The 115,343-nt window shown below is 39.4% G+C and carries 87 protein-coding genes (1 of these 87 running past the window's edge); 68 read left to right on the top strand and 19 right to left on the bottom strand.

Annotated elements, in window-relative coordinates; genetic code table 11:
- Together dacB and FBQ94_RS02810 are read left to right on the top strand one after the other, a co-directional pair.
- Positions 1-1,375 carry the 3' portion of a D-alanyl-D-alanine carboxypeptidase/D-alanyl-D-alanine endopeptidase gene (dacB, locus tag FBQ94_RS02815; RefSeq protein WP_040543767.1) on the top strand. 125 nt of this gene lie to the left of the window's left edge, so only the last 1,375 of its 1,500 coding nucleotides appear in the window; the start codon falls outside the window, past its left edge; the stop codon is at positions 1,373-1,375.
- Positions 1,376-1,384: 9 nt separating this feature from the next.
- Positions 1,385-2,008 carry a class I SAM-dependent methyltransferase gene (locus FBQ94_RS02810; RefSeq protein ID WP_007222225.1) on the top strand — a complete coding sequence of 208 codons (624 nt, stop codon included), beginning with the start codon at positions 1,385-1,387 and terminating at the stop codon, positions 2,006-2,008.
- Positions 2,009-2,172: 164 nt separating this feature from the next.
- On the opposite strand, the gene FBQ94_RS02805 is transcribed toward FBQ94_RS02810, so the two are convergent.
- Positions 2,173-2,904 (bottom strand): hypothetical protein, encoded by a 732-nt coding sequence (locus FBQ94_RS02805; protein ID WP_285441972.1) that lies wholly within the window; start codon positions 2,902-2,904, stop codon positions 2,173-2,175.
- Between the two features lie 365 nt (positions 2,905-3,269).
- Between FBQ94_RS02805 and FBQ94_RS02800 the strand changes: the two genes are divergently transcribed.
- Entirely contained in the window at positions 3,270-3,995 is a 726-nt protein-coding gene (locus FBQ94_RS02800; RefSeq protein WP_007222227.1) for a carboxypeptidase-like regulatory domain-containing protein, read from the top strand.
- Here FBQ94_RS02800 and ftsH read toward each other — a convergent pair.
- The gene (gene ftsH, locus FBQ94_RS02795; protein WP_007222228.1) at positions 3,992-5,818 is read right to left on the bottom strand and encodes an ATP-dependent zinc metalloprotease FtsH; all 1,827 of its coding nucleotides are present in this window, start codon (positions 5,816-5,818) and stop codon (positions 3,992-3,994) included. The genes FBQ94_RS02800 and ftsH overlap by 4 nt on opposite strands.
- Before the next feature lie 466 nt (positions 5,819-6,284).
- On the opposite strand from ftsH, the gene FBQ94_RS02790 reads away from it, so the two are divergent.
- Together FBQ94_RS02790 and FBQ94_RS02785 are read left to right on the top strand one after the other, a co-directional pair.
- Positions 6,285-7,520, top strand: a complete 1,236-nt coding sequence (locus tag FBQ94_RS02790; RefSeq protein ID WP_007222229.1) for a BaiN/RdsA family NAD(P)/FAD-dependent oxidoreductase — start codon at positions 6,285-6,287, stop codon at positions 7,518-7,520.
- Between the two features lie 126 nt (positions 7,521-7,646).
- A complete protein-coding gene (locus FBQ94_RS02785) occupies positions 7,647-8,582 on the top strand; it encodes a transporter (RefSeq protein WP_007222230.1) in 936 nt (311 codons plus the stop codon).
- A gap of 37 nt (positions 8,583-8,619) precedes the next feature.
- Here FBQ94_RS02785 and FBQ94_RS02780 read toward each other — a convergent pair whose 3' ends face one another.
- A complete protein-coding gene (locus FBQ94_RS02780) occupies positions 8,620-10,872 on the bottom strand; it encodes a LamG-like jellyroll fold domain-containing protein (protein ID WP_007222231.1) in 2,253 nt (750 codons plus the stop codon).
- A gap of 187 nt (positions 10,873-11,059) precedes the next feature.
- On the opposite strand from FBQ94_RS02780, the gene FBQ94_RS02775 reads away from it, so the two are divergent.
- From FBQ94_RS02775 to FBQ94_RS02740, 8 genes are all read left to right on the top strand, one after another.
- Entirely contained in the window at positions 11,060-11,296 is a 237-nt protein-coding gene (locus FBQ94_RS02775; protein ID WP_007222232.1) for a hypothetical protein, read from the top strand.
- A complete protein-coding gene (locus FBQ94_RS02770) occupies positions 11,289-11,753 on the top strand; it encodes a YkgJ family cysteine cluster protein (protein WP_285441971.1) in 465 nt (154 codons plus the stop codon). Before FBQ94_RS02775 ends, FBQ94_RS02770 begins: the two co-directional genes overlap by 8 nt.
- Positions 11,754-11,864: 111 nt before the next feature.
- Entirely contained in the window at positions 11,865-12,353 is a 489-nt protein-coding gene (locus tag FBQ94_RS02765; protein WP_007222234.1) for a zinc/iron-chelating domain-containing protein, read from the top strand.
- 113 nt (positions 12,354-12,466) lie between these two features.
- Entirely contained in the window at positions 12,467-14,734 is a 2,268-nt protein-coding gene (locus tag FBQ94_RS02760) for a ferrous iron transporter B (RefSeq protein WP_007222235.1), read from the top strand.
- Positions 14,735-14,737: 3 nt separating this feature from the next.
- On the top strand, positions 14,738-15,145 hold the full coding sequence (locus FBQ94_RS02755) for a SoxR reducing system RseC family protein (RefSeq protein WP_007222236.1): 408 nt from the start codon (positions 14,738-14,740) through the stop codon (positions 15,143-15,145).
- Positions 15,146-15,147: 2 nt separating this feature from the next.
- On the top strand, positions 15,148-15,798 hold the full coding sequence (locus FBQ94_RS02750; protein ID WP_007222237.1) for a metal-dependent transcriptional regulator: 651 nt from the start codon (positions 15,148-15,150) through the stop codon (positions 15,796-15,798).
- 58 nt (positions 15,799-15,856) lie between these two features.
- Complete coding sequence (locus FBQ94_RS02745) at positions 15,857-16,843, top strand: L,D-transpeptidase family protein (protein WP_007222238.1); 987 nt, start codon at positions 15,857-15,859, stop codon at positions 16,841-16,843.
- A 108-nt stretch (positions 16,844-16,951) separates the two neighbouring features.
- Entirely contained in the window at positions 16,952-17,425 is a 474-nt protein-coding gene (locus FBQ94_RS02740; protein WP_285441970.1) for a hypothetical protein, read from the top strand.
- 648 nt (positions 17,426-18,073) lie between these two features.
- Here the strand turns inward: FBQ94_RS02740 and FBQ94_RS02735 are convergent.
- From FBQ94_RS02735 to FBQ94_RS02725, 3 genes are read right to left on the bottom strand one after another with little or no spacing between them, the layout of a single operon-like run.
- Positions 18,074-18,328: a hypothetical protein gene (locus FBQ94_RS02735; protein WP_007222240.1), complete on the bottom strand. Its 255-nt coding sequence runs from the start codon at positions 18,326-18,328 to the stop codon at positions 18,074-18,076.
- 25 nt (positions 18,329-18,353) lie between these two features.
- A complete protein-coding gene (gene rnc, locus FBQ94_RS02730) occupies positions 18,354-19,106 on the bottom strand; it encodes a ribonuclease III (RefSeq protein ID WP_007222241.1) in 753 nt (250 codons plus the stop codon).
- Positions 19,099-19,635, bottom strand: coding sequence for a LabA-like NYN domain-containing protein (locus tag FBQ94_RS02725; RefSeq protein ID WP_007222242.1), 537 nt, complete (start codon positions 19,633-19,635; stop codon positions 19,099-19,101). The genes rnc and FBQ94_RS02725 overlap by 8 nt, the downstream gene beginning before the upstream one ends.
- Before the next feature lie 382 nt (positions 19,636-20,017).
- Here FBQ94_RS02725 and pheA point away from each other — a divergent pair, with 382 nt between their 5' ends.
- The 10 genes from pheA to pgsA all read left to right on the top strand — a co-directional run bounded on the left by pheA (position 20,018) and on the right by pgsA (position 30,601).
- The gene (gene pheA / locus FBQ94_RS02720) at positions 20,018-21,100 is read left to right on the top strand and encodes a prephenate dehydratase (protein WP_007222243.1); all 1,083 of its coding nucleotides are present in this window, start codon (positions 20,018-20,020) and stop codon (positions 21,098-21,100) included.
- A gap of 22 nt (positions 21,101-21,122) precedes the next feature.
- On the top strand, positions 21,123-21,887 hold the full coding sequence (gene tpiA, locus FBQ94_RS02715) for a triose-phosphate isomerase (RefSeq protein ID WP_007222244.1): 765 nt from the start codon (positions 21,123-21,125) through the stop codon (positions 21,885-21,887).
- Positions 21,888-21,998: 111 nt separating this feature from the next.
- Complete coding sequence (gene secG, locus FBQ94_RS02710; protein ID WP_007222245.1) at positions 21,999-22,643, top strand: preprotein translocase subunit SecG; 645 nt, start codon at positions 21,999-22,001, stop codon at positions 22,641-22,643.
- Between the two features lie 173 nt (positions 22,644-22,816).
- Positions 22,817-23,701, top strand: coding sequence for a YicC/YloC family endoribonuclease (locus FBQ94_RS02705; RefSeq protein WP_007222246.1), 885 nt, complete (start codon positions 22,817-22,819; stop codon positions 23,699-23,701).
- A 37-nt stretch (positions 23,702-23,738) separates the two neighbouring features.
- Positions 23,739-24,284 carry a guanylate kinase gene (gene gmk / locus FBQ94_RS02700; protein ID WP_007222247.1) on the top strand — a complete coding sequence of 182 codons (546 nt, stop codon included), beginning with the start codon at positions 23,739-23,741 and terminating at the stop codon, positions 24,282-24,284.
- Between the two features lie 2 nt (positions 24,285-24,286).
- Positions 24,287-24,835: a flavoprotein gene (locus FBQ94_RS02695; RefSeq protein WP_007222248.1), complete on the top strand. Its 549-nt coding sequence runs from the start codon at positions 24,287-24,289 to the stop codon at positions 24,833-24,835.
- A 6-nt stretch (positions 24,836-24,841) separates the two neighbouring features.
- Entirely contained in the window at positions 24,842-25,291 is a 450-nt protein-coding gene (gene dut / locus FBQ94_RS02690) for a dUTP diphosphatase (RefSeq protein ID WP_007222249.1), read from the top strand.
- Between the two features lie 605 nt (positions 25,292-25,896).
- Positions 25,897-28,263: a DNA translocase FtsK gene (locus FBQ94_RS02685; protein ID WP_007222250.1), complete on the top strand. Its 2,367-nt coding sequence runs from the start codon at positions 25,897-25,899 to the stop codon at positions 28,261-28,263.
- A 430-nt stretch (positions 28,264-28,693) separates the two neighbouring features.
- Positions 28,694-30,025 (top strand): 30S ribosomal protein S12 methylthiotransferase RimO, encoded by a 1,332-nt coding sequence (gene rimO, locus FBQ94_RS02680; protein WP_040544237.1) that lies wholly within the window; start codon positions 28,694-28,696, stop codon positions 30,023-30,025.
- Entirely contained in the window at positions 30,026-30,601 is a 576-nt protein-coding gene (gene pgsA, locus FBQ94_RS02675) for a CDP-diacylglycerol--glycerol-3-phosphate 3-phosphatidyltransferase (protein ID WP_007222252.1), read from the top strand.
- Between the two features lie 345 nt (positions 30,602-30,946).
- Here pgsA and FBQ94_RS02670 read toward each other — a convergent pair whose 3' ends face one another.
- A complete protein-coding gene (locus FBQ94_RS02670; RefSeq protein WP_007222254.1) occupies positions 30,947-32,725 on the bottom strand; it encodes a DUF1858 domain-containing protein in 1,779 nt (592 codons plus the stop codon).
- A gap of 652 nt (positions 32,726-33,377) precedes the next feature.
- On the opposite strand from FBQ94_RS02670, the gene FBQ94_RS02665 reads away from it, so the two are divergent.
- From FBQ94_RS02665 to FBQ94_RS02625, 9 genes are all read left to right on the top strand, one after another.
- Positions 33,378-34,145, top strand: a complete 768-nt coding sequence (locus FBQ94_RS02665; RefSeq protein WP_007222256.1) for a ParA family protein — start codon at positions 33,378-33,380, stop codon at positions 34,143-34,145.
- A 154-nt stretch (positions 34,146-34,299) separates the two neighbouring features.
- A complete protein-coding gene (locus FBQ94_RS02660; protein ID WP_007222257.1) occupies positions 34,300-34,836 on the top strand; it encodes an REP-associated tyrosine transposase in 537 nt (178 codons plus the stop codon).
- A complete protein-coding gene (locus FBQ94_RS02655) occupies positions 34,820-35,161 on the top strand; it encodes a hypothetical protein (RefSeq protein WP_285441969.1) in 342 nt (113 codons plus the stop codon). Before FBQ94_RS02660 ends, FBQ94_RS02655 begins: the two co-directional genes overlap by 17 nt.
- On the top strand, positions 35,148-36,182 hold the full coding sequence (locus FBQ94_RS02650; RefSeq protein WP_007222258.1) for a chemotaxis protein CheB: 1,035 nt from the start codon (positions 35,148-35,150) through the stop codon (positions 36,180-36,182). Before FBQ94_RS02655 ends, FBQ94_RS02650 begins: the two co-directional genes overlap by 14 nt.
- A gap of 182 nt (positions 36,183-36,364) precedes the next feature.
- Positions 36,365-39,475, top strand: a complete 3,111-nt coding sequence (locus FBQ94_RS02645) for a chemotaxis protein CheB (protein WP_007222259.1) — start codon at positions 36,365-36,367, stop codon at positions 39,473-39,475.
- Positions 39,476-40,180: 705 nt separating this feature from the next.
- Positions 40,181-42,037, top strand: a complete 1,857-nt coding sequence (locus FBQ94_RS02640; RefSeq protein WP_007222260.1) for a PAS domain-containing sensor histidine kinase — start codon at positions 40,181-40,183, stop codon at positions 42,035-42,037.
- A 759-nt stretch (positions 42,038-42,796) separates the two neighbouring features.
- Complete coding sequence (locus FBQ94_RS02635; RefSeq protein WP_007222261.1) at positions 42,797-44,905, top strand: molybdopterin oxidoreductase family protein; 2,109 nt, start codon at positions 42,797-42,799, stop codon at positions 44,903-44,905.
- Positions 44,906-45,110: 205 nt separating this feature from the next.
- Entirely contained in the window at positions 45,111-46,736 is a 1,626-nt protein-coding gene (locus tag FBQ94_RS02630; protein WP_285441968.1) for a PAS domain-containing sensor histidine kinase, read from the top strand.
- Between the two features lie 506 nt (positions 46,737-47,242).
- The gene (locus tag FBQ94_RS02625; protein WP_007222263.1) at positions 47,243-48,946 is read left to right on the top strand and encodes a sigma-54 dependent transcriptional regulator; all 1,704 of its coding nucleotides are present in this window, start codon (positions 47,243-47,245) and stop codon (positions 48,944-48,946) included.
- 142 nt (positions 48,947-49,088) lie between these two features.
- On the opposite strand, the gene FBQ94_RS02620 is transcribed toward FBQ94_RS02625, so the two are convergent.
- A complete protein-coding gene (locus FBQ94_RS02620; protein WP_007222264.1) occupies positions 49,089-49,247 on the bottom strand; it encodes a hypothetical protein in 159 nt (52 codons plus the stop codon).
- A gap of 494 nt (positions 49,248-49,741) precedes the next feature.
- Between FBQ94_RS02620 and FBQ94_RS02615 the strand changes: the two genes are divergently transcribed.
- The 13 genes from FBQ94_RS02615 (at position 49,742) to FBQ94_RS02555 (ending at position 66,175) form a co-directional block, all read left to right on the top strand.
- Positions 49,742-51,445, top strand: a complete 1,704-nt coding sequence (locus FBQ94_RS02615; RefSeq protein ID WP_007222265.1) for a sigma-54 dependent transcriptional regulator — start codon at positions 49,742-49,744, stop codon at positions 51,443-51,445.
- A gap of 1,053 nt (positions 51,446-52,498) precedes the next feature.
- Positions 52,499-53,656 carry an HD domain-containing phosphohydrolase gene (locus FBQ94_RS02610; protein WP_007222266.1) on the top strand — a complete coding sequence of 386 codons (1,158 nt, stop codon included), beginning with the start codon at positions 52,499-52,501 and terminating at the stop codon, positions 53,654-53,656.
- 335 nt (positions 53,657-53,991) lie between these two features.
- Positions 53,992-54,270 (top strand): hypothetical protein, encoded by a 279-nt coding sequence (locus FBQ94_RS02605; protein WP_007222267.1) that lies wholly within the window; start codon positions 53,992-53,994, stop codon positions 54,268-54,270.
- Between the two features lie 355 nt (positions 54,271-54,625).
- Entirely contained in the window at positions 54,626-55,651 is a 1,026-nt protein-coding gene (locus FBQ94_RS02600) for a sensor domain-containing diguanylate cyclase (protein ID WP_007222268.1), read from the top strand.
- A 1,108-nt stretch (positions 55,652-56,759) separates the two neighbouring features.
- Positions 56,760-57,137, top strand: coding sequence for a holo-ACP synthase (gene acpS, locus FBQ94_RS02595; protein WP_007222270.1), 378 nt, complete (start codon positions 56,760-56,762; stop codon positions 57,135-57,137).
- 90 nt (positions 57,138-57,227) lie between these two features.
- Entirely contained in the window at positions 57,228-58,706 is a 1,479-nt protein-coding gene (locus FBQ94_RS02590) for a B12-binding domain-containing radical SAM protein (protein WP_007222271.1), read from the top strand.
- Positions 58,707-58,891: 185 nt separating this feature from the next.
- Entirely contained in the window at positions 58,892-59,545 is a 654-nt protein-coding gene (locus FBQ94_RS02585; RefSeq protein ID WP_007222272.1) for a DUF8196 domain-containing protein, read from the top strand.
- A 94-nt stretch (positions 59,546-59,639) separates the two neighbouring features.
- Positions 59,640-60,845 carry a beta-ketoacyl-[acyl-carrier-protein] synthase family protein gene (locus tag FBQ94_RS02580; protein ID WP_285441967.1) on the top strand — a complete coding sequence of 402 codons (1,206 nt, stop codon included), beginning with the start codon at positions 59,640-59,642 and terminating at the stop codon, positions 60,843-60,845.
- A gap of 13 nt (positions 60,846-60,858) precedes the next feature.
- Complete coding sequence (locus FBQ94_RS02575) at positions 60,859-62,088, top strand: beta-ketoacyl-[acyl-carrier-protein] synthase family protein (RefSeq protein ID WP_007222274.1); 1,230 nt, start codon at positions 60,859-60,861, stop codon at positions 62,086-62,088.
- Positions 62,085-64,106 (top strand): oxidoreductase, encoded by a 2,022-nt coding sequence (locus FBQ94_RS02570; protein ID WP_007222275.1) that lies wholly within the window; start codon positions 62,085-62,087, stop codon positions 64,104-64,106. Before FBQ94_RS02575 ends, FBQ94_RS02570 begins: the two co-directional genes overlap by 4 nt.
- A gap of 57 nt (positions 64,107-64,163) precedes the next feature.
- Positions 64,164-64,970, top strand: coding sequence for an enoyl-CoA hydratase/isomerase family protein (locus FBQ94_RS02565; RefSeq protein ID WP_007222276.1), 807 nt, complete (start codon positions 64,164-64,166; stop codon positions 64,968-64,970).
- 71 nt (positions 64,971-65,041) lie between these two features.
- Positions 65,042-65,785: a 3-oxoacyl-[acyl-carrier-protein] reductase gene (fabG, locus tag FBQ94_RS02560; protein ID WP_007222277.1), complete on the top strand. Its 744-nt coding sequence runs from the start codon at positions 65,042-65,044 to the stop codon at positions 65,783-65,785.
- A gap of 78 nt (positions 65,786-65,863) precedes the next feature.
- The gene (locus FBQ94_RS02555) at positions 65,864-66,175 is read left to right on the top strand and encodes a muconolactone Delta-isomerase (RefSeq protein ID WP_007222278.1); all 312 of its coding nucleotides are present in this window, start codon (positions 65,864-65,866) and stop codon (positions 66,173-66,175) included.
- A gap of 5 nt (positions 66,176-66,180) precedes the next feature.
- Here FBQ94_RS02555 and hemA read toward each other — a convergent pair whose 3' ends face one another.
- The gene (gene hemA / locus FBQ94_RS02550; protein ID WP_007222279.1) at positions 66,181-67,467 is read right to left on the bottom strand and encodes a glutamyl-tRNA reductase; all 1,287 of its coding nucleotides are present in this window, start codon (positions 67,465-67,467) and stop codon (positions 66,181-66,183) included.
- A 55-nt stretch (positions 67,468-67,522) separates the two neighbouring features.
- A complete protein-coding gene (locus FBQ94_RS02545) occupies positions 67,523-68,269 on the bottom strand; it encodes a cytochrome C assembly family protein (RefSeq protein WP_040543774.1) in 747 nt (248 codons plus the stop codon).
- A gap of 293 nt (positions 68,270-68,562) precedes the next feature.
- Here FBQ94_RS02545 and FBQ94_RS02540 point away from each other — a divergent pair, with 293 nt between their 5' ends.
- The 20 genes from FBQ94_RS02540 (at position 68,563) to FBQ94_RS02445 (ending at position 93,673) form a co-directional block, all read left to right on the top strand.
- The gene (locus tag FBQ94_RS02540; protein WP_007222281.1) at positions 68,563-68,787 is read left to right on the top strand and encodes a DUF1858 domain-containing protein; all 225 of its coding nucleotides are present in this window, start codon (positions 68,563-68,565) and stop codon (positions 68,785-68,787) included.
- 32 nt (positions 68,788-68,819) lie between these two features.
- Positions 68,820-69,038 (top strand): NifU family protein, encoded by a 219-nt coding sequence (locus FBQ94_RS02535; RefSeq protein ID WP_007222282.1) that lies wholly within the window; start codon positions 68,820-68,822, stop codon positions 69,036-69,038.
- A gap of 164 nt (positions 69,039-69,202) precedes the next feature.
- Positions 69,203-69,880, top strand: coding sequence for a hypothetical protein (locus FBQ94_RS02530; RefSeq protein ID WP_007222283.1), 678 nt, complete (start codon positions 69,203-69,205; stop codon positions 69,878-69,880).
- A 7-nt stretch (positions 69,881-69,887) separates the two neighbouring features.
- Entirely contained in the window at positions 69,888-70,913 is a 1,026-nt protein-coding gene (locus FBQ94_RS02525) for a ThiF family adenylyltransferase (protein WP_040543775.1), read from the top strand.
- Positions 70,914-70,919: 6 nt separating this feature from the next.
- The gene (locus FBQ94_RS02520) at positions 70,920-72,068 is read left to right on the top strand and encodes an aminotransferase class V-fold PLP-dependent enzyme (RefSeq protein ID WP_007222285.1); all 1,149 of its coding nucleotides are present in this window, start codon (positions 70,920-70,922) and stop codon (positions 72,066-72,068) included.
- A 329-nt stretch (positions 72,069-72,397) separates the two neighbouring features.
- Positions 72,398-73,624: an outer membrane beta-barrel protein gene (locus FBQ94_RS02515; RefSeq protein ID WP_007222286.1), complete on the top strand. Its 1,227-nt coding sequence runs from the start codon at positions 72,398-72,400 to the stop codon at positions 73,622-73,624.
- Positions 73,625-74,294: 670 nt separating this feature from the next.
- Positions 74,295-75,734, top strand: a complete 1,440-nt coding sequence (locus FBQ94_RS02510; protein ID WP_352246179.1) for a sugar transferase — start codon at positions 74,295-74,297, stop codon at positions 75,732-75,734.
- An 82-nt stretch (positions 75,735-75,816) separates the two neighbouring features.
- A complete protein-coding gene (locus tag FBQ94_RS02505; RefSeq protein WP_040543776.1) occupies positions 75,817-76,656 on the top strand; it encodes an SLBB domain-containing protein in 840 nt (279 codons plus the stop codon).
- 9 nt (positions 76,657-76,665) lie between these two features.
- Positions 76,666-78,435, top strand: coding sequence for a tyrosine-protein kinase domain-containing protein (locus tag FBQ94_RS02500; RefSeq protein WP_040543777.1), 1,770 nt, complete (start codon positions 76,666-76,668; stop codon positions 78,433-78,435).
- A 74-nt stretch (positions 78,436-78,509) separates the two neighbouring features.
- Positions 78,510-80,333: an asparagine synthetase B family protein gene (locus tag FBQ94_RS02495; RefSeq protein ID WP_007222290.1), complete on the top strand. Its 1,824-nt coding sequence runs from the start codon at positions 78,510-78,512 to the stop codon at positions 80,331-80,333.
- 36 nt (positions 80,334-80,369) lie between these two features.
- Positions 80,370-81,350, top strand: coding sequence for a glycosyltransferase family 2 protein (locus tag FBQ94_RS02490; protein ID WP_007222291.1), 981 nt, complete (start codon positions 80,370-80,372; stop codon positions 81,348-81,350).
- A 17-nt stretch (positions 81,351-81,367) separates the two neighbouring features.
- Positions 81,368-82,726: an O-antigen ligase family protein gene (locus FBQ94_RS02485; protein ID WP_007222292.1), complete on the top strand. Its 1,359-nt coding sequence runs from the start codon at positions 81,368-81,370 to the stop codon at positions 82,724-82,726.
- Entirely contained in the window at positions 82,701-83,732 is a 1,032-nt protein-coding gene (locus tag FBQ94_RS02480) for a glycosyltransferase family 4 protein (protein WP_007222293.1), read from the top strand. The genes FBQ94_RS02485 and FBQ94_RS02480 overlap by 26 nt, the downstream gene beginning before the upstream one ends.
- Positions 83,732-84,418, top strand: a complete 687-nt coding sequence (locus tag FBQ94_RS02475) for a dTMP kinase (RefSeq protein ID WP_007222294.1) — start codon at positions 83,732-83,734, stop codon at positions 84,416-84,418. The genes FBQ94_RS02480 and FBQ94_RS02475 overlap by 1 nt, the downstream gene beginning before the upstream one ends.
- Positions 84,411-85,856, top strand: a complete 1,446-nt coding sequence (locus FBQ94_RS02470; RefSeq protein WP_007222295.1) for an alkaline phosphatase family protein — start codon at positions 84,411-84,413, stop codon at positions 85,854-85,856. The genes FBQ94_RS02475 and FBQ94_RS02470 overlap by 8 nt, the downstream gene beginning before the upstream one ends.
- Positions 85,857-85,881: 25 nt before the next feature.
- Positions 85,882-88,152, top strand: a complete 2,271-nt coding sequence (locus FBQ94_RS02465) for a WD40/YVTN/BNR-like repeat-containing protein (RefSeq protein WP_285441966.1) — start codon at positions 85,882-85,884, stop codon at positions 88,150-88,152.
- A gap of 35 nt (positions 88,153-88,187) precedes the next feature.
- Entirely contained in the window at positions 88,188-89,444 is a 1,257-nt protein-coding gene (locus FBQ94_RS02460; protein ID WP_007222297.1) for a glycosyltransferase family 4 protein, read from the top strand.
- 463 nt (positions 89,445-89,907) lie between these two features.
- A complete protein-coding gene (locus FBQ94_RS02455) occupies positions 89,908-91,287 on the top strand; it encodes a glycosyltransferase family 4 protein (protein ID WP_007222298.1) in 1,380 nt (459 codons plus the stop codon).
- 27 nt (positions 91,288-91,314) lie between these two features.
- Positions 91,315-92,343, top strand: coding sequence for a radical SAM protein (locus FBQ94_RS02450; protein WP_007222299.1), 1,029 nt, complete (start codon positions 91,315-91,317; stop codon positions 92,341-92,343).
- A gap of 67 nt (positions 92,344-92,410) precedes the next feature.
- Entirely contained in the window at positions 92,411-93,673 is a 1,263-nt protein-coding gene (locus tag FBQ94_RS02445; protein WP_007222300.1) for a glycosyltransferase family 4 protein, read from the top strand.
- Between the two features lie 223 nt (positions 93,674-93,896).
- Here FBQ94_RS02445 and FBQ94_RS02440 read toward each other — a convergent pair whose 3' ends face one another.
- The 3 genes from FBQ94_RS02440 to FBQ94_RS02430 all read right to left on the bottom strand — a co-directional run bounded on the left by FBQ94_RS02440 (position 93,897) and on the right by FBQ94_RS02430 (position 98,813).
- Positions 93,897-95,543: an ArnT family glycosyltransferase gene (locus FBQ94_RS02440; RefSeq protein ID WP_007222301.1), complete on the bottom strand. Its 1,647-nt coding sequence runs from the start codon at positions 95,541-95,543 to the stop codon at positions 93,897-93,899.
- Positions 95,544-95,695: 152 nt separating this feature from the next.
- Positions 95,696-97,324 (bottom strand): NAD(P)/FAD-dependent oxidoreductase, encoded by a 1,629-nt coding sequence (locus FBQ94_RS02435; RefSeq protein ID WP_007222302.1) that lies wholly within the window; start codon positions 97,322-97,324, stop codon positions 95,696-95,698.
- 28 nt (positions 97,325-97,352) lie between these two features.
- Positions 97,353-98,813: a glycosyltransferase family 2 protein gene (locus tag FBQ94_RS02430; RefSeq protein WP_083849283.1), complete on the bottom strand. Its 1,461-nt coding sequence runs from the start codon at positions 98,811-98,813 to the stop codon at positions 97,353-97,355.
- A gap of 383 nt (positions 98,814-99,196) precedes the next feature.
- Here FBQ94_RS02430 and FBQ94_RS02425 point away from each other — a divergent pair, with 383 nt between their 5' ends.
- Complete coding sequence (locus FBQ94_RS02425; protein WP_083849284.1) at positions 99,197-100,498, top strand: oligosaccharide flippase family protein; 1,302 nt, start codon at positions 99,197-99,199, stop codon at positions 100,496-100,498.
- 30 nt (positions 100,499-100,528) lie between these two features.
- Here FBQ94_RS02425 and FBQ94_RS02420 read toward each other — a convergent pair whose 3' ends face one another.
- The 6 genes from FBQ94_RS02420 to FBQ94_RS02395 form a co-directional block, all read right to left on the bottom strand.
- Entirely contained in the window at positions 100,529-101,413 is an 885-nt protein-coding gene (locus FBQ94_RS02420) for a glycosyltransferase family 2 protein (RefSeq protein ID WP_007222306.1), read from the bottom strand.
- Positions 101,414-101,489: 76 nt separating this feature from the next.
- Positions 101,490-102,422, bottom strand: coding sequence for a glycosyltransferase family 2 protein (locus FBQ94_RS02415; protein WP_285441965.1), 933 nt, complete (start codon positions 102,420-102,422; stop codon positions 101,490-101,492).
- A gap of 558 nt (positions 102,423-102,980) precedes the next feature.
- The gene (locus FBQ94_RS02410) at positions 102,981-103,757 is read right to left on the bottom strand and encodes a hypothetical protein (protein WP_007222308.1); all 777 of its coding nucleotides are present in this window, start codon (positions 103,755-103,757) and stop codon (positions 102,981-102,983) included.
- Between the two features lie 292 nt (positions 103,758-104,049).
- Positions 104,050-105,558 (bottom strand): multiheme c-type cytochrome, encoded by a 1,509-nt coding sequence (locus FBQ94_RS02405; RefSeq protein WP_007222309.1) that lies wholly within the window; start codon positions 105,556-105,558, stop codon positions 104,050-104,052.
- A 76-nt stretch (positions 105,559-105,634) separates the two neighbouring features.
- Entirely contained in the window at positions 105,635-109,138 is a 3,504-nt protein-coding gene (locus FBQ94_RS02400; protein ID WP_007222310.1) for an HAD-IC family P-type ATPase, read from the bottom strand.
- Positions 109,139-109,672: 534 nt separating this feature from the next.
- Positions 109,673-110,032 carry a YHS domain-containing protein gene (locus FBQ94_RS02395; protein ID WP_007222312.1) on the bottom strand — a complete coding sequence of 120 codons (360 nt, stop codon included), beginning with the start codon at positions 110,030-110,032 and terminating at the stop codon, positions 109,673-109,675.
- A 289-nt stretch (positions 110,033-110,321) separates the two neighbouring features.
- Here FBQ94_RS02395 and FBQ94_RS02390 point away from each other — a divergent pair, with 289 nt between their 5' ends.
- Positions 110,322-112,262, top strand: a complete 1,941-nt coding sequence (locus FBQ94_RS02390) for a carbon starvation CstA family protein (protein WP_007222313.1) — start codon at positions 110,322-110,324, stop codon at positions 112,260-112,262.
- Positions 112,263-112,707: 445 nt separating this feature from the next.
- Entirely contained in the window at positions 112,708-115,200 is a 2,493-nt protein-coding gene (locus FBQ94_RS02385; RefSeq protein WP_007222314.1) for a carboxypeptidase-like regulatory domain-containing protein, read from the top strand.
- Positions 115,201-115,343 lie beyond the last annotated feature (143 nt).

The raw sequence follows: 115,343 nt of genomic DNA, 5'->3' as shown, positions 1-115,343 counted from the left end.
AAACAAACAAATTCAAACCCTATTAAAAAATCTCGATCTGAAACAGGTATCATGTGGTATTAGCGTTGTATCTCTTAAAAAGAATGTGTCGGTATATAATTACCGAAGCAACAATTTATTTAGTGTTGCCTCAAATATGAAACTTCTCACCACTGCCGCGGCTTTAGATTATTTGGGACCAAATTTTACCTATGAAACAAGCATTGAAGCTAACGGTGTAATAACAGATTCAGGGAAACTCAAGGGTGATGTTGTCTTGAAAGGGAGCGGCGATCCCAACCTATCTGGCAGGTTTTATCATGGTAATATTTTAGCTGTTCCTGAATCCTGGGCGAATGCTATCAGAAGCAGGGGAATTTCCAGGATTACCGGTGATATTATAGCAGACGATACAATCTTCGACCGTGTCTATACCCGTCCTTCATGGTCAAAAAATCAATTGTCAGCATGGTATTGTGCTCCAAGCTGTGGATTATCATTTAACGATAATTGTGTCGATATAACACTCATTTCCAGTAAAAAACCAGGAAATGCTGTAATTCTGTTAATAAATCCGGATACATCATATTTTACTATTGTTAATAACTGTATAGGTACGTCTGATAAAAAGGAACATGCTTATTCAATGTATCGCGAGCCTGAGACTAATCGGATATTTATCACCGGTAAGTTTTGGATTAATGCATCCCCGAAAAGGGAGTGGGTAACTGTGTATAATCCGGCTCTTTACCTTGCAACGGTCTTTAAAGAAGTTTTAGAAAAGTATGGAATTCTCGTTGATGGAACTGCCCGCTTAATTGATGAAACAGATGTTGCTGATGCCCATAGGGAAAGGATTACACAAACTACTTCTACCATGGGGCAAACTATTTCGGTAACCAATAAACGCAGCCAGAACTTTTATGCTGAACAGATACTAAAAACTTTAGGGGCGCATGTTAACGGAGAGGGTAGCACTAAGTCGGGAATAGATATCCTGCATAATTTTATGAATAAACTGGGTTTTCATTCTGATGAATATCACATTGAAGACGGTTCAGGATTATCGAAGGGTAACAGGTTCTCTCCGCATATGATAACGTCTCTTCTGACGTATATGTATAAACATCCCCATGGTAAAGTATTGTACGATTCTTTACCTGTATCAGGAAAGGATGGTGGGTTAAAAGATCGAATGGTTTCTCCACAATACAAGAATAGAGTACATGCGAAGACAGGGTATATAGCAAAAGTGTCCACGCTTTCCGGATACATAAATACCCCCAATGGAGATGTGCTTGCTTTTTCGATTTTAATGAATAATTTTAATAATTTACGTAGCATCCATAAAGTACAGGATGATATTTGCCGGACATTAATAAACTATTATAATTAAAATACCTTTATGAGTGAACATATCAAAAGAGTATATTCGCTTTATGCATGGATTTATGATGGCTTTTTTGGAAAAATATTTGAGCCGGGAAGGTATGCCGCTTTTCATATGATGAATGTAAAGCCCAATGAGACTATCCTCGAAGTCGGTTTGGGGACTGGGCTATCATTACCCTTATACCCAAAAAGTGCTCACGTGATTGGGATCGACATTAGTCAGGAAATGTTAAATAAAGCCGAGGTTAAAAAACAATATTATACTTTATCAAATGTGACTTTGTATAACATGGATGCATCATCCATGACCTTTGCAGATAACACCTTCGATAAAGTCATTGCATCTCATGTAATCACCGTAGTTCCCGACCCACTACGTATTTTACATGAGATAAAAAGGGTATGCAAAAAGGATGGAGAGATTTTTATATTAAATTATGCAGGTTGTAATAACCGGCTTATTTCACGTTTCGAAAAATTTATTTCCCCATGTAGAGATAAATTAGGTTTGGGAAAGCATATAGACCTTGATAAGTTACTCCGGGGTGCTCACCTTTCAATCGTACACGAGCAACGGGTAAATTTTCTCGGTATGTGCCGGCTAATAAAATGTAAAAATAATTCTGTTCTTATATAACGTAACGGTTCTGAGAGAGGAAAAAGTATCCTCTTCTCTACCTTATCTCCAGATTGTTGCTTAATATCTCATGTAACGTTTCTTTTGGAAAATAAAAAAGCAGTAATGAAAGATGCCCCACACATCAATCATTACTGCTTTTAAAAACGTAAAAAATATATTTCTTATTGTAAAGGATTGGCTATGAGCTTTGTACCAAAGGCGTGAGCTGTCTTTCCAATCCGATACTCACCATCTACTGATACAATAACCTCTTTAACCATGCTATTAGCCGATACTTTTTCAGGCTCATTATCACAAAGTATAACATCATAGGATAAAGACCAGTCTTTTATATCTTTATCAAGATCAACAAACCGAGATCCTATATGTTTCGATAACTCATTGATTTCCGGAGTTACAAAAGTAAGCCGAATATTGTTAAGGTTAATTAAACGTTCCTGGTAAACTTTGGCTTTTCCATAAGCTGGTTTGAACTCTGGTACCAAATCAACAACCTTTCCAAGGGAAACCGGACCATCCAGAAATTTTATAAAATATTCCTTTACACGCCATACTTTTTGCCCGTCAATCGTATCTTCACCATAATAAAATCTAAACTCACAATTACTTCCATTCCTTTTCAAATAATAGAAATCATGGACGGAAACATCGTATAAGAATTGTGCTCTCAGGATACTTTCCTCTTCCGGTGTTACCATTGCATATCGTCTGAAAGGTTCTTCTTCACAATATAAATAGGTTGGTTTCCCAAACTTTTCATTAACTTCTGCTTTTGTTAAACCAATAATACCATCTTCTAAGGTCTCTTTAGCAGAGAGATTATTGTTTACAAAAAGACCTATTCCCAACAAACACATAAATGGTAGCGTTACTGAAATCAATTTACTTCTCATAACTTCCATCCCTTTCATTTTACCTTGTACTTATCGTATAGAATTATGCTTAAACAGCATTACAATTATGTAAAAATTTAAGAATGTAGTATATAAATTAGCATAATATTTGTCAATTAATTATTATCTAAAAAGGTAAAGACCCTGGAAGAATTTGAGAATTGAAACGACGTTTTAAGTTTTAGATTGATTTAAATCCAATGCGTGGAGATCGGCAAGCTTATTCCATAAGTATTCCGAATATCAGATATATCCTATTGACAAATTTTCTTTGACAGTTAATCCATATCATGTTACAAGTAAATATTTATACTTTCTATTAACCAATTCAATACGTAAGTGTGTTCTTGAAAGGAATGTAAAAGATGTTAAAGAAAATATCTCTATTGATACTTGCTTTATTCATTGTTTCAAAGGCCTCGTATGCTTTTGAAAGTGGCACTCTCCGTGGTCGTATTATGGATGGTTTTGGCAAACCTCTTTCTTTTGCTGATGTCACAGCTATATCTAACGGATCGAAGTTGAGGGCGTCTTCCGATTCAACAGGTAATTTTTCTATCAGTTACCATCCTGGCAATATTAAACTGACCTTTGATAAAGGAGGGTATATCCCTTTATACATACCGTTATCGCTTGATGAGACAACCGATCTCTCGATTGGTGATATTACCTTGTGGAAAATACCTCCGAAAGGGGGGCTTTTTGTTGTGGGTGATAACGCCTATGGGGAAATTAATAACGCTGAGTACTATTCTGAAAGTACTAGTAAGGAAAAGCGTTTTTATGCAAAAGGTTCACCGACAAAGATTAAAGGCCGGGAACTGAAATTTATTGATTTTCAAACAGATAATCCTCTGGTAATAGGGAAGACGCTTTACCGTGTTGATTCAAATAATTCATTAGGAAGCATTGTCTTTTACCCTACCCAGAGTTACGTTTTAAATAAAGAAAAGGATGCGTACACAAAGATTGCTGATAATGTTGGTATGCGGAAATTAGAATTGCCGCCAGGCCGCTATTTCTATTGTGTAGGAGAAATAACAATACGGTCGAAGGTTGGACCTGGGTTCTTTTTTGAGGTATCTTCTTAAAGAGCGTTATTTTTTGGATCGGGGAGGTTGTGAGATATAATTTCCCTCAGTTCTTCACCTTCAATGACCTCCTTCTCCAGAAGTCGTTTTGCGAGAATTTGTAAACGGCCTTTGTTTTCCGAAAGTATATCTTTTACTCTTGTGTAGGAGTCGAAGATGATTTTTTTGACTTCATTATCAATTTCTTTTGAAATCTCTTCGCTTGATTCACGGCCCGAGTACCCAAACTCCAGGAATTGTGATTTTCTTTTTTGAAATGTCATAGGACCAATTTTTTCACTCATGCCATATTCTTTAACCATACTCATTGCAATCTCTGTCGCCCGCTCCAGGTCGTTTTGCGCCCCTGTAGAAATCTCATGAAAGATCATTTCTTCCGCTGCGCGCCCGCCGAGTAGTACGGCAAGCCGGTCCAATAATTCTGATCGTGTTAACAAGTACCGGTCTTCAGTAGGCAACTGGAGTGTATATCCCAATGCAGCAATACCGCGTGGAATAATGGAAATTCTATGGACTTTGTCAGCGCCCGGAACTGATTCTGCAACTAAAGCATGGCCTGACTCGTGATAAGCAACGATCTCCAACTCCTTTTTGCTCATAACTCTTTTTTTCTTTTCTAATCCGGCAACTACCCGGTTAATCGATTCTTCAAAATTTTCCATATCCACAGATTCTTTTCCCATTCGTGCAGCAAGAAGCGCTGCCTCGTTAACGACATTGGCAAGATCCGCTCCGACAAAGCCTGGTGTTCGTGCAGCAATAATTTTTATATCTACAGCCTTGCCAACCTTCACATTTTTGCAATGAACCTGTAATATTTCTTCGCGCCCTTTGATATCGGGTCTGTCTACCAGGATATGCCTGTCAAACCTTCCGGGCCTTAATAAAGCCGGGTCCAGAATCTCTGGCCTGTTTGTTGCCGCCATGATAATTACCCCTTTCCGGGTATCAAATCCGTCCATTTCTATAAGAAGTTGATTTAACGTATTTTCCCGTTCTTCGTGACCACCTGAAATAGGCGCTGCTGCACGTATTTTTCCCAAAGCATCAACTTCATCAATAAATATAATACAAGGGGCCTTTTCCTGTGCCTGTCCAAAGAGATCACGCACTCGCGCGGCTCCCACTCCAACAAACATCTCGACAAATCCTGATCCGCTCATAGAGAAAAAAGGCACTTTCGCTTCACCTGCTACTGCTTTGGCTAGCAATGTCTTACCCGTGCCGGTAGGTCCCACAAGCAGTACCCCTTTGGGTATCTTTCCACCCAATCTCTGGTATTTTTGTGGGTTTTGAAGATAATCGATAATCTCTTTTAACTCTTCCTTTGCTTCATCAACGCCGGCTACATCATCAAATGTAACACCGGTATTCTTGTCGATGTAAAGGCTAGCCCGACTTTTTCCGATGGACATAAGTCCTGCTCCGGTTGCTCCACGCCTGGCCCGTGATATCATAATGAGAAAAATTATCATAGGGATAAACCAGAGTAAAAACAGACTGCCACGCCATCCTCCGCTTTCAAGTGCAGAAAATTTTATATTATGCGCAACAAGTTCTTTTACCAGATTTGGGTCTTCTACCTTGACCGTTGTTACGCCCTTCTTACCTTTTTGTTCTGCTTCGGCTTTTAAAATCCCTCTGATCGTTGTCGGATAGAAGATTACCTCTTCCAGTTTATTTTCCTGTATTAATTTCCGGAATTCACTATAAGGAATATTCTCTGTTTTTACGAAGTCAGCCTTTGCAATACGATGCAGGGTGAAAATTGATAGAAAGAGGAGAAATATTACAGATATTTTACAGAAATATTTTGGTGTCATTCTCACTAACCTCATGTTATTTTGGGAGTAAACCTTTACGATCCTTTGGTTCATAAAAAGGTGGGGAGACTCTGTGTCGGAGGTCCTTGTGGCCTGCCTAAATTATATTACAAAGTATCTACTCCTTTGGCAACCTATAATTTGAATGCTGATCTGCATGTCTAATTTTATGTATAGTATTCTCTTTTCTGATATTAATTATTGACTCACATGATTACAGGCCATAAAATTAATTTTAATTTATTTTGTTAACTCTGATTCATGGAAGTTATGTTTCAACCAAGTTATATAAATTTGTATGTGAATATCATGGATCAATATCATCCCTGTTATCTTTCACATAAGTATGCAGAGATTAATCGCTGTATCAATGATGAGGAGTTTGAAAATGTCCTTCAGATAGCATGGGAAGAGGGCATCCACAGATTAGACTCTCAAATGAGCATTTACCCGTAGCTGATCCCATATGGCGGATAGATATGATCTCATCGTTATTGGTGGAGGGCCGGCCGGTATGATCGCTGCCGGTCGGGCTGGAGAACGGGGAAAAAAGGTCATACTTCTTGAAAAGACAAATCATCTGGGCAAAAAACTCCTCATGTGTGCTGCCGGCCGATGTAATATAACCAATACTGCCCCATTAGAGATATTTGTAAAGGCATACGAGAAGGGAGGCCCTTTCCTTCGCACAGCATTGGAAATATTTGATAATGAGAGATTACGCTCATTCTTTACATTGTACGGTATAGAAACAGTTGCGGAAAATAAAGGCCGTGTCTTTCCGAAAAGCCAAAGGGCGGACTCTATCCTGAAAGCGCTCGAGGCTTACCTGTATGATCACAAAGTAACAATCCAGACTAGTTCGTCTGTCCTGCGAATACAAGCAGAAGGCAATTGTATACGAGGGGTAGAAACAAACCGAGGGGATATTTTTGGACGGAATGTTTTAATTGCAACAGGGGGGCTTAGTTATCCTGCTACAGGGAGTACGGGTGATGGCTATAGATTCGCCTCGTCAGTAGGTCATACAATTTCACCACTATATCCGGCTATCATTGCCTTCGAAACGGCAGAGACCTGGGTAAAATCCATACAGGGAACTCCCATGAAAAATGTAAGTATTGCAGCCTGTCAGCAGGGTAAAAAGATTATTGAACATTTTGGTGAGGCGCTTTTTACTCATTACGGTATTTCCGGACCAGCCATTCTTGATATGAGCAAGCGCCTTGTTGAGCGTCTGCCAGAAGGACCCATACGAATACACATAGATTTTAAACCGAATCATGCATTCCATGAACTTGACATCCTCCTGCTAGACCAGATGAAACGGCATGGTAGTAAGGCAATCAAATCCTGCTTAACTTTTCTTATTCCGGAAAAATTGGTTTCTATTCTTCTGCGTCTTTGTGACATTGAGCTGCAAAAAAAGGCAGCACAAATAACGGCACCGGAGAGGAAGAAAATACTGAAACAACTCAAAGGACTATCTCTTACCCTCGTTCGTCATCGTCCGGTTGAGGAGGCTATCGTAATGGCAGGTGGTATAAATTTGCATGAAGTTGATCCAAGGACAATGAGATCTAAACTCCGGGAAGGATTGTATTTTGCGGGAGAGGTGCTTGATATAGATGGTCCCACCGGCGGGTTCAATCTCCAGGCGGCATTTTCTACCGGATATCTTGCGGCGGATTCAATAATCTAGATAACCTTAATGTTAAATTAAAAAGCCGTTTGATTTTTATTCTATGATATGGTATTTACTTAAACTTTCAGACATACGTAAAGTTCCTCAAAATATTTTGATATACTTTTAAAAGGAGTGGAGGCTATGCATCGTGGTATTCTGATTATTGTCTATCTTCTCGGCTTGTCACTGTTTACTCAAATACCCCGTAGTTTTGCAAATGACGAAAAGGTACAAAATATCACAGGAAATGCTTCTCTTAGTGAAAACGGATTAAAACATCACGGTCTGCAAAGAAACCTTGAATTTTCAAACTTCCTTGAAGGATGGTTAACACCCTGGGAGAAGTACGAAGAAAGTAAAACCCAAGCGCACAGAGTACCTCTCTTACGTATTGTGCCTGCATTCTTTAAGAGAGAAGTTCGTTTTAATTATATTTACATAGATGATGAAGATGATGGGGAGTTGGATGCTCATGAGTGGGGGTTGGCATTAGAGCTTCCTCTTACCCTGCGTATTAAGCTCGATGTAGAGACAAAAGTATTATATACGAGTGGAGGCACCGAAAACGTTGGAGTTGGAGACACTAGATTTGCTTTAAGAGCCATGCTTCTGGAATCGAATACCTTCTCGTTGTCAACAGGTTCTGTTATCGATGTTCCCACAGGTGATGAGGACCGGCATCTGGGTAGCGGGGTAACAACCCTTGGTCAGCAACTTGCGTTTTGGATGGATATGGGACATCGCATAAGCCTGCATTCCTTTTTAGGTGTTGATGTCCCTACCGGTGGAGATCACAAAGAAGATGCCAATGTAGATTTTCTTTATGGTGTGGCATTATCAAAAACCTTTACCATGGAAAATGTTCCAGTCCTGGAAGGTATTACACCATTTATTGAATTGAATGGCCAAAAAGGGTTTGGATTGGAAGAGCATGAAGAATACCGTCTAGATATTCTTCCAGGCATGCGTTGGGATCTTTCTCACGAACTGTATGTTATGCATGGTATTGAAATTCCTTTGAATGGAACAGAAGAGTTTGATAAACGGGTTTGGTTTAGTGTTATCAAAGATTTTTAATTTCAATGGGACGCACAAAAAGAACAACAATAAAATACTAATAGCTCGTATATAATTCTTGTACTTCCGTATCGGTTAAAGCCCTGTCGTAAATACGAATATCATCGATAATTCCTTGAAAATAGCCGTTATTAACCCTTGAATATCCAATTCTCATATCAGAGTACGACGTTAACGGTACTATGGTATTTCCCGCAGGGTGGGTCCGTGTATGGGCCAACTGTCCATTGACATACAATTTTTGTTCTCCTGTCGTTTTGTTATAGGTGCCTACAGCATGGAACCAACTACTTACCGAATTCATTAAATTTTTTTGGGTAGTCTTTATGCTCCTGATTCCACCAACATCTTTTGTTATTACGATAAACTGGAGTGTATCAGGATCACTTTTGTAAAACCGTAAATCAAAACCCTGTTGAAACTGGGCATCTGAATTCCACTTATATCCACCGAATAGAGCATCAGCATAGGTTGTATCATTGGTATTTTTATAAAACCAGGCAGAAATTGAAATCTCATCATAATTCATACGGGGAACGGATACGGAATCATCAATCCCATCAAAGCTTAATCCACCTCCGGCTTTACCGGTTGTCCATGTGGCGCCATTGACGGTGCCATGCTTACCGTTACCGGAAGAATCGTTGGCAATGATTCCTGTTCCCTCGTTTAAGGTATAAAGAGCTTTTAAGTCGCTGGAAGTGCCTGTAACAAATGTGGCAGTTACCGCTTTATTACTGGTCATGGTCAATGTCGTGGGATTGTTACTTCCTGATACATCGCCACTCCAATGATTAAAAATCCATCCCTGATCGGCTTTTGCTGTCAAAGTAACTATCTGACCAGACGTATAAGGCGGGTTTGGATCAGTTGATACTGAACCACTGCCCACAGTTGTTATTGTTAGGCTAAGGCCAGGCGCTACTCCTTTATACAGATTTTCAACCTCGATAGTACTCAACGCCCGGTTATAAAGGCGGACTTCATCTATAATACCGTTAAAATAACCATTATTAGATCTCGAATATCCTATTCTCATGTCAGAATAATATGCCAGGGGCATGACAGTATTGCCCGTCGGATGTATTTGTGTGTTAACTAACTTTCCGTCTATATAAAATTTTTGTTCTCCCGTTGTTTTCTTATAGGTACCTGCAACATGATACCAATTACCAACGGAATTATTAAATTTATATTTTGCCGTCTTGCCTGTTATAACTCCATTTCTATCTCTCGTAAACAGGATAAATTCAAGGGTATTAGGAGAATAACGGTGGAATCGTACATCAAAACCTTCCTTAACTCCGACCCACCTTGATCCCCCAAATATGGCGTCAGCGTTTGCCGTATCATTGGCATTTTTATAGAACCATGCAGAAATTGACATCTCGTCATTATTCATACGGGGAATCAATACATAATCATCAACCCCATCAAAACTTAGCCCATTCCCGCTTCTGCCTGCTGTCCATACAGCTCCGTTAACAGCGCCATTCCTCTTGTAGGTTGACGAGTCAATAGCAACTGTTCCAGATCCATTATTAAAAGCATAGTAAGCCTGGAGGGCCGGACCTGGAACCGGAGGAGTACAAGGAGGAGGCTGGTATGAGTCTGTCAGGATTTGTTCTACGGCAGGAAACCAAACATCAGCCATCTTGATATAACCGTTAGAGTTTGGATGCAAATTATCATCCATATCGCTCTGATAATTCAAGGCATTTTCCATATCGACAATAACAATTTTATCACAATGGGCAATCCGCGCCTCTGCCATAGCCCGAATATTATTGTTAAACTGTGTTATTAACGGATTATAGGTCTTATGATTGATTATAAGAGCCAAAACTACGATAATATCTTTACTATACGTATCAATTTCATCAAGAATAAGCGCTACATCATCAGGGCTTGTATTGAAATCATTCGTTCCGATGTGAAGGAGGATGATATCGGCTGGATTAGCAACGAGCCAGGTATATATCTGCCCAGCTACTTCGTTATCACTCCAACCACCGTGCCCTTCGTGGTTATAGTCAAAACCGGGATGTGCAAGAATACCGTGACTCAAACTCCCTACAAAATCGACATCGTAGCCAGCATCTTTTAAATCAAGATAAAGCTTTTGCCGGTAACCTACCCTATAGTCTTCTGGTATATTCTTTATAAAACCCTGGGTAATTGAATCACCAAGTGGCATAATTTTTGTGCTGGCAGACGCTGCTTTGATTATGGTTACGTATAGAAATATGATATAAGTTATTATAGTAAAAGTAACTATAGTTTTTTTCATGCGTATTTTCCTCTCTATAATTTTATAGCAACGTATCTATTGAAATCCTTGTGTATTTGATATTTTCCCCTGATTGCTTCGACATGGAATATTTTAAGCAAAAAATATTCCATAAAAGTAAAACTTATTTTGCTATACAAGCGAAGTCTTCTATAGTAAGGATAGAAAGAGAGCGGGATGGTAAGGAATGAAAATAGAAAAAAACGTGACATGTCGCAGAGGTGTGCCAGGCACAGAAGTGAGACATGCCACAAAAGGGAATAATAGTTTAAAAATGAGGCGGAGAGGAAGGGTGTTTTACCAATTAGATGTTATAATATTCGTTGTATTTTATAAAAGTAATGATATTATACATAAAATTGATTATGGAACTTTAACCTCGAATTATGTAAAGAGGAAGATAAGGGATTTTGTATATGAATAGTCGGATATTGAATAAAAACAGAAATACCCAGGGTGATCCTTTGCCGTGGTTCAAAGAAGGATTAAGATTTGAATGCCAGCGGTGTGGCAGATGCTGTCGGGGTGAGCCCGGGGTAGTATGGGTTAACGAGACTGAAATAAAGAGAATATCATCATTTCTCGGTATGAGCGAGGCAGTATTTACCAGAAATTATTTAAGGAGTATCAATGGCCGGTTAAGTCTTCTGGAATACGGTAACGGCGACTGTATTATGTATCAAGATGGATGCAAGATATACGCAGAAAGACCTTGCCAATGCAGGACGTTTCCATTCTGGACATCAAATTTGGAAGCGATATCAGAGTGGGAAAAATTAAAAAAAACCTGTCCGGGTATAGATAAAGGAAAATTACATACTATGAAGGATATACAGGATAGTTTACAGATGTATGAAAGGCGATTTGGTAATACGGTGTAATAGCGTATAGTTATACAATTAAAATACGGGACGGCAGTACCATAAGCGCCAAAAAATTCCATAAGAGAGATATTTATACACGTATCGGATTTTTAAGAAAGCATATTTTGCATGAAAACACAAAGCGTATTGAATGATAACATTTATTCAGAATTGGTAATTATCTATCGGCAGTTAGAGCAGGAGTTAACCCAGCTCAATCCTGGCTGTGATAAATGCGGCACATGTTGTAATTTTACTACCTTTGACCATGTCCTTTATGCAAGTAGTATAGAAGTTGGTTTTATCACGCAACACAAAGAAGTACCTGATAGGAGTAATATCTCAAATAACATATGTCCTTTTCTTAAAGATAATCGATGCAGTATCAGGGATTTTCGGATGCTTGGATGTCGTGTTTTCTATTGTAATGTCCATTATCAGGAAATTTCCCATGATGTGTATGAGAAATATTATCGTATGATTAAAGATTTAAGTATAAAGTATAATGTTCAATGGAAGTATTCACCTTTTCTCGAACAACTTGCTGAGTTCAAATCAATATCATCGGCGCTTGCCAATACCTTATATCCAGACCCATCTCCATCCGTCCATTCTTGAGATTTACAGGAAATATTTTGACTTACATTACAAAAATACTATAATTTAATGAGACTCAATTTCAATAGATTGAGGCCTTTCCATAGTTTATGTAACATAGCAGGATTAAATACATGTCGCAAAAAGCAGCAGATATCTATAAGGTTGCATTAGTAGGAAATCCAAATGTTGGAAAAAGTGTAATATTTGGTCTCCTGACAGGAAAGTATGTGACCGTATCTAATTATCCGGGGACAACGGTTGAGGTTTCTAAGGGCATTTGCAAAGGACTGGATGGCAGCGTAGAAATTGTAGATACGCCAGGAGCAAATAGTTTAATCCCGCTTTCAGAGGATGAGCGGGTAGCGCGCGATATGCTCCTGGAGGAGTATGATAAGCATATAGTCCAGGTAATGGACGCAAAGAATCTGCGCAGGGGATTATTGATTACCACGCAAATTGCGGAGATGGGCCTACCGGTAGTATTAGTATTGAATATGTGGGATGAACTCTTAGACCGGGGTATGAACATCGATATTGCTGCCCTGCAAAAAATAGTAAATGTACCTGTCATAAAAGCCATTGCTACCCACAGGACAGGGGTAAGTGCATTGCTGGGCGCTATACCATCTGCAAAAGTACCCAATCTTTCTATTGATTACGGGATTTTGATCGAAGAAGGTATCTTAAAGATAGAAAAAGTATTAACTATGGATGCGCGGATAAATAAACGTGCGTTGGCCATTATGCTCTTATCACGAGATGAGGCGCTTGAGGATAATTTAAGAGATAAACTTACCCATGAGATTCTTATGGAAATTCAAGGTATTCGGGACGATGTTCAAAAGCATTTTAGCAATCCGTTAAGCTATGTAATCAATATAAAGCGGGTAAGCTTTGTCGATAAACTCACGAAAAAGGTCTCAATAGCCCATATCCAGAAAAAAGAGACACATCCGCTTATACGCGGTGTATTCTTCTATTTCCTTGTGCCATTAGTATCTTTTCTCGTAGGATATAGGCTTATGGCGCTCTTAATGTACCTGATCTCTGCAGGATTTCAGACCAGTGATGTTTTTAGCCTTGCTGTATCACTTATCGCAGGTGGTATATCAGCATCTTACTTTTCATCATCTGTATACCTGAAAAATCGCAAAGCAAAACTTACTGTATCGGAGATATTAGGCAGTATTACTATGCATCCGTTAGCCGCCTTTCCGATACTTATTATTATATTATGGATTGTTTATAAATTAGTGGGAGAATTTGGAGCGGGGACATGTGTTGATTTTTTTGAAAACAAGATATTTGGTAATTCTCTGAATCCATCAGGTGGTTTTGATATAGCCCTCTACATCCCTTTTGTCCGGAAGTCGTATCATATTTTACATGTGGACTTTCAGGGATTTAACTATTATTTAGGGTTACTTACGCAGAAAGTAATAAGTAAGGATAATATCATATTTGAGTTGTTCTTTAATGAACAGTCAGGATTGATACAGGTTGGGCTTACCTATGCGATTGCCATTGTATTTCCTATTGTAGGATTTTTCTTCCTGGCCTTTGGCATTATGGAAGATAGCGGATATCTTCCGCGTCTTGCAGTTATGGTAGACAAAGTATTTAAACAAATAGGGTTAAATGGGAAGGCTATTTTGCCCATGGTGCTGGGTTTGGGTTGCGATACTATGGCAACTTTGACAACCCGTATCCTGAATACAAAAAAGGAACGGATCATCGCTACCTTACTCCTGGCATTGGCTATTCCCTGTTCGGCACAATTGGGCGTTATCGCCGGTGTACTGGGCCGGATTTCGGGAATATACTTTGCCATATACGCTTTCATCATTTGCACACAACTTCTCTTTGTTGGTTATTTGTCATCAAAGGTGTTGCCCGGTGATCCTTCTGATTTTTTAATGGAGATTCCTCCCTTTCGCATGCCGAAGCTATCAAATATCTTTATTAAGACATTCTACAGGGTTCACTGGTTTTTAAAGGAAGCTGTCCCATTGTTTATGATTGGTACTCTCGCTCTGTTTATCGCAACTAAATTGGGGGTACTGTCTTTTGTGGAAAAAATGGGCGCCCCGGTTATTAAAAATTTTTTGGGATTGCCTATTGAGACAACGCACGGTTTTATTTTGGGGTTTTTACGGAGGGATTACGGCGCTGTAAGTATCTTTGATGCCCTTCAGGAAAAAGGGGGGAATGCAGGCATAGATCCCAAACAACTCTTAGTTTCCTTAGTTGTAATTACCTTATTTATCCCATGCCTTGCAAACTTTTTTGTGATGATTAAAGAACAGGGGACGAAGAATGCATTTCTTATGTTTGCATTTATCTTGCCATATTCAATTCTTATTGGTGGTATTCTCCGCATTATTTTACAGCAGTTCTAAGAAATGGAAATAAGGGGAAAGATAGTATCCATTCACGGTAATAGTGCCGAAGTGTGTATTATCCTGGAAAATAAAGCATGCGGAAGTTGTTCTACATGCCCCAAAAAGATGGGTATACAGGATATGGTGCAGGTAGCTGTGGTAGAAGGAGTTCAGGTTGGACAAGAGGTTGTATTGCGTAGCAATAAAAATTGGTTTACTAAAAATACATGGATTATTATAGTGATTACCTTTGTGCTGGGGTTGATAATAATAGAGACAATATCTATGGTTATATCGTTCGGCGCTTACCGTAAAAATATTGATATACTCGGGGCCAGTATCGTTACGGTAATTGTTTCGATTATAGTATGGTTGAAGAGGCCGCAATATCTTTTTAGAATAGAATTGACAAAAAGGGGAAAAACATAGTTATGGCTGATACCTGTCAGGAAGAGATCCTTGAGTTGATATGGACAATGGAAGAAGAAAATGACAAAGTTGATAAGGATGTATTACTGAAAAAAGTAGATCTTCCCGATGCAGAACGTCATATAAAAGCCCTCGTTGAAGAGAGCTATATTATCATAACCAATAAAAAAGTACAGCTTACGAAAAAAGGAAGGGTTGATGCTCGTCTAATTATCAGAAGACATCGCCTTGCTGAAAGATTATTACATGACGTCCTGGAAGTAAAAGAAGATACCATGGATTCCAGCGCATGTAAATTTGAACATTTTCTGGATGAAGAAGTCACGGCCAGTATATGCACATTACTAGGTCACCCGGTAAGCTGTCCTCATGGAAAGGCTATTCCGCCGGGTGATTGCTGTGAGAAAGCAAATAAGGAGATAAGGCCGGTTGTAATGCCATTAACAGAGTTAAGGTCCGGAGATGAGGCAAGGATATCCTATATCGTGACAAAATATCATCAACGGTTAGATAAACTTTCATCAATGGGTTTAGTACCCGGAGTTCAAATCCGGCTTCATCAAAGACAACCAACCTATGTTATCCAGATGGGTGAGACACAAATTGCACTCGATAGTGCTATTGCACAAAGTATTTACGTTCGCCTTATTTAATCTTGTTTTTTTCTTTTGGCTTGACAATACCGTATAGGTGTGATATTAATTCCACACCATGAAGACAATAAAAAACGCTTGCATGCTTATCTTTTGTGTATGTTTTCTTTTTATATCCGGAGGCTATAGAGCTACTTTTGCTGTTGGGATACAACAACCGGTCGTGCCTGCAAACCCTAATCCTGATCAAAAATCACTTCTTTTTGCAGCAAAAGAAGCGGATAATGTTGTTATTTACAGAAAAGATATAATTGCTCATTCTGCTGAACTGAAAAAAGGATTAAAAACAGATGAAGAAGGGTTCAAAACGGTTAAAAATACCACAATAAAAAACCAGGAGAAACCGAACTTAGAGGTTGTTCATACCTATATAAAAGAGGGAAAAAAAGATGAAGCAAGAAATATGCTCTCTGAGATTTTTATGAATAAACAAATACCGGAAAAGCAGAACGAAATAAAGGAATTATTGGACAAACTCAACGAAGAATTGATCTTTTCTCCTTCATCTTCCTCTGATGCTATTCTGTATACAGTCCAGCCTGGGGATGTTCTTGCAAAGATTGCAAAGAAATTTACCACGAATTATGAATTAATCATGAGAATCAATGGCAAACCTACAACGAGATTAAATATAGGGGAAAGACTAAAGATACTTACGGGAAAGACAAAAATACTTGTTAGTAAGAGTGATTTTACCCTTACCTTGTTACTCAATAACCATTATGTAAAACAGTATAGAATCTGTATAGGGAAAGACGATAAAACTCCTGTTGGAATATTTGAAGTAAAAAACAAGATGAAAGAACCTACCTGGTACTCACCACAGGGTGGGGTGTTTCCTTACGGGCATAAAGAAAATATTCTCGGTACACGATGGATAGGTTTTAAAGATAAACCCAATCTCTATGGTTTTGGGATTCATGGTACAACGCTTCCTGAATCAATTGGTACGGCAGCATCAAATGGTTGTGTGAGAATGGTGAATAGTGATGTGGAAGAGTTATATGATTTTGTAACACAAGATACTGAAATCATTATTCAGTGATATGGCCTTGTGTTGGGAAACGAACCGGAAGGCAAAGAAACAATACAGTAGTATCTTAAAACAAATACTATGGAATGGAAGATAAACAGGGGTTCGAAAGGGTGTATCATGTGCGATAAGAAATTTTCTGATGATGAAGAATATTACTCTGCTCTTTTCGATGAAAATAATGCCTTTACCCGTAAAGATTTTTGTATCGCATGTTGGGATAAAGATAAACAAGAGCATCTTTTCTCATTTTGGAAAACAAAAGTACCAAAAAAGGATAAACCCGTTCAAAGATTTATCAGTACGGAAGTGTTGCTCGATATGTTTATCAGGTTAGAGGGAAGTAGCGAAATCCATCAGAGGAATCTGCGATATGTATTAGCCTTATACCTGATACGGAAAAAGCTTTTTAAAGTAAGATCTTTTCATAAGCAAAATGAGGAAGAATATATTATTCTTTATTATCCGAAAGAAGACCGGGAATTTAATGTATTTAATCCCGATTTAAAAGAGGAAGAGATTGAGTCTATCACATCCGAAATGAGTCAACTCCTGAACTATCCCTACCTGGAACAGACAAGTGACGTGAAGTAAGGAATCATGAATTGCCGCGGTAACTGATTCCGGATAATGGTGTTGAAGATAACATAAGAAGTGCGCCTGGTATATATTCGATATTGCAATTGCCGGCGGAGGGAGAATCTTGTGTTCGTCCATCTTTTGAGCGGCTTCAGGTATATACCTTTCTCCTGGATGAGGGCGAAAGCGAGATTCTCCCCCATATGCATCAAGCTAAAATGTGGAAACGGTGAAGAATGGCAAACCACCCATAATCCCCTTTAGTCTCCCTTTAGAAAATGGGGAAAAGTTTGATATGTTTGATCAGACAAACTTTTCTCAAGAGGAAATCCTTCCTTCTAACCCCCCTTTAAAAAAGGGGGGTTAGAAGGGATTAGAGGGGAATATGCACACACATTGCTCTTTTTCCGAGGGGATACTTCCTTTTTTATGGAACACTATTCTTATAGCTTGATTGTATAGGAATTTTCATTTTATGTAAGCGGTTTTCAGGGTGGCACGGACAAACTCCGTTTGTCCGTGTTGCCGTCTTTAACTTGATGCATATGAGGTTTGCCCCTACAAGTACCATAAGCAAGATCCAACAGTATACAGCCTTTTTCCGTAAAGAGTTTTAACGTAAAATCTTACATCGGTTTTACCTCGTAAATGATTTGTGAACGGTTATTGAGGTGCATAGGTAGATGTGTTTGCCGGTGTGTTAAAGCTGCACGACTCGCAATCTCCGGCTACCCCTTGTTTTTTTCTTTCTTTTAGTAATGATTGAAGTTTTATTACCTGGTCGTTGTCAAGATTTTTTTGCCTTTGCAGAGCCAGCAATTTAATACGGGTTTGCCGTGTCTTTTTAATACTTGGACATACCGTTTTTCTCATACCTACAGGACAAATACCGGCTATTTTCTTCTTATTTATTTTCATTGCTCTTACAACCCCTTTCTAAGTTTTACATGCAAGTCTCACTTGTACTACAAGTTTCACTCGCATTATTGGAAACTAAGTTCGGAGTAGGCATAAAGATGTTCAGGGTCTCCTTTGCCGCTGATTGTTCTGCTTCTTTTTTGCTTTTTCCCCACCCCCTGCCGTACTCATTACCTTTTATTAACACGATTACCTCAAATGATTTCCCATGATCTGGACCAATTTGCTGGAGAACCCGGTAACTGGGCGTAACACCATATTCTTTTTGACTGTATTGCTGAAGAATAGATTTATAATTCTTCTCATGTTGATTTTTGCAAACAATATCAATCTCTTTTGCTAAATATTTTATCGTAAAATTGTAGGCTGCCTCAAAGCCTCCATCAATATAAATCGCTGCAATAACTGCCTCAAAGACATTCGCAAGTAAAGATTTCGGAAGAAAATTCCGGTCGTTTAAACCCTTTCCTACAAAAAGGAAATCTTGCAAATTTGCTTCCAAACTAACCCGTGCAAGCGTCGCCTGACTTACCACCACGGACTTTATCTTTGTCAACTCTCCTTCGCTGTATTGTGGCAGCGTCTTATACAAGTAATCGGAAATAATCATTCCCAATATAGCGTCCCCTAAAAATTCTAGTCGCTCATTCGAAAGATTATTTTCTAATCGGCAAGAAGTGTGGGTAAGCGCTTTTTCAAGCACCAGGGTATTATGAAAGCAATATCCTATTGCTAATTGGCACTCATTAAGTTTTTCTGGATTTATATGATTATTCACCTGGAATATCATTTTTTTGAAACTTTTTTTCCTTAAACAACATAGATTCTTCTATAGCGGTATACTTTGTGGCAGCGCTAATAAGTTCAACGGCTGTGCTTCTCCTGAATGACACAACCTCTACCCGGCATCCATGCGCTTTTAGCATTTCCACAAGTGGCACAAAATCTCCATCGCCACTTACCAATACTACGGTATCTAACTTTGGGGCAATTGCTATGGAATCTATGGCAATACCCATATCCCAATCTCCTTTTGCTGTTCCATCTGGCCTTAATCGAAGTTCTTTCGATTTAATTTCATATCCTAAACGACTTAACGCGTCGGTAAAGCTTGATTGGTCTACATCGGGTTTTTGTACAACATATGCGATAGCACGGATAAGATTTCTATCGCCTACAACTTCTAATAAGAGTTTACTATAATCTATTTTTGACTGGTGTAACGCCTTTGCTGAATAAAACATATTTTGGACATCTACAAAGATCCCGATCCTTTGTTGTGATCCTCTGACTCTTCCACCTACCATGTATATCTTCCTTTCTCATAAAAACTTGAAGCAGCAAAGATTACATATAAGTACCTAACTTAAAAATTTTTTTCGTAAAAATACCATAGGGAAAATTAGGTAGGTTAAAATAAAAATACTCTATAAATTCAAAGAACGTAAGGTAGTTATAACAAATTATGTCATAACGTACCTTTTGGCAAAATATTAGAACAACACCATAAAGTACAATATTTTATTGTAACAGCCTTTTGCTGACAGTCAATTAAAAAACTGAAAAAGTTAATTTTATTGACACTTCTTATAAATTTTGATAAATTTACTTAGGAATTATATAAATCTAAATGCTTTATTGGCAATAACTAAACATAAAACAAATAGAGATCGGCAATTAAAATTATTTATGGACATAGAATCTTTAAGAAGGGAAATTGATACCCTGGATTCGAAGATTGTGGAGTTATTGAATGAAAGAGCCAGAATTGTGCTAAAAATCGGTGAGATTAAAAAACAGAACCGTGCCCAGGTCTATGTCCCTAATCGGGAACAAGAGGTTTATTTCCGAATTACATCACAAAATAAAGGTCCTTTAACGAATGAATGTCTCATGGCTGTATACCGGGAATTGATGGCTGGTTCCCTGGTATTGGAAAAAGCAATAAAAGTATCTTATCTTGGTCCTGAAGGGACCTTTAGTTACTTTGCCGCCAGACAAAAGTTTGGTTCATCTGTTGAGTTTATTCCGACAAGAGGAATCGATGATGTTTTTAGAGACGTAGCAGGGGGCAGAAGTGATTATGGAATTGTGCCGGTTGAAAACTCTACCGAAGGTGGAATACGAGAAACATTAAATATGTTTGTGGGGTTTGATGTTAAAATATGCGCTGAAATTATTTTGCCGATTCACCACAATCTTATGGCAAATTGCGCAAAAGAAGAGATAAAGAAGGTGTATTCTAAACCACAAATTCTCTCTCAATGTAAAAATTGGCTGGCAAGTAACCTTCCCTCTGCTGAATTGGTGGAGGTAAGTAGCAGCGCTGAGGCAGCCCGTATTGTTAAAAGGGCTTTAGAATCTGAAAATGAAGGACGATATTATGCTGTAATTGCTAATGCAGAAATGGCACAGCAGTATGGCCTTAACATTCTTTTTAAAAATATTGAAGATAATCCAAATAATGTGACCAGATTCTTTGTTCTTGGCAAAGAGTATAGTGCTCCGAGCGGAAGGGACAAGACAGCCGTGATGTGCTATATAAAAAATCAAGCAGGGGCATTATTGGAAATATTAGAACCTTTTAAGACTTACCATATTAATCTTACCAATATTGAGTCTTTGCCCACAAGAAAAAATGCCTGGGAGTACTGTTTTTATCTTGATTTTGAAGGGCATGCGTCGAATGAGATAGTTCAGAAAGCGCTGAAAGAGATATCGAAAAGATGTTTTGAGATCAAGATTTTGGGGTCTTTTCCGAAATGCGACTGAGAGGGTATTCCATACGGAGACTATGAGAAAAAAGCCCTTAATTATAGGGAACTGGAAAATGAACCTTACCCTGAAGGAGGGAGTGGCATTTGCCCAATCACTCAGAGATAGCTTATCAGGTAAAAATGAAGTTCTGTGTGGAATTTGCCCATCCTTTGTTTCTTTGAGAGATATTGGTAAGGTATTAGAGGGTAGTGGCATCTATATGGCAGCACAGAATGTCCACAGTAGTGAAAATGGCGCATACACAGGTGAAGTTTCCGCTCCGATGGTAAAAGAGACTGGCTGTACTCATGTGCTTATAGGGCATTCTGAGCGGAGAAATATTTTCGGTGAAACTGATGCCTTTATCAATGCAAAAATAAAGGCGGCGCTGTCTGTCGGTTTAAAACCAATTTTATGTATTGGAGAAAAGTTAAACGAAAGGGAGGATGGAAGAACAGAATATGTAATCAAAAATCAATTAAAAGATGATTTACAAGGTATTCGGGCTGATGAAATGAAAGAATTTACCATTGCATATGAGCCTGTATGGGCAATTGGCACAGGGAAAACAGCTTTACCTGAACAGGCTAATGAAGTCCATTCGTTTATTAGAAGTATTTTAGCGGAAAAGTATGGTAAATATATTGCAGGTAACGTATATATCCAATACGGCGGAAGCGCTAAACCAGAGAATGCGTATGAATTGCTGGCACAGCCAGAAATCGATGGGCTTCTGGTTGGCGGCGCTAGTATTAAATTAGAATCTTTTTTACATATTATTGAGGCTGCATCGAATCCTTAGAGATGAACCGCCTCGGATGAGAAAAAATATTCATTTACCAGTAAAAATAAAAGAAATGAATGAGAGAATATTAAGTGTTTTGCAGTATTTTTTTATTATCGGGAGAGTTACATGGTGAAGGCTGAAAAAGCGTTTAAATGGGGAATTGCAATCGTTATTATTTTTGGAATTCTCAATGCATTTTACTTCCTGAATTTAATCATTGCATTAAAGATTGCATTGCCTGTTTTATGTGTATTCCTTATTGGAGCGATCTTGCTGCAATCAGGTAAAGGCGGAGGGCTAGCTGCCATCGGTGGGTTGGGTGATCAGGCCGCCTTTGGTACGAGAACAAGTACATTTTTGACGAAAGTTACCTATCTTATAGGCGCCGCATTTATCGTTGCTACTATCTTTCTGTTTAAACTATCTATTAATATGAATGTTATGCACACAAAGGTTACACAGCCAGCTTCTGAAGCGCAACATGAGCATACCCATGACCATCCTGACCACGAAGGGCATGAGGGGGAACATGATCATCCGGATGTTCCTCAGGCAGGGAGTGATGGAGATACAACCTCTAAGTTTGGTATGCAAAATATTGCGGAAGAGCCTCCCAGACCAGCCCATGAACAACCCATGTCGGAGGGTAAAGCGCCGGGAAATCAATCGCCTGATACCCATCCTGCCGGGGAAGGAGAGCAAACATCAAATGTTACAGAAGAGCCTGTTGCTGAAGAGGAAACAAAAACAGGACAGAATCCGGATGAATAGTTTCCTGTTTGGGAATTTCGATTCCACAGGGCAACCCTTTCGGGTTGCTGTTACCGATCATATATTCCTGGGGGAAGGCAAGGCTAAAGCCTTACCCTGCATCGAATCTGTTTTTTCTTGAATTGCTGCCAGGGGCAGCCTCATTTAATACATGCAATTTATTGGGGACATTGATGCTTAAAAGTATGACAGGATTTGGCAGCGCTGAGTACAAAGATGATGCATGTATGATGCACATAGAAATCCGTTCAGTCAATAACCGGTTCTTAAAGATAGATTCACGATTACCAGATGTTTTACAAACCTTTGAGAATGAGATCGAGCGCCCCATCAGGGAAAAAATCGTTCGCGGTACGGTCCTTTTAAATATAAATTACCATTCCCTCAAACAGGAATCCGAATATATCTTAAATACTGATAAGTTAAGGGAATATCATAAGCTGCTAAACGATATAAAAAAAGAGATGGGTTCCAGGGAAAGAGTATCGATTAATTCCCTGATGTTACTGCCAGGAATATTCCTGAAGGGGAAAAAAAGCCCGGAGAATGCGGATAACATATTATCCCTGAGTGTTACTCTTCTGAATCAGGCGCTCGATAAAATGCTGGAAATGAGGGCTATAGAGGGGAAAAATCTTGCAAAGGATATTGAGCAAAGAAAAGAATTTATCCTTTCCATGCTCCAAAAGATTGAGATGAGAGCGCCTGCAGTGGCCCAGGAATACAGCAAACGTTTAAAAAACAGGGCAGCTTCATTACTGGCAGGAACTGATATAGAATTAACCGACAGTAACCTTTACCGGGAAATTGCTATTTTTGCAGAACGGTGTGATATTACCGAAGAGATTAATCGCCTTAAAAGTCATTTAAATCAACTGCATGAAACACTCTGCTCGGATGAACCTACCGGCAGGAAGATTGATTTTATTGTTCAGGAAATGTTTCGTGAAACGAATACCATGTGCTCAAAAGCGAATGATAGCATACTGCTAAAGGATTTGGTGGATGTAAAAACAGAGATTGAGAAAATTCGTGAACAGGCATTTAACATTGAATAGAAGTATGTAATTTCTCAATCGTAAAGTAGCGGGCAGAATGGGCAAAATAGTAATCATTTCAGGGCCGTCCGGATCGGGTAAGACAACAGTATGCAAACTGCTTGAGAAGGATCCACGGATAAAAAAATCCATATCAGTAACCACTCGTCATCCCCGTCATAATGAGAAAAACGGAGAGTCCTATTATTTTGTATCTCCTGAAGAATTCGAATCTATGATTCAGAAAGGTGAATTGGCAGAATATGCAACGTATTGCGGGTACTATTATGGAACTCTCCTTCAACCGATGGAAGAAGCTCTTACAAAAGAGATTTTTTACTTGCTCGAAATAGAAGTGCAGGGTGCATTGAAAATCAAGGAAAAGTTTCCGCAAGCCATAGCAATATTTTTATTACCACCGGAAAAAAGTACCCTGCACCAACGGCTGATCCAAAGAAATACCAATACTACCAATGATATAGTATGCCGGTTGGAAATTGCTGATAAGGAGTTAGCATACAAAGATAAATATGATTACTGTGTGGTAAATGATACCCTGGATGTAACGATACATTCTATCCGTAAAATATTAAATCTGACCTGATCATGTCTTATCATATCGTTTTGGGTGTTACGGGAAGTATTGCTGCCTACAAGGCCGTTGAAGTCGTGTCGAGCCTGATAAAACAGGGAAATCGCGTTACGGTAATCATGACGTCAACCGCACAACGCTTTGTACACCCTGTCACTTTTCGCTCGATTTCACATAATCAGGTCGTAACAGACCTTTTCGTTGATAATGAAAACTATAACCCTAATCATGTATCTCTGGGGGAATGCGCCGATCTTATCGTAGTTGCGCCAGCTACGGCAAATTTTATCGGTAAGGTCATATCCGGTATTGCTGATGATGCATTAACCTGTACCGTTATGGCAGCACAATGTCCGGTAATTATTGCGCCCGCAATGAATGATAGTATGTATGGAAATCCTATTGTGCAGGAAAATATAAAAAAACTTGCACGTCTTGGATACGTATTTATTGAGCCGGAAGAGGGCCGGTTGTGCACAGGACAGGTCGGAAAAGGGAGATTAGCCTCCCTTGAGAAGATTCTTGATGTAATCAAAGAAGAGCTTGCCAAAGGAGGCAGATAGATAGTCATGAATACGATAACAATAAAGGTAATGAAAAAACAAGGGTGTGAGGATTTACCATTACCCCGGTATATGAGTAATGCCGCAAGTGGTATGGATTTATATGCAGCAGTGGATAATGCTGTTCAGCTTGATCACCATGAGATAAAGCTGATCCCTACGGGTATTCATATCGAGTTGCCGTTAGGGTATGAGGCACAGGTTAGACCAAGAAGCGGATTGGCTTTAAAATATGGATTGACACTCTTGAATACTCCGGGCACTATTGATAGTGATTATCGCGGAGAAATAGGGATTATTTTATGTAACTTCGGACAAAATCGATTTACCGTCGAGCGAGGGATGCGGATTGCTCAGTTAGTAATTCAGCCCGTGGTTAAGGCAGAATTGATAGAGGTTGAACATCTGGAAGAATCCCATCGTGGTACAGGTGGTTTTGGCCACACAGGACAATAGCGGCATGGAGAATTCTCATCTCTGCAGGGCAAACCTTTAGGTTTGCTATCCCCATGCAGGTATTGTTGCCGAAGGCTTAGTACACTGTCAATAGAATTCATGATAATACGGTTTGTATCGGCTCAACTGCATGGGGCTGTGTCATTGCGAGGGTATTGTTCGAAGCAATCTCTTGAATAGTTGAGAAAAGATTGCTTCGGGAAAAACCCCCTCGCAATGACAAATACTCTGGAGCCTCTTATGGTAAATTATCTTGAATGAAAGATTTGTGAAGCGGAACAATTCTTTCTTTGTATGATTGTTTCAATTCCTCATAGGTTCAATGAAAGTCTGAATCAAGGCAATCATGGAACGACGGGAAATACAGTTTCAATTTCTTATAGGTTCATACTTAGGAAATTCAAATAAAGAGTTCCTCCTCCTTGATGGGGGAGGTTAGGTGGGGGTGAAGGAAAAGGATAACCACCCTCCCCTGGCCCCTCCCATCAAGGGAGGGGAAAAAGTAGCCGAAGGCCTAATGTAATTTGAAATCCCTACACCTTTTTGATGTGCTGGCTGATAATGAAAGAAAGGAAGGGATAGTTTTTTAACAGAGAAGGAATACTATGGGAATTAAACGTTTTGTACAGTGCGCTGCTGCGGTTATTCTTATAGCCTTCACACTCTTTATCTTCATAAGTTTTCTCAGCTATTCTCCCAATGACCCTCCCTTTGCAGATTATCCCGGTAATAATTCTGTAAGGAATTTTTGTGGAAAAGCAGGGGCATTCGTTGCAGGATATGCCATGGCGGGTTTGGGTAAGACCTCCTACCTGATAGTCATCTTGCTGGCGCTGTTAGGGGTATTGTATCTTTACAGAAAGGATATAGAATTCCTTTGGGTAAAAATAATGGGAGCAGTTTTATTGCTATTCTCGGTGGCCTCCTTGCTAACCCTGACATGTTACGCATCGAAAAAGTCTCTCCTTTCAGCCAATTTAGGGGGAATCTTTGGGCTTGTCATTACTTCCAGGCTCTATGAGTATTTCAGTCTTACGGGCACTATCATTATTCTGGCATCGGGATTTGCTCTATCTGTTATGCTCATCCTGAATGTTACTCCCGTCTCTCCATTTCTGAGCGGCGCGCCAAAAGAAAAAAAAATCAAACGGGCTTCAACAAACGATGCTAAAATAGGTAAAGATGCTAAAATGAATAGCGCTGAGGCAGATAATTCTCAGGCGAAAGGTATCCGTACTTTCCGGCAATCGAAGGAGAATGAGATTGAAGATTTAAGCAGTGTGGCGGATAATTGTATTGATGAACAGCCAATACCTGCACCGGTAAGAGAAATAAAGAATGAACCGCTCAAACTCATGAGTAAATTTCAAAAACCACGGGAGGCAAAAGAGATTCAAGAAACCCGGAAGACCCCGCATGCCGAACAACATCCCGAAGAGGAAGGGGGAGATGCTTATGCGGAAACTGCGAAAAAAAAGGATTCTTCCTATACATTGCCGCAACTGGATCTGCTGGAAAAGCCTGTTGCAAAGCAATCGGAGGATGACTGGGATCAAATTACACAGCGTGCTCATGTTTTAAAAAATGCCCTTGAGCAGTTTAATATAAAATCAGAGGTCGTGGAAATTGAAAGAGGGCCTGTTATTACCATGTATGAACTGGAACTAGCCCCGGGGACAAAGGTCGGTAAGCTGGTGAGTCTTTCAGATGATCTGGCAATCGCCCTGAAGGCGCCCAGTGTAAGGATTGTCGCACCGCTCCTTGGGAAGTCGTCCATTGGTGTGGAAGTTCCCAATGTACAAAGAAAAACCGTGATGTTACGGGAGTTGCTGGATGCGTCTGATGAACTCCGGAAAAAAATGGCCATCCCGCTCCTGATCGGTAAGGATGTTGCCGGAAATCCCGTAATATCAGACTTAGCCGCTATGCCTCATTTACTTATTGCCGGAACGACCGGTTCCGGAAAATCAGTTTGTTTAAATTCCATTATCTTAAGTATCCTATTCTTACGGCATCCCAGCGATATTCAGCTTTTGCTGGTAGACCCCAAAATGGTTGAATTTTCCTTATTTCGGGAAATTCCCCATTTAATAAGCCCGGTAGTGACAGATATGAAAAAAGCCGCTGCTGTGCTGGAATGGGCAGTAAATAAAATGGAAGAACGGTACGCCTTATTGGCGAGCGTCGGGGTAAAGCACATCAATGGGTATAACAGATTGGGAATGGCTGAGATCAAAAAACGTCTGAATCCGGAAGGTGATGCCAGTCTTGATGATGTACCTTTCTATCTGCCTCATATCGTTATTGTCGTTGATGAGCTGGCCGATTTGATGATGGTGGCATCGAAAGAGGTGGAAGGCTCGGTAATTCGCCTTTCTCAGAAATCACGTGCTGTGGGTATTCATCTCATACTCGCAACACAACGGCCATCGGTTGATGTTATTACCGGATTAATTAAGTCAAATCTACCCTCCAGGATATCATTTTACGTTGCTTCAAAAGTAGATTCGAGAACAATCCTTGACCAGAATGGGGCAGAGAAGCTGTTGGGAGGGGGAGATATGTTGTTTTTACCACCCGGAACGTCAAAACTGGTACGCGTGCAGGGGGCATATGTAAGTGATGAAGAGGTACGGAATGTGGTTGAATATCTTACGAAATGCGCTGCACCACAGTTTAACCCGGAATTGAAGAGCTGGAAAGGCGCATCAGACAAAGATAACAGAGCGAAAGATAACCTTTACCATGAGGCGGTAAGGATTGTACTCGAGACGCAAAGAGGCTCTGTTTCCCTCTTACAGAGAAGGCTTGAGATCGGATATTCACGTGCTGCCAAGTTGATTGATCTCATGGCAGATGACGGAATCGTTGGGGAATATAAGGGTAGCCAGGCGCGAGAAGTATTTTTAACTCTGGAAGAATGGGACTCCCAGATGGCCCATGCGGATCAGGAAGAAATGGATAATGCATAGGCGGCCAATATGCCTATTTCTTCGGGGGTGCAAAGGCATATGCATCAAGCTAACTACCACAAAACCCCGGGGTAAGGGAACAGGACTGGGGTGCAAAGGCATATGCATCAAGCTAACCCGTAATCCCCCTTGATCCCCCTTTAGAAAAGGGGGAAAATCCCTTGTTTTTCCTTTTCTAAACTTATCCTTCCTTCCCCCTTTTTAAAGGGGAGTTAGGGGGGATTAGAAGAGAACATGGACACATGCTGTTCTTTTTACAAGGAGATACCTCCTTTTTTATGGAACAATGTCCTTAGCCTGATGCATATGGGGGAGCAAGGTTAAAGCCTTGCCCTACATTTTATATAAGAGATAAAAGGTGCCAAAAGGCCTCTTGTTTGTTCTGCCTTCCTTGATAGAGGGAGGTAAATTGAAGGAAAAAGACTATAGTATGAAATCAAAAAAAGTTGCTTTAATCAATTTAGGATGTCCAAAGAACCTGGTAGATGCAGAAGAGATTATCGGCAGGGTTGCAGATAGCGGGAGTACGATTTGTCAATACCCTGAGGATGCAGAGATACTCATTATAAATACCTGCGGCTTTATTGAAGACTCTAAACAGGAGTCAATTGATACCATATTGAAAATGGCAAAGCTCAAGGAAGATGCGCGATGTAAAAAAATTATCGTAACCGGCTGTCTGGCCCAAAGATATCCGCAGGAATTGAAAAACGATGTTCCTGAAATTGATCATGTGGTAGGTTTGAAAGACTTTGATACCCTAACGGATTTATCTGGTTCTGGTAAAAAGAGGAAAAAAGGTTCCCTGCAGTGTAATGATGATTGGCGTAACCGTATCAGATTGACCCCAAGACATTATGCATATCTCAGGATTTCTGATGGGTGCGATAATCGTTGCAGCTATTGTGCCATTCCCGATATACGAGGGAAATTTTCCAGCCGGACGCTGGAGAGCCTCGTAGAAGAGGCGCAACACATGGCATCTGAAGGTGTCAGGGAAATTCATGTTATTTCACAGGATACGACCTCCTACGGTATAGATTTGTATGGAAAATTTAAACTGCATGTGCTTTTAGGGAGATTATCAGAAATACAAGGTATTGAGTGGATACGGATATTGTATACTCATCCAAAGCATTTCTATCCGGAGCTTATTCATACGATAGCTGACCAGGCTAAAATTTGCAAATATGTGGATTTACCTATCCAGCATATCAACGATAGTATCCTGAAAAAGATGGGGCGGGGAGTAACCCATGCGCATATTGATACACTGATCAATGATTTACGCAACCATATTCCTCAGCTTTTTGTAAGGACTTCTGTTATCGTTGGATTTCCCGGAGAAACAGAAGAACAATTTCATGAGCTTTTAACCTTTATCCAGGCTACCCGATTTGAGAGATTAGGGGTATTTGCTTACTCAAAAGAAGATGCTACACCTGCTGCATCTTTTAAAAAGCAAATACCGAAAAGAGTAAAAGAACAGCGTTTAAAGGAGGTCATGCTCGCACAGCAAAAAATTATTTTAGAAAAACATAAAAATTTAGTAGGCAATTCAATCCCTGTTATTATCGATGAGAAAAATGAAACGAATGGAGGATGGTTCGGAAGAACATATGGTGATGCGCCTGATGTGGATAGTAAAGTGATTATTGAAGAAAATCATTTGAAAATTGGTGACATTAAAAATATGATAATTACAGGTACCTCAGGATATGATTTGATAGGAACACGGATAAAAAAGAGAAAAGAGGACTAAATGAACTCATTTGATTTCTCACGATGTGCGGCATTCAATCTACCGAACCGGTTAACCCTCATGCGGCTTTTGCTGGCGATAGTGTTTTTCATCTTCTTATCGTACCGTTACTATAATATTGCCCTTGTTTCCTATCTGTTCGCATGGCTAACCGACTGGTTAGATGGCTACCTGGCGCGCAAAAAAGGCCTCCTGACAGATTTCGGACGCATCGCCGACCCGTTTGTAGATAAAATCATTGTCTGTGGCGGATTTATATTACTCATACAGCATGCCCACGATATCATACCTCCCTGGATGGTTGTCGTTATTGTAGCCAGAGAGTTTCTTGTCAACAGCCTGAGAAGTTATTCGGAATCAAAGGGGATTGAATTTGGAGCAACGATATGGGGCAAGGCAAAGATGTTTACTCAGTCTTTTACCATTAGCCTCATTTTGCTGTTCTTTGCTTATTTCGAGCATTTTATGGCTGTTAAACAGGGAATTATCGTCATGCTTTGGCTTACGGTAATCATCACTCTGGTTTCCGGCATTAAATACATGGTCAAAGCCGGCCCGGCAATTTTGATGAAATAGTAAATTTCATTTCTTAATCTTCTCTCGTTCAATCTCATCGTAATCCCCCTTGGTCCACCTTTAGAAAAGGGGGAAAATGTGCAAATGTTTAAAATGTGTGGATGTTCAGAAAAAGGGAAAAATGGGTGGGTGTTTTAGAAAAAGGAAATTTGGGAAGCTTTATCAAAGGGGGAATACAGGGATTGTCAATACCCTTCCTTCCTTCCTAAAATGAAGGAAACAACCCCGTCTCCCCCTTTTCTAAAGGGGGACCAAGGGGGATTAATTCCTCTTGCTTTCAGGACTGTGCCACAATTACTTTTAGTCTGTCCGGCATGGTTGTTTTCCTTCTCCTGATGACTTTTATCAGGCTGCACTCACGCGCACCTGTATCGCATCATTTAATGCCTTTAGTAAATCTTCAAGGTTAACAGGATTGATCTGTACTGCTTGTCCCAGGCTAATTGTCCTGGCTAAGGTGTTTCTGAGGATAGGATTTTTCAGTTGTTTAAATCCAAAATTTATTAAAACATCGAGGGTTTGCGGGTATTGTTTAATCAATTGATAAACATTTGTGCTTGCGGTTGCGATTCTGATTTGTTCTGAAGGTTCTTCTTGTACGTCGAGTTGCATAGTCTTCCATGCATTGATACCAAAGCAGAACATGGCAGCATATTCAATAAAGCCGCTGATTCCCAGGAGCGCATAAAGTTGCGGATACAGATGCGATGCGACCGGTTGAGATACAACCCTGAACAGACACCCAACATTTATCAGGATAAATGTTGCATTGAGTAGTCTTGTACTGCACAGCTTTACTCCTTTGCTTAAAGGGATCATCTTGGAAGCACATCCCAGGATCATCATACTGATAAACCCGATAAATATAGCATGCCGATATGCGCCAAACAGGGCATGGGAAGTGCGTTCCCCCGAAAATGCTTCATAAATGGTATAGGTGAGTAATGCAGTCTCTGAGACAAATAGCCAGACAAGGGCGGCCCGGATAAATTTTCTGAATCCGGTCGGCAGGTTAACCGTGTTCTTCACTGCTTTTTTGGTATTGAACAGATTTAAACTATAGATAAACAAAAATACCCCGCATGCCTCCATAATCCCTGCGAGACAAAACACCACCGTAAAGAAACCGTGGAGATTTGTAGTATATTCCCGGTAAAATTCCGATATCGTTCTTAAAGCAATGGAGATGTTTAGGATATACAGAACGTAGATGCTTATTTTCTTGTTAGGCTCCTGGATTCCCAGAAATATCGGCAGGGTCTTTGCAAATATTCCAATAATAACCATACAGGCAAACCCTACAATTTGTATATGCCGGACAGGACTTCTGAATATTTCAGGAATGTTTGTATTGTTAACTACGGTAAAATGGAAATATAAAGCAACAAAAGTAATAGCCTGGAAGAGGAACCAGAGATAACTTGATATGAGGAATCCTTCGTAGATTTCGAATTTCTTTTTTCCCGATGTGAGATAGGTTGCGCAGATGACGTAAATAAAGATAAGTATCGATACGACTTGCAGTGTACATCCAATCAGGACGGGGATTTTCAAAAAGAAGAAACCGGTATAATAGGAGATTGTCTTAAAAACAAAGGAGAGAAAAATACCTGCAAGCATTAAGAAAAAGGATTTATATGCCAGTGGAGTGCTATACAGTATAGTACTCCAGAATTTAGGCAATGCAAAATATGAAATTCCCATGATAAAGAGGCCTACCCATCCATATACCTGCGTATCACCATGGGTTTCCGTAAGTATCCAGGATACGGAAGCGAAGGAATTATGAAATGCCATATAGGCTAAGAGTGATGCCCCGTAGAGACATCCTGTTGAGAGTGCAATAATGATAGACGTTTTAACAAAGATCTCATAGACATGCTCGGTTTGCGGCTTTGTGATCGCGGCTTCATTCGTTGTGCCAACCTCTCCATCGATAAGTTTTTGAAGGTCGTCAATCAGTTTGGTGGGATTGACGTTATGCATCTTGGCAAAAAAGGAGATGGGTTTGTCGGGAAGGACATTGCTGCCGCACATAATTCCGTAGGTATCAAAGATGCGGCGGGTTATAGGAAATCTTTCAACGATTTGTTTAACGGTATTTTCAGGCCGTATCCTTTCCATAGATAAGGTTCCTTAACGCTGATCATAAGAATATGATTTGTTTTGTAAAATAACATTACAGAAAACATCTTGTAATTTACCCAATACGCCGTGATAATTATGAGGCGGCTGTGAAAATACTATACCAGACCTGGAAAGCAGTGTCAATGACTTTCTCGAAGCGTGCTCTTTTTGTTTTTGCTTATTTTCGTCCATTGTGATATTTTTAATGGGATTCATAGTATCTGGGAAATAACGAGCTTTAGGTTTTCGTGAGATTATTGATAGGTAATCCCCCTTGATCCCCCTTTAAAAAAGGGGGAAATGTGTGAATGTTTTAGAAGGGGGGAAATGCAAAGCTTTCTTTTAATGATAGAGAAAATATCTTATGGATAAAACATAGGTATGACTTCTCTTTTTATAAAAACGCTCTTATTTCAACTTTAGTCGTTATCCCCCTTTTCTAAAGGGGGATCAAGGGGGATTATGATGGCGGATGAATAAGCGGTGAAGCGTTAAACACTTTGAGAAAAAAACCTGACGAGCAAACTGGTGGAAGCTATGAGGTAGTATTAGTATTCCCTTTACTAAATCCCGGAAAGAAATATTCCCGCTGTTGTAGAGAACAGTAAGGATAGAGAATCCTTTGAGAAACATGTGAGATAATGTATCTATGCGAAGTATTGCACTAACAAATCAAAAAGGTGGTGTAGCGAAAACAACGACCACGGTAAACCTCGGTGCCGGCCTTGCCCATATGGGCAAACGAGTACTTTTGGTTGATCTTGATCCGCAGGGAAATCTGAGTTCGTGGTTAGGGCTGGACATCCATAATCTTGAACGGTCTATGTACAATGTGTTTTTGGAAGAAGTCTATTTTGAAGAGATCCTCACAAAGACCTGTATTGAAAACATGACCCTTGCGCCTGCCAATGTCGCATTGGCAGGTGTTGAAAGAATCCTTGCCCATGAGAAAGGGAGGGATCTTATTCTCCGTAAACGAATGCTTCCCGTGGTAGATAACTATGATTATATCCTCCTGGATTGTCCTCCTTCATTGGGATTGATTACGATCAATGCGCTCACCTTTGTCAGAGAGATCTTTATACCGGTGGAAACAAAGGTGCTGGCTTTGAATGGTCTTATAACGTTAGTAAATACCGTTCAGGTGGTAAAGGAACGGTTAAATCACAACCTGGAAGTAACCGGCATCATTGCCTGCCGGTTCGATGGCCGTACAAACCTCAGCAATGAGGTGTATAATCAGATTAAAGAACGTTTTAAAGAAAAGGTGTTTCACTCCGTTATCAGGGAAAATATCCGCCTGGCAGAATGTCCTATATCGGGAAAACCTATTACCCTCTATGCACCCGATAGCCCCGGCGCGATAGATTATACAAATCTGGCAGAAGAAGTAGTACAGCAGGAAAAGAAAACCTAGCATAGCGGGCGCTTCATTGAAATACCGACATATATTGTTGTCGCTGCGCGCAGCAGTGAAGCAATCTTAACTATTTTGCTTGTTTTGCTTTGCTTGTTCCCAAACTCCGTTTGAGAACACACTTACCCCGAAACTCTGTTTCGAGTCTCTATACATGAGAAGCAGATACAAAATCATACAAAAAGAAGGTATCTATTTTGTTACTTCTGCCGTTGTAGAATGGATACCAATTTTTACAACCCAAAAATATTTTGATATCATTATACAATCACTAAAGTTCTGCAAAGATTACAAGGGACTAAAATTGTATGCATTTGTTATATTAGACAATCACTTTCATCTTGTTGTCTCAGCTCCGGAATTATCGAACACACTAACCTCATTAAAGAAATTTACCGCAAAAGAAATTATTATCCAATTAGGGCAGGATAACAGGCATAGGTTATTAATCCAGCTTGCTTTTTACAAAAAGAGGTATAAGACAAAAAGCGACTATCAGGTTTGGCAAGAGGGTGTACATCCGGAATTGATAATGAATAATGAAATGTTATTCCAAAAAATTGAATATATCCATTATAATCCCGTAAAGCAAGGTCTGGTAGATATGCCTGAACATTGGAGATATAGTTCTTCACGAAATTATCTTGCAAATGATCATTCCGTTATTCAAATAGATGAATTGCCTGTTTGATTTTCCCGAAACAGAGTTTCCCGGTAATGGCGTTCCCAAACACGAGCAGACGAGCACGAGCAGACGAGCACGAGCAGACGAGCACGAGCAGACGAGCACGAGCAGACGAGCACGAGCAGACGAGCACGAGCAGACGAGCAAAATGCACGATCTGCTTCTGCTTGTTCCCAAACTCTGTTTGGGAACACACTTATCCAGAAACTCTGTTTCGGGTATATTCGGGTATATTTACTATAGACCGATTCAGAATTTTGTGATAAAATGCATTTTGCTAAAACTTATAATTATAATAATTAACGAAAAGGAAACCTTTGCCAGGAAATGATATCATAGTAATTGGAGCTTCTGCAGGCGGGGTGGAGGCACTGACGGAATTAGTGGGCAATTTACCACAAGGGATACCTGCCGCTCTGTTAGTAGTTCTTCATATAAGTCCTACAGCCCCCAGTTTGTTACCGGAAATCCTTAACCGGGCCGGGAGCATTCCCGCTATGGCTGCTGTACACGATGATGTAATCCGGCAAGGACATATATATGTAGCACCATCAAATCATCATCTCCTTCTTACGGAGGGTGGTGTTATCCGTCTTACCCATGGTCCAAAGGAAAACCGGCATCGACCAGCCATAGACCCTCTCTTTCGTTCAGCCGCCTATACCTACGGACCGAGGGTAGCCGGAGTCGTCCTCACGGGTACCCTTGATGACGGGACGGCGGGTTCACTCGTTATAAAATCCGCTGGCGGCGTAATTGCTGTACAAGACCCTCATGAGGCATTATTTCCTGACATGCCGCAGAGTGTACTGGAGAATATGGATGTAGATTATTGTCTGCCGTTATCTCGAATAGCACCTCTGTTAGTCAGTTTAGCAACTAAGCCAATAGAAAAGAAGGCGCTGTACCCTGCTCCTGAGAAAGTAATGATCGAAACCAATATCTCACATTTGGCAGAAAGTACGGAGGAAGTTATGGATAAACTTGGAAAACCATCGACCTTTACCTGTCCTGAATGTCAGGGGACTCTCTGGGAGATACAGGATGAAAAACTCATACGATTCCGATGCCGGGTAGGACATGCCTTTTCTCCTCATAGTATGCTGGCAGAACAATCGGAAAAGGTGGAATCAGCACTGTGGGCAGCATTACGTTCTCTTGAGGAGAATGCCAATCTCTACCGGCGAATGGTGGAACGGGAACGAGGCCTCAATAACAACCTGCTGGCAGCACGGTTTGAGGAAAATTTAAAAGATACCGAATATCACATAAAGACGATCCGGCACATACTGCTGAAAAAAGAGAAGCCAGTATTTCAGGAAAAGGGTAAAATCCCACATGCATCAAGCTAAGAATTACTCTAGGTAAAACACCAGGGCTTCTGCTCTAAAAAGAGAGGACTGAGGGGTGTACATGGCAGAAAAACCATACACACTCCTTAATCCCCCTTGGTCCCCCTTTACGAAAGGGGGAAAGCAGAGAAATCCCCCTTGGTCCCCCTTTAAAAAGGGGGGAAATATACGGTGAAATATTGATGGAAAAAAAGAAAAAAAAGGGCATTGGTTCTCAGGGAAAAACGGATAGTACGAAGGGATACAAAGGACATGTCCGTTCTGATCAGGAAAAGAAACCTGCCAGGAAGAAGCTGGAAAGAAAGGCATCTCTCCCTGTTCCGGAAGAAGAAAATTTTGAACAGAACAAGATGAATACCTCCTTTCCTATTGTCGGGATCGGTGCCTCTGCCGGTGGATTAGAGGCTTTTGAGCAATTTTTCATGCATATGCCATCAAATAGTGGGGCGGCATATGTTGTAGTTCAGCACCTCGATCCGACCCATAGCAGCATTATGGCGGATCTCCTCAAAAGATTTACGAGTATGAGGGTTGTTGAGGTAGAAGACGGGATGCACGTTGATCCTAACCGGGTCTATGTAATCCCTCCCAATAAGGATATGATTATCCAGAACGGGATTCTTAAACTCACGGTACCGATAGAGCCGCATGGTTTGAGGATGCCGATCGATCTCTTCCTCCGTTCTCTGGCGGGTGATTGTGGAGAACGGGCTATTTGTATCATTCTTTCCGGAAGCGGTACGGATGGAACCCTGGGGCTGAAGGCGATTAATGAGGCGGGAGGGTTATCCCTGGTTCAAAGCCCTGCTACAGCGAAATATGATAGCATGCCAAAGAGTGCTATAAAAACCGGTATAGCAGATTACATATTACCCCTAGAAAAAATATCAGAACAATTAGTATCCTGTATTAAGCACTTTCATCCCAAAAAGATGAAGAAGCTCTCCATGACTCACGTAATCTCTCCGGGAGCAATTCAAAAAATACTTCTTCTCTTGAAGAAAAAAACCGGGAATGATTTTTCCGCCTATAAGAAGAATACCATTTACCGGCGGATCGAACGGCGGATGAAGCTTCATGATATTGAAGACGTAGCAAATTATGTCCGATATCTTGAGGACCATCCGGATGAAGTTCAACTGCTTTTTAAGGAGTTGCTGATCGTTGTTACCAGTTTTTTCCGGGATGCAGATGCCTTTGATGTCCTGAAGAAAAAGATATTACCGGGTATTCTTGAAGACAGACCGGAAAATTATACCATCCGGGTATGGGTACCCGGATGTGCAACGGGTGAGGAAGTCTATTCTATTGCTATAGTCCTTCGGGAATATATGGATGAACTTGACCGGGAATTCAAGGTCCAGATCTTCGGTACCGATATTGATGAAAGTGCAATTAATGTTGCACGTAACGGTAGTTACCCCAGCAATATTGCCCTGGATGTAACTCCGAGGCGATTGAGACGGTTTTTTATAACGGAAGATAACTACTATCGGATCAAGAAAGAGATTCGGGAGAGCGTGGTCTTTGCCGTCCATAATGTCATTAATGACCCGCCCTTTACCAAGATGGACCTGATTAGCTGCAGGAATCTCCTGATCTATCTCGATAACGACTTGCAGAATAAAGTAATCCCCCTTTTCCAGTATAGCCTGAAACCGGGCGGTATCCTTTTTCTTGGACCTTCCGAGAGTATTGGCGGGTTTGTAAATCTGCTTGCTGTCCTGGATAAAAAATGGAAGTTTTTTAAAAGTAAGGGGACGACACTTGCGACCCATGAGATATCTTTTACGGAGCGAGACGATGCTCACGCTATCGCAAATCTGGAGAAAGGGATAAATACAGAAGAATCCAAAAGAATCAGGGAAACAAATATTGAGGAGTTAGCCCATAAAGTGCTCATGGAGAGTTTTGCACCTCCCTGTGTTATTGTTAATGCAAAGGGCGATATCCTGTATATTCACGGTCGGACGGGAAACTATTTGGAACCTGCGCATGGAGAAGCGAATTTAAACATTATTGATATGGCACGGGAAGGCATTCGGTATGAGTTACACTCTGCCATCCATAATGCCTTTAAACAAAAGAAAGCGATATTGTATGAAAAGTTAAGGGTAAAAACCAATGGCGATGTGAAAACGGTTAACCTGACCGTTAAGCCTGTCACCGAAGCAAAGACGAAACAACCCTTACTGGTGGTAATCTTTACAGATACACCCGCTAATCAGGCAGAGGTAAAAAAAGGAAAAGGAAAATCCCTAGATGCTCATGGCAGACGGATCGAGATACTGGAATGGGAGTTAAAATACACGAAAGATGATCTTCAGGCTACCATTGCAGAACTCCAGGCATCGAATGAAGAGCTGAAATCCCTCAACGAGGAAATGCAATCCACCAATGAGGAATTACAAAGCACCAATGAGGAACTGGAAACATCCAAAGAAGAACTCCAGTCGGTGAATGAGGAACTTATTACCGTGAATTCCGAATTGCAATCCAAAATTGAGCTGCTCTCCCGGAGTGAAAATGATATGAAGAATCTGCTGGATAGCATAAAATTAGGCACGATTTTCCTGGATAGCAATCTATTCATCAAACGGTTTACGGTCGAGGCTACCAAGGTGTTTAATCTGATCCCGTCTGATATCGGGCGCCCGATTGGTCATATTGTATCAAATCTGGAGTATGAGAATCTGACGGCAGATGTGCACCTGGTACTCGATAAACTGGTTACGAAAGAGATTGAAGTACAGACAAAGGATAATCATTGGTACCTGATGCGGATCATGCCGTACAGAACACAGGAAAATGTAATCGATGGTGTTGTAGTTACTTTTACGGATATAGATCAGATTAAAAGGACGGAAGATAGTCTGAGAAAATTGAATGTGAATATTGAGAATGCCCGTAAGCTTGCCGAAGGTATCATTGAGACAACGCGTGAGTCTTTTATTGTACTCGATTCCAGCCTGCGTGTAGTAATGGTAAACCAGTCCTTTTGTAAAATGTTTCACGTGAGTGAAGATGAAACTACGGGAAAGTATCTTTACGATCTGGGGAATAATCAGTGGAATATATCGGGACTCAGAAAGCTCCTGGAAGATATTTTGCCGAAGAATACCTCCTTTGAAGGTTATGAGATAGTCTGTAATTTTCCTCAAATGGGAAAAAGAACCCTATTATTGAATGCCCGCAGGATTATCTATAAAGGGGAAAAACCAGAACTGATTCTCCTCTCCTTTGAGGATGTTACAGATCAGAAACAGTCAAAAGGTTCAGGAATAAAATCGTAATGATTAATGAGGCCCTCGGCAACTTTTTTATAGCACCCCTGTAGGGGGTGAATGGAAATGAACGCTGTCAGGGTTCTAAACCCTGACAGTGTTCTGTGTGATTTCACAAACATTGAAATTCCTAAACATTACATAAGGTCTTCGGCAACTTTTATAATTTGATATCATGAAATGGCAGTTACTCAAAATACCGTTGGAACGTAAGGATGTTATGGATAAGGACTGTAGCAGTATCATGTCATGGTGAAGGAGGGGCAACTGAAGCAACATAATCCCCCTTGGTCCCCCTTTAAAAAAGGGGGAAAAATGTATGAGTGTTGAGAAAAGGGGGAGAGCTTCTCTAATCCCTTTAAAAAACCCTTCAGGGGCGCTGGGTTAGATGGCCCTGACGGGGAGAGTTTCCCTAATCCCTTTAAAAAAACAGGGGAAATTTCCTTTTATATCTCCCCCTTTTCTAAAGGGGGATCAAGGGGGATTACCTCTCCTCTGCTTTGCTCTTATATCCGGCTTGCCTGCAATGCCTTTAATACGTGGCCTTTTCGGACGATTCCCATGTCAGATTTGTCCCTTAATTTTGAGTAATCATATGAAATGTAGGGTAATCTTGTAGGTTCGCCGATAAGGTATTAAAAGTCATTACTCTATGTTAATGAAATTGGATATTTTGGCTTTTTTACAAGGCTGAAATGGGGTCTTTTTATTGTTATGGTCTTACATTTGAGTGGATTAAGATGTTTTGAATTTATATTAGGGGTAAGAGAAATACCAAACGGTTTTTCGCTGGTTCAATCGGGGACGATTGAACCAGCGAAAAAGCGAAGGGATCAAAAAGCGAAGGGATCAAAAAGCGAAGGGATCAAAAAGCGAAGGGATCAAAAAGCGAAAGTTACCAATATCTTAACTTATATGAACAAAAAGAAATCTCAAAAGAAAGAAGATAACAGTCTGCGCCGTCGCGCTGAAGAAATATTGGAAGAGAAAGATACAGAATTACAAAAAATACCGTCACGGGATATTAAAAAACTCATCCATGAGTTGCAAGTATATCAAATTGAACTGGAAATGCAAAATGAAGAACTTCGGAAGGCGCAGTCCAGAATTGAAGAGTCCCGGAGTAAATACGTAGATCTGTACGATTTTGCTCCGGTAGGGTATTGTACGATGGACAGGAATGGGGTAATTGTTGAGGCAAACCTTACCTTGAGTAGTCTCTTGAGTGTTGAAAGAAAGTTATTACTCCGTAATCCTTTTTCTCTGTTTGTTGCAAAGGGGTTTAAGAGTTACTTTTATCGTCATTTGCAAGAGGTTTTTTTAAACGGTAACAAGCATATGTGCGAATTGAATATGATGGGAAAGGATGGCACACCATACTCGGTATTTTTGGAAAGTATTGCGATTAAGGACAGTAAAGGAACGGAGTTCTGTCGGTCGGTCATCAGCAATATTACCGATCGAAGGCAGGCAGAAGAGGCACTGCGTATCAGTGAAAGCACATATCGGTTGCTCATGGATAGTCTTCCCCAGCACATATTTTATAAAGACAGAAATTTTGTTTATCAATCGTGCAATAAAAGTTTAGCAGACGATTTGCATATCAAGCCGGATGAAATCCGGGGGAAAACCGATTATGATCTCTATCCGGCAGAACGTGCAATGAAATATCGTATGGATGATATAAAATTGGTGAAATCAGGAAGGACTCAGGAGACGGAAGAGACCTATATCAGGGAGGGAAAAGAGTGCATCATCCATATCGTGAGGACCCCGGTAAAAGATGAAAAAGGGGATGTTATGGGTATCCTGAGTATTTCCTGGGATATTACCGAAAAAGTTCTCTTGCAGAAAGAGGCTGAGCATACCAGGCACTTAGCGGCATTGGGTGAATTGGCAGCGGGAGTGGGACATGAGATTAATAATCCGATAACCGGGATTATTAATTGTGCCCAGATATTGCTGAATAAGAGCAGTGAAGGGAGCAGGGAAAAGGATATTGCGGGCCGAATTAAAAAAGAAGGTGACCGCATAGCCACGATAGTCAGCCGCCTTCTTATGTTTACCTGGCCTATAAATCAGGAGAGAAAGAGCAAGGTTAAGACCTGTGATATTATAAAAGATACGCTGATTTTATCCGAGGCACAACTACGAAAAGAGGGTATTCACATCCGGGTAACTATTCCTCAAAACCTGCCTGAATTACATACCCACCCCCAGCAGCTCGAACAGGTATTTCTCAATATTATCAGTAATGCCCGATATGCCCTGAACCAAAAATATCCGGAAACCCATGATAATAAACTCCTCGAAATTACGGGTGAAGAGATAACGATAGATGATCTTCGCTACGTCAGGATTACCTTTTACGATCACGGTACGGGTATACCTGCCGGGATAAAAGATAAGGTAATGACCCCCTTTTTTACCACAAAACCGAGAGGTATAGGAACGGGATTAGGGTTGAGCATAAGCCACGGTATCATCAATGACCACGGTGGCAAGCTTCTGATTGAGAGTGTGGAGGGAAAATTTACCAAAGTTTTCATCATCCTTCCGGTGATATCTTAAGGTTGAAAGTCCGATGTAGGGCAAGGTTTTAGAGACTGCCCGGAAAGCCCTCCAGAGTGCTCTGTTAGGAGCTAATAAATATATTATGTATAGGAATTTCAAAGTTTTTCGTTATACCGTTTCATAATGTAGGGGCGGGTTTCAAACCCGCCCCTATGGTGCTTGAATTGTGGTATGTTCGATTTGTACTATAAGTTTACCTGATAAGGTATTAAAAGCCATTATCCAATGATAAAGAAAGTGGGTATTCGGGCTTTTTGCAAGGCTGAAGCCTTACCCTACGTATTTATTTGTAAGTCCTGAGTATTCATTTGCAAGGTTGTTGGGAATATGTTTTGCGTTGTAGTGGGTTTAGATGCTTTAATTATTAACTTGCCTTTTGTACCATTTCGATACAAAATATATAAGAATATCCAGACAGGATATAGATAAATTCATGAGAATTATGGTATATCCTGGTTTACAATCTCATGTAAGGATGTGTTCGGTTTCATCTTTTGGATACTATAGTCCGTAGAATAACGAAATCGATTCGGTCTGTTGTGTTGACGAGTCTGCCAGGGAATGACAAAGCCCAGACCTTTTATTCATCCCTTGAGATACCGTGTTGTAGTTCTTTTAACTAGGTCGCTTACTATAATGTTATTGTGTAAAAGCTATGAGTTATTGCATGATAAAAATTATAACACAATCTCAGAAAAAAAGGAAGTTTACTCTATAAATTGATGAAAATTATAATACATACGAGAAAGTACTGAAATGGCGATCCAGTGGAAGAAGTCAGTATGCCCGTATTGCGGTATAGGGTGCGGGTTAATGGTAGGTATTGAAGAGGGAAAGGTCGTTAACATCCACGGAATGAAGGAGCATCCCGTTAACTGTGGCGAATCCTGCACACTTGTGCATAATTTCGCGCCTCTCTTTACTGACAGGGACAGATTGACACAGCCTATGATTCGCCGTAATGGTACCTTACTGCCCGTTACGTGGGATGATGCCATTATGTATGTTGCCCATGAATTTCATCGTATCATTCGGGAATACGGACCAGGTGCAATTGCCTTCTACGGTGGAGCTGCCGCTTTTAATGAAGAATACTATCTCATAAATAAACTCATGAAGGGATATATTGGCACAAATCATGTGGAGTGTACCTCCCGCTTATGTATGGCAAGTACCGCAATGGGATTTATTTCTACCTTCGGCGCTGATGCCCCGCCTACCTGCTATGCCGACATCGAAGAGGCAGACCTGTTTCTTATTGCCGGCATGAATATGGCAGTATCATTGCCTGTTATATTCAACCGTGTGTGCGCTGCGAGGAAAGCCAAAGGCGCCAGGACTATTGTTATTGATCCCCGGAAAACAGAAACTACTGCCATTGCAGATGTCCATCTTCAAATCAGGCCTGGCACTGATGTTGCTCTTAATAATGCCCTGGCCTATATTCTTCTTGAAGAAGGTTTTGTGCACGAAGAGGAGGTAGCGCACTATACCACCGGGCTTGATGATTTAAAATTGATATTAAAAGAATATTCGCCATCGCGCGTTGCCAGGATTACGGGTTGTACACAAGAGCAGATCTTCAAGGCTGCGCATCTCATCGGTCATGCGAAAGCAATGCTAACCTTTTGGCTTCAAGGTTACAACCAGTCAACCCAGGCGGTCTTCAAAAATAATACGTTACACAATTTATCATTATTGACAGGGAATTTTTGTCGTCCCGGGGCTGGCCCATTATCTATTGCGGGCGAGTCAAATAGTTTGGGCAGCCGGTGGATGGGCGTACAGTCGCATCTTTTGCCCGGCATGCGCTTTGTTACCAATCCCGTGCATCGGCAAGAGATCGCTGATTTTTGGGGCATTCCGGCTGAAAAAATTCAATCCACTCCCGGTCGTTCTATTATTGATATTATCAAGGGACTCCATACGGGTGAAGTCCGTGCATTATGGGTTATGTCTTCCAATCCTGCAGCCTCTCTTCCTTATACCCAATGGGTAACTGAAGGGCTTGAGAAGGCAGAGTTTCTGGTCGTTCAGGATATACTTCATCCTACAGAAACAACCGTACTGGCAGACGTAATTCTCGCTGGCGCCCAATGGTCCGAAAAGACCGTTACCCTTGTCTCGTCTGAGCGGCGTATCGAGCTGGCAGAAAAGATTCTTGAGCCGCCGGGAATGGCAAAGCCTGACTATGAGATCATTTGCCTCATCGCAGGGGCTATGGGATTCAGTAAGGAATTTTCTTATACTTCGGGTGAGGAGGTGTTTGAAGAATTGAAGGAGATTACCCGCGGACGTATCTGTGATATGAACGGTGTGAGCTACGAGCGACTCAGGAATACGATAGGTCCGCAGTTGCCTTGTCCCAAAACGGACCATCCGGGTACGGCAAGGTTGTTTTCTGACATTCGGTTTCCGAGGCCGGACGGTCGCGCTGCGCTGCTTGCCCGGGATTATAGGAAACTAGCCGAAACGGCTGATGATGATTATCCTTTTATCCTTATCACTGGTCGCCTTGCCAGTCAATTCAATACCGGTACCCGTACCCGCCGCATTAAAAAGCTTACCGATATTGAACCAAATAATTTTGTGGAGATTCATTCCGCAGATGCTCAACGTCTCGGAATTATTGAAGGGGATGAGGTTGAAATGGCCTCACGTCGGGGTAGTATTCGATGTATTGTCCATATTAAAGACCATGTACTCGAAAGTAATGTCTATATGAATTTATGTTGTGGTAATTCACCTTTGTCCGAAGATGATAAACAAGTCAATTTTGTTTGCAATACGGTTTATGATGCTCATTCCAAACAGCCTGAGCTGAAGTGCTGCGCCGTTAAGATAACGAAAGTTGCATCAATATGAACCATACAAGTTGTAGGGGCAGGTTTTAAACCTGCCCCTACCTGATGTTAAAGAGTAAAAGAATAACAATGGAGCATTTCTCCTTAAGGTATCTATAATTCCTTTAGCATAGGGTAATGTGGCTCTTAATACCCTATCGGCAAACCGAAAGGTTTGCCTCACATATGGGAACTGAAGGGTAAAAATTCATACAGTGGAAAATTTCATGATTGGACAGGATAAAAAAAAGAACAAAGAGCTTGCCCAGCATACCATTAAATTTTTTGAGAAGCTGCTGCGGGCATCAAGTGATGGAATTGTGATTACCGATGCAGCGCATAATATCATTGTTGTCAATGAGGCGTTCTGTGATTTCTTTGGACGGCAACATCGTGAGGTCATCGAAACAGATCTGTTCTTTTGGTTAGAACAACTTGGTACCAGTAGTCTCAAACGCTGGGCTGAAATGGAGAGCCATGTCCATAGTGAAGGCTCATGTCATGATACAGAATTTACCCTGATGGCACACGAGGGGATAAAATACTTAAGTGTCAATGCCTCTCTTATGGAAAAAGTCGGCGCCGAAGAATCTGGTACGATAATTAGTATCTGGCGGGATATTACAAAACAAAAGCGGATTGAAGAAGAGTTAAAAATCCTCAATAAGTCCCTGGAAGAGCGGATAATTGAAAAGACACTGGCGCTGATAGAATCAAACAAAGAACTTCGTGAGAAAATTGCAGAACAGAAATTGTCTGAAGAAGCGCTGCGTACGAGTGAGAGCAAGTATCGGTTGCTTCTGGAGAATCTTCCCCAGAGAATCTTTTATAAAAATAAAGACTCAATGTATATATCCTGTAATGAGAATTATGCCGGGGATATACGCATCAAACCGGATGAAATCCGGGGAAAGACGGATTATGATTTCTTTCCGAAGGCGCTTGCTGAAAAATACCGGGCAGATGACAAGAGAATTATGGAATCAGGGAAAGCTGAGGAGATTGAGGAAAAATACGTCAAAGATGGGCAGGAATATATTATCCATACCGTGAAAACTCCTATGAAAGATGAAAAGGGCGCTATCATCGGCATATTGGGTATCTTCTGGGATATCACGGAAAAGATAGCTATGGAGAAGGAGGCTATACGCTCCAGACATCTGGTATCACTGGGTGAACTGGCGGCAAGTGTTGCTCACGAAGTGAATAATCCCATAACCGGTGTTATCAACTACGCCCAGATACTGTGTAATAAAAGCACTGAGGGAAGCAAGGAAAAAGATATAGCGAACCGGATTATCAGGGAAGGCGACCGTATAGCAAGCATAGTTCAAAGCCTTCTTTCTTTTGCCAGGATCAGTGATAAAAAAGAGAAAAAGAGTATCATCAGTGTTCATGAAATATTATCTGACACCCTTATCCTGACAAAGGCGCAGTTGCGGCAAGAGGGTATCAGAATAAAATTAGATATTCCTCAAAGATTACCTGAAATAGTTGCAGACCCCCAACAAATACAGCAGGTATTTTTGAATGCCATAAGTAATGCACGATATGCCTTAAATCAAAAATATCCGGAGACGCATGACAACAAAATCCTCGAGGTCTTAGGCGAAGAGATGACTATAGATAATCAACAATGTGTAAAAATTACCTTCTATGATCATGGTACGGGTATACCTGCTGAGATACGAGACAAGATAATGGACCCGTTTTTTACCACAAAGCCCCGTGGCAAGGGAACAGGTTTGGGATTAAGCATTAGTCAGAGTATTATACAAGATCATCATGGTAAACTCACCATCGAGAGTATTGAAGGTGAGTTTACCAAAGTTGCAATTATTTTTCCGAATTAAGATTTTTAAAATTAGCATACGATATATTGTGCTTGTAAATATGATATGAACAATAAATGGTATCCTTAAAATTCTTAATTACATTCTCGGACAACCTGTTTAGCCTTGCACACCCCCGCTTGAATACCCGCACAGGGACAAGCACCTCTAAAGGGTTACCCTGCAATCCAACGATTCCAGGCAAGAATTTTAATAGACCCTTATTTTAATAGATTCTTAAGTAACTTGGTTATATCATATTACGATAGTTTTGATTTGATTATGGAGTAGTTTGTGTTATTATAAGGGAACTTAATCAAGTTGGCGCTTGTTCTACCACCATAGAAATGATTATGTTAGAAATATTTAAGGTATAAAAAAGTAAATACATAGTGTATAATTAGCACTAATAGTGAATAATTTTTATTTGGTTTACTGGAGAAGGAAATGGTTAATTTTAAAATTTCTATGAGAGAGATCAGACATCAAACTTACCTTCAAAGGTTTTTAGAAGGGAGGGGGATGATATGAAGGCTAAAATTCTTATTATCGATGACGAAGAAAACATCAGATTTACCTTTGAGAGTTTTCTTTCGGACGAGGGGTATGATGTAAAAACTGCCAGCAATTACCATGAGGCAATAAACTCGATCGGTACCTCTGATTTTGATTTAATTTTTGCTGATATTATCCTGGAAGGTAAAACCGGAATTGACATTCTAAAAAAAGTTAAGGAAAAAAAACTTGCATGTCCGGTTGTTATGATTACCGGGGCTCCTAATATCGAAACATCCTTAGATGCGCTGAGATTAGGCGCCTTTGACTATATTCTCAAACCGGTGCGGCAGGAAACCCTCCTGCACGTTACCGAAAAGGCATTACAGCACAAAGTATTGGTGGATGAAAAGGAACGATATCGATCAAACCTCGAGGCAATCTTTAGCAGTGTCAAAGATGCAATTGTTACCGTAGATAAGGAATTGATTGTGCTTGAGGTTAACGAAGCAACAAAAGGTATGTGCAATTTATCCCGCAACGCAATTGGAAAACCCTTCGCTTCCTTTCCGAAATATTGCAATGAAGAGTGTCTCCATGCACTTGAGAAAACCATTCAAACAAAACAACCGGTAGAAATATATCGCCTGGAGTGTAAACATGAGCTTCGTCCACACCAGGTGGTAAATGTTACGACATATCCTCTCCTGTACAATAAAAGTATATTTGCCGGGGCAGTGCTGGTAATAAGAGACGAGACGCACCTGGTAGATCTTGAGCGGGATATGAAGGAACGTCAACAGTTACATAATATCGTAGGCAAGAGTGATAAAATGCAAACGATTTATTCCCTCATAGAAAACTTATCGGATGTTCAGACAACCGTCCTCATTACGGGAGAAAGCGGAACCGGCAAGGAGTTAGTTGCTGAGGCGCTCCATTATAAAGGGGGAAGGGATAAGAAGCCCTTTGTAAGGGTAAACTGTTCAGCTTTATCGGAGAATTTGCTTGAGAGTGAGCTTTTTGGACACGTGAAAGGCGCTTTTACCGGTGCTGTCAGCAATAGAGTGGGCAGGTTTGAAAAGGCAAATGGTGGAACCATTTTTTTAGATGAAATAGGCGATATTACACCCCGTACACAACTGCAGCTCTTGAGAGTATTACAGGAAAGAGAGTTTGAAAAAGTTGGCGATTCAACTCCCATTAAAGTGGATGTTCGCGTCATTGCTGCTACGAACCAGAATCTGAAGGAAAAAATCGAGCGCGGTGAATTCCGGAAAGATCTTTACTATCGTCTCAAGGTTGTTGAAATAACCTTGCCACCATTAAGAGATCGTCGGGAGGATATACCGCTCCTGGTGAATTTCTTTTTAAATAAGTTCAATAAAAAATTAAATAAAGAGATTACCGGTATTTCTTCCGATGTTCAAAAGATATTCATGGAATATCAATGGCCTGGCAATGTCAGAGAGCTGGAGCATATCATAGAGCATGCCTTTGTCCTTTGCCATCAGGATACCATAACCGTGAATCATCTTCCGCCTGATTTAAAGGAATTTCTCGGGCAAAAAATCTCTTTCCTTGGAGATATGAAAGTTGATGAACCAAAGGCAATTCTTCAGGCGCTGAAAAAGACCTCATGGAATAAGGTCATGGCTGCGCATCTGCTCGGTATGAGCCGAAGAACTATTTATCGGAAAATCCATAATTACAAGATAAAGATGAGGGATTCATAGTATATAAAAGCTGTCTCCATCGAAAATGAGGTGTAAGAGTATCCATTCCTCAGGAAACAGGTTTTAGTAATACCGTTACTGCCAGGGCGTTATTTCTTTTCCTACGAAATTCTCTATCCAGCATGGACAGACCATTCCCTGTTTAAAGGCCTAACAGTATAAGGTTTGTCCATGCCACCTCAAAGAACAAAGATATGGGTAATGACGGGCCTGACATCGAATCGGTAAGCTGATCAAAATCTTTACCTGTCTGACATTCGAGTTTTGGATTTGCATAATCTACGATAGTCCTCCCTGTCATTCCCGAATGCCTTTATCGGGAATCCAGTGTGCAGAAGGAAAGTTCAATTTACAAAATTGAACCCGCAAGGGGTATAGGTAAATAACATTCCCCGGCTTACCTCTTTCCCATGAGTTATACCGTTTTGTGCCATGTCGCATTCTCGCAATGACACATCTTTGTGACGTGGCACGTTTTTTTAATGTATCATATGGACTATTTCATTACGTGCCAATTAATTCGATTAAATTTCAATTATACCAGCAATAAAGTAGCTCTTTGGACAAAAACGACTCAAGGAGTGTTACTGATCTCGTATGAGAGTCTGAGGAGAGAGAATGTTTTCCATGTATAATTTTCAAAATAAAAGAATTTACAGGCATCTCACAATAAAAATTTAATTATTCTTTGCTCCTTATATACCATTGGCACAATTTTTTCTATATAAGCTGTGTAGAAAAATTAAAAGTATCTTTTGAAGAGTATATAGTTTGTTTTAATCTTAGGGAGGATTGATGAAGGCAAAAATTCTTGTAATCGATGACGAAGAAAGTATCCGTTTTACCTTTGAAAGATTCCTTCAGGATGAGGGATATGAGGTAATTGCTGTCAAAGATTATAATGAAGCTTTACGAAAGGTCTTGGATTCAAATTTTGATTTAATATTTGCAGATGTTATCCTGGAGAACAATACAGGGATTGATTTCCTGAGAGAAATCAGAAAGAAAAGTTTTAATTCTCCGGTTGTTATGATAACGGGAAGCCCCAATATCGAGACTGCATCCGATGCCCTCAGATTGGGCGCTTTTGATTATATTCCAAAGCCTGTGCGCCAGGAAACCTTGTTGCGCATTACCAAAATAGCATTGCAGCACAAGGAGTTAGTCGATGAAAAGGAGAAGTACCGGTCAAATTTAGAGGCCATTTTCAGTAGCGTCAAAGACGCAATTATTACGGTAGATAAGGAACTGCTTGTACTTGAAATTAATGAAGCGGCAAAAGGCATTTGTAATTTATCACGGGATGCTATCGGTCAGCCGTTAGGCTCCATATCAAAATTCTGCAACGGACAGTGTCTCAATGCGCTTGAGGAAACGATTAAGGAAAAACAGCCGGTAGAAATATATCGTTTAGAATGCAAACATAAATTCCATTCGCAACAGGTTGTGAACGTTACCACCTATCCGCTCCTGGATAATAAAGGCGTATTTTCCGGGGCAATATTAGTGGTGCGGGATGAGACACATCTGGCAGATCTTGAGCGGGATATGAAAGAGCGTCAGCAATTTCATAATATCATAGGAAAAAGTGAAAAGATGCAGTTGATTTACTCTCTGATGGAAAACCTGGCAGATGTGCAAACAACAGTTCTGGTTACCGGAGAAAGTGGAACAGGCAAGGAGTTGGTTGCTGAGGCGCTCCATTATAAAGGCGAGCGTAATAATAAGCCTTTTGTTAAGGTAAACTGCTCGGCTTTATCAGAGAATTTGCTTGAGAGTGAGCTTTTTGGACACGTGAAAGGCGCTTTTACCGGCGCTGTTCAGGATAGAATCGGCAGGTTTCAAAAGGCAAATAGCGGAACTATCTTTTTAGATGAGATAGGAGACATATCACCCCGGATGCAATTACAGCTCTTAAGGGTATTGCAGGAAAGGGAATTTGAGAGGGTTGGAGACTCGACGCCTATCCGTGTGGATGTCCGGGTTGTTGCTGCTACCAATCAAAATTTAAAGGAAAAAATACGGCGCGGTGAGTTCCGTGAGGATCTGTATTACCGTCTGAAGGTAGTAGAAGTGAATTTACCACCATTAAGAGACCGGAGGGAGGATATACCACTCCTGGTTAATCATTTCTTAAATAAGTTCAATAAGAAGTTAACGAAGGAAATTGTAGCAGTTTCTTCCGATGTTCAAAAGATATTCATGGAATATCAATGGCCTGGTAATATCAGGGAACTGGAGCATACCCTTGAACATGCGTTTATTCTTTGTCGCCAAAAGACCATTACCGTTAATCACTTACCAAGTGCGTTTAAGGATTTTGTTGGAACAAAGACATCCTTTCTGGAAGATATGAAGATTGATGAGCCTCAGGCCATCCTTCAGGCATTGAAAAAAGCATCATGGAATAAAGCAATGGCAGCCCGCTTATTGGGAATGAGCCGACGTACCATATACCGAAAAATTCATGATTACAAAATAAAAATACAGGACTTATAACCATTCCTTAGCCTATATCTTCCTCACGTATATGTGTCATGTCACAGTATGTGACAAGACACTTCTGTACCATGTCACACCTCATGTTGTTAAATATGTACGATAATCTGATCTTGAAAGTGTCTGTAGATAGTTTTATCTATTTATTACAAAATGAGATAAGAACAGTCTATTCCGGTGATATATAATGAATTCATGACGAAATTCATCGTGTAGGTTAAGAGTCAATTCTGGCTAAATGTTGTGCCATCTTACCCATGATTCAGGGTTATCGATCATGTTGGAAAAATCATACTTATGTAACCTTATGATTTAGTATCTTGTAGCACAAAAGGTATGGAAGGCCTGTCCCTACAGTACAGTAAATGAAATTTCATAAGGTTATATATTAGTTGGATTTATGTACATACCATATTGAAATTCTGTCAAAATCTAGTGCTTTAAATTAACGATGTAAAGCCTTTTTCTTTTCTCTATTTCCTCTTTGCGTTTGTACATTAATGGCCTGTTTTTTGCTTAAAACTACGAGAAGTAAGCTGCGTTTTAATAAAAACTTAAGAACATGTATAGGAATTTCAAATTTAGCCACGAATGTTCACGAATAGACACGAATATTATGAAAATAAAAGATTTGTGCTCATTTCGTGTTCATTCGTGGCCTAAAAGAGTGTCCGAATGCCTAATTTAACGTATAGGAATTTCAATATGTGTTGTAGGGTCGAAGCATTTGTCGTTATTGGCCTAAAATACTATGTATACGTTGAACGGCAAATGCTTCGCCCCCTACGCTTGGCCGCAAAATAAAAGTCGCCAAAGACCTAATTTAATGCATAGGAAATTCAAACAAAGAGTTCCTCCCCCTTGAGGGGGGAGGTTAGGTGGGGGTGAAGGAAAAGGACAACCACCCTCCCCTGGCCCCTCCCATCAAGGGAGGGGAAAAGGTCGCCGAAGGTCTAGTTTATTTGTTATTAAGCGTATGATACTGGTAGATTATCAAAGTTCCGGTAAGAAAAATACCTTTATTGTCCTGTTTTGTATATTGGAGATTTCAGATTGGAGATATCAAAATTTATTTATACATTGACTGAAAATGAACAGGCAAGGCTATTGCTCGCTGGCTTGAATGACCTTGCGTATATCTATGATACAGAGGGAAATATTGTATTTGTAAACAAAGTATTTGAGAAGCTGACAGGACATAAAGCGGAAGAATTCTTTGGAAAACCATTCACGTCCCTTTTTGAAGAAGATGATATAAAAAAGGCACTGGATACTTATACAAGAACGCTTCAGGGGGAGAGCCCACACTATGAAATCTATTTTAGAAATACAAAAGTATTCTGTGAGTATAAAAATTCTCTTTTGACAGATGAGAGGGGAAATATAATTGGAGTTGCTGGTATTGCCAGAGATATTACCCTTCGTAAGGAACGCGAAGAAGAGTTGAAAGCACTTAACAAATCTTTAGAAAAACGGGTAGTTGAACATTCAACAAAACTTATGAAGATAAATGAAGAATTAACAGAAGAAATGAACGATCACAAACGGATAGAGGCGGAATTCAAACAAGATATTGAGAAGTTACAGAGGTCTTTAAGGATAATTATTCATATCCTTGCCTCTGCGATTGAGTCGAAAGACATCTTTGCGGTTGATCACCAAAAACGTGTAACCCGGCTTGCCCGATGTATAGCAGAAGAGATGGGTCTTTTAAAGGACAGGGTTGATAGTATCTGTTTGGCAGCCGCTCTCCATGATATAGGAAAAGTGTCTGTGCCGGCAGAGATCCTTGGAAAAGTTGAGCAGCTTACCGAGAGCGAGTTGAATGTGCTTAAGGCTCATTCGAGGGTAGGCTATGATATAGTAAGAGAAATAGAATTTCCTTCCCCTGTTGCTCAAATTGTGCTTCAGCATCATGAAAGAATTGATGGTTCCGGATATCCTATGCGTCTGACAAGTAAAGATATACTTTTGGAAGCCAAGATTTTAAGTGTGGCCGATGTTGTAGAGGCGATATCCTTTCCTCGTCCTTATCGGTCAACCTTTGGTCTGGATAATGCGCTGGAGGAGATCTCCCGAAACAAGGGCATTCTTTACGATTTTAATGTGGTGAACGCCTGTCTGACTGTTTTTCATGAAAAAGGATTTACCTTTGAACAGGAATTATACTCAAATGTAAAACTTCTCGACGATGTTTTATTGAGGAGATAATTTTGTTGTCTAATAGCGGGACACAGATTAACACAGATAAGTACAAAATGTAGCGAAAGTTGATCTTGGGTTGTATGCAAATGTAGGGAACATACGGAACCTTAAACATGTCATTGCGAGGGGTATTTCCCGAAGCAATCTCTTTTGAAATGTCTAAAGGATTACTTCGGACAATACCCCTCGCAATGACACAGCCCCATGCAGTTGAACCGATACAAACCGTATTATCATGAATTCTATTGACAGTGTACCGGGCGGATCAGAACGTTCGGTATCGTCGTATTTTGTAACACAAGTTTAAAGTCTGGAGTACCTTCGAAAGAGGATAATAGTACATGAGAACCAATAAATTCTTTGTATGTCCAAACTGTGGTAATATCAAAAAATTTAAAGTATTTACGAGTAATTTTCAAATAGTTACACAATCCCCGGAATTAGGAATACGCATGAATGAAAGCGGTGTTTTGCCTAATTTGCGGCAGGCGGATAATTATATTGAGTGTCAACTGTGTTTTAAAAAATCAGAATACGACGCAGCAGTAAACCTTGGTGAGAAATATATCAAAGACATATCAAATCAGTCCAGGGAATTAAGGCGGTATACTGAGATGTAAAAAGTAGCTAATTTGGCAAAGCAAAATGTATGCTATACATACAGTGCTGTATGATTTAAAAACAGATAAATATGCATATAAAGATTTTATTTTAGAATACTTATGATAATTTATAAGTAAAACAGTATGAATAACATACAGGCAGTACAAGTGAAAATTTCTCTTTATGGAAAAGGGATACTACAATAAACTAAATATATGTAGTGTAATAAGTTATATTTTAAATAGTTATATATTATTCTTATAAAAATTTTCACATAAGGCATTTCCTGGCAAGTACATTGCTAATGATGGGATGGCAATGTTATACAGCATTAAAAATAATTTTGCATGATATCTTGTGTTTGGTGTCTGTTTGAAGAAATATACAAGATTAATGAAAGATGCAATGAAACTGCTTGAGAACTATAAAAAAATAAGAGTTGTGAATAAAGTGTTAAATATAGCGCCAAATCATATGAAGATGAAAGTAAATCATTATGCCCTTGTTGAAACATTTGTAGATGCTATTATATCGGCAAATCAGGAAGGGTGTATTGTTTATTGTAACCCTGCAGCAAAAAAGATGTTTGGATATCAGGAAGAGATCATTGGTTGCGATATTACTATCCTTATGCCTGAACGATATCGGCTAAAATATCAAATAGGTATGACGAAGTACATAAATACAGGGCTAACAAGGATTATGGGACAAACCATAGAGTTAGTTGGTTTAAAGAAGGATGGTATTGAATTTCCCATAGAGTTATCTGTATCGGCATGCATGGTTGATAATCGATATTTTTTTACCGGTATTATCCGGGATATTACTGAAAGAAAGTGTACGGAGTTTAAACTCCTCGAGTCTAATAGGAAATTACAAGAACTTTCTATTAAGGATAGTTTAACGAATTTATATAATCGGCGTCATACTTTTCATGTAATGGAAATTGAATTCAACAGGGCAAAAAGATATCAAAAATCTCTCTCATGTTTAATGATCGATATAGATTATTTTAAAAATATCAATGATCTCTATGGTCATCCCTTTGGAGATAAAGTACTCGTACATTTTTCCTCCTTTTTACTCAATATGATACGCTCTACCGATATAGTTTCCCGATATGGAGGTGAGGAGTTTCTTGTTATTCTTCCCGATGTAGATATAAAGGGTGCTATGGACTTTGCTGAAAGATTACGGGAGGCCGTGTCTAAACATACTATAGAGGATAAAGAAAGGAATATAAATGCAGCATTGAGCATCAGTGTTGGAGTCAGCTCTTTTACAGATAGTACACTTAATAAAGAAGAAATAATAAGCCAGGCAGATAAAGCCCTTTACGAGGCCAAGCGATCGGGAAGAAATAGAGTTTGCTGTATTCAAACTTGTAAGACTGTTTAAAAAGAATAACGGTATCCGTATCTTCAAAACACTAAGGGGAGCACAAAACGTGGAGGCGCAAGATTGTGCGTCTCTCCAGAGGAATGAACTCCATATGCATCAAGCTAACATGAGGAAACGGTGAAGAATAACAAACCATCCATAATCCCCCTTTAGAAAAAGGGGAAATCTCTCGTTCCCCCCTTTTCTAGCTTATCATTTACCCACATCTTTCTCTTTCGTACACCCTATATTCCATAAGAAGTAAGCGATAAGTGGGCAGATATTCTCGTTCCAAAGGAAGAACAGGGTGGCACTGACAAACTCTGTTTGTCAGTGTGGTGTATTCCCTATCTACGGATGTATTCAAACAACACGGACAAAAGATCCCCGTGTTCAAGACATACGGGGACATGGTTTGTCCGTGCCATCCTGTTTCGTCTTATCGCACTACTCAAACTTACCTCTTTTTTGACTTGTGGGTAAAGATAAGTTTTTAAAGGGGAGGTTAGGGGCATATGCATCAAGCTAACATGTGGAAACGGTGAAGAATAACAAATCACCCATAATCCCCCTTGGTCCCCCTTTAGAAAAGGGGGAAATGCATAATCTCCCTTAGTCTCCCTTTAGAAAATGGGGAAAAGTTTGATATGTTTGATCAGACAAACTTTTCTCAAGAGGAAATCTTTCCTCCTTTCCCCTCTTTTTTAAAGGGGGGTTAGGGGGGATTAGAGGGGTGCATGAACACATATTACTCTTTTTCCAGGGAAATACTTTTTTTTCAGGGATAGCAAACCTAAAAGTTTTTCCTATACAATTGAATTTCCTAAACATTTGTCATTCCCGAATGTCTGTATCGGGAATCCAGACTCCATTCCCGTTTTTCTTCCGCTTTTCTTCCTCATGCCGGGATTTCCAAGATCAGATTATCGTTCGAATATCAGGTTCCATAATAATAATGCAAGCCTGAAGAGCTGCATGATTATAGAGAATGCACTACGGGAGGATTTTAAGCAGTTGAAATTGTCATTGACATTAATTTTGTAAACTTGTAAAATGCCGTTTTCTCAGTAACAGATACTTGTATGATAAGTAGTTACAATAATTCCCATTATTGCATGGAATACGTATGTACATTGGCATTGATATAATAGAAATAAAACGTATTGAAAGGTTATTTTCTTCTAATGAGGGTTTTTTGAGGAAAATTTATACGGAAAAAGAAGTAGAATACTGTAATCAAAAAAAGAATAAATATCAGCATTTTGCAGCACGCTTTGCTACCAAAGAGGCTGTATTCAAGGCATTAGGGACAGGCTGGATAGGCGCTATGAAATGGACAGACATTGAGTTGTTGAACGACGAAATGGGAAAACCGTATTTGAACCTTTATGGAAGTGTAAAAGAACTGGCAAACAAAAAGAATATTAACAATATTTCTGTATCAGTATCCCATTGCCGGGATTATGCTATTGCTCAGGTATTATTAGTGCCGGGGAGTATGTGAAAATCTCAAACAGGGAGAAGTATAAAGGGTATCGGTGTGATTTTTATAGATAAGTTTTGACAATACCTACTAACACCAGAGGGAACTTTCATGAAAAAACTCGTACTGATTAATCCTCATCCGGTTGGAAATGTTGGGGAAGAAAATGTTTCTGTGCTAAATCAGATGCCGGTGAATCTCGGTTATCTTAAGAGGTTGACGCCGCAGCATTGGCAGGTTGATATTATTGATGAGACCCAGGAGCTTGCTATTGATAGCGCAGGGAATATTACTTTCAGTGGGGCAGATCTGGTGGGTATTACATCGGTAAGTTATCAGGCTCATCGCGCCTACCAAATAGCTACTGCCTGCAAAAAAAAAGGCATACCTGTCATTATGGGTGGAATTCATGCTACGAGCTATCCGGAAGAGGTTGCAAAATATGTAGATTGTGTTGTTACCAGAGAGGCTATAACAACCTGGGAAAAGATACTGGCTGATTTTGAAAATGGTGTTCTTCAAAAGAGATACGATGGTGATCTGACACCCATGGAGCTTTATCGTGATCTGAGGTCCGATAGGGAATATTTGAAGAATAAATACAAATATAGATATTCAGGCATCATAACGACGGCCGGATGTCCGTTTAGTTGCGAGTTTTGTTCTGTCCCTCAGTTTCAGGGTAAAAAATATCGGGAAAGGCCTATTGAAGATGTCCTGGATGAATTAGAATCCATTAAGGGTCAATATCGTGGCCTGATATTAACGGATGAAAACTTTTATGGCCATAGTAAAAAATCCAACGAGCGTGTTCGTGCACTTTTCAAGGGTATGGTGGAAAGAGGTATTTATCAAAATTGGTTTGGTTTTACCTCTCTTAATATTTACTCGGATGATGAAACCCTTGAATATATGGTCAAGAGCGGATGCGTTGGGGTGCTTATCGGAATTGAATCTATCAACGAAGAAGCCCTGAAAACCATGAATAAAAATGTGAATTTGCGTATCTCAATAGAGAAGTACTTCGAGGCAATTGCTAACATCCGTAAACATGGTCTTGCTGTATGGGGGACTATGGTTTTCGGAAACGATGCCGATACGCCTGAGACATTTAAGCAAGTTGCTGATTTTGTTTTAGATTCTCATGTAGATGTTATGACGTGCGGTATTTTATGCCCATTTATTAACACACCGCTTTATCATAGGTTAAAAAGTGATAATAGACTTTTTCGGACAAATTTTCCTGAGGATTGGAAGTACTATACATCTCATCACCTTACCTATATCCTCAAGAATATGTCTCTCCAGGAGCTTATTGATGGCTTTCAGTATCTCTATGATAAAATTTATGCTACGGAGGTGTTACGACAAAGATTCCAGAATGCTAAGGACGTGTTGAGCAAGAATATGAATGCCGCTATGTTTGCATTCAGGGTCAATTTAGATTGGCAGAACGTGTATCAACACTTGATCCAAAATTTAAAAGAATTGCAGGCATCGGGATTTTACGATGAGGTCCTGAAGCTCTATAATGAATCGGAAAGACAAGGGAAAAAGACATCATTGACGCCAATTGAGGTCCCATCATAAAACCTGTCAATGATGGAAGCTTATTCTCATGGTCTTTTTACGTTATATTAACAATTAACAGGTCAACGTATCCACGGGAGATGGGTGAATACGTTGACCTCTGTTGTTTTACCAGTTAGAATAGATACATCAGCAGCGTTCATAATTATAGAAAATAGCGCACGGACAAGAATGGAGCATAGGTTATGCCATCTACAAAGGATAGGGTTGATAATCTCGAGAGGGTACTTGAAGAATATATTAAAAATATCGGCAATGCTCAGATGCAGACCGAAAGAGAAATTCGGGAATTCAAGGGAGAGGTGAAAGAGTTTAAAGATGAGATGAAGGAGTTTAAAGATGAAATGAAGGAATTCAAAGACGAGATGAAGGAATTTAAGGATGAAATGAGGGAAGATAGGAGAAATATGAACAAAAAGTGGGGTGAAATTGCCAATAAAATGGGGACGGTGGTAGAAGATATCGTAGCGCCCAATATCCCACGGATTGCACAAGAATACTTTCAATGCGAAGATGCGGAATTTTTTGGGTTAAGGGTAACGAAAAGAAATTCAAAGGATAAATCAAGAAGCAGGGAGTTTGATATAATCGCTGTATACGATGATAAGATACTTATAAACGAAACTAAATCTTCACCAAGTATTGATTACATCAACGAATTTACCGAGGTACTGAAAGAGGTTTACGATTACTTTCCCGAGTATAAAGGAAAAAGAATAATTCCTATATTTTCTTCCCTTTATATTCCGGAAAATGTGGTAACGTATCTTACCAAAGTGAAAATTTACGCCATGGCTATGAAGGATGATGGTATGGAGTTATTGAATCCCCATATTTGATATAACGGGCAATCTCCTTTTGATAGATACGCATCAATTTTAAAAATATTCAAATGAGGTATTGTTTCTGATTACTGAAAAAAATAAGTCAAAAGTGGTAATTACCGGATTAGGACTGGTTACCCCTGTTGGGATAGGTGTTCAAAAAAGTTGGGAATCCTTTATCCATGGCTGCGATGGAGCTAATGAGATGAAGTCGTTCGATACCTCCCAGTACAAGGTTCACCGTTCTTGTGAGGTAAAGGATTTTCATCTGGATGTTGAATTAGAGAATCAAATAAAGGAAAACACCATCCATAAATATGTTTATTATGCAGCCCGGGAGGCATTACAGGAAAGCGGTTTGTCGCATGATAAGAGCAGCTTCAATAAGGAACGTTTTGGTATTGCTATGGGAACCTTAGCTGCTGAATTAACACCTCATGAAAGACTTTTACGATTACATACCTCAAAAAAAGATAACGGTTTTGATAAGATTGTTGCTGCTGTTTATCCTCCGAATTCTATTACGAATATCCTCGCTCAATATTTTCACTTTGAGGGGCCTACCATGGTCTCGCTGAATGCCTGTTCTTCAGGTAATCATGCCATTGCCTGGGCTTACGACCTTCTTATAGAGAATAAGGTAGATGTTGTAATGGTTGGCGGAGGGGATATGATCCCTCAAACGGAATTTACTCATTTCCATAATCTCAAAGCGCTTGCTCCTGAGCATTGTCAGCCCTTTGATAAAAACAGGCAAGGACTTATGATCGGAGAAGGAGCCGGTATCTTGATCATGGAACGTTATGAATTTGCCAGGAAAAGGGGGGCGGTTATTATTGCTGAAATGGCGGGTTATGGATTAAGCTGTGATGGATTCCATATGACAGCGCCTCATCCGGAGGGTGAAGGTGCTGTAAAATGTATGGGTGATGCGCTAAAAATGGCAAGGCTTTCTCCGTCTGATATCGGCTATATCAATGCACATGGTACGGGTACGCCACATAATGATAAGGCGGAGACTATTGCTATAAAGCACTTGTTCAGGGATCATGCTTATAACATTCCCTGCAGTTCCACAAAATCCATGATAGGTCATCTTATGGGTGCAGCGAGTGCTGTAGAATCTGTTATATGCTGCCTTGCATTACGATACGGAATATTGCCTCCAACAATTCATTACCATACACCTGATCCGGAGTGTGACCTTGATTATATACCTAACAGGGCGCGGGAGTTAACCGTTAAGCATGTTTTAAATAACTCATTTGCCTTTGGTGGTAATAATGCTACCACGATATTCAGTAAAATAGAATAGTCTTCACATACTTATGAAACGAAGGGTCGTAGTTACAGGAATAGGGATTGTATCACCTCTTGGATTTACCAAAGATGATTTTTGGAATAACCTCGTAGAGGGAAAATTGGGCATTGCGCCAATGACATCTCTTGATCTCTCACCATATACATGCAAGCTTGGCGGAGAGGTTAGAGACCTTCGTCCCGAAATCTATCTTGGCAATAAAGGTTTGAAGTACTTGCATAAAGGCACAAGGTTCTTAGGATCGGCCACGAAGATGGCGCTTGATGATGCAAAGTTACCGCAGGATAGTTCTTTATCGGATCAAATGGGTGTGGTTGTTGGATCGTCTTTAGGCAATTTTTCTGAAACAACAGATTATTTCTATGAGATTATCAGAAATAATCCTTCAGAATTATCGCCGATGGTCAGCTATGATGTTGCATTAAATTCTTCAATTAACTACGTTTCTGTTACCTTTAAGATAAAGGGACTTGCACGGACTATATCAGCAGGTTTCACATCAAGCGCGGATGCGATAGGGAATGCATATGGTATAATTCAGCGAGATATGGCCAAAGTTATTATTGCGGGCGGGGTCGAGCAGATTTCTATCGATCTGTATCTCATATTTTATCTGCGAGGTCTCTTATCAGGTCTCGATGGCACAAAGGAGGCTGGTTTACCCTTCGATAATAAAAGGAATGGTTTTGTAATGTCTGAAGGCAGTTATGTGGTTATTCTCGAAGAGCTTCAGCATGCTCTGGACAGGGGAGCGCCTATCTACGCAGAAGTAAGAGGCTTTGGAAATACCTTTGTAGGTGGTAAAAATTATTCGAAAGAGGAAAGGGCGCGCCGTGTTGAAAGGGCTATGTACAGCGCCTTGGAGGAAGCAGATATTCAGAAAGAAACTATTGATCTTATCAGCGCAAATGCAAATGGATGCAAGATGCAGGATGCTATTGAAGCACAGGCAATCCAATCCTTTTATGGCTCAAAGGGCAATGATATTCCTGTCTCGGCAATAAAATCGAATATGGGTGAATCTTATGGCGCCGCAGGTGCTGCTCAGTTTATTTCTACTGTCATGTCTATACATACCGGCACAATACCTCACATCATCAATCACAACGAAAAAGACCCGAAAGTTAATCTAAATCTTATCCTGCAGAATCCCGTCAGGAAAGAAATTCAAAATGCACTGGTAAACACCATGGATTACGATGGAAATAATTCATGTTTGGTGATAAGTAAATTATGAGCAAACTGTTTGAAGAAATACCTGTCGGTCAGATGACAGTAAAAAACAGGATAATCATGTCTGCTATGGATTTGGGATTTACTTCTGACGGTACAGTGAATGACCGGATTGTTCGTTTTTATGAGGATCGTGCCAAAGGCGGTGTTGGCCTCATTGTTGTAGGTGGTTGTTATCCGGAAATGAATGGTAAGGTTTGGAAGAGTATTATTGGATTAGACAAGGATGAGCTTATTCCGGGATTACGAAGATTAACCGATACTGTTCATGCCTATCAGGTGCGTATCGCCGCTCAGTTGCTTCACGGTGGCCGCAGCGCCTCATCCTTCTTTACAAAAATGCAGCCTGTTTCTCCCTCTCCCCTGGTGCACAGAAGTATCAAACAGGAACCGCATGCCCTGACAGTCTCAGAGATTAAAACAGTTATCGGTAATTATGTCAGCGCAACCGTAAGGGCAAAGAAGGCCGGCTTTGATGCCGTGGAGCTTCACGGTGGTATGGGATACCTCATTAATCAATTCCTTTCAAAGGCTACCAATAAGCGTGATGATGGGTATGGTGGAAGTCTTGAAAACAGGGTTCGTTTTGCCAGGGAAATAATAATCGCCATAAAAGAAGCCGTTGGGAAGGACTACCCTATCATCTTTCGGATGTCAGGAGATGATCTTGTTGCGGAGGGACTCAAAATAGATGAGAGTCTGGAAATTGCCCGGATGTTAGAGCAATCAGGCGCTGATGCCTTTAACGTATCTCCTGGCTGGCATGAGAGCAGAACGCCTATCCTATCAATGATTATTCCACGGATGGCTTATACCTTTCTTTCACAAAGAATCAAATCATGCGTAAAAGTTCCGGTAATTGCCTCAGTCAGAATAAACGATCTTACCCTGGCCGAAGAGGTCTTAGACAATGAGCAGGCAGACATGGTATCCCTTGGCAGACCACTCATCGTAGACCCTGATCTGCCGAATAAATATAAAAACGGGCAATTTGATGATATCAGAACATGCATTGCCTGTAATCAGGGTTGCTTTGATTCTTTGCTGAATTTTAAATCCGTTTCCTGTACGTATAATGCAATGGCAGGGCATGAAGGTGAGTATAAAATAATTCCATCAAGCAAACCGAAAAAGGTGGTGGTCATAGGCGGGGGACCTGCCGGTATGGAAGCTGCCCGTGTTTTGGCATTACGGGGACACAGGGTTACCTTGTATGAGAGGAAAAAACATCTGGGCGGTCAATTACGGTATGCCTTTATTCCTCCGGGACGTGAAGAAATACAAAATATTATTACCTACCTGGAAAAACAGATTTTCAGGCTTAAGGTACATATAAAAACCGGAAAAGAGGCTGATTTACAAATGTTACAGGAGGAACAACCCGATGCCATAGTTGTAGCCACAGGTGGATATCCTGTCATGCCTGATCTTCCCGGTATAAAAGGGAAACAGGTGTATACAGCAAGTACTATACTGGAGGGAAAAGTTTTATCGGGAAAGGACGTGGTCATACTTGGCGGTGGAACTGTAGGATGTGAGGTGGCGCTGCACATAGCCAAACAGGGAACAATGAGGCCTGATGTGGCTTGTTTTCTGCTAAAACACAAGGTGCTCAGCGACAGGGATGTCATTGAATACACTACCAGGGGAAGTAAGGATATCACCATTCTGGAAATGAAAAAGAAAATAGGTGGCGGATTTGGTATTTCCACACGATGGGTTATTCTCAATGAGTTAAAAGACGCTGGGGTAAAAGAAATAACAGAAGTGCGGGTGAAGGAAATAATAAATAATGGCGAAAATGGCAGAAAAACGGAAGGCGTCGTTTATGAAAAGGGCGGAAAAGATTATTTTATCAGGGCCGATACCGTTATTATTGCTGTCGGGTACAGTCCTTATAACGCTATGCAAAAGCAGATAGAAGGAAAGTTTCCGGAGATATATTGTATTGGTGATTGCGTTAAGGTTCGCACTGCATTAGAAGCTATTCACGAAGGTTTTGAAGTTGCCTTAAAGATATAACACGTTTTTACCCCGGATAGACACAGACAAGCATAGATAACAATAAAGGTTTTGACAATGAAAGATATCCGCATGAATCGTGGTGATAACTCCGGTTATGATCACATTGAATCCGAAGAAATCAGGGCTCATAATGGTAAGGCCATCGGTATTATTTATCTGAAAAAACCTCCACGAAACTCTATAGGCTCATGGCTTCTGGATGCCCTCTATGATAAGATGGATCAGTATGAGGGTGATGAAAGAGTGGGCGCTATTATTATTGCCAGTAAACTAAGGGGCGTCTTTAGTGACGGCGCTGACCGTGATGAGCTCTTTGGCACCTGGATATCGGGTCTTGTAGCTGATAAGAACTATGAACGGTTTCATCGCGCTCATGAGATGTTTGTGGAGATTGAAAATTGTAAAAAGCCTGTTATTGCTGCCATAAACGGAGTTACGATCGGCGCTGGTTTAGAGCTTGCTATGCTGTGTGACCTGCGTATTGCGTCTGAACTTTCCTTTTTCAGCCTGCCAGAGGCAAAACCTGAACTGAGTATTATTCCCGGTCTTGGAGGTACACAGCGTTTGCCCCGTTATATCGGTATGGCGCGTGCTAAGGAGATGCTGTTTTTAGGAAAGATGATCCGTGCTGAGACCGCTTTGGAATGGGGTCTCGTTAATCAAATTTCACCTCATAAAGAGGTTATAAACCATGCCATAGTTTTGGCAGAAACGTTGTTAGAACGAGATGCAAGGGCGCTCAAAGAGATGAAGAAATGTATCAATTTTGCGGGAGAGAACGATATCCTGAAAGGTATCGAATATGAGGTGGGTCTCTTTGCAGAGATGATGCGATTAAAATTTTCGAATAAGGGTAAATAAGGCATATTTTTGAAAGCGCTTCCCATGTTTTTTACCTTATAGAGAAACGAACTAATCAAAAGGAGGTAATTATGGAGTTCAAGGATACCGTAGCAATTGTTACGGGTGGTACCCGGGGTATAGGCAAGTCAATCGCATTAGAACTGGCAAAAAACGGCTGCAACATAGCCTTTAACTACAATAAAAATACCGATGCTGCCCATCTTCTGGTAAAGGAAATTGAATCGATGGGTGCAAAGGCCATTTCTTTCCAGGTAAATGCAGCCAGTTTTGAAGGCGCTAAGAATATGGTAAAAGAAGTGAAGGATAGATTTGGAAAGATTGATTTCCTGGTAAATAATGCCGGTATTACCCGTGATAAACTCCTCGCTTTAATGGCAGAGAATGATTGGGATGATGTTATCAATACCAATCTCAAAAGTGTTTATAATTTTTCTAAATCGGTGATTACCCAGATGATCAAGCAAAAATCAGGTAGCATCCTGAATATAACCTCAGTAAGTGGAATAACGGGAATAGCAGGTCAGGTAAACTATTCTTCCTCCAAGGCTGGTATGATAGGATTTACCAAGGCCCTTGCCAAAGAGGTGGGGAAGGCAAATATTACGGTAAATGCGATAGCCTGCGGCTTTATTGAAACAGACATGACGGCAGTTTTGCCTCAGGAATATAAGGATAAAATGATTGAGATGATTCCGGTAAGAAGATTTGGCACACCTGATGATGTTGCCAAAGCGGCGATTTTCCTGTTATCAGACCATGCTAAATACATTACTGGTCATGTAATTAGCGTCGATGGCGGTTTAGCAATGTAGAAAGAGAATGGGAGTCCTGATTCCTGCAGGAAACGTTACCGCACCGTTGCAACTATTGTAAATTGAAAGGTAAAGACTATGCTATTTTTATTAAAAGTTGAAATAAAGCAGATGCCCCCTTTGCCGGTAAAAGACTTTTTGGAATATGTTATAAAAGAATGGGAATATTTTTCACGATTTCAAAGGCGTGGTAAGATTATAGCGGGTGGGAAATTAGCTGGTAAGAGGGGGGCTGCGGCTATAATCGATGCTGAATCCAATGAAGAGATGGAAGATATCGTCTCAAAATTACCGCTCTTTCCGTTCTTTACCGATATAGAAATCACGCCTCTTGTGCCTATGGAGAAGGCGCTTCTGGATACCAAGAGGATTCATTCGCTGATGAAGTAGCGGCGTTAATGTTGAGGGTGGTCCGTATGATGGAAAATTCCAAATAACTTTTTGATGGTTTCTACGTATCGATATCCACCTCCGTTTTTCGCCTCTTGTTTTGCTACCTTTGCCGGGTGGTGAAGGAGTTTGTTAATGGTACGTTCAATAGCATAAACAACTTGTTCCCATTCTCCATCTTGCATGTTTTTCAGTTTTGGTTTTAAACGATTTAACTCTTCCCTGCCGATTGCATGGAAATGATTCCGCAACAGGGTTATTGCAGGTTCTATCTTTATTTCCTCCAGCTTTGCCATAAAATGTTCTACTTCCTCTTCAATAATACTACGGCATTTTTCTATCTCTCTGGTTCGCTCATCGATGTTTTGGCTTACGACAGATTGTAAATCATCAATGTTGTAGAGATATACATTGTCAATTTTGGCAACATCAGGTTCAATGTCCCTTGGAACAGCGATATCTATGAGGAATATAGGATTTCCCCTCCGGTGTTTGATGGCCTCTTTTATCTGCTGGGCATGAATCACATAGTGAGGAGCGGAGGTGGAGCTGATAATAATATCAGCCTTTGCGAGATATTCTCCCAGTAATTCATATTTAATGGCCTGGCCATGATATGTGTGAGCAAGTTCCTGTGCACGTTCAAATGTGCGGTTTGCAACCACGAATGTACGCGCTCCTTCTTCATACAGATGCTTTATGAGGAGTTCGCACATTTCACCGGCGCCTACCACGAGAACCATTTTTCCGGTAAAATCCTGAAATATTTTCTCGGCAAATTCTACTGCTACAGAACTTATAGAGACCTTTCTCTTTCCAATGGAAGTTTTCGTATGCACGATTTTAGCGACATTGAGCGCCTGCTGAAATAGCTGATTAAGAACCTTTCCCGTGGATTCCTGCAAAGACGCTATGGTGTAGGCTTCTTTAACCTGCGACAGGATTTGTGATTCTCCTAATACCATAGAATCAAGGCTGGTAGTGACAAAGAAAAGATGATTAACCGCCCGGTCATCCTTGTTATGGTACATATAAGGGGAAAAAACAGGTAACTCAACCTTGTGGAAATCAGCAAGGAATGAAAGGACATCCTCTGCCTGAATAGCGCCATCCAGAGAGGATACATATATTTCAACACGGTTACAGGTCGATAAGATAACAGCTTCTGCCTTTTGATATTTTTGGAGAAAATAAGATAAAGCAGTGGGAATATTATTAGCATTAAAAGCAAGTTTTTCTCTAACCTCTACAGGGGCTGATTTATGGTTCAACCCTACAACTAAAATACTCATGTCCAATCCTTAGTCAAATAGAAACGATATAGAATTTCGGTTGCAGCCTAATTTTTTATTGAATATGTAAAATCTTTGTATGAGATTGTTCGTTGACATTCTGAAAGGCATGTTTGGATCCCATAAAGAAGGTACCGATAAAGGTAAAAAGCACAAGGCAAAAACCTGCAATAGTCAAACATGCGATCTTTGTGCCATGAAAAGATGCGACAAGGCGCATATGCAACAGCGCTGCGTATATGAGCCAGGTTGCCAAACCAAGAATAACCTTGTAATCCAAATACCACATCTCGCCTAAAATATTTTGTGTTTTTACCCAAAAAGTACCGAATACAAGTCCTAAGGTAAGGAGAGGAAAGCCAAAAGAAATTGTTTTCCACATAAGCTTGTCAATTCCTTCCAATGAGGGCAATCTATTAAAAAGAGGGCCAAATAGCTTATGTTTTAATTGTCTTTGCTGCGTTAAATACATGATACTCAGGCTAAAGGATATGGTAAAGGCGGCGTATCCTACAAATATGGGGATAATATGCGCTATAAGCCAAAAGTTCTGAAGATGTACGGTAATGAGCAGATTTCCCCCATCAAATGTAAGCGCCCATAGTGAAAGCGCTGTAACAACAGGCATTAAAAAAGTATCTAAAGAGGGTAATTTGTAAAGATAATCCAGATTGATGTAAACAAAGAGAATGCACCAGAGTAATGATATGAAGGATTCGTATACATTGGTTATCGGGATATTGCTCGATTCAAAACCCAGGAATACCAGAAAACCGCTGTGAATAAAGAATCCCATCATCATAGACCACTTAACTACTTTCCTATTGAAAGCATGTGGTTTTACGATGGATCCTATAGACCATACCGAAGATATGAAATAGAGGACTATAACAATTATAAAAGGAATATGTGGTAACGATATCATATCCTAAATAATTTAAGAGATAAACATTCATTAATCAACCAAAATCTTAAAACATCATCTTGATTTTTGCATTTTTTTTATTTGACAAAGGCACGGTTGTCCGATAACCTAGGATTCTGTCGTACTATGAACGTAATTATCTGAAATAATGTTCATAATAAGGAATTATCATGGATGAAAATATAAAGAAGATAACGAAAAAGACCAGTATTGGGGATGTGATTAAGCAATATCCTGAGACGGAACCTGTTATAAAAAAATATTTCGGTTCCGGTTGTTTTACATGTCCAGGCTCAAAGATGGAAGATATTTCATTTGGCGCCACGATGCATAATATTGATCCTGAAGTAATTATTAAAGAATTGAATGAAGTTATTAATAAGAAAAAGAGTTAACTATTTCATAACATAATCAAGGAGATTGATCAATGAGAGAAAAAGTAGAAGAAGCGCTTAATCATATTAGACCTGCGCTCCAGGCGGATGGCGGTGATATTGAATTAGTGGATATAGAGGGAGGTGTTGTGAAGGTGCGTCTGAGAGGGGCTTGTGGAACTTGCCCAAGTGCGCTCATGACGCTAAAGTATGGTGTGGAAGAACGTCTTAAAGAAGAGATCCCTGAAGTAGAATCTGTGGAACTTGCATAGTTTGGCTTCATTTTGCTGCATAGTTTACCGCAGAGTTATGGAAAATCTTATAGAAAAGATAACAAATGAATTGTGTGCTTCTTTAAGAAAAACAAATTCTTGTATTGCATTATCCTCTGCGGTAGGCTTATCCTTATGAGAATACTACTATTAAGGAGTTTTACATGAGTTTAGTACTTGGCCCCATACATCATTGGATGTACGGGAAAATAAAAACCACGGAGGCGCGGGAGTCTGCCATTATTTCTGCATTTAAATCAAAGTACGGTGCAGAAGCGGATGATCTTCTTGTACAGGTATATAAAAAGTATCCAAAATCGAGTGTTAACAAACCGCTTGAAGAATTATTGGCCAACAAATCAATTCATCAGGGAATACAAAGCCTCATTATAGAGGTGGAGACGAGAGAAGCTGCTGTGATTGCTGCTTTCTGTTCCAAATATCATGATGCTGCAAAAGTAGCCGCAGAGGCTGCGCATAAACACGGAATAACCTGTGGTAAAGAGGCCATCAAGAGCAAAGGACTATCAGGAGCCGATTGCAACAATACATCAAAAGCATTTGAGGTAATGGGAGATTATCACAGTGATGGGATGCCCTGTGACCGGGGAGCGCAGATAATATCAGAATCTGACAAACGTACCTTATGGGATCACGAAAGTTGTATTCATGAGCAATACTGGAAGAACGCAGGAGCAGATTTTTTAACCATGTGTACTATCATTAATGAATGGATCGCAGGGTTTGGCGAAGGAATACAGAGTAAGATCAGATATAAGAGAGAAAAAGCTATTGCAGCAGGTGATCCATCCTGTTTAGGTAGTTTCGAAATTAAAGACTAAATAAGGCATGTCAGAACGTTATGTCCGGCAGACAATGTTTTATGGTATAGGCACTCATGGCCAAAAAATACTTATGGATAAGTCTGCCGTGCTTATCGGTTGCGGTGCCTTAGGCTGCACCTCAGCAAACCTTCTTGTCCGCAGCGGAATTGGATGCCTGAAAATTGTAGACCGTGATTATATTGAAGAAAGTAACTTGCAACGCCAATCGTTATTTGACGAAGAAGATATAAAAAAAAACCTCCCCAAATCTGTCGCCGCACAAAAAAAACTTCAAGCAGTGAATTCCCATATCCGGATTGAATCCTGTGTTGCTGACCTTAATCCATCGAATATAGGATCCCTTTTAGAGAATACCGATATTGTTATTGATGGAACTGATAATTTTGAAACACGGTTCCTGATAAATGATTATTGTGTGAAAAAAGAGATACCCTGGATTTATGGGGCATGCATCGGATCTGTGGGTTTAATCATGGATATTGTTCCGTCAAAAACGCCCTGTTTGCGGTGCCTGCTTGAGCATATCCCGCCTTTTGGTACCACAGAAACATGCGATACGGCAGGGATTATTGCACCCATTGCCAGTATTATTGCTTCTATCCAGGTAGCAGAAGCATTAAAGATCTTAACAAACAACTTTGATGCCTTAAATAACGGTCTTTTAAAGATAGACATCTGGCAAAATGAGATAAAAAGATTGCATATCGGGGATATCAAAAGGAAGTCTGACTGTGTAACATGCAAACAACATTATTATGAATTCCTGTCCAAAGATAACTATTCAATGGCCACCTCTTTGTGTGGCAGAAATGCCGTACAAATTTTACATCCCAACAGATCAAAATTAGATTTAACGCAGCTTGCAGCACGACTTGAAAAAGTGGGAACAGTCTCTTTTAATAATTTTTTATTACGGTTAAAGACAGAAAAATATGATATAACAATATTTCCTGATGGGCGCTCAATTATTTCTGGCACAAATGATATGTCTTTAGCAAAAGGGCTTTACGCAAAATATATAGGAATGTAATACATCATGATCTATCTCGATAATGCAGCAACGACATTTCCAAAACCGGAAATTGTCTATAAGACAATGAACACATTCTATCGGACCTTAGGTGCGAACCCCGGCCGCTCGGGTCATAGGATGGCTGTGGCAGCAGAAAAAGAAATTGAGGATACACGCAGTGTTGTTGCACAATTATTTGGTATTAAGGATTCGCGGCGATTTATTTTTACGTTTAATGCCACTGATGCGATAAATATGGGAATTAAAGGATTACTCAAAACGGGCGACCATGCCATTACAACTCATCTTGAACATAATGCTGTATCCCGGTCTCTTTATAGTCTTGAGAAAAAGGGCATCATCACAATAACCAAGGTTAAAAATTCTCCGGAAGGTCTTATTGATCCAAATGATATTAAGACTGCTATTACGTCCAAAACCCGATTAATCGTTATGGCGCATGCTCCTAATGTTCTGGGTACGATTCAACCAATTAAGGAAATTGGCTGCATTGCAAGAGAACATGATATTTTGTTTATGGTAGATGCTGCTCAAACGGCGGGGGTATGTGAAATTGATGTTAATAAATATGCCATCGACATGCTTGCCTTTACAGGACACAAGGGTACGTTAGGGCCAACAGGGACTGGCGGATTGTATGTAGGAGAGCGATTAACGCTTGACCCCTGGCGGGAAGGCGGTACAGGTTTTGAGCCTGCATCATTATCACAACCGGAAGAGTTACCGTTCAAACTCGAGAGTGGGACACCCAATACGGTGGGTATAGCAGGTCTGAGGGCCGGTATTGAATATATTGCATCCACAGGTATTCACACCATCAGAATGCATGAACAAAAATTAATCAATAAACTCATACAGGCACTAAAAGATGATCAGCGTTTTATCCTGTATGGAACACAGGAGATATCGAAGAAAGTAGGCATTCTTTCTCTCAATGTAAAAGGATTTAAGCCGGCGGAGATTGGAGCCATCCTTGATCAGTCTTTCGATATTGCGGTGCGTCCGGGTCTTCATTGTGCTCCTTTTGCACATCAGATGATGGGGACATTTCCCAATGGAACCGTAAGGATAAGCCCCGGATGTTTTACTACAGAGGAAGAGATAGATCAACTCATAGCTGCATTCGGTCAAATTGCGAGTGAGGAAATATAATCAGGCAGGAAGGATGAGGTTTTTGCAAAAAAGCGTAAAGATATAGCTGTTTTTATTATAGTATTCTTCAGTTTCATCTATTGGATGCTATAATTTCACAATAAAATAATATTTTCTGTTTGCATTATTTCCTTTTGTTCATGTATAATCCACGTTCGATAGGCAGATAGGTTGTTCGCTTAGATAATTTACAAGTCATTTTTTGTCTGATTTGGTTTTATAGGTTTTGCTCTTTTCTGGAAGTGAAGTACTTAAGAATAATTGTAGTTTGAGGTATCATGTATAAACTTTGTATATATCGGGAAACTATAATATCCTAATACGGTAAAGTGAATAATCTAATAAAATATTTTAAGACAACATCCTTATCCTTCGTAGTTTTTTTTGCAGCTTTTTTTATAGCTGCCAATCCAAATGCTTATTCTTTTGACTATCACGAGCCAGTTCTCTCAATTACCAACTTTCTTGATTCACTCTCGTATGATTATAAGGGTTTTAACATAAAACTTACAGGAATATCAGTTGGTGAGACCTATGATGATAATGTTACCTTTGAAAATGAGAATGAAGAAGACGATTTTATAACGGATGCGAGTATCGGATTCGGTATAAGCTACGTGGGTAAAGCCAGTAGTTTTGAATTGGTGGGTAATTTACACAGTCAGGCATTTATGAAGAATAATGAATTCAACAATATCTCTGAAGACATTGATTTTAGTTTTAATCATGAATTCTCAGAAAATGATCGCTTGAGTGTAAAAAATTTCTTTGTTTATTCAGAGGCTCCTCTCTTTTTCCGGGATGACTTTTTTGATGAGCAGTTTGTAAGAGAAGGGGGACGATTTAAACATTATACAAATCGTTTCAATATTGACTATACAAAGGATATCAGCAAACAGATTTCTGTTACCGTACGATATATGAATGATCTAAACGCATTTTCTGAGGTTGATATACAAACTTCATATCTCAATAGTGGGGGTTTTGAAATAGGTTACTTATTAAGTTCTGCTACCCGTTTCTCTGTATCGTATGATATCCTTCACAGACAATTTGAAAATGCTGAGGATGCCTTAGTAAACACCATTACTACGGGAATAAGGCAATATATAACGAAAAAGCTTTATTTTGATGGTGGAGTTGGTGTCGATTTTATAGATTCTTTTGACGATAAAAACTACACCAGACCGCTTTATTTCGCATCAGTTACGTATGAAGTAGATGAAAGAACGAGTGCAGGCATTTCATTCTTAAAGAAAAATAGTACCAATGCTTATACCGCAGATATTTTTAATGAGTGGAGGACAGCAATTAACTTCGAACGGCAAATTTTAGAAAGATTTGGATGCGCATTTTCTGTTTTTTATGGTGATGGTGAATATGTTTCTTCAAATTTCGAAAGAGAACTGTTTGGAGTAAAAACAGACTTAACTTACGATATTAATAAGAACTTACGTGCGGATCTAGCCTACTCTTACTCAGATTTAAGCTCTAATATTGAGACTACTGAATACGAAAAAAATACTATCTTCTTAGGATTAATCGCAGAGTTTTAATATAATAAAAAATTAATTAAAGACTCTATATACAAAATTCCAATTCCCTTTGTCATTCCAAGGTAAGTGAGAATCCTGATAAAATAATATCTTCCATCACGGACAAACGGAGTTTGTCCGCACCACTCTGTATATCAATTTACCTATGTATTGATTGTGAACCCTTTGAGCATAAAAAGTTCTTCCTAAAAAATAGCCATAAAATCCTCAAAATTTTTACTTCTCCTTGCTGTGTGACATGTCACGCCTTTGTGACATGACACAGAAGCGTGACATGTCACGTTTTCCGTGTTTCATTTTAGTAATCTCTTGTTTTGTATTCATACCATCTATACTATTCCGCATGTAATCCGTACGAAAATCCAAATCCGTAAAAAATACTATCGCAAGACCTTTTTCCTGTGTCTATCCTTTGATAGCCGTTCCGTCTTTCTGTGTTTTCTGTCATAATTATCCGTACTTCATATGAAAACAACCTGCTAAGGTAGCATTTTCTATTTCATTGTTCTCTCCTGCCACAATAAATGACACTTATTTCTCTATGTTTTTTGCGATCTAAAGGTGTGCAGAAATTTGCTATTAAAAATAAAACAATCAATTTCCACATTCCTTGAGATATTGGCATATATTTTTCTATATACTCTCTCAAGTAATTAAAAAAATTTTTTCAATGTGTTTTTCACTGTGTCATATTAATAGTGCTATGTTAAAAGAACATTATGTCATATTCAGAGGTCTGATGACGTTTTCAGACATGTGTATAGTCTTCGCGACTTTCTTTTTAGGATTTTACTTAAGAAAGCATCCTAATGGTTATTATCAGATGAGTGATTATCTTATCCTTATACCTATACTCCTGATTATTTGGGGAGTCCTTTTGTACTGCTTTGGAATGTATAATTCCTTCAGAACCAAACATATATCAGATGTCTTATTTATTGTAATTGAAGCAGCTCTTGTTGGATGTAGTCTTTTTGGAAGTTTCATCTTTATCACAAAAATGAATTCCGTTAGCAGACTCCATATCGTTTACTCATTTCTCTTCGCAGTAATGTTTATAAGTATTGAAAAAATTGCTCTCATACAATTTTTTCGGTATCAACGGAAAAAAGGTTTTAATACAAGGAACATTTTAATCGTTGGAACAGGTGTAAGGGCGCAACATCTTATCAATTTAATTAGCAATCATCCTGAATGGGGAATCAGGATAATTGGTCTCGTCGATAATGATACAACAAAAATAAACACGATGATCTGTGGATACAAAGTAATCGGATCCTTTAACGATGTAAGTGATATTCTTCATAATTGTGTTGTCGACGAGGTTATATTTGTTGTTCCACGCTCATGGCTAAGCAAGATTGAAAAGATAATGTCTATGTGTGAGATAGAAGGATTAAAGGTAAGTGTAGCGCTTGATTTATTTGAACTTAAATTATCAAAGGCAAAATATAGTAATTTGGAAAAGCTTCCTCTGCTTACCTTTGAGAGTACTCCCGATAAATTATTGCATCTTTTTATTAAGCGATTATTTGACTTAGGTGTTTCTACAACTGCCCTTATAGTATCATCGCCAGTTTTTGCATTAGCTGCTATAACGGTAAAAATGACATCAAGAGGTCACATCTTTTTTAAACAGCAAAGATGCAGCCTGAATGGCAGAACATTTACCATGTATAAGTTCAGAACAATGGTTGAAGACGCCGAAAGCAAACTCAACGATCTTCTTAAATATAATGAAATGAAAGGCCCTGTCTTTAAAATGAAAAACGATCCCAGAGTAACGAGGGTTGGAAAATTTTTAAGAAAATTTAGTATAGACGAACTGCCGCAATTATGGAGTGTATTTAAAGGTGATATGAGCCTGGTGGGCCCAAGGCCTCCCATTCCGAATGAAGTAAGTAAATATGAGCCCTGGCAACGAAGACGGCTCAGTATGCGACCAGGTTTAACATGCCTTTGGCAGGCATACGGAAGAAATAAGATAACTGATTTTAACGAATGGATGCGGCTGGACTTAACGTATATTGATAACTGGTCGCTCTGGCTTGATTGTAAAATATTATTAAAAACATTACCGGTAGTGTTGTTTGGAGTAGGAGCAAAATAGATTCAAAATTGGAAAATCAAATACCGAATAGTTTTAATCACGCCTTGATTTTTGTATTACTCTTTCATGGGGGGTAAAGAAATTGAAAAACATATTCATAAGTTTGTTGATATTTTCTAGTGTGTTTATAGTACCGGCATTCAATTATGCTGATGAATCTACAAAACAATATACCGTTGGGGTAGATGATGTACTTGAGATAAGTGTGCTTGGACATGATGAACTAAAAACGGTAGCACATGTCGCATCAGATGGGGCGATATCTTTTCCCTATGTAGGGGTGCTTTATGTGAAAGGCATGAGCCTTTCAGAAATAGAAAAGGAACTATCGAAAAAGCTCTCAGGCGGTTACATAAAGTATGCTGTAGTATCGGTGACCCTATCAAGTTATAAGAGCATGAAGTTTTTTGTGTACGGTGAAGTCGGAAGCCCGGGGAGGTTTGATCTCGAAGATAATATCACCGTATTAAAAGCTATCTCAGCAGCCGGTGGTATTACTCCAGACGGCCTTTATGGCAATATAAAATTGAGGAGGAAACAGAAAAATAAACCCGGATACAAGGAAATCAATATAAATCTAAAAAACACAAAAGAGAGTCATCTCCATGCAGACATGCCTATTGAAAGCGAAGATATAGTGATTGTAGAGCGTAGCAATAGTTTTTTTGTCTATGGTGAGGTTTTAAAACCAGGTAAATTTATTCTTGAGGAAAATACTACAGTCCTTAAGGCTATATCTCTTTCCGGAGGTTTTGCAAAATATGGTTCTCCTGACAGGGTTAAGATACTCAGGACAGAACAGGGCAAATCAGGGTATAAAAGTATCAAAGTTGATATGAAAGGCGCTGTAAGTGGTCAAATAGGAAAAGATATTCTTTTAGAACCAGAAGATATAGTAATTGTATTAGAAGGAATTCTTTAGGGGATTACCATGAATTTGAATTTTTCAGGAAGTACGTTACGAGACTATCTCAGGATTATATTCGGGCACAAGACTGTAATCATCAATACGCTGGTGATCATCATGATAAGCGTCTTAATTGGTCAGGAGCTTAAGACTCCCGTTTATCAAGCTCAGGTTAAGATGTTAGTTTCGGCAGAAAAACAATTTGAGAGCCCCTATTATAGAGTTTTAGAAGGCTATCAACATATGACTCAGAATGAGATTGTATTCTCAAATCCTGTAATTGAACGTGCCGTTAAAGTGCTTAAGCTCCACGAGCGCCCGAGCGATTATGAACTAAATTACTGTTCTGCATTTAAAGCATGGTTGATTCATGTAAAAGAAAAATACCTGGCGAATTTAAAGCCTAACTGGCTGACAGATCTTCAACAAAAGAGACTAGAATCAAAACATATTTCACCTGAACAAGAGCGGGCGTATGCCTTCCGGATGAATGTTGAAAATTTAAAAACTACGATAACCGTTGAACCAATAAAAGATACAAACATATTTACCATAGGCGCTACTGATTTTGATCCTGTAGCAGCAGCTACGATTGCCAATGTGGTAAGCCGTTCATATATTATTTTTGATCTTGAACAACAATTGGCACAACTTCAACTGCAATATGAGAAAAAACATCCTATAATCATACAATTGAGAAATGAAATCGATAAGATGACGAGAAATCTTGCGGGCGATACACTTCCCGATTTAGAGGCAATCGGGCCTGCAACTGTTAAGGTTATTGAGCAAGCACAGATCCCTCTCAGGCCAATAGGAATAAGCAAGCGTATTACTATGGTTATTGCGCTTTTTATGGGTTTATTTGTGGGAGTTATGCTTACATTTGGGCTTGAATATATTGATCATACCCTTAAGTCTCCGCTTGATGTAGAGACATTTCTCAATGTACCGCTTTTGGGTTCTCTCCCACGGAAAGGGTTTAAAGATAAAAAGTTAATTAAGGATAAAAGGAGGACAACCCCTCTTGCGCAGTTTTATCAGAACCTTTCCGATCGGGTACAAATATTGATGAAAGAGAAAAATGTAAGGTCTATTTTGATAACAGCCTCTTCACCTTCTGACGGTTCCACAACTATTATCGCTAATCTGGGTAATTTCTTATCCAATAAAGCAGGTCATAAAGTACTTATCATAGATGCTAACTTAAAAACTCCAACTATGCATAAAATATTTAAAATCTCAGATAGCCCGGGTCTCGTTGATATTATGGAAGGAAGAAGTACTTTTGAGAAGGCCGCTTACCCTGTAAGTCACAATTTAACGGTTTTGCCTGCCGGCAAAACTTTCAATAATTCAAATACTGTGGTGAATTCTGAGATGTCTGAAGATATAGTTACCGGTTATGCAAATGTACTGGAAGGAAAAGTTTCTTTAAATAATAAAAAAAATAAACAGACAAGTCCTAAATTAACGGTTTTACCTGCCACCAGATCCACATTTAGTTCAATTGCCGCCTTAGATTCCTATAAGATGCTCGATGTAATCAACATAGTGAAAGAACAATACGATATTGTTCTCGTTGATTATGCAAACCTGAAAAATGTTAAAGATGTTTATGTCCTTTCTTCTTATTTAGACGGAGTTGCCCTGGTTGTTAGTGAAGGGAAAACCCGTCGCCATGTTATAAAAGCCTTATTATCACCATTGGAACAAAAGAAAGCTAATTTTCTTGGCGTCATATTGAATAACCGCTCATTTGCCATCCCAAAATTGCTTTACGAAAGATTGTAGCTCAGTTGAATAGGCGTTTTCGGTGTGAATGTATGCTATAAAAATCTTTAAGAAGAAAGGTAAAAAGTAAAGCAATGTCTGGTATAGCCGGAATAGTCTCACCAGCAAACAGAGAAGACCTGGAAGTATGTATTCAGACTATGATTCAACTTATGACGCATAAGAGTTGGCATAAGATACAAAAATCAATCATGCCAGGCGCCGGTGTTGCTACGATCTCTGTGAATGACCAAAAAACCATTTCGGAGCAAAAGGGTACGGCGCTAACTGTGATTGGCGAGATATTTGATCAGGACAAGCTCAGAACAATGCTTTTGGAGAGCGGATACCGTGATACATCTCGTAATATAAGCGATATATTGCTGGGACTTTACCTTCAATTTGGTGTTGAGTCCTTGTGTGGCCTTAACGGGCTTTACCTGATTAGTATTTGGGAAGATGACTATAAAAGGTTGACAATCATTAATGATAGGTACGGTTTTAGAAAGCTCTATTACTGGCTTTTCAAAGACAAGTTCATGTTTGCTTCTGAGTATAAATCATTGATCTGGCATCCTCAGTTTAACAAGAAGATTAATGAGGTTGCTCTGTCTGATTTTTTATCAGTAAACTATCTCCTTGATGATCGTACTTTTTTCGAAGATATAAAGGTTTTCCCACCTGCCAGTATCATGACATATCAGGAAGGACAAAATACTTTTCATCGTTACTGGGACTATGAGTTTCATACCGGAGAGACAAAAAAGAGTAAAGAATATTATATAGATGAGTATGCGCTAAGAGTTAAAGAGGCTGTCAGAAAAAGGTGTAAAGAGAATATGTGCTTGCCTATAACAGGTGGTTTCGATTCCAGGACACTTGCGGCTATGGCAGGGCAGTACTTGAAATTTCCAAAGATAGTTACCTGTACAGTCGGACATAAACATTGTTATGATGTTCGATTTGGTAGAAGTATTGCTAAAAGTTTGGGATACAGCCACACCTTTATTCCCATTGACCATGGGTATATAGAAACCTATGCGGATAAAGGTATTTGGGAATTAGAGGGATTAAATTGTTTCGCATTTTGGATTTTTGCTCTTTGCTCATTCCTGGAGGAAAATAAGAGCGAGTCTGTTATGTGCGGCTTTCTCGGTGATTGTCTCTCAGGTGCGCATCTGTTTCCATTATTATGGGAAGCGGCAGATTCAGAAAAGGCAGTTGAGCTATTATACGATACCTTTTTTAACACGACCTTTAAAGATAGGGAACTGGCAATACTCTTAAAACCACATATCTATAGAAATGTAAGGGGAGAAAGTTTTGCCTCTGTAAAAAGATGTTTTAACACCTTACACACAGATAATATATTGAATAAGTGTACTTATGTTGACCTTCACCAAAGACAGAGGCGATATATTTCATTTCATATTGAAGCTCTGGGGCAATTTTCTGAAGTTCTGGAACCTTTTACTGATAATGAATTCATTGATTTTGTGCAAGGTATTCCTGTGGAAATGAAGCGCGGCCAGATGATCTATAAAAAGATGATTGCGCAATATTTATCCAAAGTTAAACAAGTTCCAACAACGATAACAGGCTTACCAATAGACACCTCTCAATCTTATGAGGCAGCGTTTAAATTATGGCATCGCTTCTATAGCAGGGTACTTCCCAGGCTGACTGCCGGAAAATTAGGACATAATTATAAGCATTATATTCATGAAGCATGGCTAAAGAACACCTTAGAGAATTTTGTAATCTCTACCTTGAAACAGAAAGAATATCTGGAAGATTATTTTAATATTGATGTTGTAAATAATCTTGTTGCAGATCATATGTCAGGGAAAAGAAATGCTTATATGAGGATTTGTGTGTTGATGACCTTCTTGCTTTGGAGAAAACGATTTTGCTCGTAAACAGTAACGATACTATGGTAAAAATCTGAAATAATAATGAATACGCTACGAAAAGAAAATATTGCAACGTTCAACAGCCAGTTACCTATTTTCCCAACAGTTTCAATCATTGTTCCTGTTTATAATGCTGAAAAAAACATTGATACCCTTATAGCGTCTTTACTTAATTTAGACTATCCAAAAGAGCTACTCGAAATTATTCTTGTTGATAATAATTCAGACGACAGAACGAAAGAAGTAATAAGGAGATATCCCGTCAAACTATTGGAGGAAACGAGGATACAAAGCTCTTATGCGGCAAGGAATAAGGGAATCAAAAACGCAAAACATGAGATCCTGGCTTTTACTGATTCTGACTGCATGGTTACCCCTCAATGGGTGAGAGAAGGAGTTACCACGTTAATTTCCAAATCGGCTGATTTAGCGGGAGGAAGAGTTGCATTTATCTATTCAAAACAAAAAACGGCTGCAGAATTGTACGATTCAATAACGAATCTGCATACCGAATCATCTATAGAAAGAATGAATGCTGCAACAACTGCAAATTTATTGGTAAAATCATTTTTATTTGAACGTATCGGATTATTTCCCGACTCAGTTACATCCGGTGGTGATATTCAATGGACCTCCAGGGCCACAAGAGCTGGTTTTATCCTCACTCATGCCCCCGAGGCAATCGTTTATCATCCAACACGGCGCTTAAAAGAATTACTCAAAAAAGATTTTCGTGTTGGCGCCGGCCTCCTTGGCGTTTTTGTAAATACAAAAAAACCACTGCCAGGCATTGTCTTTTCTCTGGCAAAGTTATTTTTCCCACGGCGTTTATCCTCTCTGCGAAAGGCAGCCAGGGAAAGAGGTGTAATAGATGCGGATGAAAAAATATTCCGTCTCTGGTGTATCTCATATGCGTGCAACATCTCAAGGATTTTAGGGATATTGAGTTCAGTCGGTAGTATCTATAGAAAGAAAAATAAAATACCGTCAAACCTTATATTAAAAAACAATACACCCTTATAAGAACGGATTAGGAGAGCATGATAACAACTTCGCTTCATACAGGTCTTAAAATTTTTCTTATATTCATAGCATCTTTAATTACCTCCTTCCTTGGTGGATATATTTTCTCTCTTTCTATTCCCATATATTTTTATGCGGCATTTTTTGCTTTTTTATCTATTATTCTTACCTTTTTTATACAACCATTTGCAGCTTTTGTTATTCTCCTTTTTATCCGGCCACTCATTGATCCACTTTCTAAATATGGTATTGGCCAGAGTGTAAACTTATTGGCGATATTCAGTATTCTTTACATTTTGTTCTTAGTTATCGTTTTATCGAACGATAAACAAAAATCATGGAAGCCCTGTATATCTGTCTACTTCTATTTCTATCTTTTTATCTCGGTTCTTTCTTTCATTAATATAGATGATTTTAATACCGGGGTAACCTTTTTTTTCAAACTGTGCAGCCTTATAGCAATATACGTATTAGCGTATCATCTCGTACAAAATGAACGTGATGCACATAAGATATTTCTTACCGTTGCCTTATCTTCAGTAATCCCCATTGGAAATGGTTTTTTACAGTATGCTATGGGCACTGGAGTACAGCAGGGTATGGACCCAACGCTTCGTATTAATTCAACATTTGTCCTTTCGAATCCATACGCAATGTTTTTGTGTATCATCATATTTGTACTCATCCATTTACTCTTTTTCCAGAAATCCATCTCGAAAAAGTTCAATGTGGTACTCTGTGGATTGCTTTTCCTCGCAGCAATCTCTCTTGTGCTCACCTATACCCGTGCTGCATGGTTTGCTTTTTTGATTGGATTGATTATTTACTCAATAAAAGAGAAAAGGCTGAGAATATACCTACTCTTTATGGGTATTCTCTGCGTAGCGCTATTATACGATCAGATTATCGAACGTTTCTCCGATTTATATACCCCAAGAAAGTATGGAACGAACAGTTTGGTATTCAGGATGGACCTTGCAGGGCAGTTATTGAGAAACGCATTTCCTAAACATTACTTTCTGGGATTCGGTCTTGGCACGAGCGAATATGTTGCTTTCAAATATACAACGTATCCATTACCCCCACACAACGATTTTCTCCGCATTCTCATAGAATCGGGAACCATAGGCTTGATCTGTTTCCTTATATTCTTTTACATGAATTTTAAGTATTACTTTAATAAAATCAGGATGTATCCTGCCCGTTCTTATAATGTCTTTATGCTGGTATTATTATCAGTCTATGTCGTTGCCTCACTTGGTCAGAACATATTCTTTTTTGTCACAACAACGGGATATGTCTTCTGCTTTTTAGGGGTAACTCAAAAATTAAATGATATGCAAGACCTCCATGAAAAAAGTCCTGTTACTATCTGAACTGTTTGTTCCACCCTATGATGAAGGTATGAAGGTGACAGCATTAAACCTCCTTAAGGGGATTAAGCACCATGTGGATTGTATTGGATTAGGGCCTTGTGAGGACGAGAATGGTCTTATCCAGCCTACCGCAATAAGCAAGATTCTGTATTCAAAAAGATTACGTAAGGAGATAAACCGTCAGAAACCTGATTTCATTTTTTATATTCCCGAAGCATCAGCAACACTTCACAGTTTTATACGTTACCGGGTCCTTCGCTTTATTTCAAAAGGGGCTGGAACCGCTATGGTTGCCTTACAAAACAGGGAATATTCATCTTTAACACAAAGGATTATTACGTTTATTAATCCTCATACACTCTTTGTTCCCTCAACCCTTATGTCGGATATATTTAAAAAGATTGGAATTGATACGCACTTACTGTCCGCAGGGGTTGATATTGAAAAATTTACTCCTGTTTCTCCTGAAACGAAATATGCTTTACGGGAAAAGTATCAAGTTCCTCAAGATAAATATATTATTTTACACGTCGGCCATATTCGCGCATCGCGGAATGTAAAGATGTTTCTCAGCCTTATCGATCAACCGGAAATGCAAGTGCTTCTCGTTGGCAGTACATCAACCCCTCAGGAAGATGAATTAAAAAGAGAATTACGCCAGGCGGGGATTCTGATTATCGATAAATTTGTACCAGAAAACCAGGAACTCTATCAACTCGCTGATTGTTACGTGTTTAACGTAAGAGAAAGAAGCGGCGCTATGGAGTTCCCTATATCTGTGCTTGAGGCAATTGCCTGTAATTTACCGGTGTTGACTACTCCATTCGGAAGTTTGCCGGAGAATTTTCCTGCTTCAGATGATTTCCGGTATTTTACTACCTCTGAAGAGCTAAAGAATGAACTGCAAAATATGCGGAATTGTATTTCAAAAACCAGAGAAAGAGTAGAAAAATTTTCCTGGAAGAACGTAGCAAATCAACTTTTGGGGAAGTGCAGGGTACTATAATGGCCAGACAATCTTTATTCATATGTTTTATTGGTATTGATGGCTCTGGTAAAAGCTCTCAGGCCCAATTGCTGCAAAAGCATCTTAACGCATCAGGAATCGCTGCCGTGTATACCTGGAGTCGATGGGAGCCATACCTGTTGAAACCATTTATCAGGAGGTTTAAAGGATTACGTACTACACCTGAAGCAATGGCATCAAATATTCCAAATCTTCAAAAGAAAAAACGGAGACTTTTACGGAATCCCATCGTCTTGTGGTTGTGGTTGAATATAGCGCTATTTGACTATTATTTCCAGGCGAAGCGAAGGGTATTTGGTCTTATGAATAAAAACACCATCGTAATATGTGATCGATACCTATTCGACTTTATGGTAGATCAGGCGGTGAATATGGGTAAAAAAGCTGAAGGGTTGAAACACATTTTTCGGTTAGTTTTAACCCGATTATTCCCTTTGCCCGATTTACTCTTTATTTTAGATGTAGAGCCGGAAAAGGGCTATCAGAGAAAACAGGATGGTACAAGGCTGGAATATTTAATGGAAAGGCACGAACTGTACCGCTATTACCGGCATTTACCTAATGCTACTCTTATTGATGCCAATAACTCCTTCGATATGGTTGCACACCAGATAACAAAGCGTACGATGACTTTTTTAAAGGAGCAAGGTATTATCAATGGCTAAGGTAATGGTTATTGGTATAGACGGACTAGATCCTGATCTTATTCATACATGGCAAAATGAACTGCCATCATTCAGAAAGATCATGGGTGAGGGGTATGCCGGTAAGATAGAATCAGTTTTTCCACCCGACTCTGTCTCGGCATGGGCAACCATCTTTACCGGAAAGACCCCAGCTCAACACGGTATCATGGAACATGTCAGCTACCTTGATAATGGCAGTACCCATATCAATATCTCTAACATGATCGGCAAAACCTTCTGGGATTTTGCAGGTAAAGCGGGGAAAAAAGTTTGTGTGGTTAATCCTTTTTTTGCGTATCCTGTTTGGCCTGTCAATGGTGTCATGATTAGCGGTCCGGTGTTTATGAAAGGAGATGTTCAATCCTACCCATCAAATATCCTTTCAAAGGAAGATATGCCGGATATTGGAGGAATTACCGATTTTCCAAATAAAAACAAGCTTGCTGAGTTTATTGAAAAAAACAGAGCGGATATTAAAAGGCTTTATCATTTCTCAAAGGAGCACTTTCGTAAGGATACTTATGATTTATGCTTTGTTACCTTTTTACAATTAGACAGAATACAACATTTTCTCTGGCGGTATACAGACCCGGAAGATTGTACGTATCCTGGCCCAAATAACTATCGTGAGAGTATTAAGGAATTTTACCAATTGTTTGATGAGATAATCGGGCGGTTTATGGAGAATCTTGATAATCAAACAACTCTCATGATAATCAGCGATCACGGACATGGAAGACGGTGTACGAAGGTATTAAATATTAACGAAATTCTCCGAAGGGCAGGGTATGTAAAATCGAGAGTAGGCCGTTGTAAATATTTGGATCTAAAGTATCTGGCAGAGAAGGCTAAGCTGGAAACATTAGAGGCAGTCTACCACCTTAACCTGGAAGATCTCATGTTTGCCATAACAAGGTATATTCCGAATCGTAAGGCGTTAAAAAAATCTACCTTTATTACGAATACTACCACAAGCCTTGCCAGTACTTCAGTCTTTGCCGGTACCAATCCCTACGGAGGCATAACAATTCACCGAGAAAATATGAAGCAGACCGGAATGGATTATGAGGCTTTCCGCCTTGAGGTTATACGCTTGTTACAGGATTTTAAGGATGAAAGAACGGGGAAACGGCCATTTGTGTGGTTAAAATGCCGCGAGGATATTGATCAGGGGCCCTTTTTAGATATCTACCCGGACATACTTTTCGAGCTTGAAGAATCATATGGGGTAAACTGGGCGCTGCACACGAAAATTACCAGAGTAAATACGACACATAAGAAAATATCCGGCGGGCATAGGTACCATGGCTTTTACGGTATTCTTAACTCCAAAAATATAACGGGAAAAGAAAGGATTGTAGATATAGCTTCTACTATTCTCAATATTTTACAGACTCCGGCAGATGAAAAATCCTGATAGCAAAACACTTTTATGGAGAGCTATGATGCAGAAAAATAGTGACAGTGCTGGTATAAAAAGATTGCTTTCCTTGACACAAGGAATTTTCGGGAGAAGAAATCCAGGCATCGCAGTCATTTTTGTGATGCTGATCGTGGCAGAAATGGTTTTTTATGGAATTATCCCGTTTTGTCTTGCTGCAGATGAAAAGATTACGTGGAAATTGATTGGTCCGGGAGATGCTGATCAGGTAACTTCTCTGTCAGTAGGTGAAGATGGTTCTGTCTATGCAGGCACAGATATTGGCGGCGTCTATTATAGCAGTGACCAGGGAGAAAGCTGGTTTCCTATAAATAACGGGATTAAAAATTATGATATCACAACACCTGTGATTATTGATCCAAAAGACAAAAAGAAACTGTATGTTGGAACACGAGGCGGCTTTTATAAATCAACTGATGGCGGAGTAACGTGGAAGTCAGTATGGAAAGGTATTGGGTCCCCACAGTCTGGGTCTTTATCTGCCTGTATTGGATCTCTTGTTTTACACCCCGAAGATAATCGTATCCTGTATTTAGGATTCGGTTACCGGCCAAGCACGGAAGGCGGGCCTGTCATAAAGAAGATTAGTTGGGGTAGCGATATCTATATGAGTAAAGATGACGGAGAAACCTGGAAGTCAAGCTTTTCTCCTGGTTTTTCTCCTGATGAAGAATTGAAAGTCCGCCATATGGTTATTGACTATAAAAATACCAATATCATGTATGTTGCAACGAATGAAGGTCTGTTAAAGAGTCTTGATGCCGGTAAAACATGGAGAAATATCCTGAATACTGCAGTACGGCATGTTGCAACGCACCCAAATGATTCCCGTATGATTTACCTTGCTGCCGGGCCCGAAGGAGTTTTTAAATCTGACAATGGCGGTGAATCCTGGGAGAAAAAGAATTCCGGGTTACATTTTATAAAAACGAAGTCAAAACATACCGATAATTATGCACAAATACTTATTGATAAAAAGAATACGAAGGTCATGTATGCGATAAATAGTACCTGGGGAGAAAGCGGGGGTGTATATAAAAGTGTAGATAACGGAGATACCTGGATTAAGGTTACAAAATGGAACGGCCCGTTGGGCGGTAAAGGTAACGTTGAAATAGCATGGCTGGAATTAAGCCGGAAAGTTAATGCAATCGCCTTAGACCCCAGGAATAGCGAGAGGATATATATTGGAACATCAAGATATATTTACCGGTCCGATAATGGAGGAGCAACCTGGAAGCAATTAATTTCAAAAGAAGTTTCCCCGGGCAGATGGACTCACAGAGGTATAAATGTGTTTGGCCATACACACGTTGTAGGTATAGATCCAAAAGATCATAACCATCTCTATGTCGGCACCGCAGATCATGGCTTAGTTCTAAGCGATGATAATGGAAAAAGTTGGTATGCTTCCGTAAAGGGTATGAAGTATAAAGACGATATCTTTGATGTCGCTGTAGATCCCAAAAAACCTAATATCGTTCATGTTATCAATGCAAAAGGACTTAAAATCGCCGGTTTTGCAACCAGTTCTGATTATGGAAATACCTGGGTTCAAAGAACTGAAGGACTTCCCGATAACACCCTGTTCAATACAATCTTAATCAACCCTTATCATACAGAAATAATCTTTATTGGTGGTAAACCAGGTATTTATAAGAGCGAAGACAAAGGCATAAGCTGGATAAAAAAGGATACTGGTTTACCTCGTGAAATAAGAGTACAGAAGCTCGCCTATCACCCTGAGAAAAAGAGCACCCTCTACGCCGCAACAGATGATGGGTTGTATAAGAGTGACAATGATGGAAATTCCTGGGTTAAAACCTATAAGAATTCTCTGCGAATAGCTTCTCTTGCTATAGATCCTCGCCAACCTGAACATCTCTATGCAGGAGTGGTGAGGAGTAAAAATGGCCCTGGTGGCGTTTATAAGAGTTCAAATGGCGGTAAGACATGGACACAAATTTTATCAGGCCCAACGAGAATTGAGTCCGTGGCAGTAGTGCCTTCAGTTCCTTCAGTAATTTATGCTGCTTCTAACGATCATCAATACCACGATGAGAGCTCGGGAGAAGGAGTTTTCAGGAGTGTAAATGGGGGAAAGACATGGGAAAATATCAATAACGGTTTGCCTGTGCTCCGTGCCTTCAATATCAATGTGAATCCATCTCCGCCACACGAGGTTTATCTTTCTGCGAATGGAAGCGGAGTCTATGTTACAGGAGATCCGGTCATGGACTTTTCTTCTCATAAAAAAGGTAACCGGGAATAAACCCAGAGTTAATTTTTCAGAGTAAGGGAATAAAAATGAATATCCTCCAGGTTAATAAATTTCACTACTTACGCGGTGGAAGTGAAAGAGTCTACTTTGGGACAGCAGACATCTTGGAAAAACACGGGCATACCGTAAAATTTTTTTCTATGTCTCATCCGGAAAACATACCGTGTGAGACTTCAAAGTATTTCATGCCTGATGTAGATTTAAACACAAACGATGGCAATCCCATGAGTCAGCTCAAAATAGCCTTCCGTATTTTGTATTCTTTTGAGGCAAAGAAGCGCATTTCCCGCGTGTTGGATCAATATCCGGCAGATATTGCCCACTTACATAATATCCATCATCAAATTTCTCCATCGATCCTTCATGAATTGAGAAGCAGGAAGATACCTATTGTTATGACACTCCATGATTATAAGATGGTATGTGGCTCATACTCACTCATTGCTGACGAGAAAATTTGCGAGGATTGTAACAGAGGAAGATATTTCAGTGCAATTCGCAAACGCTGCATAAAAGATTCACGCACAAAAAGTGTTCTTGCTGCGGTAGAGATGTACCTACACCATACACTTCTTGATATATATGGTGCCGTAGACGTTTTTATTTCTCCAAGCCTGTTTCTTAAAAATAAGTTACAGAAAATGGGATTTAAAAAACCTATTATTCATTTGCCTAATTTTGTAATGAATTTTGAAGATGTCAGGAGCGAACCAGAAGACAACGGAAGCAGGAAAGAAAAGTCTTTAGTTTATTTTGGAAGACTTTCGCCTGAAAAAGGGTTATCAACGCTCATGAAAGCAGTGAAAATTTTACAAGCAAAAGATGGAATCAGGATAAAGGTTAAAATTATAGGGGAAGGACCTCTTAAAGACGTGCTTGAAAAAAATGCTGAAGAGCTTAACCATGTCCAATTCTTTGGGTATATGAGAGGGCAATCGCTTTATCATGAAATCAAAAAAAGTACCGTTGTTGTTCTTCCCTCGGAATGGTATGAAAATAATCCCATATCGGTTTTAGAGGCATTTGCTTTGGGTAAACCGGTAATTGGAGCCAGGATTGGCGGCATACCGGAATTGGTTAAAAATAATGTTACAGGATTAACTTTTGAATCCGGGAATGTTGACGACCTTGTCGAAAAGATTACGGCCATGCTGGAGAGTTCTGACAGAATTATACACATGGGAGAAAATGCAAGACTATTTGTAGAACGGGAATTGAATGCTGAAAAATATTATCAAGAACTTATGAAAATCTATCAATCAGTAATAAGAAAAAACCGATGAGGAGAACTATTGCCTGTGTAAAAAGTGGTTTATCTTAACCCAACCAGGATAGTAGTAACGTTTTCTCTGTAGTAGTAAACTTAGTTTTCTTCCCCTCTTCACTTGCCAAATAATATTATAGCGACACAGTATTGACACCTCACACTTACTCAAAATTTTGAGTAACTACATGTATCTCTTCCCTCATGTATCCTGTCTCACTTTTGTTGCATTACACTTCTGTGTCATGTCACATGTCCTGATCATTTTCATGGTTTTATCTTTGTCTGTTTCTGCGTGTATAAGAGATCTAAATCAGAGAAAGGCAATACAAAATTCCTCTTGAGATACTTCTTTTCTCTGTATTCTCATATCCATCCTGCAAAAGCTATGTCTTGGTTCAGTATTTGCACTTCTTCCTTTCATTCTCTTGACACAATTCACTGCTCATCGACAGGAGAACAATCTGTAGCATAACGTTTTTTTGACACAATATGAATTATACATTGGCAGAGCAAAAGTATCATATTCGATCGTATATTCAGGGAATTCAGGAAATGCATACGAAAATACTTCATTCTCATGTGTTGATAAAAACAGGGAAGATTTAAAAAAAGGACTTATTAAGAATTTAAAAATGAATGTTTTAATTGGAATTTTAATGTATCCACCGGACTTCACCGGGGCGGGTTTAAGAATTCACAGATTGTACTCTAACTTGCGGAAAAAGGGAGTAAACAAGGTCTATGTTATTACGAATAGCATAAATAAAACCGAGAAGAAAACAAGAACGTATGATGGTATAGAGATCATCTACATTGGTTGTAACAAATATGCCGGAAGGCAAACGCATATAGGAAGAAAGTTCCTGAAGACTATGTTTGTTTTGCGAATATTTTTTAGAACCACGATAACATTTTTAAAACTTCAGTCTGAAGTTGATATCATTCATACCGTTGATTCAAGTTGGCTCTCTAGTTTAATAGGTTGGTATGCCTTTTTAGTGAAAAAGCCTCTGGTAAAGGAGATTGTTTCGTTAGGTATGGACGATCCTCTAACACTTCAAAAAACGAAACTCCCTCTTTTAAGATATTTTTTCTTATTTCCATTTCATTACGCCAGGTTAGTTATCGTGATATCTCCACCGTTAAAAGACGCATGCACAGCCTATGGTTTACCGGCAGATAAAATCTGGTGCAGATTTAATCCAATCTATCTGGATAGCTTACATGAGGAGAACGATACGAATATTGTTTCAAGATATTTAGACTTTTCTGCCCGCAGGATTTTGTGGGTTGGGGTTATCATACGAAGAAAGAATCTTGAATTTCTCTTAAATGCAGCATTCTATCTGAAAGGAAAAATTCAATTACTCATCGTAGGGCCACACCCTGATGAGGAGTATTTCCGTGAAATTATATCTTTATCGGAAACGATTACTCAGGAAACAAACGGCAGGATCAAAATTTCATTTTTAGGCAGAATAGACGACAGGAAAGAATTGGTTGCCCTGTATAAGAACTCACATTTATTTTGGTTCGCTTCACATAATGAGGGATTGGGTAATGTTGTCATTGAATCCTTACTCTGTGGAACACCCATTGTGACTTTGCCCGTGAATAATATTATGAACTATGTAATTCAAAATACCGAAGATGGCGAAGTTGTGAATACCGATGATCCAAGGTATTTTGCGGATATTGTAAACATATGTTTACATAATAATATTTATCACAGAGATCAAATAGCTGAGAGAGCAAAAAAAAGATTTAATCATGATCAGATTGAAAATGAATATGTATTCAAGTTTTACGATATTATGAGATTAAAAATGACCGATAAGTATACTGAAAAATCCCTGTAAAGGAAGAGAAATAGAAAGTGAGATATCATGGAAGCAGCGATAATTACAACGTACCGGTGTCCGAATAAATGTTATATGTGTAATGTCTGGAAGCATCCCACAAAAAGAGAAGAGGAATTCAAGCCATCGCTCTTAGAGAAACTTCCCTCTCTTGAATTTGCCAATGTCACAGGCGGAGAGCCATTCTTAAGGGATGATATTGAAGAGATTATCTCTGTATTACGGAAGAAAGCAAAAAGAATTGTAATGAGCACCAACGGGTATTTTACTCAAAAAATTTTAGCAATAGCACAAAAGAACAAAAACATTGGCATAAGAATAAGCATTGAAGGTTTGCCTGCTGCTAATGATGAACTCAGAGGAGTCAAAGATGGTTTTGACCATGGATTAAGGACACTGCTTGAGCTTCAGAGGCTTGGGTTTAAAGATATAGGGTTTGGTATTACCGTATCTGACAGAAATGCTAAAGATATGATTGAATTATATCAATTAGCCAAGACGATGAACGTTGAATTTGCAACTGCAGCGGTGCACAACTCATACTATTTCCATAAATACGATAATGAAATACAGAAAAAGGAGGAGGTAATCACCTGTTTCGAAGAGATCGTAAGAGATTTATTAAAAAGCAAAAAGATTAAAAACTTGTACCGGGCCTATTTCAATTACGGATTAATTAATTATATCAGGGGAAACAAGAGATTGCTTCCCTGTGAAGCAGGAACAGAGAATTTCTTTTTAGACCCCTGGGGTGATATCAGACCTTGCAACGGGATGGAAGAAAATATTTGGTTTGAGAGTATGGGTAATCTGAAGGAAAAATCTTTCGAGGAAATATGGCGCGGAGAGAAGGCAAAGCAGATAAGAGAAAAGGTAAAGACCTGTCCCAAGAATTGCTGGATGATCGGCACTGCTGCTCCTGTTATGAAGAAATATTTCATAAAACCAACTGCCTGGATAATAAAAAATAAGATGAAAACCGATAGGGGAAAAGGAAGGGGATTTGGAAGTTTGGCATTGGGAAAAAATAATAAAGTACAAAGCTGCATAAACTAAAACAATCTCGTGATAAAAACGGAAATAAGAGAATCTCCAAATAAACCTATTCAAGAAAATTATATCCATGATAAAAATTACTGCTCTTGGCGACCGTGACTCTTCCCCTGTTCAAGAAGGAATTGAAACAGATCGTGTAAATTTATATTTTCAACTGATCAGAAGGAGAAGAAGAAAAAGACTTGATGAGCCAAAGATAAAAATTGTTGTTCTCGGCACTCGTGGCTTTCCTCATGTCCAGGGTGGTATAGAAGCACATTGCGAAAATCTTTATCCTCAACTTGTCAAAAAAGGTTATGAGATAATCGTTCTAACGAGAAAGCCGTATGTTAATCCGGATATTGGTATATATAAAGGGATTAAGTTAATTCCTTTACCATGTCCAAAAAATAAATTCCTCGAAACATTCCTTCATACCTTTATCGGAGTTCTCGTTGCCAAGAAGTTTTCTCCCGATATACTGCATATCCATGCTATAGGACCTTCGTTATTTACACCACTTGCCCGTCTCTTAGGCCTCAAGGTAATCATGACAAATCACGGACCGGATTATCAAAGAAAAAAATGGGGTAAACTGGCAAGAGGTGTCTTAAAACTCAGTGAAAAATCCGGTAGTACATGGGCTAACGATATCATATGTGTATCTGAGACTATTGCACATCATGTGAAAAGAAAATATAACAGATATGTAAACATCATTCCCAATGGGGTAACAATAACGAAAATTGCGCAAAGTAGCGCTATTCTAAGAAACTACGCTTTGACGAAAGGTCGGTATATATTATCCGTAGGCCGCTTTGTGCCTGAAAAAGGTTTCCACGACCTTATTGAAGCATTTAACCAGATTTCGACTTCTATCAATCAGTCTTCAGGCAATACCTGGAAATTAGTTATCATCGGCTGCGCTGACCATGAGGATAGATATAGTATACGTTTAAAAGATCAGGCAGATAAAAATAACAATATTATTTTAACAGGATTTCTGACGGGAGAATCACTACAAGAATTCTATAGTCACGCAGGGCTTTTTGTAATCCCTTCCTATTACGAAGGATTGCCTATTGTGTTACTAGAGGCTCTGAGCTATGGTTTATCCTGCATTGCTTCAGATATTTCTGCCAATAAGAATGTAAAATTATCCGGGAACAGATTTTTTAAGGCAGGAGACGTTAAGGGGCTTGCTGAAAAAATACAAGAATATCTCGATAAGCCCTTATGCGAGGAAGAGAAAAAAGGACAAATAACTATGATAGCAGAAAGATATAATTGGGATACCATCGCGCATAAGACCGCTAACGTGTATAAGGGTATAATGAATGGTAAACGATAAATCACTTGCCGCAGTTCCTCTTATCGAGCTTTTTAAAATCCAACCTATTACGAAAAGATAAAATTCACCAATGATGTTTGTCTGCCAATCACCACCAGGAAACGGCTTCTATCCAAAAATATTGAAATTTTTTCTCCGTGGCTTTATATATCTTTGTGGCATACAAATTCAATAAAGGCCAAAATTTTCTTCCTGGCTGTTTTCCAATAATTCCTTTAAAGATTTAATCGCGTTGTATGGATACATTGAGTGTCTTTCCAACGCTTGGCAGGCGCAATTTTAAACAGTCTTCAGTCATAGACTTTGCATGTAAATATTGATAGATCTTTAATGTTTGCGGCTGCCATCGGTTTGTTTCAATGGGAATCTCTTTTATCAATCTAAAGGGGCCGGAATTAAGGTAGGATCGTAACTCCTTATGAATTTCAATTCCTGTCCAATCCTCTTTTTCTACTACGATATATGATATGCCATATTTATCGAAAATCCTCTTAATATCATCATGTGAATGGGCATGAATCTTGAGCCAATGTCCTGGGGTAATCGATGAAGAAGTAAGAAGTTTATCTCCCCGCAGCACATACATGGATTTTTTTTCATCCAGCACCCGCATTAAATAGATAAAGTAATTTTTGTGGCGACCATCAAAGAAGATTGTAGATGTCTTATTTTCCCGTAGTATATAATGAACGGCTTCATCATAGCCCCTGATATAGAATAGGGGTTTTTTGTAAATATATGATATCTGATAAATCACAATAGCCACTAAAACAATTACATGAATAAGGTAACAAATTTTATATTTTTGAAGATATACAATGGGTAATGCTGCGAACAAACAAAAGGCCGGTATCCAGAAAATTGGATATCGGTCAGTTTTAGCATTGAGAAATGTGAAAAAAAGGTATACGCTCATAATTGAAAGAATAAAATACATGCAACGATTATCACGTTTCCAGATTGCCCATCCAAAACCTGTACCACAGAGAATCATGAAAGGCCAGGTTAAATGGCTGTTTACCAGCACAAAAAAATAGAGTCTCAAATTTTCCCATGATAATCTGGAATGCTTCGTATACGCAATAGACTGATCTATGTTCTGGTCTCCAAGCCAAAAGGTAATTATGGCGAGAGGGGTAAGCAGAAATACCGCAATTATGCCAGCAATCCAGGTCTCTTTGCGTTTTATAAAGCTTGTGAATTGTCTTCTGACTATGAGATACAGGATAAACCATAGTACGATAAAAACGGCTGTTTGTTTAGTCCATACGGTGAGGCTAAAAGTGATTGCCGTGGTATAGAGATAAGCTGATTTTCCGTTTTCTAGAAAACGATAGAAGAGGTATGCAGTGAGCATGGCCATAGATAACACGGGAATTTCGGCCATTGTGTACCATTCCCATTGAACCAGATAAGGTGTCGTTATGAGTAATAGTGATGCCCAAAAGGCAGTATGCGTGTCGAAGATGCGCTGGGTAAGTTTAAACCAGGCGCTTACTCCAATGAGAGCAAAAAGCAAAATAGCTAAGCGACTACTCCAGATGTTAATGCCGAATACAGCGTTAAACATCGCTTCAATACAGGGGAAAAAAGGGGGGTGATAGCCGATACTTATAGCAGGATATCTGGCATAATAATGGGTTGTAAAATCATAAATATTACTTATCGGCATTTCTCGCAGGAAATCAAGAATGAATGCGCCATCCATTAAATGCCGTTCTGCATCTGCGAAACCGCTGACCGTGGGGTCGTAAATTCCACGCAATAAGAGAACTGACATTATCAGGAGAATCAAGATAAGGCTTATCCTGTCTTTTCCTGTTTGACCCATGCACCCGTTACGCTGTTTAGAAAATAAGTTCGGTATCATTTTTCGCAATCCTCCTGATTAAGAAATAATGGTATAATCGTTACCTTAGTATAAGGTGGTATGGACAAAGGATACAGAAAACCTTCCGGGCCGTCTCTCCACGTTTGTTCGCGCATAATGTTTATGTAAGAACGGGAAATTACATTGTCCGTTTATACAACTTTTTCATGATATTCTTCCTCAATATTAATACTCCATAAATTATCTTTTGTTTTTATTCCTTTTATAATATTTTCTACGGCAACCATTGCTGACATCATTGAATGATCCTGATTGTTGTAACGATGCATACCATTTCGGCCAATAAGGAATAGGTTATCAATCGTTTCCAGATATTCAATGATCTCATATAAATAATCATAACTGCCAGTATATGATGGATATGCCTTCGGTACTCTTACAACACAACCGTCTTTTACCTCATGTGAGTCAATAAAATTAATCTTCTCCAATTCTCCAATGCAAAATTGGAGGAATTCTTTGTCTGACATACACCATAATTCATCTCCTTCATTACAAAAATACTCTAATCCTAACCAGATATCATTTTCATGTGAAACCATATAGGGGCTCCAGTTATTAAAGATCTGAATTCTGCCTAACTTCACGTCTTTCTCCTGGACATATATCCAATTATCCGGAATGATATTACCCATTGTGCGGTGTTTCGTAGTATTTTTGACTTTTAACCTGTGTATTAAGATTCCTGCAGTCATGAAATCCCTGTAAACAAGTCTTGAGGCAATGTCTCGTATGTTTTTGTCGGGCACAGGATGTATCCGTGCTATCAGATCTTTTATTGGTATTGATGAAAAAAAGTAATCGGCATTTTCCTCAAATATATTTCCTGTTATGGTATCTCTGATTCTTATACCCTGAACACGGTTGGCGTCGATTATAATATTTACAATCTCATGGTTCGTCTTAATTACGCCCCCGTTTTTACTTACTATGTCTGCAACGGTTTCCCACATCTGACCAGGTCCGTATTTCGGGTAAAGAAAGCTCTCAATGAGCGATGTCTCTGTGTCTTTTTGTGCAATATCCTTTTTTTTTCCGGTAAACACCCTTTTTATGGCATGAGTTATTGCGGTAAATACGGAAAGTCCCTTTACTCTTTGTGCGCCCCATTTTGCACTTATTTTCTGACAGGTTACACCCCATACTTTCTCTGTGTAATCCTTAAAGAAAGTATGGTACAGCTCTTTACCAAACCGTGAAATGAAAAAATCTTCTAAATTTCTTATCTCTTTTTTTGGAAGAAAGTTTACCATGAAAAGACTACAGGTTATTTTTATTGTTTTTCTGAGCCCTAAATTTTTTACAGTTTGTAATTTCAAGGAAAGGGGATAATCATAAAACTTGCGCAAATAAAAAATTCTCGATATTCGATTTCTATGAAGAAGAACCTTATCTTCTTTCTCAGGATTCGGAGGATTTACCATAAGTGCATCGCTTTCTTTTATCTTTCTGTATTTTGATGTATTTGCAACAGGAATTTTTCGTCTTAATAGTAAATCATCTTTTGCCGGAGCGCCCTGTATGGGGAGAATATTGCACCACCAATCCATAATTTTGCTCGATTTTGAGAAGAAGCGGTGCCCGCCAATGTCTATTCGGTTCCCCTTATAGTTGACTGTTTTTGAAATACCACCAATTTCCCTGGTTGCTTCGTATACCGTGGGCGCTATATCTGTCTTATCAAGCAGTTCATACGCTGAGGTTAAACCTGCCGGGCCAGCGCCAAAGATAAGTGCTTTTTTCGAATGTATTCCTGGCATATAAAATCACCGGTAAAAAATTCATGAATTAATGTTGTCGCATGTGAAGCTTTTTTGTGGAATAAATTATCCAACAAACCATAAAAGTTCCACTACTATAAAGGTAATAAAGCACATGTGAAAAAATGGCCAACAGTAAAAACTTAAAACCCCTTAATTTGAAAAAAAATCGGTATAATTGACTGTTCAGTAATAAGATATTCATGGTAGTTAAGACAAAGGCGAAATACAGGGCTGCCGCAGAAGGGAGTAGGTTGTATCCCAGATTACTGCGGGATGCGATACCAGATAAGGTAACAACCATGCCTGCTGTAATGATAAAGACAATCCGTATCATGACATTCCGATGCCAACTTCTGGTTTTTATGTTCGGTATTTTCACATAGAAGATAACAAAATTGATGAGGAGAAATAAAATAAGAATGAAAAACTTTAGATGATAATAAAATGAAGTATTGGGAATACATGCAAGGAGTTTCTGATTAAAAAAGAAAAAAGTCAATAAGGTAAATGCAAATCCGGAAACGATGAAAAATACCAGAGGAAGTAAAAATTTTAAATGTCTTCCCTTGTGCCAAAGTTGAAGGATACGAGTGTAAGAAACAACAAAATTAGCGCCAAGAAAAAGAGCTACTCCCGATAGCTTGATATAATAATAAAAAGACCCTATGGGGATATGGGAAAAGAGTTTATATTCAAGCAAAAAGAATATTCCAAGCCCTATAAGAAGTCCGACACAAAGTGCACTCACTAAATGACTTTTTTGGAAGTTTAATCCTTTCGGCATCTCCTGCGATTGGAGGATTAAATTTGCCCAGGGAACTGCGCGGCAAAAAATATCTGTATAAAGTAAAGAATAAAAACTCCATTTCTTTAAATGTTTTACCTGGAGTTCTTTTACCAGTAAGATTTTGTAACCGCATTTCCTTATCCTAAGGCCAAGTTCTACATCTTCAATAGATGGCTTTGGATACTGCGCAGCATCGAAGCCTCCGGCTTTATGAAACACTTCTTTTCGGATTGCACCACATCCCGCCCAGAAGGTATGAGCATTATGGTAGGAAGTTTGGTGAATAAAATGATGGAAAAGGTTCTTATATTGAGAAAAGAAGTTGATAGCTGATGGTTGATTATCATATGATCCAAATAATGCTCCAATTTCGGAATTGTTTAAGAATTTGGATACAACACAGCTAAGGGAATTCAGATGTATGACTACATCTGAATCCACAAAGAAATAAATATCGCCCCTGGCATTCTGTGTACCAACATTTCTCGCTGCTCCAGGTCCCGATTGTTTATTCATACGGACAACCCGGACTCCTGCCTGCCGGGCTATCTGCGGACTCTCGTCTGTAGAGGCATCATCGACAACAATTATCTCGTAGTGAGGATAATCTGAAGATTTGATAGCATCCAAACACCTGGAAAGAAATTGACTACAATTATACGCTGGAATTATGATGGAGACGAGGGGGTTTTTGTGCAACGTTAAATCTAAACTCCATTATAGTATAGAGAATCTACCCTCCCGTACAACTCTATGAATATTATTGATGTAAATCACAAATCGGTAAATCTGCCGGATTTTATAGAAAATTATATGCCAAAATATCAGAGAAGTAAGAAAAATAGTTAAATTGTATTCTGATAACGGATATCCATGTAATTTTAACCAAAAATGTATACGAAATATGTGCCGTGTCACATAAGTGAATACCACAGAGATGTGACACGGCACACAGGAATGAGGGTAATGAATACTACGAACGGAAAGAGTTATGGGCAAGACTTGAATGGCAAATCCTTTGCGGCCTTTTTTAAACAAACTTCGATTGATATGAGAAGGATTTAAAGGGTATATTTGTTCTCATGAATATTTCTAATACTAGAGACCTTATAAGATCCGGGATAATAAAGCGCCTCACTTTGATGTTTACCGGAAATATCTTTGCCGCAGGCCTGGGATTCTTAGCAGTGCTCATAATCTCAAGAGAATTGAGTGTAAGTGATTTTGGGCTTTTCAACATGGCAATATCAGTCATACTCATCTCTTCCCGCTTGTCAACTCTTGGCATGGATACTACCATGATAAAATTTGCCTCTTCATATTTAATCCTCAAAAAAAAGGCCGAAGTTAATTACGTGCTGAGAACAATTTTTCTTGTAAGGATCATAATAAGTTCTATCCTTGCTCTTGTAGTGTTCATTGCATCTGAAATAGTATCAACAAAAGTCTTTTACCATCCAGGTTTAACTTCACTTCTTAAATTAGCAGCTTTTGGCGGCTTAACTTTTTCTCTGTTAAATTATTTAAAATCCGTACTTCATACATATCAATTATTCAGAAAATCCGTTATCCTGCAGATTTTTATTGATTTGGGTAAGCTATTTACCGTGATAGTTTTAATATGGTATTTAAAAATGAGCGTTTTTATTGCTGTTGCAATTTTTGCTTTCATTCCTGTATTAGGCATCTTTCTTGGGTTTAAAAATATCTGTCCTGTATTCTTTTCAGAAAAAAAACCTATACAGAATCTCTTCAAACAACTTTTTTCTTATAGTAAATGGATGTTTGTAAGCAATACGTGTAATCTTATACTTCCGTATGTTGGTATCTTTATGATCTCAAGGATGTTGAGTAGCGAGGCTGCGGGTATCTATGGGTTGGCAGTTAATCTTACCTACATCTTTCCAATAATTATTTATTCTTTACACTCCGTACTGTTGCCGAAAGTATCCAGGTTTCGGGAAATAGCACAATTTGAAAAATATATAAGAGATGCTTTAAAGGTTTCACTTTATATGGGGATAATAATTGTCCCCTTCTTATTTTTCTCCCATGCTGTTATACAATTCTTTTTTGGTTCTCGATATCTCGGCGCCGTTCCCGTTTTTAACTGGTTTTTGTTAAGTTACACTATCCTCACCGTTAATACTACTCTCCATGTAGCACTATACTCTATGAGTAAGCCTTACATAATAGCTATAGCCGATGTGGTGAATTTGATGGTAATGATCATCGGGTGTTATATCCTCATACCCCTTTTTCATGCTGTGGCCCCAGCCCTCCTTATGTTGATTATCCATGCAAGCAATTTGGGTTTTTTTTCTCTGTATATTTTAAAGAACATACGTACGGGGACCATTCTATTTCACAATACACATTATTAAATTATATCAGAATGAATCATTATCAGTTTCTTAATCTTTCGCATAGCTAACGCATTCCCCGAGAGACCAGGAAATAAGGCCTAAAGTAAACAAAGGTAAAACCTTTAAAAAAGACAAAAGGTAAATCCTGTTTTTGAAATTGATAAACCCTATTTTGAAGAAAAGCTTCAGGGTAATAAGGGGAGAGAAAATTACATACAGAAACCTTCTCGATCGGGAAAATCTTTGACTTGTGATGCGTACCCGAGCAAAAGATTGACCATGATGATATTCATGGAGTAAAAATTTACTCAAGTTATCGATATTATGATGAAAAATAAGGATAGAGGGTACAAATCGCAAGCGATACCCTTTTTGCTCTAATCGCCAATGATATTCAGTATCAGAGCAATACGTTCCTTCTATAAAGGCGCCATATTTTTTAAAAACTTCTCTTTTATAAGACATATTTGCCCCGGCAATATCCCGTAACCATTTCGCATGGAGAGAAGGCATCCACTGGCTAAATTCGCAAAAGTAAGCTGCCCAGCCAACATAGCTTGCAGGATTTCCATTTGCAATAGCGCCCCCTATGGCCACATGAGCGGACTGATGGGCTTTAATAATCTCATTGACCCAGTTGCTATCAGCTCTGCAATCCGCGTCAATAAAAGCAATAACCTCTCCTTTCGCCACAGAAATACCAAAGTTGCGTGCATCCCCGCAATATTTCCTTTCCTGAAATTTATATACATTAACCTTGGGAAACCTTTCCTTAATAAATTTAGCCGTGTTATCATCAGGAGAACTATCAACAATAATTATCTCAAAGTCTTTATCGGATACTTGATCTTCTAAAGATTTGAGACAATCTTTTATTGTCTTCTCTGAATTATAGGAAGCTATGATTACTGACAATGGATATTTCTCAGGCATACAATAGTCTTATAGCAATTGCATATTCAATATGGATAAAGTAATGTCCATTCATACTGGATGTAACCCTCAGATTTTAAAAATTGTTTTGCTGTTTTTCCTTTCTTTTTCGTTCCGTTAGCTTAACGAGCAAGCCGTATATACCTCCCCGTAAAAGAAAATAAGGTATATGAATAAAAAAGTAATAGGGAATGAAAACCAATAAATGCATTAATTTGGCATTCAGTAGCTCAAAGAGAAAAAGGTTCCTGAGGAGAAGGTAAGCCCTGCGGAAGATAAATTTATTCATTGTGGAGGCATTCTTATGCCATACCCGTGCTTCTTTCACTACTACAACCCGAAAACCTTTCTGTGCTGCTCTGACATTGAAATCTGTTTCTTCAAAATAGACCCCATATATCGTTTGGAACGATCCGATCTTTTTAAAAACTGATGTCTTTATAAGATTTGAACAGCCTAAGATAGAATCGACCTTAGCTATTTCATCGCCTTTATTCCTGAAAATATCGCGTCCACATTTCAGTTTTTTTAGTCTTCCGGTCCAAAAATTTATCTTGTAACCAATATTGTCTATCGTTTCAGGATTGCTATAGGAATATACAACCGGGGCTATAACACCTATATTCTCATCCTGTTGCCCCACCTCAATGAGTCTTTTTAAAGAATCTTTCTCGACCGCAACATCATTATTGAATACCCAGATATAATCTATTTCTCTCTCCATGCCATAAGCAATACCTTGATTTACCGCTCTTACATAGCCAAGGTTCCTCTCATTCTCTATAAGAGAAACCTCCGGATAATAAAGAGATACTGCCGCCTGAGAACCATCGTTCGATTTGTTATCGATGACCAATATTTTACAATTATCTTTTGGATAATTTAGCTTCATTATTGAGGCGAGGCATTCTAAAAGATCATCTTTACCATTCCAGTTGACAATAGCTATCAGAACCGAGGGTATATCCATAGTATAGGAAGTAGTGCCATACATAATTTTTTTTGTCATTATTGAGTTTAAGACATTTCTGAGAGGCAAAAAGAGTATGGTTATAAAATGCAATTAAATTCTCTTACATGCCGGATAACTGCCAGACCTTTGATGAAGAAAAAAATATGCCAAGATAAGCATAAGATGGGAAAAATACCTAAGTTTTATTAGCAAATCTTTATAAATTTTGCATCAAAATGCATGATACTGTAGCACAATTTATTTCATAAGTAATTTATTTGTTTAATCTTATTACACAATAGTATCTGTTATTTTCATGCATCATGAAATAAAATAAAATACCGTAATATCCATTACTTTTCTGGTGCAATGAAGAAGCAAACCATATAGGGTAACTATGAGATTATCAAAAATATGAAAAGTGCGACATGTCGCATACGTGTGATATCACAGGAGTGTGACATGGCAAAGGAGAGGAATGAAGGGGTTCGTATACTATGCGGTATAGGGGTGAGGAAGATCCAAAAGACCTTCCTCACCCCATGTTAATCTTTTCTATGCTCTGGAAGTATGGAATACGTAATTCTGTAAACCTGATACTACTAAGATTGAATACTATTTAGCCTGTTTTTGGGTTTTCTTTGATTCATTTTTACATATTGGGCATACCAGGTAATTTTCATCGCAGGTCTCACACTGTTGAATAAGCCATTCCTTTGGTTCCTTCTTACAATCAGGACATTTCATTTTCCAGTCTATGGGATGATATGCTTTTCCCTTGATAGGTCTTACCCGCTCTGTTTCACATTTGGGGCACTTACTTTCTATCGATCCGGATTCTAAACCTCCTTTAGCCTTTTCCTGTTGTGCTTTACAAATTGAGCATGCCAGGAAATCTTCACCACAGGTATCGCAATGCTGAATGATCATCTCTTCCGGTTTTTGTTTACAGTCAGGACATTTCATTTTCCACTCTACGGGATGATATGCCTTTCCCTTAATAGGTCTTGAGCGTACTAATTTGCATTTGGGACACTTGCTTTCCATTGTCGTGGCATCTAGCTCAGCAGAAGCTTTTCGACACGCGGGGCATACAAGAACGTCTTTTCCACATTTATCACAATGATGAACAGCATCTCCTGATACTTCATTTTTACATTCGGGACAAACCATGGTCTTGGGTAAAAGTAACCCTCTTTTCCCTGGGCTTAAACTCTTTTCTTTACAGGACGGGCAAATGAGAGTCTCTTCATCTGTTGTGGCTTGTTCAGTAACTACAGTTCTTCTCCCTGGTTCTTCCTCTGAGTAAACAAGATTATCCAGCCAGGTTACCAAACTAAAAAACGCAACTACAGAAGCAATTGCAATTCCTAAAACTTTTTTATTCAACATCTTTTCAACCCCCTTTCTACGCTTAAAAGTCTAAAATAGGATACAGGTACTCTACAAGATGGTAAAGCGAGAAAATAGTATTTGAAAAAAGGAAACATGAAAAGGAATAATAAAAAATTCTTATGTTTAATATGGTATCGTCTAAAATCAGATCATAACATTGCAAGTAAGAGTATATCTAATCTTTTTTATAAAAATTGTCAACAAATTTATTTTAAGTAAACTATTAATAAATACTTATTGTTTGCTTTTTATTCGTGCCCATTCGTGGCTGAAATAGTACTTTATCGGGTTATTTTCTTTTTGTTTGAATCAAATCCCGTATTTTATTCAGGGTTGTTGTTAATTCCCACCAGCCGTTTTTAAATGCAGCATAGTCAGGTCCTTCCATAGCGGATGCGTATCGTACTGAATTAGCGTAGAACAGCCATTGTCTTATCCACAGATGTTCAATTTCTTCGTCAAAAGGATTCGATGCATCTGCCAATCCTTCTTTCCATGCTTTCAAAAGTAATTGTGTAGCAGATGAAACCATCTTGTCTGTTTCAACTATTGTATCGTTCAATCTGTCAAAGTGTTTATTAGCCCAATCTGTACTGTGACAACCCTGACAAACCTTCTTCATTTCAGTTTGCCGCCGCATCTGTTCGTTCTCATCAATAAGGTACTCAGAGGCCAATTCACCGGTAAGACTCGTGGGAAGGGATTGACCTTCCTTGTTTTTGATACTATAGGTTCTGCCATCTTTGGGTTGTGGATGGGAATAGATAAGTCCGAAAATCCTTACCCACAACCTTGCGCCGAAATCATGGGTTCTTGGTACAATTACCTTGCTGTCAGGAGTAGCTATGAGGCTGTTATGGCAGGTAGCACATGTAGGAGCCTGAAAATCTTTACCAACTCTCCAGGGAACGTTATTCCAATTCCATTCATGCTGGTTTGAGGAGAAAATATTCCCATGTTTACTCTCATGGTAAATGTTAAAGGCCGGTACATCCGGTTCGATATGGCATTGGGAGCATGTGTACGGTTTTCTGGCTATCTCTATTGAGAAGCTGTGTCTTGGATGGCATGAGGTGCATGATCCGCGGCTCTCATCCGGATTAATCCTTCCGACACCCTGATTTGGCCAATTTGTAAGATCAGGGACGTATATATCACCCATGCCGGAGGATATCTTTTTCATTCCAAGAACGGTAACTCTGGTTCCATGACAGGCATAGCAACTCTCTGCTTTTGCGCTATCTGATGCATTGAGGTGAATTATTTTATCATCTTGTATCTCTTTTGTACTTACAATTGCTTCAACAAGGCTATGATACTGAGGATTCTTTTGAAGATTATCCAATGCATAGGCCTTCTTGCTAACAGAATACTGGTCGGCTTCTGCAGAATGACAAATCTTACAGTCATTGGGAGATACAATTACGTTGATTTTGAATCCGAAATGCTCAAAATTGTCCTTGTGTGCAGAAGGATTCTGACTGTGGCACTCATAACAGCCAACGGCCACTGTCTGTAAGGATTCTGGTATTATTTCGCTTGAAATCCTTCTTTCTAGTGCAGGTTTTTTAAGCGCTCTTTCCGGGGTTGTTTTTGAATGCCTGCTTCTCAGCCAGTCTTCTACTATTCCGGGGGTATAATTTTTGTGACATATTATACATACCTGAGTCTGTTCGCTTAAATCGGGTGGGGGGGAGATCGCCTTTCTTTCGTCGGAAAACGTTTTCGATGGGTATGCAAAGGTATATACAAACAGCAAGGTTAAACAAAATGCGTGAATAAATATTTGCTTTATCATAAGACATCTCCTTCTCATAAGATAATTACAAAAATGGTACTCTTTATAGTACTCTTTGCAGTTTACCCCTCATCGTCTATTTCTTCCTTATAAAACATTTTATTATTTCCATAAGAATGAATGTAAGAGAAGAAAATCCGAAGATGGCTACCCAATCTTCTAATCCTAATAAGGTTATCTTGAAGATATCATGAAAGTAAGGGATGTAGATAACAGACATCTGCATAGCTAACGAAAGCGCAATTGCCAATAACAGTTTTTTATTGGTAAAAACACCGATTCTCAAGAGCGAGTGAGTAGCATTTCTGCAGTTAAATGAGTGAAACAACTGTGAAATAACTACAACAAAGAAGGCAATCGTTCTGGCGTGTGCAATATCACCATCTAATCCGTAAGGTATTACTTTGTCGGTAAACCAATCATTATAGAATGCGAGAAGGAATGGAATGCCTCCATACAATACATAGAGATAAGCCAAAAGGGTGCTGAATGCTATAAGAAAACTCTGTAATAGGATCAATGCAAAAAATCTTTTATCCATGAATCGTTTTGCTGAGCCTCTGTCTGGCAGGTTTATGGCACGGGAACCTGCTGTATCAGCGCTTAATGCCAATGCCGGTAATATATTTGTTACCATGCTTATCCATAGTATGTGCAAGGGAAATAATGGCGCCGGGAGTTTGAGAACTAAGGCAAAGAGTATAGCCAGAATCTCGCCGGCATTGCAGGAAAGCAAGTAGTGGATAGGCTTTCGTATGGTAGCATACATACTATTTACTTCGTCAACAGCTATTTTTGCCACTTCGGCAGCTGCAACACCCACAGGTACTTCTACTCTTCTCATAAAGAGTTTTATTATTTCCATAATAATAAACGTAAGAGAGGAAAATCCAAAGATTAAAATCCAATCTCCGGGTTCCAAAGGTATTACCTTAAAAATAGTATCGAAATAAGGGATATAGATAATACTCACTTGCATGGCTAATGAAATCCCAACTGCCAGAAGAAGTTTTTTGTTGGTAAAAGGCCCGATTGCGAATAATGAACGTCTTGCGTTCCGGCAGTTAAATGATTGAAATAGTTGTGAGATAACCATGACACAGAAGGCAATCGTTCTGGCCCGCACAATATCACCGTCGAATTCGTAGGGTGCTGTTTTACCGTTAAACCAGTTATTATAGAATGTTTCGAATGCCGCATCAAATCCATACAACACATAGAGATACGCCAGGAGGGTACTGAATGTTATGAGGAAGCCTTGTAATACAATTAATTTACCAAGACTTCTGTCTATGATTTGTGCTGTTGATCTTCTGGCCTGCCTTCTCATAATATGCGGATCTACGGTATCTACACCTAATGCTAATGCCGGTAATCCATCGGTTGCAATGTTGATCCATAGTATCTGGATTGGAAATAGGGGGAGGGGGAGATTGAATAAGGAGGCGAAGAGCATGGTCAATACTTCACCGGCATTACAGGAAAGCAAGTAGTGGATAGACTTTTTAATGTTATCGTAGATACCTCTTCCTTCTTCAACAGCCGCTACAATAGATGCAAAATTATCATCGGTTATAATAATATCAGATGCCTCTTTAGTAACATCCGTACCGGTAATACCCATAGAGATACCGATACTTGCCTCTTTCACAGCAGGGGCGTCATTTACCCCATCCCCGGTCATAGCAACAACGGCGCCTTGTTTCTTCCACGCCCTTACGATCCGGATCTTATGCTCAGCAGAAACTCGTGCATACACGGCTATCTTTGGCACTTCTTTTTCTAAGGTTTCATCAGAGAGGGTATCTAATTCCATTCCATCGATAACCTTTAAGTTTTCTTTCAGAAATCCCAATTCTTCTCCGATTGCACGTGCAGTATTCCTATGGTCTCCCGTAATCATAACCGTTGTTATACATGCCCTGTGACAGGTGACAACAGCATCTTTGACTTCCGGCCGGGGAGGGTCAATCATAGCTACAAGTCCGGCAAAGATCATATCCTTTTCAATCGTATCAGGGGTTGGTTTCTCAGGCAGGTGGTCAAGTGTCTTGAATGCTATACCAAGAACGCGTAAAGCAGCCCCGGCCATCTTGTTGTTTTTATCCAGGATAACACGGATATCCTCTTCTGTTAAATTCCTTACGTTCCCCTCGACATAGATCTTTGTGCAATCCTTTACAATAACGTCCGGAGCTCCTTTGGTAAAAACAAGGAACTCAGGCGGCATACTTCTCATCGTTGACATCTTTTTCCGGTCGGAATCAAAGGGAATCTCTGATATCAGGGGAAATTTTTTTTCTAATGCTTCTTTACAAACATCTGCCTTAGCTGCAGCGCTAATAATAGCGCCCTCCGTAGGATCTCCAATGATTTTCCACGCACTATCTATTTTTTTAAGATGGGCATTATTACACAATACACCGATTTCAAGGACCTTCCTGAGTGTTTGATGATCAGTTTCTGAAAGGGGTATGCCCCGATAGGAAAAGTCTCCTATCGGGGCATACCCTGTTCCCGAAATATCAAAGGTTTTACCATTGGCAAATATCTTCCTGATGGTCATTTCATTTTGAGTGAGCGTACCTGTTTTATCTGAGCAAATGACATTAGCACAACCCAGTGTCTCCACCGAAGGTAATTTACGGATTAATACATGCCGCCTTACCATACGCTGTACCCCCAGCGCTAAAGCTATTGTTACTATGGCAGGGAGGCCTTCGGGAATAGCAGCAACGGCAAGGCTGACTGATATGAGGAATGCCTCCAGTAATGGACCTTTCCTCCATATCTCTAAAAAGAAAACGAGAGCTACAATCCCTAAACATACATACACTAACTTTCTTCCAAATACTTCAAGCTTATGCTGGAGGGGGGTTGCCTCCTTTCCTGCCCCTTGAATGAGACTTGCAATTTTACCCAATTCGGTATGCATCCCCGTTGTTACAACAATGCATTTGGCTTTCCCATTCGTTACCGAGGTGCCCATAAACACCATATTTTTTCTGTCTCCAATAGGCAAAGAGGGGTCGGGAAGAGGTTCTGCAGACTTGGTGACCGGCGTCGATTCTCCGGTGAGGGATGCTTCCTGGGCACTTAAACTATAGGAAGAGTATAATCTTCCATCGGCAGGGACATAGTCACCGGCATCCAGAAGAACGATATCCCCAGGTACAACGTCCCGTGAAGGGATAGAATGTATTTCGCCATCCCGTGTTACCCGTGAAAAAGGCGCCGATAGCTTTTGCAAGGCTGCAAGAGATTTTTCAGCACGGTATTCCTGGATAAACCCAATAATGGCATTGATAATAACGATAGCAATGATGGCTAATGCATCATCCCATTCTTTTAAAACTCCGGAAACTATGGCAGCCGCAATCAATATTAGTACAATAAAGTTATTAAATTGTCCCAAAAAAAGCATAAAAGGAGATACACCTTTTTTTTCCTCCAATTGGTTATGCCCGTATTTTTCAAGCCTATTTTTGACCTCGGCATGGCTAAGGCCTGTATCGGCGTTAGTCTCCAGTTTCCTTATTACCTCATCAGCCTGCATAGTATACCAGTGTGTGTTACCCATTATTCCTATCCTCTGGAAATAGTGAATTCTTTAAAGGTTAAAAATCTTTTTTCTATTACCGTATTTTATTATTTCCATGATGATAAATACAAGAAAAGAAAATCAAAAGGCTATAAATCTGCTTCTCATAAAAGAGTTTATACTTTTTCTCTTCGTAAAGGAGGGTCTGATTGGCGGATTGCTCATGAGACAGGCTTTGTGCAAATGCTAATCTGCTATGAGAATTTTTTATTTACATAGTCAAATTAGGTATTAAAATTGAAAAAAGAGGATTGATGATTTTTTCGTACCCAGTCTTTTTAGAGTTGTTCAAAAAACTGTTACCATTAAGAAGGGGGTGGATCCACTTCGCTTAGTTCATCATGCTTGATGTATTAGAGCTTCAATCCTGCAGGGTAACCCTTCCGGATTGCTCTCCCGTGTGCATATTCAGGCAGAGAGCAAGGCTAAAGCCTTGCCCTACCTTTTGATAAGAGATAAAAGGAACCGAGCGAAATGAATCCACCAAACTGAAACTGAATTTAGTGGTTCGTTTTAATACCCGCCACTTTTACGTTGCGGTGTGGTTTCTGTCTGTGTATAGGAGTCAGGATCTTTTTTGAATGTTTTCTTGCACTGTTCTGAACAGAAATAGTAAGTTTCTCCGTCATGCTCTTCTGACGGTGCCTTTTTTATATTGCTTACTTCCATATTACATACAGGATCTTTAGCAGCCCCGCTTTCTTCACTTTCCATCCCTGCTTTTGTTTGAATTATGTATCCATTTGACTCATAGCGGTTCTGTTTACTCTCAGCTTCATAAATCCCGTATGCCCATGTAACCGTACTCATATAAGCGCCACCGAAAACTATAACAAAAACCGGTATTAAAGTTCTTCGTAAGATAGTATTCATCGTGTAGCCTCCTCTTAAAAATTATTAAAGATTTAAATAACCTTTGCATTGTAATTGGAGAGCAAATTATATACCAACCATAAAGGTAAATTCACGTTACTACAGTATTCAACAATATGTCAAATAGAATTAGTGGATCAAATAGCATGCATTATTATTAATAAGAGTATATTCCCTGTATTCGGCTCCCTGTCTTATAGATTTTTATTTTGTACTTGTTAAGCATTATGCTACAATCTGGCACTTACTATGCTCACTTACCATTGACCATTATAAAAATTATCAAAGTGTGAAGATATCAACGATAATTCTTACGGTAACTGCGATTATAGGCGCATTTGCACTTGGAGTAGTTACTCAGGTACTCTGGCCATCAGAAAAGGTTAACGCACTCTGGCTTATTATTGCCGCCGCATGTTTCTTCATAATATCGTATCGTCTGTATGGCGCATTTCTTGCAGCAAAGGTGCTGAGTCTCGATGATAGAAGAATACCCCCTTCAAAAAGATTAAGAGACGGCAGGGACTATCACCCTACTCACAAATGGGTACTGTTTGGTCATCATTTCGCAGCAATTGCAGGGGCTGGTCCATTGATAGGTCCGGTACTTGCAGCGCAATTCGGATATCTTCCGGGTTTTTTGTGGATATTGATAGGAGCGTCACTTGGCGGCGCTGTTCATGACACGGTTATTCTTGCAGCATCGGTAAGGAGAAACGGCAAGTCACTGGCACAGATAGCCGGCGATGAGGTTGGCCCGCTTACCGGGATTACAGCAGCAATAGCAATCTTATTTATTATCATCGTTGCACTGGCAGGGCTGGGTCTTGCTGTTATCAATGCCCTCTCCCACAGCGCCTGGGGCGCATTTACCATAGCTGCAACAATACCTATAGCGCTGTTTATGGGACTGTATCTCTACAAAATCAGGTATGGAAGGATAGCAGAAGTCAGTATTATTGGTGTTATTCTTTTGGTGTTGGCTGTCTTTTTTGGCAGTTATATCCCTGGATCTGGTCTTGAGCCATATTTTAATCTGGACAAAAAACTCCTTGTCTTTCTGATGGCTCTTTATGGTTTTATTGCATCGGTTCTTCCCGTCTGGATGCTTCTCTGCCCCAGAGATTATCTTTCTACCTATATGAAAATAGGGACGGTTATACTCCTTGCGCTTGGTGTACTATTCCTGGCGCCTAATATCCATATGCCCGCCGTTACAAAATTTGTTCATGGTGGTGGTCCAGTAATACCGGGAACGCTATTCCCATTTATGTTCATAACTATTGCATGTGGGGCACTCTCTGGTTTCCATTCTCTTGTTGCGTCAGGTACTACTCCAAAAATGATTGAAAATGAGTCTGAGATAAAGATGATAGGTTTTGGCGCTATGCTTGTGGAAGGATTTATCTCGGTGATTGCTATTATTGCCGCAACGATATTGATGCCGGGAGATTATTTTGCGATTAATACTCATCTATCATTTGATGAATTGGCACGGCTGGGTTTTCCCATAAATCATATTATTGAACTTTCCGAAGACGTAGGTACCAATATTGCCGGAAGACCGGGAGGCGCAGTTTCTCTTGCAGTCGGTATGGCTTCAATATTTTCAAGCCTTCCAGGTATGAAAACCCTTATGCCGTATTGGTATAACTTTGCGCTCATGTTCGAGGCCCTTTTTATTCTTACAACCGTTGATACAGGAACCAGGGTAGCCAGGTTTATTGTCCAGGAACTGGGTAGTCATGCGTACCGTCCTCTGGGAAGAACAAACTGGATTCCCGGAACAATACTCTCAAGCTTTCTTGTAGTAGGATCATGGGGTTATCTCATCTATTCAGGGAATATATCAACCATTTGGCCGATGTTTGGCGTTGCAAATCAACTCCTTGCGGCGATTGCCTTCTGTGTGGGTACAACGATCATAATAAAGATGAATAAACTCAAATATGCCTGGACAACATTTCTGCCTATGGTATTTATGTTTGTTACCACCTTTACGGCATCTTACAAACTCTTTTTTGATTTTATTGAAAAATCAGCCTCATCGGCAATACGATCTGAAGCACTTACCTTTCGGTTTGATGCCATCCTCATTGCCGTCATGGTAACCCTTGCCATAATTACCCTCTTTGATTCGATTCATAAGTGGTATGGTTATCTATCAGGAAAAAGAAAGATGATAACAACTGAGGTTATTGAATGGATTCACCATGCAGAAACATCTTAACAGTACATGTGCCATATCATATTCTCATATGTCTCACCTTTGTGACATGTCACACGTTCACCACACCGCATTCTTATAAACCTATTGCTGTATAGCGTTTTTACCTTATAAAGAAATAATATGGAAAATTTGCTATTCATGCTATATTCAGGTATAGCCGTCCTTTCAATGCATTATTAAAAGTATTTATGATGTAACATCTTACCCCTTTAAGACCGCAATAAACGATACCGAATTTTTCTATTCTTCTGTAGTATCAAGAATTCAGGAATCTCCTATTAGCGCAATTAAATTTTGTTATTTTTCTACTCCTTCTTTACTTTGGTACATTTTTTTCTCATGTGTTTTCATAAAACGTTCATAAAAGGGATACTATGGTCTGTCCGGAGGTATTCTTTTATAAATTAATTTTACAATAAGCAAGGTCGGGAGGAAGTAAAAAGATATGAATCATAAAAAATTATTAGCAAGGTTAGCAAGCGCATATTTCATCGTAATTCTTATAAGCCTTTTCTGTAGTAATATCAATACCTCTCAGGCAGCATGGGTTAAAGGCGCTGTGGATGCTCCGAAATGGTTTTCTGAGTTTCAAAGACATTCTTCTCGGGCAATTGCAATTGACTCCTATAAACGACCTCATGTTGTTTATGGAGGGGATCACCTTTACTATGCATACCATAACGGTAATACCTGGATTTATCAGACAGTAGATGTATCACCGGGGGTAGGGCAGTATGCCTCCATAGCAATTGACGCGTCAGGCAAAGTACATATAAGCTATTACGATGCAACGTATGGTAACCTTAAATATGCTACCAATAAATCCGGCCCCTGGATAAAAACTACTGTAGACAGTACCGGCGACGTGGGGAGCCATACCTCAATAACGGTTGATTCATTAAATAAGGTGCATATCAGTTATCTTTATTTTGATTCTACTGCGGAAGAAACTAAGCTTAAATATGCCACCAATAAATCTGGCTCCTGGATAAAGACCATCCTTGGTAGCGGGGGTTGGGATAATTCCATAGCAGTTGATAAATCAGGCAAGGTACATATATGCTATCAAGAGGCTAGTGATATCCTGGAGACCAATCTTCTCAATTATGTTACCAATACATCAGGTTCATGGGAAATCGTAGCTATAGGCAACTTTGGTATGTTCTCTTCAATAGCAATTGATACGGCGGGTAAGATACATATCAGTTATTATAATGAATCTCATGGCGATCTTAGATATGCTACCAATAAATCCGGTGTATGGGCAACAGAGATCATAGATAATAGCGGGATAAGTGTAGGTATGTTTACCTCCTTAGCACTCGATACGTCCGGCAAGGCGCATATCAGCTATTACGATGGTTATCCTAATTCTAACCTTAAGTATGCTACCAATAAGTCAGGCTCATGGATAAAAACTACTATGGATAGCTACGGGGATGTTGGTTGGTTTACCTCGTTAACGCTTGATACATCAGGTAAGGCTTATATTAGCTATTACGATGATTCCAAAGGTTACTTTAAATATGCTACCAATAAGTCAGGCTCATGGGTAAAAACTATTATGGATAAGAATGGGATTGTAGGTGAATATACCTCCTTAGCGATTGACACAGCAGGCAAGATGCATATCAGTTATTATGATTGTTTTAAACGTGACCTTACCTATGCCACCAATAAATCCGGCTCATGGGTGAAAACTATCGTCGACAGTTACGGAGATGTAGGCCGGTACAACTCCATAGCGCTTGATACTGCAGGTAAAGTACACATCAGCTATTGTGATAATTCTAAAAACGACATTAAATATGCTACGAATACATCTGGCTCATGGGTAAAAACCGTTGTGGATAATACGGATGTAGGTCCATATACCTCTCTAGCAGTTGACTCATTCAGTAAGGTTCATATTAGCTACTATGATTTTAATAACGACAGTCTTAAATATGCTACCAATAAATCCGGTGCATGGGTAAAGAAAACTCTGGAGCATGGAGGAATATGGTCATCTATAGCCGTTGATACTTCAGATAAAATACACATCAGCCATTATTATTCCGGTCTTACATATACGACCAACAGATCTGGCACATGGGCAAGCACCCTTGTGGAGGGTATTACGCTTATGGGTTTCTCTACCTCTATGGCAATTGATACCTATGGTAAGACGCATATCAGTTATACCAATGGCGATCTCAAGTATGCTACCAATAAATCCGGTGCATGGGTAAAAACAACCGTTGACAGTGCTGCAGATTCAGTAGGTGATTATAACTCAATAGCAGTAGATACATCCGGCAAGGCACACATTAGTTATTATGATGAGAGTACTGATAATCTTAAATACGCTACGAATAAATATGGCAATTGGTCTAAAGCAATCGTGGACTCACATGGGTCTTTAGGATTATATACCTCCATAGCGCTGAATGCGTCAAATAAGGTATACATCAGCTACTACGATTTGAGTAATGGCGATCTCAGGTATGTTACCGATGCCTCTTCCTTATCTCCATCAGACTTGTATGTAAAAGAGACCGAAGATAGTGCAGGTGCGGAGGTTCCCGATGAGGATACTATCTCCGATACGACATCAGGTATTATGCAAGTCGGCTATCATGGGAATGTTGGCGATAAATCTAACTCCACCACCACGTATTCAATTTCCGGATATATCCTGGATGAAAACGGATTTCCAATAGAAGGTGTAAAACTGAATCTTGGAATAAGAGGACATATCGATACTACAAAATCAAATATGAATGGGTTCTTTGAGTTTAAAAATTTACGGAAAGGTATTTATCGCATTACAGCGGAAGAAAACAGTTATAAAAAATACACACGGGAGATAAAACTTCTCAGAAAAGAAGAAAAAAGTATGGTCATCAAATTGATTAAGAAAAATAAAGAGAAGTATGATATAGCTTTACAGTATTGATAATATGGATAGAGAAAGGAAAAGGACAACCACCCTCCCATCAAGAGACTGTGTCGTAATTATCAAAATTTTTTATAAAAAAGCGGACTCTCGGAGAGATAAAGAATGCGGGATGTGATAGAATATACCCCTAAAAAGGAGGT

This window comes from Candidatus Jettenia sp. AMX1, from assembly GCF_030263775.1.
Lineage (GTDB): Bacteria > Planctomycetota > Brocadiia > Brocadiales > Brocadiaceae > Jettenia > Jettenia caeni.
Note: the sequence above shows the minus strand (reverse complement) of the source record. Positions and strands in the feature narration are given on the sequence as shown.

Excerpts from the sequence above, each read along its gene's own strand:
- FBQ94_RS02495 (WP_007222290.1), top strand. The coding sequence starts at position 78,510 with ATGTCTGGTATAGCCGGAATAGTCTCACCAGCAAACAGAGAAGACCTG.
- FBQ94_RS02620 (WP_007222264.1), bottom strand. The coding sequence starts at position 49,247 with ATGACAGGGAGGACTATCGTAGATTATGCAAATCCAAAACTCGAATGT.
- FBQ94_RS02445 (WP_007222300.1), top strand. The coding sequence starts at position 92,411 with ATGATAAAAATTACTGCTCTTGGCGACCGTGACTCTTCCCCTGTTCAA.
- FBQ94_RS02705 (WP_007222246.1), top strand. The coding sequence starts at position 22,817 with ATGCTTAAAAGTATGACAGGATTTGGCAGCGCTGAGTACAAAGATGAT.
- FBQ94_RS02470 (WP_007222295.1), top strand. The coding sequence starts at position 84,411 with ATGGCTAAGGTAATGGTTATTGGTATAGACGGACTAGATCCTGATCTT.
- FBQ94_RS02655 (WP_285441969.1), top strand. The coding sequence starts at position 34,820 with ATGAATTGCCTGTTTGATTTTCCCGAAACAGAGTTTCCCGGTAATGGC.
- FBQ94_RS02465 (WP_285441966.1), top strand. The coding sequence starts at position 85,882 with ATGATGCAGAAAAATAGTGACAGTGCTGGTATAAAAAGATTGCTTTCC.
- FBQ94_RS02765 (WP_007222234.1), top strand. The coding sequence starts at position 11,865 with ATGAAAACACAAAGCGTATTGAATGATAACATTTATTCAGAATTGGTA.
- FBQ94_RS02405 (WP_007222309.1), bottom strand. The coding sequence starts at position 105,558 with ATGATAAAGCAAATATTTATTCACGCATTTTGTTTAACCTTGCTGTTT.
- FBQ94_RS02750 (WP_007222237.1), top strand. The coding sequence starts at position 15,148 with ATGGCTGATACCTGTCAGGAAGAGATCCTTGAGTTGATATGGACAATG.
- FBQ94_RS02395 (WP_007222312.1), bottom strand. The coding sequence starts at position 110,032 with ATGAATACTATCTTACGAAGAACTTTAATACCGGTTTTTGTTATAGTT.
- pheA (WP_007222243.1), top strand. The coding sequence starts at position 20,018 with ATGGACATAGAATCTTTAAGAAGGGAAATTGATACCCTGGATTCGAAG.
- FBQ94_RS02640 (WP_007222260.1), top strand. The coding sequence starts at position 40,181 with ATGGTCTTACATTTGAGTGGATTAAGATGTTTTGAATTTATATTAGGG.
- FBQ94_RS02585 (WP_007222272.1), top strand. The coding sequence starts at position 58,892 with ATGCCATCTACAAAGGATAGGGTTGATAATCTCGAGAGGGTACTTGAA.
- FBQ94_RS02425 (WP_083849284.1), top strand. The coding sequence starts at position 99,197 with ATGAATATTTCTAATACTAGAGACCTTATAAGATCCGGGATAATAAAG.
- FBQ94_RS02670 (WP_007222254.1), bottom strand. The coding sequence starts at position 32,725 with ATGGAAAGGATACGGCCTGAAAATACCGTTAAACAAATCGTTGAAAGA.
- FBQ94_RS02685 (WP_007222250.1), top strand. The coding sequence starts at position 25,897 with ATGGGAATTAAACGTTTTGTACAGTGCGCTGCTGCGGTTATTCTTATA.
- FBQ94_RS02695 (WP_007222248.1), top strand. The coding sequence starts at position 24,287 with ATGTCTTATCATATCGTTTTGGGTGTTACGGGAAGTATTGCTGCCTAC.
- FBQ94_RS02800 (WP_007222227.1), top strand. The coding sequence starts at position 3,270 with ATGTTAAAGAAAATATCTCTATTGATACTTGCTTTATTCATTGTTTCA.
- tpiA (WP_007222244.1), top strand. The coding sequence starts at position 21,123 with ATGAGAAAAAAGCCCTTAATTATAGGGAACTGGAAAATGAACCTTACC.
- FBQ94_RS02435 (WP_007222302.1), bottom strand. The coding sequence starts at position 97,324 with ATGCCAGGAATACATTCGAAAAAAGCACTTATCTTTGGCGCTGGCCCG.
- FBQ94_RS02790 (WP_007222229.1), top strand. The coding sequence starts at position 6,285 with ATGGCGGATAGATATGATCTCATCGTTATTGGTGGAGGGCCGGCCGGT.
- FBQ94_RS02460 (WP_007222297.1), top strand. The coding sequence starts at position 88,188 with ATGAATATCCTCCAGGTTAATAAATTTCACTACTTACGCGGTGGAAGT.
- fabG (WP_007222277.1), top strand. The coding sequence starts at position 65,042 with ATGGAGTTCAAGGATACCGTAGCAATTGTTACGGGTGGTACCCGGGGT.
- FBQ94_RS02540 (WP_007222281.1), top strand. The coding sequence starts at position 68,563 with ATGGATGAAAATATAAAGAAGATAACGAAAAAGACCAGTATTGGGGAT.
- FBQ94_RS02770 (WP_285441971.1), top strand. The coding sequence starts at position 11,289 with ATGAATAGTCGGATATTGAATAAAAACAGAAATACCCAGGGTGATCCT.
- FBQ94_RS02420 (WP_007222306.1), bottom strand. The coding sequence starts at position 101,413 with ATGCCTGAGAAATATCCATTGTCAGTAATCATAGCTTCCTATAATTCA.
- FBQ94_RS02570 (WP_007222275.1), top strand. The coding sequence starts at position 62,085 with ATGAGCAAACTGTTTGAAGAAATACCTGTCGGTCAGATGACAGTAAAA.
- FBQ94_RS02590 (WP_007222271.1), top strand. The coding sequence starts at position 57,228 with ATGAAAAAACTCGTACTGATTAATCCTCATCCGGTTGGAAATGTTGGG.
- FBQ94_RS02510 (WP_352246179.1), top strand. The coding sequence starts at position 74,295 with ATGTGTTTTTCACTGTGTCATATTAATAGTGCTATGTTAAAAGAACAT.
- FBQ94_RS02535 (WP_007222282.1), top strand. The coding sequence starts at position 68,820 with ATGAGAGAAAAAGTAGAAGAAGCGCTTAATCATATTAGACCTGCGCTC.
- dut (WP_007222249.1), top strand. The coding sequence starts at position 24,842 with ATGAATACGATAACAATAAAGGTAATGAAAAAACAAGGGTGTGAGGAT.
- acpS (WP_007222270.1), top strand. The coding sequence starts at position 56,760 with ATGTACATTGGCATTGATATAATAGAAATAAAACGTATTGAAAGGTTA.
- FBQ94_RS02555 (WP_007222278.1), top strand. The coding sequence starts at position 65,864 with ATGCTATTTTTATTAAAAGTTGAAATAAAGCAGATGCCCCCTTTGCCG.
- FBQ94_RS02740 (WP_285441970.1), top strand. The coding sequence starts at position 16,952 with ATGTGCGATAAGAAATTTTCTGATGATGAAGAATATTACTCTGCTCTT.
- FBQ94_RS02520 (WP_007222285.1), top strand. The coding sequence starts at position 70,920 with ATGATCTATCTCGATAATGCAGCAACGACATTTCCAAAACCGGAAATT.
- FBQ94_RS02755 (WP_007222236.1), top strand. The coding sequence starts at position 14,738 with ATGGAAATAAGGGGAAAGATAGTATCCATTCACGGTAATAGTGCCGAA.
- FBQ94_RS02645 (WP_007222259.1), top strand. The coding sequence starts at position 36,365 with ATGGAAAAAAAGAAAAAAAAGGGCATTGGTTCTCAGGGAAAAACGGAT.
- FBQ94_RS02410 (WP_007222308.1), bottom strand. The coding sequence starts at position 103,757 with ATGTTGAATAAAAAAGTTTTAGGAATTGCAATTGCTTCTGTAGTTGCG.
- FBQ94_RS02440 (WP_007222301.1), bottom strand. The coding sequence starts at position 95,543 with ATGATACCGAACTTATTTTCTAAACAGCGTAACGGGTGCATGGGTCAA.
- FBQ94_RS02530 (WP_007222283.1), top strand. The coding sequence starts at position 69,203 with ATGAGTTTAGTACTTGGCCCCATACATCATTGGATGTACGGGAAAATA.
- FBQ94_RS02565 (WP_007222276.1), top strand. The coding sequence starts at position 64,164 with ATGAAAGATATCCGCATGAATCGTGGTGATAACTCCGGTTATGATCAC.
- FBQ94_RS02725 (WP_007222242.1), bottom strand. The coding sequence starts at position 19,635 with ATGGTAGGTGGAAGAGTCAGAGGATCACAACAAAGGATCGGGATCTTT.
- FBQ94_RS02745 (WP_007222238.1), top strand. The coding sequence starts at position 15,857 with ATGAAGACAATAAAAAACGCTTGCATGCTTATCTTTTGTGTATGTTTT.
- pgsA (WP_007222252.1), top strand. The coding sequence starts at position 30,026 with ATGAACTCATTTGATTTCTCACGATGTGCGGCATTCAATCTACCGAAC.
- FBQ94_RS02630 (WP_285441968.1), top strand. The coding sequence starts at position 45,111 with ATGATTGGACAGGATAAAAAAAAGAACAAAGAGCTTGCCCAGCATACC.
- FBQ94_RS02450 (WP_007222299.1), top strand. The coding sequence starts at position 91,315 with ATGGAAGCAGCGATAATTACAACGTACCGGTGTCCGAATAAATGTTAT.
- FBQ94_RS02625 (WP_007222263.1), top strand. The coding sequence starts at position 47,243 with ATGAAGGCTAAAATTCTTATTATCGATGACGAAGAAAACATCAGATTT.
- FBQ94_RS02400 (WP_007222310.1), bottom strand. The coding sequence starts at position 109,138 with ATGGGTAACACACACTGGTATACTATGCAGGCTGATGAGGTAATAAGG.
- FBQ94_RS02665 (WP_007222256.1), top strand. The coding sequence starts at position 33,378 with ATGCGAAGTATTGCACTAACAAATCAAAAAGGTGGTGTAGCGAAAACA.
- FBQ94_RS02780 (WP_007222231.1), bottom strand. The coding sequence starts at position 10,872 with ATGAAAAAAACTATAGTTACTTTTACTATAATAACTTATATCATATTT.
- FBQ94_RS02810 (WP_007222225.1), top strand. The coding sequence starts at position 1,385 with ATGAGTGAACATATCAAAAGAGTATATTCGCTTTATGCATGGATTTAT.
- FBQ94_RS02545 (WP_040543774.1), bottom strand. The coding sequence starts at position 68,269 with ATGATGATGGGATTCTTTATTCACAGCGGTTTTCTGGTATTCCTGGGT.
- FBQ94_RS02475 (WP_007222294.1), top strand. The coding sequence starts at position 83,732 with ATGGCCAGACAATCTTTATTCATATGTTTTATTGGTATTGATGGCTCT.
- FBQ94_RS02525 (WP_040543775.1), top strand. The coding sequence starts at position 69,888 with ATGTCAGAACGTTATGTCCGGCAGACAATGTTTTATGGTATAGGCACT.
- FBQ94_RS02775 (WP_007222232.1), top strand. The coding sequence starts at position 11,060 with ATGAAAATAGAAAAAAACGTGACATGTCGCAGAGGTGTGCCAGGCACA.
- FBQ94_RS02385 (WP_007222314.1), top strand. The coding sequence starts at position 112,708 with ATGAATCATAAAAAATTATTAGCAAGGTTAGCAAGCGCATATTTCATC.
- FBQ94_RS02490 (WP_007222291.1), top strand. The coding sequence starts at position 80,370 with ATGAATACGCTACGAAAAGAAAATATTGCAACGTTCAACAGCCAGTTA.
- FBQ94_RS02635 (WP_007222261.1), top strand. The coding sequence starts at position 42,797 with ATGGCGATCCAGTGGAAGAAGTCAGTATGCCCGTATTGCGGTATAGGG.
- FBQ94_RS02760 (WP_007222235.1), top strand. The coding sequence starts at position 12,467 with ATGTCGCAAAAAGCAGCAGATATCTATAAGGTTGCATTAGTAGGAAAT.
- FBQ94_RS02735 (WP_007222240.1), bottom strand. The coding sequence starts at position 18,328 with ATGAAAATAAATAAGAAGAAAATAGCCGGTATTTGTCCTGTAGGTATG.
- gmk (WP_007222247.1), top strand. The coding sequence starts at position 23,739 with ATGGGCAAAATAGTAATCATTTCAGGGCCGTCCGGATCGGGTAAGACA.
- FBQ94_RS02575 (WP_007222274.1), top strand. The coding sequence starts at position 60,859 with ATGAAACGAAGGGTCGTAGTTACAGGAATAGGGATTGTATCACCTCTT.
- FBQ94_RS02615 (WP_007222265.1), top strand. The coding sequence starts at position 49,742 with ATGAAGGCAAAAATTCTTGTAATCGATGACGAAGAAAGTATCCGTTTT.
- FBQ94_RS02415 (WP_285441965.1), bottom strand. The coding sequence starts at position 102,422 with ATGACAAAAAAAATTATGTATGGCACTACTTCCTATACTATGGATATA.
- FBQ94_RS02485 (WP_007222292.1), top strand. The coding sequence starts at position 81,368 with ATGATAACAACTTCGCTTCATACAGGTCTTAAAATTTTTCTTATATTC.
- rimO (WP_040544237.1), top strand. The coding sequence starts at position 28,694 with ATGAAATCAAAAAAAGTTGCTTTAATCAATTTAGGATGTCCAAAGAAC.
- secG (WP_007222245.1), top strand. The coding sequence starts at position 21,999 with ATGGTGAAGGCTGAAAAAGCGTTTAAATGGGGAATTGCAATCGTTATT.
- hemA (WP_007222279.1), bottom strand. The coding sequence starts at position 67,467 with ATGAGTATTTTAGTTGTAGGGTTGAACCATAAATCAGCCCCTGTAGAG.
- FBQ94_RS02785 (WP_007222230.1), top strand. The coding sequence starts at position 7,647 with ATGCATCGTGGTATTCTGATTATTGTCTATCTTCTCGGCTTGTCACTG.
- FBQ94_RS02660 (WP_007222257.1), top strand. The coding sequence starts at position 34,300 with ATGAGAAGCAGATACAAAATCATACAAAAAGAAGGTATCTATTTTGTT.
- FBQ94_RS02480 (WP_007222293.1), top strand. The coding sequence starts at position 82,701 with ATGAAAAAAGTCCTGTTACTATCTGAACTGTTTGTTCCACCCTATGAT.
- ftsH (WP_007222228.1), bottom strand. The coding sequence starts at position 5,818 with ATGACACCAAAATATTTCTGTAAAATATCTGTAATATTTCTCCTCTTT.
- FBQ94_RS02805 (WP_285441972.1), bottom strand. The coding sequence starts at position 2,904 with ATGAGAAGTAAATTGATTTCAGTAACGCTACCATTTATGTGTTTGTTG.
- FBQ94_RS02500 (WP_040543777.1), top strand. The coding sequence starts at position 76,666 with ATGAATTTGAATTTTTCAGGAAGTACGTTACGAGACTATCTCAGGATT.
- FBQ94_RS02605 (WP_007222267.1), top strand. The coding sequence starts at position 53,992 with ATGAGAACCAATAAATTCTTTGTATGTCCAAACTGTGGTAATATCAAA.